This is a genomic window from Alteromonas sp. S167, assembly GCF_036864375.1.
Taxonomy (GTDB): Bacteria; Pseudomonadota; Gammaproteobacteria; order Enterobacterales; family Alteromonadaceae; genus Alteromonas.
Map to the genome: position 1 here is coordinate 115,343 of NZ_JAZETR010000005.1, position 115,343 is coordinate 230,685.

The following is a 115,343-nucleotide window of genomic DNA, read 5'->3' on the forward strand; positions in this document are numbered from 1 at the left end:
AGATAGGATATAAACGTATTTGCAATAAGCATTGCCGGAGCAACAAAAAATGAATCAAACGCCACCACTTGCCCTTGTTAAAACTTGGTACCACCTGCTGTCTTCATCGGAAGACAATGACGTGAAGGCGCGTGCTCAAGAGATGTTATTAAAAGCGTTTGAGTCTCCTGAGGCCATCGCGGTATACCTTAAAGAGCACAACATCCTTAAACACTAGTGCTACCCTAGTTTGCCGTATCGGTTAGACACCATGTAGACAAGCCTAAATAACCAAGGCAACAATAGATTCAAAAAAAGCGTTAGCCCTTTTAGGGTTAACGCTTTTTTCATTGTGCTACTGATGCTTCGCCGCTTGAATAGCCAACCCTTCACACACCGAGTTGAACGCATCATTTTCCAAGCGTGGAAGTCCAGTAAGCAACTGCTCATACAATGCATCAACCACGATGGGTGACAAGCTCATGCCCCCTGTAATCATGACCACTTCGGGCTTCTCTGCACTATTTTCTAGGCATTCAACCACCAACGCTTTTACTTTATCTAACCAAGGCTTCAACGCTTTTTTCAGTGCGTCTTGCGAGATCTCAACATCGAAATCATCTTCAATGTAAGCAAGTGGTAGCGTAATGTTTTGTTTGCTAGATAACAGCTCTTTAGCAAGGCGTGCAGAGTTCACTACTCGCGCCGACAATTTATTTTCTTGCACAATAAGCAAGCGCTCAAGCTGAGCAGGCTCTTTAATGACCGACATGGTTTGTGAAATATCTAGACCGTAGTCGTCTGAGAAAAAGCGAGTAAGGGCGGGAATATTGTCTACAGCACACATATCAGAAAAGTAGGTTGGCGGCACGGGCAAGCCGTTTATCATTTTAAGCCCCATACCCATTTCTGGTGCGATAGCTTTCAGCACCAAGCTCTTATCGCAATCCATACCACCTAAACGACGCCCGGTTACCGACAGTACATCATCTTTACGGTCGAGCTGATTTGAGCGCTCTGGCGATAACTTAATACAGCAGATATCCGTTGTTCCACCACCGATATCAACAATAAGCGTAGTTGTGTCTTTAGGCAGCGTTTGTTCAATTTTATATGCTGCCGCAATAGGCTCATCAAGGAAGTTCACGCCGGTAAACCCGGCTTTAGTGGCAGCTTCGGTCATTATTTGGATGGCCTGAGCGTTACCCTCTTCGCCGCGCGTGCCATGAAATTTAACAGGTCTACCGATAACTGCACTTTCCACCTGCTTGCCCAACTGCTGTTCCGCACATTGCTTAAAATACGCTAGTTGTTTAGCAATAATGCCAATAAACGCCTGTTTTTGATCACCATCAAGTGACGCGCCAAGAAAGTTCTTTGGCGAGTAAATTAATCTGCCTTTATCAGGCATTTTTAAAAAGCGACGAAAGCCTTCTTCACCAAACGCAAATTTACCGTGTTCAACCAAACGAAGAAGTGGAATTTCATCAAGCGACATAGCATGCATAAGCTGCGCAATAGCTTTTCTTTGCAAGGCAGGTTTGTTGTGTAGGTCGCCGCGTAGCGAATCGATGCGATCACTGTACATGGCCTGCTCTTTAGGATCTTTAGCGGAATAGTAGCCATCTTTCGCTTTATCGATTTGATCATTGATTGCGCGCTGTAGCTGCGACACTTTCGCCTCTACCATTGCATCGGGCGGTGGCGGCAGTTCATCTTCAAAATAGATAAATACTGAAGAGCGAATCTTATTCCCTTTCTTATCTAACGGATCAAGCTTGATGTGTTGATGAGTGCTACCATCAAAATACACAGCTTCAGAATTTGATGTACCGTAGTCAATCCCAATTGCAGTCATAAATTGTTCGCTTAAATCATTTCGCATTAAACACAGTGATGCGCGATTGTAAGGAAAAGCGTTTGCGCTTTCTACCGTTGGTTTTCATCAAATGTTTTGAGTATATGGTATACAATCATTCTGGTTTAATTCCATGAAGCCCAAAGGCTTGTGCACATTGGTTGCCATATTCTTAAATAAAGAATGTTAAGCAACGACGATTTTGCGCTGAAAAGCCGTCTCCTTAGTGCTAAAGTGGCGATATTAAAACCAAAAAAATCCTACACACGTTATGACAGATACAGCACCTTTAGTAACGTCTTTTGACGTACGTTTTTGTGAAACAGACGCCCTGCAGCACGTAAGTAATACCGCGTTAGTTGCGTGGTTTGAAGCTGCGCGTGAACCCATTTTCCGCATGTTTACGCCCGAGCTTGATTTACAAAACTGGCCGCTGATTCTGGCAAGCTACAAAGTGGACTTTCTTGCCCAGATTTTTTACGGCAAACCCGTTACGGTTAAAACTTATATAAGCCGTTTGGGCAATAGCGCTTTTGATGTGTTTCAGGAACTTTGGCAAGACGAAAAATTATGCTCGACAGGTATCACTACCATGGTGCATTTCGATTATAAAACCCAGCGCTCTGCACCCATTCCTGATGACGTAAAAGCAGAGCTCCAAAGTCATTTTAAAACACTAGAAACCAAATAACGTACCATCAGTAGTTAGCGAGGCGCCCATGAGTGATTTTATTGAAGTAATTGACGATGTACTTCCTCCAGAGTTGTGTACCCAGTTAATGGCACGTTTTGAAAGCAGCCCCAATGTAGTACAAGGGCGTACTGGCGGCGGCGTTGATTTAGACAAAAAGCGCAGTATGGATGTGTCGATAAGTAGAAATAGTGAATTTCAGGACTTATTCCAGCAGGTAATGCAGCACACAGGTCAGCAGCTTGTAGCCTACATAGAGAAGTATTTTTACGCCTTGGTAGGCCCAATTGGTCTAACGGTACGTCACCCAAAAACCGGTGAACCGGTAAAGGTGACAGGCGAAAACTTTGAAGAAGTGGGTAAACCCAACCTTGCCAACCTAGTGAATTACCTTTTTCGCGTAGGTGATGTAAACGCACAGCGCTACACTGCGGGGAATGGTGGCTACCCTTATTGGCATTCTGAAGTGTATCCGCAAATGCAGCACAACGACGCACTGCACCGCATTTTACTGTTTATGTATTACTTAAACGATGTGGAAGAAGGTGGAGAAACCGAGTTCTATTATCAAAACCGTGCGGTTAAACCGAAGGCGGGTAGAATGGTTATTGCGCCTGCGTATTTTACCCATACGCACCGCGGTCAAATTCCAAAAAGTAACGACAAATATATTCTTACGTCTTGGCTTTTATTCAACCGCGCCGAGCAAATTTACACCCAGGGCTAGCCTTTGCGGCTAGCTAGGTTTAAAAACCTTCTACAGCTTCACCTGTTAGGCGGTATCCCACCGACGCGATATCGCCTTTCCAGCCGTCGGTAGACAAGGTCCCGGTAACCCAAATGGCATCGTAGATGTTGTCTATGCGAACGCCGTCTTCAAACTTCACATAAACAATTTGATTTGATGGCGGAGGCGGTACGTGAATACAAGCGCCAAAGTACGGCACAAGCAAAAATTCAGTGGTAAGTTCACCGTCACCTTCTAGCGGAACAACAAAGCCTGGAATTTTCACCCGCTTTTTGTCGTAGGTTTCAACTACAGGTGCATCGGGTTGAAGCTGACTCATTTCGCCATTGTGCTGCACGGCTGGTGGGGCAAGCTCATTGAAACCCTCAGGTACTAGGTCTTCCCAGTATACTTCTACAGGTTCGTTGTTTGCAGACAACGAAAGACTTGTCATCATCACACACAAGACCAGGGTTAATGACCATGTTGTTTTTAAAAACTGCATATCTGCTTATTTCTCTATTTATCTTTTCACTATGCTTTTTTAACTAAGCGCTTTACAGAATACTCTTTACTAAATCTTAGCTAAAAACAAAAAGGGCTGGTATCGACCAGCCCTTTTTATCACTAATGTGTAGCAGCGTGAATTATTCTGCTTCGAAACGCGCGATGCTTGCGGTAATTTCGTCTTTAGCGGCTTGAGCGTTTGCCCAACCGTCAATTTTCACCCACTTACCTTCTTCAAGATCTTTGTAATGCTCGAAGAAGTGTTCAATTTGCTTAAGAAGAAGCGCTGGGCAGTCTTCAATTTCTTTAACGTCGCGGTAGATAGTAGAAAGCTTGTCTACTGGTACTGCTAGTACTTTTGCATCTTTACCAGATTCGTCAGTCATGTTTAGTACGCCAACTGGACGACACTTAATTACTGAACCCGCTAGAAGAGGGAAAGGTGTCATTACTAGTACGTCAACTGGGTCACCGTCTTCAGACAATGTGTTGTTTACGTAACCGTAGTTAGTTGGGTAATGCATGCATGTTGCCATGAAACGGTCAACAAATAGTGCACCTGTGTCTTTGTCTACTTCGTACTTCACCGGGTCAGCGTGCGCTGGAATTTCGATGATTACATTTACTTCGTCTGGTACATTCTTACCAGCAGAAATAGCACTTAAGCTCATTCTATGGTCCTTTCAATGATATGTGAGAAATTTTGCGCTAAGTATACGGCGAGCGCGGCAAAATAAAAACGGTTTACGACTGTTGTCGTACTAATCTCTTTATTTTTCGTTAAATTTTGCCACTTTTTACCGTTATTTGCTTACGAACGGTAGCTCACACACATATCAACTTCGTTACTTGAACCAATAATACAAGGAACGCGTTGATGAATTTCTTCGGGCATTACTTCAAGAATACGGCCATCACCTGTTTCGGCTTTACCACCAGCTTGCTCCATAAGAAACGCCATCGGGTTTGCCTCGTACAGCAAACGCAGCTTGCCCGCTTTAGATGGGTCGCGACTGTCATATGGGTACATGAAAATACCACCGCGGCAAAGTAAACGATGAATATCGCCCACCATGGCGGCAACCCAACGCATATTGAAGTTCTTCTCGCGCGGCCCTTCTTTACCTGCAAGCAAATCGGCAATGTACGCTTGCATTGAAGGTTCCCAGTGGCGCTGATTAGATGCGTTGATAGAAAACTCTGACGTATCGGCAGGAACCTGAATGTTCGGATGCGTAAGTAGGAAGCCGCCGTGGGTTTTATCAAGCGTATAGATATGCGTACCGCGACCTGTAGTCAGCGCAAGCATGGTAGACGGGCCGTAAAGCACATAGCCTGCTGCAACCATTTGTGTACCTGGCTGCAAAAACGCCGATGGGTCATCAGGCTCCATCCACTGAGGCGCGTGAGTTATTGAGAAAATAGTACCAATTAGGCTGTTAATTTCTGTGTTTGAAGAGCCGTCTAGTGGGTCGAAGCTTACTAGGTATTTACCTTCTGGATTACACGGTACAACATCATCTTCTTCTTCAGAAGAAATTGCTTTTACATAGCCAGACTCACGAAGCGTATCTTTAAGAATTTGGTTTGAAATAACGTCGAGTTTCTTTTGCGTCTCGCCCTGAACGTTCTCAGATAGTGTAGAACCGAGTACACCAGCTAGCGCGCCTTGACTCACGCGGAAAGAGATTTCTTTGCAGCCTGCTAACAGCGTACGAATGAGCAGAATTAACTCAAGCGGAGCACCGTCTTGTTGCAATTGGGAATTTAAACGTTTCATTGAATGTAAGCCTTTTTTCGTGTGTAGGGTGTTATGTAAAAAGCAGCTACACGTTCCTTAGTGGTCACTACGCTTTTCACATTTATCGGCGCATAGGTTCTATTTTTTGTGCTTTGCAGAAACATCTGCATGCATGCCTTATGTCATCGATGATTAGATTGTAACCGTGTTCGACCTCAAGTGAAACATGCATATCAATAACCTACTACACAACATACCAGTTTTAGGCTGAAGGGCGATTGCAAAATGTTGCTAGGCAAGTACACCGCTAAAGTACTGCCCAAAAGCGTTTCATAAATTCACAGCCAAGCAATAAAAACCCGTAAATTGCATGATGGCAGCCTTACGCGGTTCTGATACAGTACCCCATCACATGATAATTCTTAGAGAATGCGCTATGCATGTACACATTTTAGGCATTTGCGGCAGCTTTATGGGTGGTATTGCCGCTATCGCCAAGTCGCTAGGTCACAAAGTAACTGGTTCGGATAACAATGTTTACCCGCCTATGAGCACGCAGCTTGAAGCCTTGGGTATTGAACTTACCGAAGGATATGATGAAAGCCAATTTAACCCTGTACCTGATATGGTAGTAATAGGTAACGCGATGTCGCGTGGGAATCCGGCTGTTGAATACGTTTTAAACCGCAATTTGCCCTACACCAGCGGCCCACAGTGGTTACTAGACAACCTCTTAAAAGACCGCTGGGTTATAGGCGTGTCGGGAACTCATGGTAAGACAACCACCACAAGTATGGTGGGTTGGATATTAGAAAGTGCAGGACTAAACCCCGGTTATCTTATTGGCGGCGTACCTGAAAATTTTGGGGTTTCTGCACGTATTGGCGAAAGCCCATTTTTTGTTATCGAGGCAGACGAATACGACAGCGCCTTTTTCGATAAACGATCTAAGTTCGTGCACTATCGGCCTAAAACACTGGTCATCAACAATTTAGAGTTCGACCATGCCGATATATTCGCCGACCTTAATGCCATTCAAACGCAATTTCATCATTTAGTAAGAATGGTGCCTGAAAACGGTCTTATACTTACCCCTTACGATACCCCTTCTATAGAAGATACTTTGAAGCGCGGGTGTTGGTCGTCGCGTCAATTTTTGGGTAAAACATGGTCAGCAGCATTGCACAATAAAGATGGCAGTGCATTTGATGTGTTACACAACGGTGAAGTAGTGGGTACTGTAAACTGGTCACTAATGGGCCAGCATAATGTCGATAACGCATTAATGGCTATTGGTGCGGCGCACCATGCAGGCGTGACATTAAAAGACGCCATTCACGCGCTATCAAGCTTTAAAAACGTTAAACGACGTATGGAAGTTAAAGGGCAAGTGAATAATATAACGGTATACGATGATTTCGCACATCATCCAACCGCCATAGCCACAACCCTCGACGGGCTTCGTAAAAAAGTGGGTAACGCGCGCATACTTGCCGTGCTTGAACCCCGTTCTAATACGATGAAAATGGGCGTACATAAAGACACACTGGCTAATTCGTGGCAGAAAGCCGATGACGTATTTGTGTATGAACCACAGGGTATGGATTGGTCTCTGGTAGAGTCTGTAAAACGAAGCAGCGCACCCGCACAGTGTTTTCGAGATGTGGAACAGATCGTTCAGAAGGTTACAAACGTAGCACAGGCAGGCGACCACATTCTTATAATGAGTAATGGTGGCTTTGAAGGTATTCATGGGCGCATCTTGCAAGCGCTAGAAAACAAGTAGCAAACAGATAGACAATAATTACGTTTATGCACAGATTGGGGTGTTTAAGCTTGTTACAGAATGCCCTACACATGGACACCAAGCATCTGTGCTTTCCACTGTCACTAGACATTGGCGCATATCATTGAGGCAATAAAATGAAACACGACAAGCAAGTCACACTTGCTATCACAGGCGCATCAGGTGCCCCCTACGCGCTTACACTGCTTAAGTCGCTAGTAAACGCTGATTATCAGGTTTACGTGTTAATTTCTTCGGCGGCAAAAGTAGTTTTTGCCACTGAAGAAAATGTAAAAATTCCAGCGCGTCCTGAAGATGCAGCAGCATTTTTTGCCGAACATTGCGACGCTAAACCTGACCAAATAAAAGTATTTGGTAAAGAAGAGTGGTTTTCCCCGGTAGCGTCGGGCTCGGCCGCACCAGCTAAAATGGTGGTTTGCCCGTGTTCAACGGGTACGCTGTCTGCCATAAGCATTGGCGCAAGCGACAACTTAATTGAACGCGCTGCCGATGTTGTACTTAAAGAGCGCGGTCAGCTTATTTTAGTGCCGAGAGAAATGCCACTGTCATCAATTCATCTTGAGAATATGTTAAAGCTATCACAAATGGGCGCAACCATAATGCCAGCTGCGCCAGGGTTTTATCACAACCCTAAAACTATTGATGACTTGGTAGACTTTGTTGTAGCACGTATACTTGATCATCTAGGTATTGAACAATCATTGGTAGCACGTTGGGGCTACCACACTAAGAAACACGCAGAGGAATAACTATGTTCGCGTTCGCAAACAGGACTTGCGCAGTCGCGCTTAGCGCAGTAATGGCATTATGTGCCGCATCACCCGCTTTTGGATGGGGGCAAACAGGCCACCGTGTAACAGGGGCTATTGCCGAGCAGTATTTAAGCCCGCTTTCACAAGCGGCACTGATGGAATTATTACCGCATGGTTCGCTTGCCGAGGCATCGACACATGCCGACGAAATGCGCTCTAACCCAAGTGAATTTTGGCAAAAAACGGCAAGCCCATGGCACTATGTTTCTGTGCCTGAAGGCAAAGAATACCATGAGGTAGGTGCGCCTCCTCAGGGCGATGCAGTAACCGCACTAAAGCAATTTACCGAAACGTTGAAAAGCAAAACCGCAACTATTGATGAGAAACGCTTAGCGCTTCAGTTTATCGTTCACATTGTTGGCGATTTGCATCAGCCACTTCATGCGGGTAACGGCACCGACCGCGGTGGTAACGATGTTAAAGTACGTTTCTTCTGGCAAGACTCCAACCTGCACCGCGTGTGGGACTCGCAAATGCTAGATCAGCGCGACTTGTCTTATACAGAATGGACTGAGTGGCTTACCAAAACTATTACTTCACAAGATATTCGTGATTGGGCAACCACTGACGTTATGGTATGGATAAAAGAAAGCACTGAAATTCGCGACACCATTTACCCAGAAAATGCGAATAACATGAGCTATGACTACCTTTACAACCATTTGCCCACGGCGAAGAAACGCTTACAAATGGCTGGTATCCGCATTGCTATGTACCTTAACGAGGTATTTGAAGAGGCACAGCGATAAGAAAAACGGAGGCTAAAGCCTCCGTTTTTTTATGAAAATCTAATCAACATCGAGAGGTTCGGGCGAAAGAATAACGCCAGTACTGTCTGCATAAAGATGGTCTTCGGGTAAAAATGTAACGCCACCAAAATTTACTGGCACATCAACTTCACCGATACTTTCACTCTCTGCATTTACCGGAATTGCGGCCACAGCCAGCACACCGATATCTAACTCAGCCAGGCTATCCACTTCTCGCACACTGCCATAGCAAACAATGCCTTCCCAATCATTATCAATGGCAATTTGCGCCGACGATGCGTCAAAAAGCGCGCGTCGTGTTGAACCACCGCCATCAATAAGCAGTACCTTTCCCGCACCGGGTTGAGCAAGCACTCGGTCTATCAACCCTCGGTCTTCAAAACACTTAATTGTAGTGACCTCTCCCCCAAAGGAATAGCGACCGCCAAAACTTGCGAAAATAGGGTCTACCACGTCTACGTTGTCAGCAAACAAATCGCATAATTCAGATGTGTTGTATTCCATTGCTCTGCCTTACATACATTGATAATGAGAGAGGAGTTTAGGCCTCTTAATAACTAGCATAGCATTAAATGAAGTAATGCAAACCTCTGATTATTCGTCACTCGCAGAATTATTCGGTTTCAGTCAAACAACATCATTTTATTTAACACATGCGTTAAATGAGCACACATATTGCTAACACACATTGTTAAACCTATGGTGCAGAAAACATTGTGTGCTTGATTGTAAGAAAAGTTTCTTTTTTTCGTCACCCACAGGTCACAGAGCGACTTTAGCCTGTGCATTAAATAACCGAAAGAGGACGAGGCGATGCTTATAAAATCCTTGAATAAGGTCGATACTGACTTATTTTATCGCCTGTACAAACTGACGCTAAAAAGAGACTGTCGCAGTATTATTTGGTTGTCTAAAACAGGTGACGGCTATCTTTATTTCGTTATCGGCATGCTGCTGTGGGCATTCGAACCAGAGCACGGCGAGATATTCCTCTATACAGCACTTATGGCTTATGCCCTTGAGCTACCTATTTATGTATTGCTGAAGAAAATGTTTAAGCGCCCTCGCCCATGCGACTTCCTTATCAATTTAAAGGCACACGTAACACCATCAGATAAGTTTTCGCTTCCTTCAGGACACACTGCGGCAGCATGGCTAATGGCGAGCATTGTTGCGCATTATTATCCGCCTTTTGCAGTTATTGCTTACAGTTGGGCTACGCTTATTGGCATGTCACGCATTTTACTTGGCGTACACTACCCGTCAGATGTGTTGGCAGGCACCTTACTTGGCATCACTATCGCTTCTACCAGCATTTACATTTTAGGTTGATATGAAATTATTATATGGCGTTCAAGGCACAGGTAACGGCCACATAGCACGCGCTCGAATTATGGCTGCCGCATTGGCACTACGTGACGACATAGACGTTGACTTTGTTTTTACTGGTCGCCCGCCCAACAAATATTTCGATATGGATGTATTTGGTAGTTACCGAACGTTCACAGGCTTAAGCTTTATTACAAAAAGTGGAAAGGTAGATAAATGGGCCACGGTAAAAGACGCCAACATTAGCCAGTTTATTAAAGACGTAAAAGCCTTTGATACTTCGGGCTACGACCTGCTCATCAACGATTTCGAGCCGGTAACAGCGTGGGCTGCAAGACGACAAGAAACCCCGTCAATCTCTATTAGCCACCAAGCATCATTTACCTACGATGTTCCTAAAAGTGGTAACACGTTCTTAGACACCTTGTTGATGAAAATCTTTGCGCCAACAAAATTACAGCTAGGCGTGCATTGGTATCACTTTAATCAGCCAATTATACCGCCGTTTGTGGTAGACAAACCTGCCCTCACGCCAGCCAAAGGCCACGTACTGGTATACTTACCGTTCGAAGAAGTAGCAGACATACAGCAAATGCTCGAACCGTTAAGCGATCAGCAGTTTCAATGCTTTCACCCCAATATCGAGGAGCAAAAAACGGCTGGGCATATTACGTGGTATCCAACGTCCAAAAAACAATTCCAAAAAGCGCTGCAACACTGCAGTGGCGTAATCGCTAACGGCGGCTTTGAACTGTCTAGTGAAGCATTACAGCTGGGTAAAAAACTCTTAATAAAGCCGCTTCACGGTCAGTTCGAGCAATTATCAAATGTGTTAACGCTCAGCCAGTTAGACTTGTGCCAAACACTGTTTCAGCTAGATACCGACATTGTTGAGGAGTGGTTAGAAGCGCCGGACAACGAAGCCATTGCTTTTCCAGACAACCCCAATATTCTTATTGATTGGCTGAAAAATGGCGACTTTTCTGATACCAAAAGTCTTTGCGATGCACTTTGGAAAACAGTGCAATATGGCGATAAGACGAAAGAACGATTATTGGCTCTTGCAATTTAGTACCGCAATGCGATGATAGCGGCATTTGTCGTATTCTTCGCGGGATTTTTCGTGCTTAAAAAGTCGGTAGTTTTTCTGGTAACACTTACAGCATTATGTGGCTGTGGTTACAAAGGGGCGCTTTATATTCCAGATGCGCCCACACAAAATGCACCTTCTGAAACACCCTCTGATAACGCTAGTGGCGCTGATCCTTCTTCAGACACTGATACACCCGCATTTACCTCTGGAGAACTCAACTAGTGGATTACTTCGCTTACAACCAGGGCCAACTGTGTGCTGAACAAGTGCCGGTTGCCGACATTGCTGCAACTTACGGTACACCTGTGTATGTGTATTCACGCGCTACGCTAGAACGTCATTGGCATGCTTTTAATGACGCTATCGGCGAACATCCACATTTAGTGTGTTACGCGGTAAAAGCTAACTCGAACATCGGTGTGCTTAGCGTTTTAGCAAAACTAGGTTCTGGTTTCGACATTGTATCTGCAGGTGAACTAGCTCGTGTCATTGAAGCGGGTGGCGACGCAAAAAAGGTAGTATTTTCAGGTGTAGGCAAAAAGCACGATGAAATACGCTATGCCCTTCAAAAAGGTATTATGTGTTTTAACGTTGAGTCTGAGCCAGAACTTCACCGCATTAATGAAGTAGCGGGTGAATTAGGTGTAAAAGCCCCTATATCGCTGCGTATTAATCCAGACGTAGACGCAAAAACGCACCCGTACATTTCTACCGGTCTTAAAGCTAACAAATTTGGTATTGCGCGAGAGCGCGCTTTGTCTACCTACGAACTAGCAGCTTCACTTCCCAACCTAAACGTTGTAGGTATGGACTGCCACATTGGTTCACAGCTTACTGAAATTGGCCCATTTGTAGATGCGTTAGAGCGCTTGTTAGTACTTATCGACGAGCTTGCTGAACGCGGTATCATTATTGAGCATTTAGACGTTGGTGGTGGTTTGGGCGTGACCTACAACGACGAGCAGCCGCCCCATCCCAAAGCTTACGCACAGGCCATGGCAGAAAAAATGGTAGGCCGCGAGAACTTAAAGCTTATTCTTGAACCAGGCCGTGCAATCGCAGCTAACGCAGGCATTTTAGTTACTGAAGTTGAGTTTATTAAAGAAGGTGAAGAGAAAAGTTTTGCCATTGTTGATGCCGCAATGAATGACTTACTTCGTCCGTCGTTATATCAGGCTTGGCAAAAAATCATTCCAGTAAAAGAAGGTAGCACTGCGCAGCCACGCACTTACGACGTTGTAGGGCCAGTATGCGAGACGGGAGACTTTATTGGAAAAGACCGTGTTTTAGCCATTGAACCCAAAGATTTGCTTGCGGTACGCAGTGCTGGCGCCTATGGTTTTGTAATGGCTTCGAACTACAACAGCCGCTGCCGTCCAGCCGAGATTATGGTTGATGGTGACAAGGCAATTGTGGTGCGTGAAAGAGAAAATCAAAAAGATCTCTGGAAAGGTGAGTACAAACTTCCGTAAACTAGAGACAAACTAATAAGATAGATGCGCTGTTAATGCAGGTTCAATTTTCAAAAATGCACGGTTTGGGTAACGATTTCATGGTTATTGATAACGTTACTCAAAATGTATTTTTCTCAAAAGAAAAAATTCAACAACTGGCCGACCGTAACTTTGGTATAGGCTTCGATCAGCTGTTGATGGTTGAACCGCCTTACGACCCCGAACAAGACTTCCATTATCGCATCTTTAATGCCGATGGCTCAGAAGTAGAGCAATGCGGTAACGGCGCGCGCTGTTTTGCCCGATTCGTAAAACAAAAAGGTTTAATTAACCGCAATAAAATTGTGGTAAGCACAAAAGCTGGCAAAATGGTGCTGTACCTTGAAAAAGACGGCCAAGTTACCGTGAATATGGGTAAGCCTGAGTTCGAGCCAGCTAACATTCCTCTTAAAGCTAACAAGCAGGAAAATACCTACATTCTTCGCGTAGGTGAAAGCACCCTGTTTATTGGTTCTGCGTCAATGGGTAACCCGCACTGCGTTATGGAAGTAGACGACGTTAACACTGCCAACGTAGCTGAAATAGGGCCACTAGTGGAAAAGCACGAGCGCTTTCCCGAGGGCGTAAACGTTGGCTTTATGCAAATTCTAAACGACTCGCATATCAAATTACGTGTATTCGAGCGTGGCTCTGGTGAAACCCTTGCCTGTGGTAGTGGAGCGTGTGCCGCTGTTGCAATTGGTCAAATACAGGGTAAATTAAGCAAAGACGTGCGGGTAGATTTACCCGGGGGCAGCTTACGTATACGCTGGCCGGGCCCAGATAATGTACTTAAAATGACAGGGCCTGCAGAACACGTATACGATGGACACATTAATTTATGAGCGAAGTAACAGGGCATTCTAGCGCCACAAACATAGTTGAGCCGTTTGATAATACGCCATCGCTTTCTGTGGAAGAGATACGCGATTTTCTGTTAGAAAACCCAGAGTTCTTTGCTCAACATCCCGACCTTCTTGAAAAAATAAGGCTTCCACACGAGCAAAAAGGCAGTGTATCGCTGGTCGAGATTCAAAGTGATCAACTTCGCAAAAAGGTACGTCACTTAACTCACAAGCTAAATCAGCTGGTAACCATTGCCAAACAAAACGAAAAGATTTACCGCGTTTACACCGACCTAAACGTGCAGCTATTGCGATGTGAGAGCGTTGCCGAAGTTCAGTTCACACTAGAAGATGTGCTTCAAGAGCGCCTTCAGCTGTCGTCAGCAGTAATAAAAAGTTTTAAAGGGCCACACGCGATCCCTGAACTGCAGCAACGCCTTTTCACCGAAAAGCGTTTTAAAAACACCAATTTCTTCTTTGGACGTTTATCGCAACACGAGCGACAGCTGTTGTTTGGTGAAAACCAAGCCGAGTCAGTAGCGCTTATGCTGTTAGGCGATAACAGAGATATCGGCATATTGGGCATTAGCAGTAGCGACGCCAGCCATTTCACCCCCGATATGGACACTTTGCTTCTTCAGCAGCTTCAACAAGTGTTAAACATTATTTTGCCTGAAATGATGGGATACTAACGGTTGTGTCTACGGACGCGTTACTTAGTGAACCATGCCAGCAATGGCTAGATAAGTTTTTACTTCACCTTCAAGTTGAACGGGGCCTATCGCCTCATACCCTTTCTAACTACAAGCGTCAGCTTAGCGAAGTGGGTAAGCTTTTAGGGCTTTATGAATGGTCAGGACTTACACCAAGCGATATTAAGCGCGTAATGGCAGATGCAAAAATGTCTGGCCACAGCGCGCGCAGCATAGCGCTGCGCCTATCTGCTCTTCGTACCTTTTGTCAGTATCTTATCGATCATCAACAGCTATTCAGCAATCCCGTTGAAGGTATACAAGCGCCCAAGCAAGGTAAGCCTTTGCCGAAGCAGTTAAGCGTTGATGAAATGCAACAGTTACTAGGCTCGAAGGTATCGAGCACTGATGACGAAGAAGGCATGCAGCTTCGTGACATCGCTATGTTCGAATTAATGTATGGATGCGGCCTTCGATTGAGCGAGTTAACTGGCCTGAACCTAGCTGACTGTTTAAAAGACGGTACAGTAAAAGTGATGGGTAAAGGCAGTAAACAACGTATTCTTCCCCTTGGAAGACATGCACAAAAGGCGCTTAATGCGTGGTTAAAAGTACGACCAGCCTACGCATCGCCCTATGAAAGTGCTGTATTTGTTAGCAAACGAAAAACACGTATTTCCAATAGGCAAGTGGCGAACAGGCTAAATAAAATGGCAGAGGAGCAATCGCTTTCGCAAAAAGTAAGTCCTCACAAACTGCGCCATTCTTTCGCTACGCACGTATTAGAGTCGAGCGGCGACTTACGCGCAGTGCAAGAGCTGTTAGGCCATGCAAACTTGTCTACTACGCAAGTGTATACCCACCTTGACTTTCAACATCTTGCAAACGTGTATGATGCCGCGCACCCTCGTGCACATAAAAAATAAAGGCGTAAAACATGCAGTTTTTTAGACCTATCAATAAGGTAAAGGCCATGACCTTCGACCTTGACGATACGCTTTACAACAATGAACCTATTATAAGAAAAGCGGAAAAAGCCCTTCAGGCGCATATCGCTAAACACCATCCAGTAGCAGCCAAGCTGTCTGCAAACCACTGGTTTGCGCTAAAAAAACAAGCCATAGTGAAAGACAACAGACTGGCGTCTGATATGGGTCAGTTACGTCGCGTAGTACTTACCGCTGCGCTATCTGGAACAGCGCCTGACGCTTTAAGCGTAACGCCATCCGAAGACCCGCTGTTGAATCAGGCCGTTGATGAATGCTTCAACTGCTTCTACGATGCAAGAAGCAAATTCGCTATTGAAGAAAACATTCTTCAAACGCTTGAAAAAGTAAGTGCCCACATACCCCTAGTTGCCATCACAAATGGCAATGTAGACACTAAAAAGATTGGAATAGACGGTTTCTTTCAAGCAAGCTTACACGCCAGTTTGCAGCGGCCAATGAAGCCAGCGCCCGATATGTTTAACGAAGCCGCCAATTTGCTAGATATTTCACCAAAGCACATATTGCATGTGGGAGACAATATAATTAAAGACGTTTACGGCGCACTAAACGCGGGGTATCAAACCGCATGGTTTGCGTGTAACAGACCCATGAATTTAAACAGTGAACCCGCGCGATTATTACCACATGTGAAGCTAGATTCACTGAGTGAACTTACTCTTTTTATAAACTAGCAGATAGAATTTATCGACCAATAGTCTGGCTTGAAGATAGTGCGAGTTACCGTGCGTATACAGCGCTTAAAGATGTAGTAAATGCTATGCCTTTAGGACTTATACTTCGGGGTTGTCTTCTAACACATTTTGACGCATCGACTCGCATGGGCTTTGGCAAATGGGTCTGCCTACAACCTTCGCAGGTACGCCTACCACGGTTACGTGGGCTGGCACATTGTCTAATACCACACTTCCGGCCCCTACTTTTGAGCCTTCGCCAATCTCGATGTTACCTAGTATCTTCGCACCAGCACCTATTAACACGCCCTGCCTTATTTTAGGATGGCGGTCGCCAGACTCATTACCGGTACCACCTAGCGTAACGCTTTGTAGAATAGATACATTATCTTCGATTACTGCGGTCTCGCCCACCACAATGCCCGTAGCATGGTCAAACATAACGCCACTGCCGATACGAGCAGCAGGGTGAATGTCTACGCCGAAGCTAGCTGAATTGCGGCTTTGCAGGAAAAGCGCTAATTGATGACGGCCATGTACCCACAAGTAGTGCGCCATACGATGTACTTGAACTGCATGAAACCCTTTGAAATGTAATAGCGGTGTAAGGAAGTCATTTACCGCGGCGTCACGTGCTTTAATGGCTAAAATATCGGCCATCGCAGCCTCGCTTATGCCCGGCTCTAGCAAGTATGCTTCATCGAATACTTCACGAATAGCCAATGCAGGCATAACGTCGTCTGCCATTTTGTTAGACAGTATAAAACTCAGCGATGACTCGAAGTTATGATGGGCAAGTACACTCGCGTGAACGTAGCTTGAAAGCAAAGGCTCGTTGTCTGCGACAACTTGCGCTTCTTGTTTCAACGTTGACCAAAAATCAATGGGCATAGCTTGTGCGGTCATGGGCATGTTCCAAAGTAAGTGAACTTAAGTTTGTCTTTTACTATTTAGTGCTTGATTTAGTGCATGTACAGCTAGCTTCTCGTCAATTTTAATCAGTATCACTAGCCAGCAAGCATACGCTAAAGTGTACCTGAGAATACTAAGCGGCAATACCGAAGTTGTACCTTTCGAGCCGATAATTCGATCAACTTATCGAATTGTTTCGTTATTACTTATTTCAATTTGCGCGTTTTACCTAAGCTACCTGTAGCTCCAGTCAAAACCATGTATCAAAGCCATGCAATTGAAAACTGGACTGTATAAATTAACAGGCAGCTGGCATAATACTGGCCTCGCCGAAAAGCGTACATGCTGTAATGAAATTCAATATATAGGTGCCACACTATGGATGTATCTCGACTGCTAGACGAGCTAAACGATAAACAACGTGAAGCGGTAGCAGCGCCACTGCAAAACGCACTTGTTTTAGCGGGTGCAGGCAGTGGTAAAACCCGTGTTCTTGTTCATCGCATAGCGTGGCTAATGGAAGTAGAAAATATTGCGCCATTTTCTATTTTAGCGGTAACGTTCACCAACAAGGCCGCAAAAGAAATGCGTGGCCGTATTGAATCATTGATGGGTCGCAGCCTTCACAACATGTGGATTGGTACTTTCCACGGTTTAGCACACCGTTTATTGCGTGCCCATCACGCCGAAGCTAACTTACCCGAAAACTTCCAAATTATTGATTCAGACGACCAATACCGCTTAATTCGCCGTATTTTAAAAGCCATGAATTTGGATGAAAAACATTGGGCGCCGCGACAAATCCAGTGGTATATCAACGGCAATAAAGACGAAGGGTTACGCCCACAACACATTGAAACCCACGGCGATCATATTCAAAAAACCATGCGTGAAGTATATGCGGCCTATCAAGATGCTTGCGACCGCTCAGGTCTGGTAGACTTTGCCGAACTGCTACTTCGCGCTCATGAATTATGGGCGAAAAACCCAGAGGTACTTGCGCACTATCAACGCCGTTTCCGTGCAGTACTGGTTGACGAATTCCAAGACACCAACAACATTCAATACGCTTGGCTTCGCATGTTATGTAGCGGTGGCGACAACAACATTATGATTGTGGGTGACGACGATCAGTCTATTTACGGCTGGCGAGGTGCTAATGTTGACAACATTCAGCATTTCCTTAAAGACTTCAATGAACCCGCGACTATTCGCCTTGAACAAAACTACCGCTCGACAGGCAATATTCTTAAAGCCGCTAATACCGTTATCGACAATAACACTGGGCGTTTAGGCAAAGAGCTGTGGACCGAAGACGCGCAGGGTGAGCTTATTTCAGTTTACGCAGGCTTTAATGAGCTTGATGAAGCGCGTTTTATTGTCTCTAAAATTAAAGATTGGCTGAATCAAGGCAATGCGTTAAGCGATACTGCTATCTTGTATCGCAACAACGCCCAGTCTCGTGTGCTGGAAGAGGCGCTGCTGCATGAAGGTTTAGCCTACCGTATTTATGGCGGGCTACGCTTCTTCGAGCGCCAAGAAATAAAAGACGCGCTGGGCTATATGCGCATGGTTAGCCACCCACACGACGATGCAGCCTTTGAACGTGTTGTAAATACACCAAGCAGAGGTATTGGTGAGAAAACCCTTTCTCAAGTGCGAGACACTGCGCGCATGCACAATTGCTCGATGTGGCAGGCCTGTCAGCTGCTTATTAACGAAGGTGGGTTTAAGGGCCGTGCATTAAATGCAATGCAAAGCTTTGTGTTGCTTATCACCGAACTAGAACAAGCAACCCTTGATGAACCTCTCGAACAGCAGGCAGATAAAGCCATTCGCCAGTCTGGCTTATACGCTATGTATCAGGCAGAGCGCGGTGAGAAAGCACAGGCACGTCTAGAAAACTTAGAAGAACTGGTAACTGCATGTAAAACTTTTATCGTGCCTGAAGAAGCCGAAGAAATGACACCGCTCGCTGCCTTTTTGGCACACGCCTCGTTAGAAGCTGGCGAGCAACAGGCCGACACTGACCAAGACGCTGTGCAAATGATGACTATTCACACCGCAAAAGGGCTCGAGTTCCCACTGGTGTTTTTAGCCGGTGTTGAAGAAGGCATGTTTCCAAGCCAAATGACCAACGATGAGCCAGGCAGAATGGAAGAAGAGCGCCGCCTTTGCTATGTTGGTATGACGCGTGCCATGCAAAAATTGTATATAACGTATGCAGAAAGTCGTAGATTGTACGGTCAAGATAAGTATCATACGGCATCGCGTTTTATTCGTGAGATGCCTGCGGATTGCGTTGAAGAAGTACGTTTAAAATCAACCATCTCGCGCCCTGTTCATAACCGATTTAGCCAAGCAACATCGCACGCAAGCTTTGAAGAGACTGGATTTCAATTAGGCGAGCGCGTTGTACATCGCAAATTCGGTGAAGGCATAGTTTTGAATTATGAAGGCAGCGGTGAACACGGACGTGTTCAAGTAAACTTTGACGAGTTCGGCAGTAAATGGCTAGTCCTTGCCTACGCTAAGCTGGAAAAAGCGTAAACATAACGGCAGGGTAGCCCAAACCTAAGTTGGAATGTATGCAGCAACACGTGCTGATCATCGAAAATGGTGAAGGCAACCTTGAACTTATAGCAAAGCTGGTGCGTCGCGCCGGCTTAACACCTGTGGGCGCGACGTCGCTTACTGAAGGAAAGGCACGCTTCTCTCAAAATGTGCCTGAAACCTTTTTGTGCGCCATTGTTGCCTATTCGCTTCCCGATGCCCCTCACGGTCAAGCTATCGACTTTACTGCCAGTGCTTATATTCCTACCATCGCCACCACAGAAACCCTCGACAACGCCACCCGAGATAAAGTGCTAGAGCGTGATGTGGTTGATTATATACCCAAAGAAAACTCACAAAACTATGACTACCTAAGCCGTCTTATTAGTCGTTTAGAGAAGAATAAATCGACAGGCGTTTTAGTAGTGAGCACCAATCGTGTGCTGCGCTCGCGCACCATTTCATTGCTTCAACGACACAACTTTGTTGCTTTTGAATCACTTACTGCTAACGACGCTATGCAGCAGCTATCGGGGCATCAGAACATTCGTTTGGTGATTACCGATAACACGTTGCCCGACATGACAGGTACCAAGTTTGTTGCGTTTTTGCGTAAGTCTTTTTCAAAAGAGCAGCTGGCCATTATGGGCGTAGCAGGCGGACAAGGTATGTTGATGTCTGCCCATTTCATCAAAAGTGGTGCTAACGACTTTTTACGCATTCCTTACTGCCATGAAGAATTTCTTTGCCGTGTTATGCAAAACGTTGAATATATTGAAAGCGTTGAAGAAATAAGACGCGTAGCTAATACCGACTATTTAACTGGGTTACCTAACCGTCGCCATTTCTTTTACACAGTTACCGTTCAGCACCAGTCCTTATCTGAAGATCATGCTCTCGCGCTCATCGATTTGGATTTTTTCAAATCGATAAACGACACCCACGGCCACGATGCAGGCGACATTGTGCTAAAAGCCATGGCAGCCCTTATCGAGTTTTACTTCCCTGACGAGATAATTTCACGGTTTGGCGGCGAAGAATTTTGTATTTACATGCCAAACACGCCTCTTGATGAAGCGTGTGAACGATTAGATGACTTTAGAAAAGTGGTAGAAGCTGAAGTTATCAAGCTGCCAACAACCGACATAAAAGTAACGTGCAGTATTGGCGTATGTGGCGCGCGCACTCAGCGTGTAGACAAACTGCTTAGCAGTGCAGACAAACAGCTATATGCGGCAAAAAATAACGGCCGAAACCAAGTAATGTGCGAACAGCCCGATACATCTAGCACCGAGCAAGCATCGTTACTTTAACTACGCTTACACAGCAGCGCGCTTTAATTTACGCTGCTGACTGTAATTCACCAGAGAATCTGCGCTGAATAGCAGCAAAGCACACCATACAAAACCGAACGTTACCAAACGCGACTCTTCAAGTGGCTCGTTGTATAGGTAAACCGCAAGAATAAACATTAGCGAAGGGCCAATGTACTGAAAGAAACCTAGGGTTGAGTACATGATACGTCGTGCCGCTGCCGTAAAGCATAGCAATGGTGCTGTAGTCACAATTCCTGCTGCCAAAATAAACAGGTTTAGCGTTGTGTCGTTATTAAATAAGTTACTGTATTCTGAACCAAAGAATATCCAATACCCAATCGCTAAAGGCGACAGCATTAACGTTTCAATGAAAAGGCCGGGTAAAGAATCAACTGCAACTTGCTTGCGCAACAAACCGTAAACACTAAAACTACCTGCAAGCACAAGTGCAATCCAAGGTACTTGTCCGTAGGATATAACCAAAATAGCAACACCAACCACGGCTAATCCTACCGCTACTCGTTGCAATGCGCGCAAGCGCTCACCCAAAAATAGCCTACCCAAGAACACGTTTATAAGCGGGTTAATATAATAACCAAGGCTAGCATCAAGAATATGATCGTTGTTAATCGCCCATATGAACAGTAACCAGTTCGCTCCTAGCAGCAAGCCGGCTACAAACAAAATCTGCATAACGCGTTTATTTTTAAACGCTGCCATCACTTTTGGCCACTGCTTTAAACCAGCAATTAAACCCACCAGCAATACCACCGACCAAATAACGCGGTGCATTAGAATTTCTGCAGCCGGAAGTACCATTAGCTGTTTAAAGTAAACCGGTGCAACGCCCCACATACTGTAGGCGGCAATAGCGCAGATAACACCAACTTGGGCAGCGTTTGCTTGCTTAGACAAGGAAGACTCCGAATATACTGGGGGGTGAAAGGCGCGTATTGTTTATCACAGTAGGTGATTAAACAACCTTTTTTACTTTCCGATGCGGCAAAAGCAATAAGATAGAGGATGTAAGGGCGTTATTAGTTAATCGTGTTCTTACAAACGTGATATCGCGCTTCTTAAAAATGAAAAAAGGCAGCTTTATAGCACACTGAGCTGCGCTTTAAACATATTTACAGTAAGAAGAGTGTGCCTAACCCTAAGAACGCAACAAAACCAACAATATCAGTAACCGTTGTTAAAATTACCGAGCCTGAAAGCGCTGGGTCTATTTTCAATTTATCCAAAATTACCGGCACAAACACCCCAGCTAATGCGGCGGCTACGATGTTAAATAAAATTGCCAGGCAAATTACCACGCCAAGCATAACGTCGGTAAACCAAAAATACGCCACTATGCCAATAACCAGGGCCCAAATAACGCCGTTTACGCCTCCCACTTTTAACTCTTTTACCATTAGCGCCCGCAAGTTTGCAGGGGTTACCTGCCCTAGCGCCAATCCACGCACAATAAGCGTTAGTGTCTGGCTACCGGCAATGCCTCCCATACTCGCTACTACTGGCATCAACACTGCTAGCGCCACAACTTGTTGAAGCGTACCTTCAAAAAGTCCTATAAACCACGACGCTAAAAACGCGGTTAACAAGTTAATGCCTAACCACAAGGCTCTGTTTTTGGCACTTTTAGCCACTGGCGAGAATAAATCTTCGTCTTCATCCATACCCGCCGACGCCATCACTTGGCGTTCATAGAATTCGTTTACCAATTCGCTTGCCGAAGTAACATCCAAACGGCCCAGTAACTTATTGTTTTCATCAACTACGGGTAACGAAGCAAGGCCCGAACGTTGCACCAATAACGACGCATTAGTGGCGTCGTCTTCACCTTGAATAGTGGTAACATTTTCTTCAGATAAATCGAACAACGACACATGGTCTTGCGCGGTGAATAAATGATTTATCTTAACCAAAGCAGAAAACTGTCCAGAGCGATTTACCAAAAATATGCTGTCGCAGTGCTGCGGTATATCACGACGCAGCAAACGAAGACCTTCGCGCACTTTGGCGTTTGAAGGCAATACCAGTTGCTCGTGATTAACCCAGTGACCTATTTGATTGTCAGAAAACTGAGTGGCCTCTCTAAAATACTTTCGCTCTTTTGAGTCAAGTGACTCATAGGCCATATCAACGAGGCGCTTCGGTAAAGAGTCTAAAAGCTCCAATAAATCCTCGGCGTCGATGTCTGCAAAGATAGAGGCCCATTCATTATGCGGAGTATTGTCGATAAGAATTTCACGCGGGTCGCTACGCATTTCAACCAGCACATCTAATTTGCGGTCACGGGGAATTCCTTCCCATACAGCAAGACGCTTTTCAACAGGTAAAGATTCAAGTAACGACGCAATATTTACGTCATCTTGCCCACTGAGCGTGGCTAATAGTGTGGCCGGATCGTCACCCATACTCTCGGTAACAATCTCTTCAATTAAATCTGGTAATGGTTCAGCCATGCTGTACCTCCTGTAAAAACACTGACTTCAACTCATGCTTATAGGTGGGTATTTTCCCATATTACAAACACCTACGATATGGTTATTTACCCCAACATATAAGTACCGGTGCCAAACGCGGTGCGATCACCCTTTTTGTTATGTCGTTCTACTGTGCCAACCACAATCTTGCTGGTATTCCGACTGTTTTTTCAATTAATCGGACAAAATTCACCCATTCGCTTTAAAAATAGCCGTGTCACACCCATACCGTAGAAATTTACGCTGAATTTTAGTCTAGTTTTTGCATTTGCCCCGTGAAGCTCACAAGAAAAAAGCGTAAAATCTCACGCATGACATCTGCTATTGCCGACAACATTTCAGAATCACTATCTGATACCAAACCCACACCCGAACGCGTATTAAAAGACGTGTTTGGTTATGGTGCATTTCGTGATGGTCAAGACGAAGTTATTCACCATGTTTGTGACGGCGGTGATGCACTTGTGTTATTGCCAACAGGTGGCGGCAAATCGCTGTGTTATCAAATTCCAGCATTGGTGCGTGAAGGCACGGCGGTTGTAGTATCTCCGCTTATTTCCTTAATGCAAGACCAAGTAGAGCAGCTAAAAGCGTTAGGCGTTAAAGCCGCGTATTTAAACTCTACGCTTGAACCGGAAGCTCAAGCGCGTATTAACGACGACCTTCAGTCTGGCAAGCTAGACCTTTTGTATGTGTCACCAGAACGGCTAATGCAGTACTATTTTCAGCAAGCACTTAGCCATACCAACATATGCTTGTTTGCTATTGATGAAGCGCACTGCGTATCGCATTGGGGCCATGACTTTAGACAAGACTATCGCGCGCTAGGGCAAATTAAGTCTCGTTTTCCTAACATACCTGTTATTGGGTTAACAGCCACAGCCGACACCGCTACACAGGCAGATATTCTTACTCAGCTAAATTTAGCTAAGCCCCTTGTTTACAAAGGCAGTTTCGACCGCCCTAACATACGCTATCGCGTTATGAACAAATACAAGGCTTTCGATCAGGTTGTCGACTACGTTAAACAGCAAGACGGTAGCGGAATTATTTACTGTAATAGCCGAGCAAAAGTAGACGACCTGTTTGCCAAACTTTGTCGCCAAGGTTTCCGCTGTGCGGCCTATCATGCCGGCATGGATAACGATGAACGCGAATTGGTTCAGCGACAGTTCCTTAATGACAAAGTAGATATTGTGGTAGCAACTGTTGCGTTTGGTATGGGCATTAACAAATCGAACGTGCGTTATGTTGTGCATCACGACGTGCCGAGAAGCGTTGAAAGCTACTATCAAGAAACCGGTAGAGCGGGACGGGACGGACTGGAATCGGAAGCGCTACTGCTGTTTGATGAGAAAGACGCAGCGCGCGTAAAGCAATGGATTGAGCAAGGCGAAATTGCCGAACGCAATCATATTGAGCTACAAAAATTTGCGGCTATGGAGGCTTTTTCAGAAGCACAAACCTGCCGCAGACAGGTACTATTAAATTACTTTTCTGAATTTAGCGATAGCGCCTGTGGAAATTGCGATATTTGCCTAGACCCACCTAAAATGGTTGATGGGTTAGTAATAGCGCAAAAAGTGCTGTCTTGTATTTTGCGCCTTTCACAGCAGGCGTCCAGCCAATATGTTATTGACGTCTTGCGTGGCAAACAGCTGCGAAAACTTCAAGAAGTTGGCCATCATCAGCTCTCCACTTACGGTATTGGCAAAGACAAGTCAGACAGCTACTGGGCCAATATTATTAATCAGCTGGTACACAAAGGGCTTATTCGCGTTGATATTACGGCCCATGCCGCATTACGGTTAACCGAAGCAGCTCGCCCAGTATTGAAGGGTGATGTAGCGGTCCAATTAGCCGTACCACGCTTAGAATTTAAGCCCGATAAGAAGAAAGCCAAACATGCGCCCGCTAATTACGATAGAACCCTATTTACGCGCTTAAAGCATTTACGCAAAGTATTGGCAGAGGAAAACGAGGTGCCACCCTATGTGGTATTCAGCGATGCCACGCTGGTTGATATGGCGTGCAAACTTCCAACTACCAAAAACACCATGCTAGATGTAAGCGGTGTTGGGCAAACTAAACTAGAACGTTATGGCGAAGCGTTTATTCAGCTTATTAGCGACTACATTAGCCGCGACGACTAGGTAATTACCTGTCGTCGCTCACAGTACACTACTTTTACTATTTCACGTTTTACCATTTCACGCTTGCAGTGCTTAACAGCGCTATGCGTAAGCGTATTCCCCACCTTTTTCAAGAGCTGCTTTGTAAGCCTCTCGTGCGTGAACTCGCTTCACATAGCTTTGGATGGCGGCGAAATCTTTTGCGCGACCGCTAGCCACTATCGATTCTAGTGGGAAAATCATTTGCACATCAGCGCCCGTTGGTGCGTCGCCCGCAAACCAGTCGTTTTTAGATAGGTAAGATTCAACATAGCGCAGGCTTTGCGCTAAGTTAGGGCCGTAATAGGCATTTAAAATACCATCTACGAGCTTGTTGGTAATAGGTTTAATAAAGAAAGGTTTCGACCCTTTTTGACGCGCTTTTTCTAATACCAAGTTTGCCACTAATGGCGGCATAAGTGAGCCCTCTGCGAAATGCAGCCAAAACCAATATTGCTGTAAGGCTTCTGGTTCGGTAGGCGTTTTAAAATGCGAGTCGCTATGATTGTGAATGAGGTATTCAATAATAGCTCCCGACTCAGCAATGGCACCATTTGGTGTGCTAAGTACTGGTGAGCGCCCTAATGGGTGTACAGCTCGAAGCGAATCAGGCGCCAAATTGGTAACACTATCCCTCTGATAACGTTCAATTTTATATTCAACTCCAAGCTCTTCAAGCAGCCACAATATTCGCTGTGAACGTGAATTATTTAAATGATGTAGTGTTAGCATATCCCTTCCCTCAAAACGCTTTATTAACGCTGTTGTTATTGTGTTGTAATATATACAGCAATTAATGGATGCTGGTTTAATTCCTAAGCTTCAATGTATTTTCTTTTTTAAATGCACACTTTCATGCACTTCATTACTAAGGATCTTTGATGACAATAACCCATAACTATGCAGATTCGTTGTCATCATTAGGTCAGGTTATAACACCTACACCATTAAAAGAAATGCAGCTTGCATTTTTTAATGCGTCGCTTGCCAGAGAAATTGGCTTAAATAAGCATATTGATAGCTCAGAAACGCTGCTTCCGTGGCTTTTATCCCCTGTTACCCCCCTCACAAAAAAAGCGTTTGCACAAAAGTATGGTGGCCACCAATTTGGTCAATGGAACCCAGACTTAGGAGACGGACGAGGGTTGTTGTTATGTGAGGTTGCCAATAGCCAAGGAGAAATAACCGACCTCCACCTTAAAGGCGCAGGCCCAACACCCTACTCTCGTCATGCCGATGGTCGTGCCGTGTTACGTTCAACGTTACGGGAATACATTGGCAGCGAAGCACTGCATTATTTGGGTATTCCATCAAGCCGCTCGTTGGCCATGTTTACAAGTGGCGAAACCGTTTACAGAGAACAACCTGAAATGGGTGCTATGATGATCCGCACCGCACCAAGCCACCTTCGATTTGGTCATTTCGAGTATTTCTATCATTCTCGCCAAACAGACAGGCTTAATGCGTTATTTGATTTCGCATTCACTTACCATTATCCACAATTTAAGCATGCCGATAACCCGCATAAAGCAATGTTAAAAGCCATTGTGTTACGAACCGCAAGAATGATTGCCTTGTGGCAAACCCATGGTTTTGTCCACGGTGTAATGAATACCGACAACATGTCAATTCATGGAATAACCTTCGACTACGGCCCTTATGCATTTATCGATAACTACAAAGCCGATGCGGTATTCAATCACTCTGACTACAGCGGCAGATACGCGTTTAAACAGCAACCTGGTATAGCGCTTTGGAACTTAAATGCGCTAGCCCACGCTTTCTCGCCATTTGTGAGTATTGAAGAAATTAAAGAAACCCTATCGCTATTTGAAACAACATTTATAAACCAATACCAAAAGGCAATGACAGAAAGAATGGGCTTACCAGCTACGCAGGAAGGTGTTGGCTTAATGCAAGGGTTTATCGCAATGATAGAAGACGAGCAGCAAGACTACACGCTGTCGTTTAGAAGACTTGCGCTGTCGCTTTCACAACAAACACAATCGTCGCTGCCAATTCGCGACTTTTTTGTAAATAGAGAGAAATTTGATAGCTGGTATACGGCATACCAAGGGGCTGTAGTAAACCGTGATACGCTTGCTTTTAACCCCTCTTTTATTCCAAGAACGCATATTTTGCAGCAAGCAATAGAACATGCAGAAAAGGGTGATCTAGCGCTTGCACAACAGGTGCTTAAGGCCTCGTCTACACCGTATAATGCAAAATGGGACCACGACGAAATTGCATTGCCTCCTAAGAATGCACACCAAGTAAGTTTATCATGCAGCAGTTAACAAGAAGCACTGTGCTAAACAGCATGCGAGTTGGAGAAACAAGTATTGAAATTATGCAGCCACTACCAACAACACCGCTAAAAACTCAGCAGTGGGTAGATAATTTCAAACAACTATTTTCATTGGAAGCTAGTGAGTCAGATTGGGGGGCAGACCGTTTTCAAGTGGTACTTTCAAGCACATCAAGTGACCCTTTCTTTCAATGCGTGTTATGCATTGAATGGCTATGTGAATCTATGTGGCTAGAGCCCATTGGCACTCAACAAGATACTGCTGCACTTGTGCGTTACTTACACAATGCTGATGAGTAAACATGAAACAAAGCTGTTTTTATAACGTGATGTGGATTAGTATTATTTTATAGAAAACACACGTTTAAGTGCGAAGGTTGCCATGAATCTGCTTCCTAAACCGCTATTAACTTCCCTTTTAGCTTTGCTATTTAGCTACGTGTGTTCTTGTGCATCTGCTTATGCTAATGGACAACTTGAGGTAAACGAATCTTTCTCACGTGCGGTTATTAATCAACACGCGTCCATCACCTTGGCACCAAATGCTGCAACCTATTTTGATGTATTGAAAGGCAGCCATGCCGTTGACGAATCATCAAACAACAGTAGGCTTTGGCTTACCACAGCGCTTAAGCACGAAGGCTACAGTGAAATACCTCTGGTTTTAAATATTGACCGCCTAAACGTGGATGACCTGCAGATTTATTTGCTCGATAGTAGCCAGCGTATTATTAAGTCCTACCGTTATCGCGCGGGTAAGGGCGACTATTCATTAAAGCAACCATTACCCAACATTAGGTTGTCGTTTTCACTTCAGCCGCAACAAGACGCCAAGCTGCTTATAGGTATTAAAGATCTAGGGTTACGGCACTTCCCTATTGCGCTGTGGAACCGTGACTTACTGAGGCAACACGACACGCATTTACTCACATTGCTAGGGGCAATGTCGGGTGTGATGGCAGTGCTTACGTTCTACTTTTTCTTCTCTTATTTGTACCAACGCATACCTACACGTTTTTGGTTAACCATGTCGTCGCTCACAATCGTAGCACTGCTATTTATAACGCAAGGCGGGTTAGCGATATGGCCGTCTATTACTAACACCAGCGAATGGGCATACGCCGCATGTTTTGGTCTGTTATTGTTATGCCTTGCAAAAGTAACACACCATTTATTTTCACCGCTGCCATCATTATTAAAGCTAGCAAACTACGCAGCGCCTACTGCTGCTGTTGCTTATTGTTTCTTGCTAGATGCCTACGCCGTTACTATTACACTGCTGGTACTCACCGCCACGATGGGTGTTTATCAAGTGATTCTTTCTTTGATGTTTTACAATAATGCCAGCATAACGGTAAGCCGTACCTACAATGTGGCGTGGCTTGCCTTTTTTGTTTTTTACGCTTTGGTATCGCTAAACCTTTTCAGTAACCTCGTATACACCATCGACGTCGCTATTGGCATGCTGTTTTTCCTTACCATGGGCTTTATGTGTTTTGGCTTTGCCGTTATTGCGAAAGAGCGAATGCTCAATCAGAAAAGATTTTCAAAACAAGCAGAAACCATCACCAACCTTAATCACTTCTACGACTTATTCAGAAATTCTGCTGAAGGTCACTATACGTCTACATGGGACGGCAAACTCATTTCAGTTAATCCAGCAATGTGCAAAGTGTTTGGTTTTAAGGACGAAAATAGTATGTTGTCAGAAGGTGCTAGCACTAAGGTCTTTTACGCTAACCCAGAAGACAGAAACGTGCTGCTTGGTGAGCTGTCTCAACAAGGTCATGTTACAGGTAGGGAAATACGCGGTAAGCGACAAGACGGCAGCGAATTTTGGTTTTCTTTGTCCTGTCAATCGCGAGAGAGCGGTGAAGGACAATACTTGTATGGTTCTATTATTGATATTACAGAGAAAAAGCAATCAGACCTAAGCCTGCAATATCTTGCATCTCACGATTCTTTAACTGGCGTATACAACCGCAGACAATTTGAAAGTGAACTCAAAAACAAAATAGCGCAAGAGTCCGATGTTCCAATGTGCTTGTTGTTCCTCGATCTCGACCGATTTAAAGTTGTAAACGACACCTGTGGCCATAAAGCGGGTGACGTGCTAATTAAAGATATCGCTCGATTAATAGAAAACACCGTCAGCAGCAACACGTTGGTCGCACGCTTAGGTGGCGACGAGTTTGGTATCATTTATTTTGGTGAAGATGATGACAGTGTTTATGTAAATGCAGTAAAAATACTTAATGCCGTTCAAGCATATCGGTTTATGTGGGACAACCGCATTTTTAACCTTGGCGTCAGTATTGGTATGGTGGTGTGTGATGACAGCATCGTTAACCCTGGTCAGTATTTAAGTATGGCCGATGCAGCATGTTATTTTGCTAAAGAACAGGGGCGGAATCAGGTTCATCGATATAATAAAAACGATGAAAGCATGCAGCGCTACCAACGAGAATTAGACTGGGTTTCATCGATTAACAATGCACTAGAAGAAGGTCGCTTCGAGCTTTACTACCAGTCGCTTAGACCATTAAGGCAAGCTAACGAGGGTCACTACTACGAAATTCTGCTGCGCTTAAGAGAAACCAACGGCAACATTGTAGAACCCGCTAACTTTCTTCCTACGGCCGAACGATTTGAAATGAACGTCAAGGTAGATAAATGGGTAGTCACCAATACGTTTACTTGGCTTTCCGAAAACCCTGAGCACCTAGAACAGCTTAAACGCTGTAGTATTAACTTGAACTGCCATTCTTTAGCAGACCGAGACTTCACGTTATTTGTGTTAAACGCGTTTGAAAACTACAACATTCCTTATCATAAAATATGTTTCGAAGTTATTGAGTCTGTCGCCATTATAAAAATGGAAGACACGCTTAGCTTTATGCGCACGTTCAATCGTCTAGGCTGTACTTTTGCACTTGACGACTTTGGCAGTGGCTTTTCATCTTATAGCTACCTAAAAAGCTTACCCGTAAGCCAGGTAAAAATAGACGGTATGTTTATAAAGGATATGCTGAACGACAGCGTAGATACCGCTATGGTAGCGTCGATTAATGACGTTGCCAAAGCCATGGGCATGCAAACTGTTGGAGAGTTTGTTGAAAGCGACGCCATAATGATAGAGCTAGGAAAAATAGGAATAGACTTTGCCCAAGGTTTTGGCGTTGCCAAACCTGCACCACTGAAAGACTTCACGCCTCTGTAACTTTCAACGCGTCCATGACCGCGCTAAATACCGATAAAACGCGTATAATGTAAAAAACCCGATATGTTAAGCCCCAAAGTTGGCGATAACTGGCTTGCAAAAAACAAAGTTATCCCCACTTACTGCTTACTGTCCAAAGTGTAGAAGTAACATGAGTAGCAAACAGCCTAAATACGAATTCGTCAGTTCAGCAAAATTACCCACACGAATGGGTGATTTTAAAATTCACGGCTTTGTGGAAGCCAGTGGCCAAGAGCACGTTGCACTTTCCTATGGTAATTGGAAGGAAGACGACGTGGTGCCAATTCGAATTCATTCAGAGTGTTTAACCGGCGACTCACTATTTAGTACCCGCTGCGATTGCGGCTTTCAGCTTGAAAAAGCGATGCAGAATATCGTTGACAAAGGGCATGGCGTTTTACTTTACCTTCGCCAAGAAGGGCGAGGCATTGGCCTTCTAAATAAAATACGCGCTTATAACTTACAAGATAGCGGCATGGATACTGTAGAGGCCAATGAGCACCTTGGTTTCGACGCCGACTTAAGAAGCTACGACATTTGTAAGTTGATGCTAGACACGCTTAACGTAAAGCACGTAGAACTAATGACCAATAACCCTAAGAAGCTAGGCGCATTGAAGGCGCTGGGCATAGACGTTGTGGCTAGAAAACCTATTGATCATGGCATTACCAAAGACAATAAACACTATTTAAAGACAAAAACCGAAAAGCTAGGGCACGCATTCGACCCGCACGTTTTTAAATAGCAAGCAGCCCTCTCACTACCGCAATTAAAGAAGCCCGCATTTGAACCACGTTCAATTGCGGGCTTTTTATTCAGGTTAGGTTAATGCAAGGTTGTTTATAACATATACAGACTTACCACGTTGCCATCGTAATTTCTTTGTGAAGTTGCAGAGCAATGTAAGGAGACTGTATGAAAAACATAACCTTATCAGTACTATTGGCGCTTTCAGGCACAGCCTCGTTGCCTGCCCTTGCGCAAACCGAGCCTTTACTCAGTGGCGCCGACATGTCTGTTGTTTCAAGTGAACAGCAGTTTTCTGACGCTGAACTAGACAGCATGCTTGCGCCAATCGCGCTCTATCCCGACACGTTGCTGTCACATATTCTAATTGCTGCTACTTACCCGCTCGACGTGGTTGCTGCCGACCGCTGGCGTCAGAGCAACCAGCATTTAACGCCCGAGCAAGTGGAAAATGTATTAGAGAGCGTAACTTGGGACCCAAGCGTAAAAGCGCTCGCGCCCTTTACCGACTTACTCAATACCATGGCTAGCGACCTTGAGTGGTTGCAGCAGTTAGGCGATAGTGTACTGATTAGCGAGGCGCGCGTGTTGGACCGCGTGCAGATACTTCGACAGCATGCACACAACACAGGTAACCTTGTCACCAACGATTACGTTGAAGTTGAAAGAGAACGTGAGCGTGAAAGAGAGATAATCTACATTGCCCCGCGTCAGCGTGAAGTTGTGTATGTACCTTTCTACAACCCACACGTTGTGTATGGTAATTGGTGGCATGCCACATCACCTATTTACTGGCACCATCGCGTAAGCTATCACCATCACCATAATGTGTTTTGGGCCCCTCGCGTTCGCCTATCGAGTTTCTTCTACTTTGGTGGCCTTCACTGGCATAACCGCTATGTAGTGGTGCATAGACAGCCGGTACGCCACTTTTATCACGGCAGCCCGCGTAAACGTGTTGTAAGCAATGGCTATCAACGTTGGCAACATCGAAGTGAACATCGACGTGCACGCTATTCATCACGGGTTGTGCATCATGCACCGCCGCGTTACAACAAGCACGTGCAAAGTAAAAGCAGGCATTCTCCGGTAGTACGTACCACTGCGTCGCCAAGAAACAATCTTGCTGTAACAAAGCGAGAGATAAGTGCCAACACATCGCGTGCACTGCAAGCCAGCAGACTTTCTGAAAAAAAACAGGCAGCGGTCAATGTACATCGCGACAAATTGCACAACGCTACGCCACGTAAGCAAAAGCTAGAGACCACAGCACAGCTTAAGCAGACAAAACAAAGCAGGTTATCACCGTCGCGAGAAGCAACGCTTCAGAAGCTTAAGCAAAGTAGGTCGGAACGTATTTCACCTGTTACCGCAAAGACAGCGAAAACACAGCGCGTAAGCAGCGCTAAGTCTGAGCGATTAGCAAGAGTGGATAATAGCTATAGGGCTCAGCGACAAACTAGCGCAGTGCCTGCGAGGCAATCAAAAGCGCTGAAAACCTATAACGAAAGACGAGCCATTGAAAGACAGCCAACCAAAAGACAAGCTCCTCAGCAGCTAAAAACGCAGCGCGAAAGTAGCAAAGTGAGTCAGCAAATAAGTAACAAGGTGAGCAGAAACGTGGCAAGCCCCAGCAGAGCGCCACAACGAAGCTTTGTGGAGAGTAAGCGCTCGGTGTCGTCTAAACAAATGGTAAGGCATTAACCCTTCAGGCTTTTAGCCTTTGCCCCAACAGAGAATCTGCGCTGTTGGGGCCTTTTTATTTTTGTGCCGCCTCATGATACGCCAGCATGGCGTTAACAAAACGTTCAGGCGAAGCATCATCTAAGTTAAAATATAACGACGGTTCAATAAGCTCCAACTCCATAATTGCCCATTCGTTGTTATGTTTAATTAAATCCACTCTGGCATATAACGCGGGTAGCGGCATAGCATTTAACGCTTGAGTAGCTATTTCTTGTTGGGCGGCATCAGCGTTAACCAAAAACAAACTACCGCCATGCTCTTCCTGCACTCTAAAATCACCACGCTGGGGCACTTTTTTTATGGCATGGCTTAACTGCCCACCGAAATAAAATAACGAGTATTCTCCCTCTTCCACAACGCTCGTTAAGAATGGTTGAATCATAAAACGTCGAGATGCAAACACGCGCGCAAGTGTATTTAATTGTGCTGCCCAGCCCTGTTTAGATAGCTTAAAAGTATCGTCTGCATTGGCACTTAGTACAGGCTTTACCACAATGGTATCGGTCGCAAAATGGGTAAAGGCGTTTTCAATTTCGCATGAGTCAAAGGCGTCACACCACAGGGTATCTACAATGTTTACGCCTTTATTGTAGAGGTCTTTCAAATAGAACTTTTCAATGTTCCATTGCATTAAACGCAGTGGGTTTAACAACGTAGCCTTCGACGCATCAATGGCCTTAAGACATGATAGGAATTCGTCTGCGTGCTGCTGATAGTCCCACGTGCTGCGCACAATGACATAATCAAAACGGGACCAGTTTTCTGATGCACAGTGCCAGGAAACCGTTTCTACCCCCCAGCCCTGCTTGCTGAAATACGGAATCAACAGTTCGTCATACACAAAAAAGTCTTCAAGATTGTCGGTCGATAACAATGCAATGTTTGGCATGCCTCTAGTTCCTTACGCGCTTTTTCGTCTCTAACGTTTTTATATTTTTCACATGTCACGGGAAATAAAAAACATTTTTTGATGCTTTTTATACCAAAGTTAAATGGTCTTAAATCACTCGCTTACGTAAAACATTGGAAGTTAGCACACCTTAAATTTATAACCTACACTTACCTCAGAATATTGGTCGGAGAATAGCATGCAGTACCCTTGGCTTCAGGAAGGTCATAAAATATTTCGCGTTGTTATAGTGGCACAGCTTATTATGGCAGTGGCCATAGGTATGTTTACTGGTGAGCTATTGCCTGCGTTTATGTTTGGTATTCCTATTGCTGCCGTCCCTTTATTTTTAAGCTTTCAAGACCCATACTCTGCCATAAGCCGTCATGCTATGGCCATTGGCGCACAATTACTTACCGCACTGCACATACATCAGTCTTTCGGTTTGATCGAAATGCATTTCGAGATATTCGTGCTGCTGGCATTTTTATCTTACTTTCGTGATTGGAAAGTGGTAGCTACCGGCACTGGTGTGGTAGCTGTGCATCACATTAGCTTTTTCTTTCTACAGTCTGGCGGCGCACCTCTGTTTATTTTTGAGGAAGGTCATGTAACCTTCCCGCTTCTACTGATGCATGCTGCTTTTGCCGTGTCTGAAGGAGGCGTCCTAATGTATATGGCCAAGCAAGCGCATCAAGAAGGCGCCGGTGCAGCCGAACTTCGCTTAGCGATAGACAGTATGCAGCTAGACGATGGAAAACTTGACCTTACCGTTGAGATAGATAAGAAAAACAGAGTAGTAAGGCCATTCGCTGAACTTATCGAACAAGTAAAAGAGCTCGTAGAGTTGGCATCTTCGCTTACCGACGACGTAGTTCGTGGGTGCGGCAAAATGGAAATCTCGGCCAATGAAATGTTTGAGATAACGCATAAAACAGACCAAGAAATCGCCATGGTTTCAGCATCTTCAGAAGAAATAGCCCAAACCATGCAGCTGTCGTCAGAGCAAACTGCTGTAGCTAGCGACAAAGCGTCTGCGGCAGAATCGTCTTCCCAGGCAACGCGTGAGTCAATTTCAAGTTCAAGCCGCACAGTCGATTCATTACGTAAAACCTTAAATGACGCGGCTAAAACCAACTCTGCGCTAAATGAACAATGCGCGCATATCTCAGAGGCCATGCGTTCTATTACAGCAGTGGCTGAGCAGACTAACCTGCTTGCACTTAACGCAGCCATTGAGTCTGCGCGAGCGGGCGAACATGGCAGAGGCTTTGCTGTAGTTGCTGACGAAGTGCGAACGCTAGCTATTCGCTCGAAAGAAAGTGCTGACCAAATTACCAGTATCACCGAGCAGCTCGTAGCACAAACCGCAAGTTCGGTGGAGCAAATGCAACAATGTATACAGCTAGTTGATGAGGCTGTGTTATCTAGCGAGACCGCTTCAAATTCTATGACACAAATTATGAGCCTGATTCGTGATGCAAGCCAAAGCATGACTGAAATTGCCTCGTCGGCAATGGAGCAACAAACCGCATCATCATCCATTGCACAGAGCACCGCTCGACTCAGCGAATTTACTTCTGAGGAGGTAGTAACGGCGAAGTCATTAGCGTCGGAAGTTGAAATTCTTACAACAGTGTCTCGAAAAATGCGTGGCGCTATTGAACGCTTTAAGCTTGCAACATCATGCGCCAAACCATTCACTGGGCTTTGCTTATAGGTTGGGCCGTTTCAATGCTTGTGGCGCTGCTTCTTCATGGGCAGCGTCAGATATCTGAATTCGATCCGGATGGTGTTTTGCTGCACGCTTCAACATCACCGCACTTCGACAGCAACTTTGTTGCTTTTTTGAAGGAACAAAACGTAGAAGCAGGTAGCATTGTACACATTGGTACTGCCTCAAACTGCTATTGCGATAGCCTAACCAAACCACATCAGACACAGCTGCTCAATCGCTTTGAAAACGAGCAATATCAGCTTACTTCAATGAATATTGAGTCGGCGCCAAACCTCAAAGAAATGCTTAGCTCGGTGCCGGCACTCGTGATTGTTGATAAAGACTATCAACTTAGATACCTGGGCCCTTATGCAACAGGCTATGGCTGTTTCACCGGCAAAGATATGGTGGACAAGGTTGTGACTTATACCCAACAAACTCCGTATCAAGGAGCCGTAATTAATGCTGATGCACAAGGCTGCTTTTGCCATACTTAACAACGAAGGGGCGTTAAACGGTAATTCACTCAAATTGTGGTTGGCTCATCCCTTTGATATGCGCCACCACGCTTCGTCCTAATGCACTTAAGTCATAACCGCCTTCAAGCATACTGACTATACGTCCACTACAGCATTCATCGGCTATCACCCGCAAATGCTGACTTATCCAAAAATAGTCATCTTCAACCAGTCGCAAGTGTGCCATTGGATCTTCGGCGTGAGCATCGAACCCCGCTGATACCAAAATAAGCTCTGGTTTAAAGTTTCTAATCGCATCGAACCAATGCTGCACTTTATTTCTAAACACGTCGCCGGTGGCGCCAGCTTCAAGCGGTACAGACAGTATGTTACTGGCGAGCACTGGCGAGCCGGTATGTGGATAAAATGGATGCTGAAAACTGCTTAGCAGCATAATACGCTGATCGCCTGCAACAATACTTTCGGTACCGTTACCGTGATGCACGTCGAAGTCCACAATGGCGACACGCTTTAGCTCGTAATGCTGCAACGCGTAGCGCGCCGCTATAACAATGTTATTAAAGAAACAAAAACCCATTGCACTATCATAAGTAGCATGGTGCCCCGGCGGACGAGTGGCACAAAATGCTTGTCTATCTTCACCGCTCATTACCCAGTCTACGGCTTCACAACCTGCTCCTGCCGACTCAAGCGCCGCGGTAAGACTGTATCGCATAAGGCCAGTATCTTCATCAAGCCATGATATATTTTGTTTTTCACCTGCATACAAAGTTTGCGTTTTATCACCAAAGTTGGCTTGTGCAGCACGTTCGAGTACGCTTCTTATATAGTTAGGATCGTGGGCTAGCTGCAAATGCGCTTCAGCAATAGGTTTAGCATCAGCGTGCTCGCACACCATATCTAAACCTGAAGCCAATAGCTGATCATCAATCGCAAATAGCCTGTCTGGTGATTCAGGATGCGCGTTACCTAGGTCGTGCTTGGTGCCGTGTAATCCGCGGTAAATCTTTACAGTCATGCTAGCGACGCCACATCAAGAACTAACTCAACATCACTGGGGTCACCGGTAAATTTACGTTTAAATTGCGCTTGCTCGAATATCGCTATCATAGGTTTGTTGTCGCCCCGTACATACGCCATCATTTTGCTTATCTTTCGCGCCTTTGCCACATTGATAAGCTCGTTTAAAAGACGGCTTGCCATACCCTTTCCTTGCTGAGTTTCCCGTGTAACAAACGCCGCTTCACAGGTGTTATCTGACGGGTTGAAATAAAAACGCCCTACCGCGTGAATGGTAATGCGCGACCCTTCTTGGCGAACAATGCAAAGTGCTGCATCGGTGCTTTGATCTACCGACACTAAATTACACGATTTTTCTCGCGACATTTGCTTAGGGTCGTAGTTATAACGCAGTCTTAGCGTTTCTTTAGTGTGTGAATAGAAGAACTCTTGCAAACGTCGCTCGTCTGCCGGGTTTAGCGGGCGCATGTAAAAAGTTTCGCCTTGAATATCGAGTTTTTTAAGCTGTATAGCTCCTAACTCAGCAATATCTGTAGGGTACTTTTCTTGGTAGTGCGGCACCCAATAATGCTGTCGTACTTCTTCTAAAAGCGCTGCTCTAAACTTCGGATGTGCAACACGTATGAGTTCTAGCGCACGCTCTCGAATACTCTTTCCTTTCAACGACGCAATACCGTATTCAGTTACTACGTACTGTACGTTGCCGCGTGAGGTCACCACGCCTGCACCTTCACTAATACGTGGCGTAATGCGCGAAACACTTTCACCTTTTGCGGTAGACGGCAGTGCAATAATGGCTTTGCCACCTTTGCTAATAGACGCGCCAGTGACGAAATCTACTTGCCCACCAATACCACTGTAAAAGTCGTAACCCAATGAATCGGCCACAACCTGCCCAGTTAAATCAACTTCTAACGCACTGTTTATGGCCACCATATTGTCATTTTTAGCAATATTGGTTGGCTTATTCACATAGCTACTGGGGTAAAATTCAATGTGAGGGTTGTTGTCGATAAGGTCGTATAGTTTACGGGTGCCAATGGCAAAACTGGTTACCACTTTTCCTGGGTGAAAGGTTTTTTTCTTATTAGTGACAGCGCCCGATGCAAGAAGTTCTATTATGCTGTCGGTAAGCATCTCGCTATGAATGCCTAAGTCTTTGTGATTACACAAATACTTTAATGTGGCACTGGGAATTTTACCGATACCAAACTGCAACGTAGCACCGTCATTCACCAGCATAGACACATACTGCCCAATTCGTTCGGCAACCGAATCGATAGGTGGCGGCGCAACTTCCACTAAGGGCTCTTCGGCTTCAATACAGGCATCAATTTCGCTTATATGGATGTAGGAGTGGCCTGCCGTACGGGGGATTTGCTTGTTTATTTGCGCAATGACTTTCTTGCTTTGTCGCAGCGCCGACATGGCAATGTCTACCGCAGCGCCTAACGAACAATAACCAAATTCGTCAGGCGGACTCACATTCACAAGCGCCGCATCAAGGGGAAGGGTTCCGTCGCTAAACAAACTGGAAATTTCAGATAAAAACACAGGGGTGTAATCGGCGCGCCCCTCATCAACGGCTTGACGCATGGCTTTGCCACCAATGAAGAAGGTATTGGCTTTGAACAGGTTTTTGTATTTGTCTTGCACCCAGCGCGTGTCGCCTAGCGCGAGCATGTGCACCAACTCTATATCACTAAAGCCATCGCTATTATCAATAAGGTGCTGAATTAATGCGTAAGGCACTGAGGCATTGCCGCCAACAAAAACACGGCAACCCGATTTAATTAACGAAGGCCAATGTGGTGCTTGCGGTAGTTCAAATGCCATACCTTTTTACCTTTTTTCGTTAAGCCCTGTGTGTCGTCGTTTTTCATCGCTAGGTCATAATGCCATAGCCAAACGCTAAGCGGGAGAGCGTAAACCACTATTTGGTCTACGCTTTTGGTCTTAAGTAGGAGTGTATGGCACTTGTCGAGCTCTTACGTAGCGCTTACTTAACGCTTACGTATTTTCCTTTCCGTGGAACAGCTTTTCTACCATCACATAGAACATGGGCACAAAGAAAATGGCTAAGAAAGTGGCCGCAAACATACCGCCCATTACCGCTATACCAATAGCATTTTGACTTGCAGCGCCAGCACCGCTTGCCAACGCTAATGGCGTCACACCTAAAATAAATGCCATTGATGTCATTAAGATAGGGCGAAAACGTTGAGACGCTGCGTTAGACACCGCGGTCATTAGGTCTACGCCATTCTCAAACTGCTCTTTGGCAAACTCCACAATAAGAATGGCGTTTTTCGCTGCTAAGCCCACCGTGGTAAGAAATGCCACCTGCAAATAAACATCGTTAGGCAGGTTAAACATAAAAGCAGCAGTTACCGAGCCAAGAATACCCAGCGGCACCACTAGCATAACGGCAAAAGGCACCGACCAGCTTTCATACAAAGCAGCCAGGCATAAAAATACTACCAATATTGAAATGGCATACAGCATTGGTGCTTGCGAACCCGCTTGCTGTTCTTCAAATGACAGCCCCGACCATTCAACTGCAAAACCCGGTGGTAGTTGCGACACCAACTTTTGCATCTCAGCCATGGCTTCACCCGATGACACACCTTGTGCCGCACTACCTTGAATATTCACGGACGATACGCCGTTAAAACGCTCTAACTTCGGTGAGCCATATACCCACTGGGTAGTGGCAAAGGTGCTGAAAGCCACCATTTCGCCGTCGCTGTTTCGAACAAACCACTTGTCTAAATCTTCCGGCGTCATTCTGTGCGGCGCATCTGCCTGCATATAAACACGCTTTATTCGCCCTTTATCAATAAAGTCGTTCACATAGCTTGAGCCCCAAGCAATCTGCAGCGCGCTATTTATCTCGCTTAAATTAAGCCCTAGTGCCGACGCCTTTTCGCTGTCGATATTTATTTTAAACTGCGGTACATCACTGAGCCCGTTTGGACGCACGCCAGCTAATTTAGGGTTTTGCGCTGCCATGCCTAATAATTGGTTGCGGGCATTCATTAGCGCTTCATGGCCATTTCCTGCACGATCAACTAGCTGCATGTCAAAGCCGGTAGCGTTACCTAATTCCATTATGGGTGGCGGCACAATGGGAAAAGCAGAGGCATCTTGTATTTGTGAGAAAGCGCCGAAAGCTCGCCCTACTACAGCAAAAGCAGAGTTACTTTCGTCTCGCACGCTCCAGTCGTTAAAGTTTAGAAACGCCATTCCCGCGTTTTGCGCCTGTCCAGCAAAGCTAAAACCCACTACCGCGAACATGCCGTTAACGGCGTCTTGCTCTTTGTCTAAAATGTAGTTTTCTACTTCTTTTAGCGACTCTAACGTACGACCTGCAGTAGCTCCCGGTGGCGTGCTAACCAGCACCATCATTCGGCCCTGATCTTCATCGGGCAAAAACGCCCCCGGTAGCTGATTGAAAATAAATACCATTCCGCCAACTAACAGACCATAAACCACAAAATAGCGCTTAGCGCGTTTCGCCATATGTGTGGTTGTGGCTTGATAGCGGTCGCGCCCTTTGTTGAAGTTTCGATTAAACCAACCAAAGAAGCCCTTGTTTTTGTCGTGATCTTCAGGATGCTTTTTCAATAAGGTGGCGCATAGCGAAGGCGAGAGCACAATAGCAACTAAAACGGAAAAGCCCATGGCAGACACAATGGTAATAGAGAACTGGCGATAAATAGCGCCAGCAGAGCCGCTGAAAAACGCCATTGGAATAAACACAGTAGACAGTACCGCGGCAATTCCCACCAAGGCACCCGTAATTTGGGTCATCGATTTTTTAGTGGCTTCGGCGGGTGATAACCCCTCTTCTTCCATAATGCGCTCTACGTTTTCAACCACCACAATGGCGTCGTCAACCAACAAGCCAATAGCCAATACCATGGCAAACATGGTTAAAACGTTAATACTGAAACCAAAGGCAAGCAGTACGGCAAAGGTACCTAGCAGTACAACAGGCACGGCTATGGTAGGAATTAGCGTTGCCCGCCAGTTCTGTAAAAACAGCAACATTACAAGAAATACAAGCACTACCGCTTCAATCAGCGTATGCACCACCGACTCGATAGACAGTTCGATAAATGGCGAACTGTCTAGTGGATAGACTATTTTTACGCTGTCGGGAAGGTTAGCGCGAAGCTCTTCAACACGGGCTTTTACCGCTTCTATGGTATCTAGTGCGTTTGCGCCCGATGCCAAACTAACTGCCATACCAGACGCTGGGTTTCTGTCGTATCGAACAATAACATCGTAACTTTCGGCCCCAAGCTCTACGCGAGCCACATCGCGCACACGAACCTGTGAACCGTCGGTGTTCACACGCAGCACAATTTTTTCAAAGTCTTCTGTTGTTTGCAGGCGGCTTTGCGCCTGAATAGTGGCGTTAATTTGCTGATTCTCGATAGACGGCATACCGCCTAACTGACCTGCAGATACGTCGGTATTTTGCACCTGCACCGCAGCTTGAACATCGTTTGGCGTTAGGTTGTAGCTATATAATTTGTCTGGGTCTAACCAAATACGCATCGAACGTTGCGCACCAAAAACGCGTACATTGCCCACGCCGTTAACGCGCGAAATAGGGTCGCGAAATTGCGATATCAGCATGTCGCTTAAATCGTATTGCGTCATGCTGTCGTCTTCTGAATAAAACCCAATAACTAACGCAAACGCACTATTTGATTTGGTGACCGTTACACCCTGTTGCTGCACTTGATTGGGTAAAAGCGGCAACGCACCCTGCACTTTATTTTGGGTTTGAACCTGCGCGATATCGGGGTCGGTGCCGGGCTCAAAGGTTAGGTTAATGGACATACGGCTATTCGAGCTGCTGGCCGAAAAATAACGTAGGTTGTCGATGCCCGATAGATTTTGCTCGATAACTTGAGTAACCGAGTTTTCCACTGTTTCCGCTGACGCTCCCGGGTAAGTAGCACTAATGCTCACCGTGGGAGGAGCAACTTTAGGGTATTGCTCGATAGGTAACGTGTAGATAGCTAGCACACCAGCCATCATGGTAATTATTGCCAGTACCCAAGCAAATACAGGCCTGTCGATAAAAAAGCGCGCCATAATAGTGAATTCCCTTTTTACTTAGCGTGAGCCGCGTGAAGATGGTTGCCATGATGACGCGTTAACTTTGGCGCCAGGTTTCACTTTTTGATAGCCAGTAACAATAACCTGCTCACCCTCTTGCACGCCGCCAAGTACAACGTATTGGTCGCGATAAATTTTACCAATTTCTAGCGTGCGCCCTTCTACTTCACTTTTGCCGTTTACAACATAAATCGACAACGAGCCATCCGGCTGTCTAGTTGTTGCGCGCTGAGGCACCAGTAATGCCTCTTCTCGGCTGGTAATAACATGACCTTTCACAAACAAGCCTGGTAATAGCACGCTGTCAGGGTTTGGCATTTCAGCACGAAGCGTTACCGAGCCTGTCGACTCATCTACGGTTACCTCAGAGAACTTTACGCTTCCAGTATGGGCGTAACGCGCCCCTGTTACCTCGTCTACGGTAAGCTCTACATCCATAGCGCCCTGTTTACTCATGGCTTGACGCAAGGTCAAAATGGCCGAGCCAGACTCTTGCATATCAATAAATACAGGGTCTAGCTGAGTGATAGTGGCCAACTGCTGAGCTTGGTTTGTTGTAACCAGCGTGCCTTCTGTTACGAATGAACGACTAATACGACCGCTTATAGGTGCGTACACTTTGGTGTAACCCATGTTCACCTTCGCTACATCCACTGCTGCTTCAGCCACAGAGATAGCCGCTTGCGCCTGTTCTTTTTGTGCAATTACGTCGTCGTACTCTTGTTTACTTACCGCATTTTGCGCTACCAAGTCATCGTAACGTCTAGCTTTAGCTTCTAGCGTTTTTAAGTTAGCTTGCGCACTTTTCAGGTCTGCTTTAGCACTGTTTAATTGGGCTAAATAGCGCGCTTCATCTATTTGATAAAGCTGCTGCCCTTTTTCAACCTGAGCACCTTCTTCAAAAAGTCTTTCGGTAATAACACCGTCTACTTGAGGGCGTACTTGCGATTGACGAGAAGGACTTACCCTACCAGGCAATATCATTTCATGTACTACTGGCTGTTTTTTTATAGTAACAACAGACACCGCAGTGGCTGGCATTTGCTTAGGCGCACTCTGCGACTGCTCGCTTTCATTTGAGCAACCAGTAATAACCATTAGCGCAACCAACGCTGCAATAACATTAACAATGCGACTCATAGTCAATCAAATTCCCAGTAGTTTGCTCAGACAACGCTAAAGCACCGTTTGCGTTTACAAAAGACGCCGAGCTACGTGATATATAAGGTTAAATATAGAACATGCGAACACGTAACGTTATGTAGCTTGAAAATGCTTGCTCGTTCCGTGTTACCAAGTGCTGCAATTGTGCGGCCGAAAAGAAAAAGATGAAAGATAAGGAAGGCGAAGCAACGAAGGTTTCAGGTAAATCACTGATGAGACTGTTTAGAATACCTTAATCGCTGGCAGTGACGTGGGGTAATAGCAATTTGTATGAAGCAATTACGGCTTGTGCACGCTCTTTACAGCCCCCTTTATCTGGGTGCGCTAGTTGAAGGGCCTTTCTATAGTATTGCTTTAATACACTGCGTGATAGCGTTATGTCTACAGGAATCGCTAGCTGATTTTTTGCTGCATTAATATCTCCACTACTCGCGTTAGCGAGGTTGTCATGCCCACCTTTTACAAACCTTTCCCAAAAGCTCGCCAGTAATGTGTCTATTTCCTTGTCTGTCGTTTTGTAATTCGACCAGTCTAAATAATACTTTGCCAACTCATCTTGTTCAGACACGTTAACAGCGTTTTGCCTAGAAAATTCGTCGTCAGTGGCTTTATGCTTGCCATCAAACACGTTCAACTGAATACGCAAAGCATGTATTTCCAAGTACCCCTTGCTAGCCATTAAATACTGTTTTTGTAGCCGATACAGGCAATGAAACAAAATAAAGTGAGTTTTGAACAACGTAGACTGATTGGATAAACAGCTCTCATCAAAAAGACTAAACGGTGGCGCTTGTAGCAATGAAATAAGTGCATACTCACTTATCCCCTTTTCCAACTCTTCTTGTAAGGTGCCTATTGCGTCAATCAGCACTTCATTAAATTGAAGATGCAAAGCCTGTTCAACCTTGTTTTTTATCACAACTTTACTCTATTGGGTTACTTGACTACGATAAACATTCAAGCACAAAAACGCTGGAAGCGTTAGGGCTAAAAAAAATGACCAAGATAGACTTAAAAAAAGCGCTCGCATTTTTTATAGCTTGTGCCTCAATTGTGCTGTTAATTAATTTTGTTGTTCTTATCGCTGGGCGCGCAGACGCTAAAGACAATGAAAAATGGGTTACCCATACTCATGAAGTAATACAATTAAGCCAGCAGCTTTTTATTCAAATTCAGAATGCTGAAACTGGCCAGCGCGGCTTTTTACTTACTGAAGATAACTCTTATCTAACTCCCTATCTCATTGGTATCGATCGTATTCAAGAGCTACTTCGAACACTTCAAAACAAAACCAAAGATAACCCTTCTCAGCAAACTCGCCTTTTAAACTTAAGCACCCTAATTGACGCGAAATTACGCGAACTAAAGCGCACCATAGACCTTGCCAATAGCAATGAAAAAGCCGCTGCACTAAGACTTGTTAGAAGTGACTTGGGTCAGTCGTTGATGCTGCAAATAAGGCAGCTACTAGATGAATTCAACAGCGAAGAACAGACACTGCTTGCAGTAAGAAAAGAAAATTACGCATTCTCTAAAAACCGACAATTTTTTGGTGTCATGTTCGCAGAATTTCTTTTACTCATTGTCGTTTTAACGTCGATTTTCGTGCTTAACCGTCGCGTCATTGAACCTATCATGCAGCTCACAAAAGCGGCACAACGTTATGACAATGCAAAAAAGGCCGACTTTTCTATCCCCCCTTCTACATCAGAAATTGAGAAGCTCTCTTCTACATTACGAAACATGGCCCACAACGTTTCCGTTTATGTAAGCGCATTAACTGAGTCGAAACAAAAGAGTGAAAAACTTGCCAATGTGAAAAGTACGTTTTTAACTAACATGAGCCATGAAATAAGAACCCCTTTGAATGGTATTTACGGCACACTTCAGCTCATAGGAAACGAGGCACAGACGCCTAAAAGCACTCAACTTATCGAACGTGCTATGTATTCCGTTAAATCGCTAAACGCTATTGTTAACGACGTTCTAGACATATCCAAAATTGAGAAAGGAAAGTTAAATATTGAAGAAACCACCTTCAATATGAATGAGCTCATTGAACTTAGCCTGACTGATGTAGCTATACATGCACACAATAAAGGCATTTCTTTTACGCTTAATAACAACGTAGAAAAACCCTTTTGGCTAGGGGATCCAGTGAGGCTAAAACAGGTTATCGACAACCTTGTTTCCAATGCACTTAAATTTACTCACAGCGGCAACGTGTATTTTAGTATCGAAGAGAACAACGACAGCTCTGGAATAACCCTAACTGTGAAAGATACCGGTATTGGTATGACACAGTCCGAGCAACAGCGCTTGTTTCGGCGTTTTGAGCAAGCCGACTCCACAATAACACGGCGCTTCGGTGGTACAGGGCTAGGTATGGCAATTACACATCAGCTGGTAACGTTAATGCGCGGAACAATAAAAGTTGAAAGTACGTTTGGTGAAGGAAGCAGTTTTACAGTATGCATTCCGCTGACACGTGCAACAGACCCAGTTAATACGATAGAAAACGAGCGAGAAGAACACGTCAGCCAGGACGATAAGTCTGTGCTTATTGTAGAAGACAACGACATTAATCGGCTTGTTATATCAGAAGCCATTGAAGCGCTAGGCACAACGCCTACGCAAGCCGAGAACGGTGCTGAAGGGTTTAATCAGTTTAAAAAGAAACAGTTCGATATTGTACTAATGGACATTCAAATGCCGGTATTGGATGGCATAGAAGCATGTAAGCTTATGAAAAAAGATAATTCAAAGATCCCTGTGGTTGCATTAACGGCAAATGTTATGGCTGATGACAAAGCAATTTATACAGCTACCGGGTTTGACGCCGTTTTAGAAAAGCCTTTAGATTTAAAAGCACTTTACAGCACACTACGACAGCTTGTTACATAATAGTTTGCACGATACGATTGTGAGAAGTCTTTTGAACTATTATTGAGAAGAATAAGTTAAAGTAACAACTATAATAAAAACTGGGATAATAAAAACTGGAGCTCACTTGAAAGTATTAATTGCCCTTGCCAGCATTGTTGGCTTTTTAATGGTGGTACTACCTGGACCACTCTATCAGTTCGCGGGCGTAAGCCTTGGCACTGCATTTACCTCTCTACGTTTTGGCGTGTATGTAGGCGGTGCAGCCCTAATTCTAATCATTTTGCAGGTTTTGATAAATCGCAAAAGTGTAAGCTGGGGAAGCACCTTTATTTATGCAGCTATGGCGCTTGTTGCAGTGGGCATGCCAGTAAGCATGATGAGCAAAGCCAGTGCAGTTCCGCCCATTCACGATATTACTACCGACGTTACTAATCCACCTGAGTTCGTTGCTATCGCACCACTACGCGAAGGCGCTCCTAACCCAGTAAGTTACGAAGGCGGAGATGTAACTAAGCAGCAACTTGAAGCCTACCCAGAGATTAAAACCCAACTTCTTCCTCAAAGCATTAATGAAGTTTACATTGCCGCTGAACGCGCTATTGATGCACTAGGATGGGAACGTGTAACGGAAGGCGCATTGCCAAACACGCTTGAAGCAACAGACACTACGACTTGGTTCGGCTTTAAGGATGATGTGGTAGTTCGTTTAACCATTCAAAACGACGATACATTGGTAGACGTTCGAAGCAAGTCTCGCGTTGGAAAAAGCGATTTAGGAAAAAATGCGCAGCGAATTGATGCGTTTCTTTTCGAACTACGCAACCAGCTTGGTTATCATTAAGCAAACAATGTTGTTATAAAAAAGCCCGCCGTTGCGGGCTTTTTAATGATACGAACACTAATTTACAGGCTTGCTAACTGAACACTTACCATACCCAATACAGCGGCATTAAGCCTATTAAACCAACGCCAGAAATTAGGGCGTTGCATATGATGAGCAAATTTAGCGGTAAGCGTACTTAAACCAACGAACCAAACTACCGACGCACCGATGGCACCACCGACAAACCACCACTTATTTTCTTGCCACTGACTGGCCAAATTTCCCATTAGCAATAACGTATCTAAGTAAAAATGCGGATTAAGCCAAGTAACCGCTAATGCTATCAACAATGCTTTTTTAAATGACAGCTGCTTTTTTGCCATTTCTAGCACAAGAGAGTCGTCTGCCATTGATGACTTTATTTTGTTAAATGCAATGTACAATAAAAAAGCAACGCCAGCCCACTTAGTGACGGTAACCAGCATCGGGTATTCTTGTAGTAGAAGCCCAAAGCCCATTGCACCAAGGCTAATTGAAATGGCGTCGCTTAAAATGAACAGAATGACAAAAAGTGCTGTCCATTGACGCTTCATCGACTGTTCAATAAGAAAACTGTTTTGCGCCCCTACTGCAATAATAAGGGTACCACCCATAACAAAACCGCTTGTTACCGCCGCCAACATAATTAATCGCCTCTATATGCTTTAAGTTTTTGCTTTGCTTACAACGTGTACCTTCACGTTTAAAGCGCTAACTGCTAATGAATTGGCTTTATTTTAATCAACCTTATAAACTAAATTAAATTAATGATATTTGTTTTTAATAAGCAAAATTAATGATTATAACGCTTTTTTTACACCCACTGCTTTTTCAAAAGTGGCTCGGATAAGGTAACTCTATATGCTGGACTACGATGCTTTACGCTGTTTCAATGAAGTGCTGCGCTACGGCGGGTTTGAGAAAGGCGCGCAAGCGCTTAACCTTACACAATCTGCAGTCTCACAAAAAATAAAGCGGCTAGAGCAAAGCGTGGGAGGACCTGTACTGGTTCGAACTAAGCCACTCAAAGCAACACCTTTGGGTAAGGTACTGTTGGGGCATATTCAAAAGGTGAGTGTGCTTGAGGAAGCATTGAATATTCAAAGCGGTCTTGAGTCTAGCGCGTCACCATTAAATGTGGCGGTAAATAATGATGTATTGGCTACGTGGTTTTCACAAGTTATTGCGCACTTTAGCGATACACGAGCCAATCCCATTCATATTGTTAACGCCGATCAAACACAAACCCGCGATATCCTTCAACAAGGCAATGTAATGGCATGTATCAGCCAAACGGGAACGCCTGTTACTGGAGGCCAATCGGTTAGGCTTGGCACTATGAAATACCAGCTATTTGCCTCTCCTCGTTTTATCTCGCGTCATTTGAATAAAGGGATCACGCCAGACTCTGTCATGAACACACCGGGTCTTTTATATGACGAGTTCGATGTAACCCTACTTACCGACTATCAAAGAGAGTGCTTGGATATTGCACCGTCTTTTACCACTTGCCATTGGTACCCTTCATCACATGGGTTTGTAAAAATGGCGCTCGATGGCGTGGTGTGGGCGCTATTGCCCACGCTTCAGGTTAAAAACGAGGTAGCTTACGGCGAATTAGTGCCTTTGTTTCCAGACAAAGCGCTTGGCGTTCCGCTGTTCTGGCATTGGCTAACTTTAGATTCAGGTGCCCTTGACGATTTAACCAAAGCAGTAAAAAAAGTTGCAAAAGCAGAGCTTTATTAACGCTTGAACGAAAAAGATAACTACACTTTACTTGTTGTGAATCAAGAGCACACGCCGAGAGCAGCATTTTATTTTTTAATAAAATGCGTCTGTTTCAGGTATTGAAACGTTTTGCTTATTACATCATTCAATTGGACTGCAAAATGAATTACAAAAAATTGTGGTTAGGGATAGCCACCGCTCTTTCAATCACTCCCACTTTTTCTCATGCTCATGGAACGTCAATAACTGACATTGAGCACATCCGCGTAAAGGGTGATGTTAGCACTAAAAATGGCGCTTATGTCTCTGCCTCACAGGGCTGGGTGAGCGGCGATACGCTTGTTGAAAGACCAACTTTGCGTACGGGCGAAATTCTTGAGTTTATTCCAGGCATGATGGTCACGCAGCATAGTGGTTCAGGTAAAGCAAACCAGTATTTTCTGCGTGGTTTCAACCTTGATCACGGAACAGATTTCAGCGTTAACGTAGATGGCATGCCAGTTAATATGCGTAGCCATGGTCACGGACAGGGCTATAGCGATTTAAATTTTATTATTCCCGAGCTCATAGATAACTTACGTTTTTTCAAAGGTACGTATTATGCCAATATCGGCGATTTTTCGAGTGCCGGCGGCGCACTATTTAGCTTAAGAAACTCGCTTCAGCAGAATATTGCGGTGTTCACGGTAGGTGAATATGGTTTTTTTCGCGGTGTGGCATTAAATCAATTAGAGCTTGAACACGGAAATATCGTCTCTGCGTTTGAATACCAAACTTATGATGGACCGTGGACAGACGTAAGTGAGGATGTGCGTAAAAAGAATGCCAACATTCGTTACGTTACACCGCTTGCTGATGGCGAATTATCTATAACTGCAATGGCCTACGACAACAGTTGGAATGGCGCTGATCAAATACCAGAGCGCGCCGTTGAAACCGGTTTAGTAGATAGACTTGGCTCACTGGATACACAAGTTGGCGGTACCTCATCGCGTTACAGCTTATCGGCAAATTATAAAAGTGAAGCCTTCAATGCATCACTTTATGCCATTGATAGCGACCTCTCATTGTTTTCAAACTTTACCTATTTTCTTGATGATCCAATAAGAGGCGACCAGTTCGAACAGACTGACCAGCGCAACATCTTCGGTGGCGAGATTTTTACTGTACTTCCCCTGCCTGTTACACCTGGAAGCAGTGTAACAATAGGTAGCCAGTTTCAATATGACGATATTGGCAACGTTGGGCTTTACCGTACACAAAATTTACAACGTTTTAGCACTACTAGAGAAGACGCTATAGATAGCTTAAGCGGCGCGTTGTTCGCACAATCTAATATTGTTCTTTCTGATTCACTTAGCCTGTCGTTAGGTGGAAGGTATGACTATTTGTCTGTTGATGTTGAAAGTGACTTACCTGCTAATAGTGGCGATGACAGCGACGGCCTCTTTACCCTAAAAGCGGGCCTAAAATACCTATTAAGCGACGAAGTCACTACGTTTATCAACATAGGCCAAGGCTTTCACTCAAATGATGCCAGGGGCGCAACCCTTAATGTAGACCCAGTAAGCGGAGAGTCTACCGAGCCGTCACCACTTTTAGTAAAGTCACTTGGTTATGAAACAGGTATAAACTTTACCGATAGCCATACCTTCAATGTGTCTGCTGCATTATGGTATTTAGAACTCGACAGCGAGCTGGTTTACGTAGGCGACGCTGGGTTTACGGAGGCTAGTCGACCGTCAGAGCGTTACGGCTTGGAGTTCAGCGCTTACTATTGGATAAATAAATATGTTACCAGTGACATAGAGGCAGCATGGACCCGCGCTCGTTTTAGCGACAGTGTTGACGGCGAAGGCGACTATATACAGGGAACAGTTCCGGGTGTAATAAGTGCTGGGCTGACCTATTATGAACAAAGCAATAAGCGGGGGTTAAGTTACGCTTTACGTGCACGTTACTTAAGCTCGCGCACGGTAGACAGTAATGATGAAATATCTCCTCCTTCAACATTCATTGTTAACACACAAATTCGCTATCGAGCAACTAACTGGGACGTTGTACTAGAGGTATTAAATACACTCGATAGTGACGACCATGACATCGATTACTTTTATGCGTCGCGGTTACAAGGTGAGCCTAATGAAGGTGTAGAGGACCTACACTTTCATCCCGTAGAACCGCGCAACATAAGACTGTCGTTTGCACTGCGTTATTAATTCATTTGCCTTAGAAAAAGAACAAAATGTAGATAGGGCTAACTACTTACCTTTCAGCGTGACAGTTTCCTTGACCATGCGGTTATTCACCGCATGGCATCAATGTTAGCAAGCGCCAGTGGCAACTGCCTCTTTAAACGTACGTACCGCCAATATACAAATAAAAGAAGCACACTATTAATAGCAAGTTGAACTGTCCATATTAAGTACGCGTTAACCACTAGAAAGTTATAAAGTGATACGGCTAAAAGTGCAGTCCATAGTACAGCAAACCCATATAGACTTACTTTCCAATAGGTCACACGCTGCACAAGCTGATGCTGTTTAAAATCTAACATCGCTTTTGTATCAAGAGTGTCGGTTAAAAGCTGTTTCTGCCTGAACTTATAGCCCCATATGCCAAACCCTAATGGCACAGGTGCAAGCACTGCGAACAGTAGCATTTGATTGCTCGTTTCTGCTTTAAAAAACATCGCATACAAACAAAACAGCGATACAGCCACACCAAGTAGTAAGTCGACCGCGGCCTTCATTTTCAAAGCGCGTTGTGCTTTGTTTGTTTGTTCGATTAACGCTGCAACATCTACTTTTGGTGTCGCTTGTTTAAATGACGTCTGCCACTTCGCAAGCTGGTCATCTACGTTCATTGTGTTTCCAAACCTATTTCAAATTTACGCTTAATACAAAGCTATCCCATCAAGCTGGTAAGCTGCTGGCGTGCTCGACTTGCACGCTTTGCTACAGCGCTTTCGGTTAACCCAAGAGTTTGCGCTATTTCGTTCTGATTAAACCCTTCAAGCTGTAACGCCATCACCTGCCTGTACTTCACCTCTAACTTGTGCAATGCACTCATTAAATCAAGGGTTTGGTCTGTGCCATCACCCTCTGTTACGGCATTTTCGTACTGCACGTTTTCAGCCCCTGAAACCTCAACACGTTTTTGCTCTTTTATAACGTGATCAACGGCTTTGTTGTGCGCTATTCTAGCCACGTATGTTTTAATGCTTGCTTCGCCACGAAATCCCTCTTCATGTGAAAAGCTACCCGCATCGAAAGCGCGCCAAACAGCAAGAGACATTTCTTGAATAAGTTCGTCTTGAAGCGCTACATTAGCTTCGAAAGTTGCAGCAACACGCGCCAATAAAGGCGCGTGCTCTGTTAAGATAGTCTGTATTGGAACGTGTAATTTCACCGTACATCCATGTGGCAATGTATTATTTTATTAACTGCTTATATGCACTAAATAGGCAGCAAGTCAGAATGGGACCTAGCAGTAGTGCAGATAAAACTGCCGTATAAGGTGCCAGAAATGCAATCAACATTGCAATTAATGTTAACAGTGCCATTGGCTTATATGCAGGCACAATAGACGACACACTGTCTTTCACAGCACGCAATATCGACTTGTTGGCAATTAAAATTTGCGCGCCTACAAACATAAACGGCATTTGCACTAACGTCATAAACGCAAAAGTACTACCTACTCTCCAAGGTGCAACATCAACCGCTTGGCCAGCTAGTAGTGAAGTTAACTGCTCTCCTTCAATAAGCAAACCCGCAAAAGCGAAGTGTAGGGCCATAAACACAATGCCACTGAGCGACCAAAGCGCCAAGCGTCCCCATTTTGCCCACGTTGCATTATGCTTAAACGAAAACTTATTGTCCTTCGCTATGTTATGCATTATTGGCCAAACCAAAGCCATAAGAAGCGGGCCAAGCCACTTTGAAAACGTTACGCTAAAAGGCGCTGGCAACGCTTGAAACACGGCCGGCACTAAAACAAACAGCATGGTAATAAGTGTTAGCTTTACTGGGGCTTTTTTATATAAGGTCCAGCCGCTTTTCATCCATTCTTTAGCTTCACCTACTTTAGGCTTGCCTGTACTAAGAGAATGCGTTGCAGATACTGCGCTATAAACCGGTTGTGTAGTTGATGTAGTCATCATAAATTCCTTGGCGTTGTAGTGGTTAATAAACTTTATAAACACAGCCTATGACTTCTCACCTAAAGGACTCACCTGTAGGACATCACCGTGTTAATTACCCCTATAGACGTGACAACCTCAGAAAACCTGACAACTTTTTTAAAACTTTTTTCAAAAATTCGTAAACCAATAATTTAAAACAATTTTTTATAGCTCAACAATACTTACATTCATCGCAATCGCATTGACTGCACAATTTATACACTACACTATCGAATAAAATAAAAAGTGCGCCTCACATTTCAAAGAAAGCGACTGTTCAACAACAAGGGAATACACATGCAAACCATAAAGAAATGGGCTGCTCTGCTTATGCTAATTGCAGTAGCCCCCTCTTATGCCGCGGTATTAATGAAACCCATTAACGACCCAGACCTTCACTACAACGGAAAGCTACTAGACGGCAATTACGATACTAGTATTACGCACCCAGACACACTTTTAGGCTTCGACGTTGGTTCGAGGGTTGCTACGCCGGTGCAAATTCATAACGCCGTTATGAAGTGGGCAGAACAGAGCGATAGGCTTCATGTTGTTGAATACGCGCGTTCTCATGAGGGGCGTCCTCTAATAGCGGCGTTCATATCAACACCTGCGCTACTTGCTAAACTCGACAAGGTAAAAGGTGATATTGGCAAGTTGGCCAACCCGCTTTCTACAAGTGACAACGAAGCTAATACACTAATCGACACATTGCCTGCCATTGCGTGGATGGCCTACTCTATTCACGGTAATGAAACATCAGGGGCAGACGCTGCGCTTGCAGCAATTTACCACCTTATTGCCAGTAAAGACGCAGACGTTTCTGCACTGCTAGACAATATGATTGTAGTTATAGATCCTATGATGAACCCCGACGGACGTGCTCGCTTTGCAAAGTCGCTAGAACAATATCGCGGTACAGCGCCTAACGTCGATGATCAGTCATTGTTACACCGAGGCGATTGGCCATATGGTAGAACTAATCACTACTTTTTCGACCTTAACCGTGACTTCTTCTACCTAACCCAACCTGAAACCGTAGGTCGTGTTGCCCTAATCAATCAGTGGCGCCCACAGCTCATGATTGACGGCCATGAGATGGGAAGCCAAGACACTTACCTGATGGGTCCACCTCGTCAGCCATTAAATCAGAACATAGATAAAAACCTACAGAAATGGGCCGTAACCTTTGCCGAAGATCAGTCTGCTGCCTTCGATGAAAAAGGCTGGCGCTACTACACAGGTGAATGGTTTGAAAATTGGTACCCAGGTTACTCAAACTACGCAGAATATCGCGGCACGATGCATATTCTTTATGAACAGTCGCGCATGGCAGAAGACGGTGTAAGACGCCCAGAAGGCACGGTTCAAACCTACACAGAATCGGTACATCACCAGTTTGTGTCTACGCTTGCAAACCTAAAGACGCTGGATAAGCACAGCAAAGCCATGTACCAAGATTACTGGAAAGGTAGAAAGGCAAACGTGGCAGCTAAAGGTAAATTCGCAAAACGCACCTTTGTGATTTTAGCCAATGGTAATGTGGGCCGCACTGAAACCTTAGTAAGCAAGCTACAAGCACAAGACATCAATGTTTATGTAGCCGACACGGACATTGAAGTAGACAAAGCCGTTACACAAATGGGTGAAACCAAAAGCGATTTTGTTATTCCTAAGGGCAGCATTGTTGTACCAAATAGACAGCCAGAAGCACCGCTCATTGCCGCCATTATGGAATTCGATGCGGGCGTTAACAACGCAGTATTAGTTGAGGAGCGCCAAAAGACACTGCGCGATGGTTCATCGGTAATGTACGACACTACGGCGTGGAACCTATCTATGATGTACGGCCTTGAAACAGTAACCGTACCTGAACATTTAACCCGAAACTTGTCTGCTTACACGGCATCTTCGGCTGAAAACACACTGCTAGAAAACGCGATTGTGTGGTTTGTTGATGGCGCAGATGACCGCTCTGTATCTTTTGCAGCACGCCTTATGGAACAAGGCGTGTATGTAAGGTTTGTAAATAAAGAATCGGAGTACGAAGGTAACCGTTTTAGCCGTGGCTCTATTGCCGTAACGGTAACCGACAACCCCAATAACGCGAAACTAGAAAGTCTTATTACCAATACTGCAGGCGAACTGGGCATTGCAGTTCATGCTTCTACAACAGGTTTTGGCGAAGGCGATTTACCTGAATGGGGTGGTGAGCACTTTGAACTATTAACAAAACCACAGGTTGCCATTCTTAGCCACGGAAGCTTCTCAAGCTATGACGTGGGTGCAACATGGCACAGTATCGATACCAATCTAGGCATTCGCCACAGTCAGCTTGATGTAAGTTCTATTAACCGTGCAGACCTTCGTCGTTACAATGTAATTGTGCTTCCCACCAGCTATGGAGCGCTAACCAAAAACGTGCAAGCTACCTTAGACGAGTGGGTTAAAAATGGTGGTACGCTAATAGCTCATGGCCGCAGTACGCAAGCCCTTGCAGGAAAAGACGGCATTGCTAAAGTGAAAACCATAGAAAATAGCTTCGAAAACGCCGTTGATTACGACATATCGCTTATGCGCGAATACATGGCACTTAGCGACAAGGTTGATACCAAAGCAACTATGACGCATGCTTTTGACGAAGACTACACCGTACCTTGGGATGACCTTCCAAAACCGCTTAAAGACGAAGAACTACTTCGCCGCGACAAGTGGCTTCGCATCTTTATGCCAAGCGGTGCCATGGTGGCAGGCAGAACCGATCAGAAGCATTGGTTAACTGCTGGGTCGCCAGACGTGCTTCCACTATTATACAGCAATCAACCCTTGCTAATGTCAGACGACAGCAGTGAAGCCGTTGTGCGAGCAGGCGTATACCGTCCATTCAAACGCAAAGAAAGCAGCACAGAGAAAAAGAATGCGGATAGATGGTTCACCTTGCCTGAAGGACAGACGCTTAATGTACGCATGAGCGGTTTACTATGGCCTGAAGCACAACAGCGTATTGCAAATACCGCCTATCTTACTCGTGAAGCCAGTGGAAAAGGGCAAATTATTTTGTTCTCTGGCCAGCCTAATTTCCGAGGTGCATCGCATGGTACTAACCGCTTGTGGTTAAACGCTATTGTTTATGGCCCTGGATTAGGCAGCCGCGCTCGTATAGTGCTTTAACACGTATTTGGCTTCATAGCTTCATAAAAAAGGGCCAGCGATGGCCCTTTCTTGTTTTACTTTCCATGAATGCGCTTACGCTCTTATTAACCAGCCTTTCTATTGTCAGCCATTGCCGTAAGTTCGGCAGCGTCGAAAGTGAGCTGTTCAACACCGTTAAGTTTAGGCTTCGCAAACAGAAAGCCTTGGAAGCGATGCACGCCTGCATGCTGAAGCCAAAGCCATTCATCAATAGTTTCAACGCCTTCAAACACAACCGGGGTTCCCATTGAATTAGCGAACTCAATTACCGCTTCAGTGATAGCCTGTCTTGGCCCGTTCTCATGAATACCCGTTGTAATTTTGCGGTCTACTTTAATTTTGTCTGGTAGAAAGTCAGCTAACAGCGACAGCCCAGCATATCCGGCTCCAAAATCGTCAATAGCTATGCGTATTCCTTTGGAACGTATTTTTTCGATAGCTCGGTAAAAAGGAGCGCTTTCTTTAATTATTTCCGTTTCTGTCACTTCAAGCACAAGTTGCTGAGGCTTTAAATTATTGGACTCAACCAAAGCAAATAAATAGCCACTTACATCGTCCATGTAAGTCAGTGCGCCGGGGCACAGATTTATAGACAGCGATTGGTCTTCTTGCAAAAGACGGGCACCTTGAGAGATGGCAATAGCCTTGGAGGTTAAGTCAAATTCGTACTTTTGCGAAGGCGACATACTATTCAAAACGTCTTCGGGATAACGTCCATCATCAGAGCGAAGCAGTGCTTCTATCGATGAAATTATTCCTCTGTATGTATCAACAATAGGCTGAAACGCAAACTGAATGTTTGAAGATGGGTATTTAGACACTTCCACAGAAGGTGCCTGCACCTTATTGCGAAGTGCATTGCGCGCTTCATCAGATAAACAGGTACGCCATTTGCCTGTAGCAAAACCGTTGAGTAATGCGAAAACGCGGCTCTCTCGGTGAAGATTAAGTTCAGGTGGAGTCCAATAACAGCCGCTACCTGACTCTACCGTTATGGTTCGTAAACACCAGCAACCGAAATCGCGCTTATGCGTTACTGTATCCATTATTTTTACGACATTATTATGCCGGCTATCGGCTTTGATGACTTTGAACAACGAATGAACAGCGTCTGCGTCACCTTCGAGCACTTGGAAAAAGTACTCGCCGTCAAACAACAACAATCCATTAATGTTGTGACGCTTATTCGCTGCGCACGCTTTATCTGTTAAGTCTTTAAGCTCCTTCTCATTCATTCCATTGCTTGCACGACTTCTGTAAATTAACTGTCTAAGCACATCGGAGCCTCATTATTAACAGTAAACTTTGTACATCTTAGAATTGTTAAAGTTCACATTTACACATCACGCCCTATACTAAAGTATAGTATCCAATTGAGGAGCTCGCACAGTTTTCTAGGAAACGAGCGCCAACAAACACGCTTTGATTTAATGCGACAGAAACTAAATCCTGTGCTATTCGTATAAGCTTTCTAATGCTTTGTAGGCAAAAAACCGTAACCTAGTATTAATACTCAGGTTGTCTCTATTGGCTCTTATACAAGTGCAGTTTAATGTATGAAGAAATTAGTCGGTGTTAACGAGCTTGAAGTCGGCATGTATGTGACCAGGGTTACCAAGTCTCAACGGTCAGCCATCATGACATCTGAAGGCATTATCAAAAGTACTGGCAATATAGCGCACCTGAAAAAGCTGAGAGTGCTTGAAGTCGAAATTGACACCAGCCGAAGCGAAGGTCAAAGCTCCCACGATGTGACTGCTGAAGCTACGATTGAAAATATGGATAAATTCAGCGAAGTAGTTAACGCCACGCCTTTAGCTCGGGAATTGCCTGTTGCTAAGAAAATGTACGCTAAGGCTCGAGAATTTCAACGCACAACATTCGATAGACTAAAGCGCGAAGGCACTTTTAACGCAAAAGAGTTTGAAGCACTGGCGTTGGAATTTTTAGATTCCATAACTCGCAATTCAGACGCACTACTTTGCATGACCAAGATGCAAAACAAAGACGCCTATTTGCTTGAGCATTCCTTAAATGTGTCTATTTTGCTCACCATTTTTGCCAAACATCTCAATTTTAATAGCGATATAGCACTGCGCTTAACCCTTGCTGGGCTTTTACATGATATGGGAAAGGTGCGTATTAGTGACGATATTTTATTAAAGAACGGAAAGCTAACTAAATCTGAATACGAAGAAATAAAAAATCACACCGTATATGGCGCAGAAATTCTTGAGAAAGCGGATATTGACGGCCTTGTAGTTCAAATTGCCTTGGAACACCACGAAAGACTGTCAGGCGGTGGATACCCTCACGGATTGCTTGCACACCAGCTGAATCAATATGTTCGCATGACCTGTATTGTAGACGTGTTTGATGCTATGACGGCAGAGCGGGTTTACAAACCGGCGATGACCGCGCATCACGCTTTTAAGCTCATGAAAAAAGCCGGGCCAGAGCAGTTCGATGATGCCTTGCTAAACGAATTCATTAAGGCCGTTGGACTATTCTCTATTGGCACACTTGTAATGATGGCAAGCCAGAAAATTGCAGTGGTAACAAAGACTAATTTTGAAGACCCGCTGAAGCCGACGGTGACCATTTTTTACAACGCTAAATATAAAAGGCATATTGAGGTAGAGACGCTCGACTTAAGCTCAAAAAAAGTAAGTGATTCTATCGAAAAAGCCGTAAACCCTAGTGATTTCGATATTGATATTAATACAGTAATCGACAAGCTTATAGTAACGCAATAACAACAGAAATTTGTATGTAAGGAACAGCATGGAAAGAATTCTAGCGTTTTTAAATAAACCCGCGTTTGAGTTTATGTCGCGGGAATTTACCGTGGGTATGCTAATTCTTATCCCCGTCATGTTCCTTCTAGCCGTATGGCTTCTTAAGTTTATATCGAAAATAGTGCCACGACTGCTTTCAAAAAATGGGGCAACACCTGATGCCGTTCATTTAATCAATCGTGTTATTCAAATTCTGGTGCTTGTGGTGATGGTAATAACGGCGCTAGACATTTTGAATGTGCCGCTTACCGCATTTGCTTTTGTTTCCGGCGCCGTTGCTATAGGTGTTGGATTTGGCGCTCAGAACATAATTAACAATTTCATCAGCGGCTGGATTTTAATGTGGGAGCGCCCAATCCGCATTGGCGACACGCTAGAGGTTGATAATACCAGAGGTAGGGTAGAAGCAATTAATACTCGTTCTACACGCATACGCCGCGTAGATGGTGTTCATATGCTAGTACCCAACAGCAAGCTGCTTGAAAACACAGTAATAAACTGGAATTTGGTAAATACCGAAACCAGAACGTCAGTAACTGTAGGCGTTGCTTACGGTTCGTCGGTAAGAGAAGTTGAAAGGTTAATATACGATGCGGTAGCAAAGCTAGACGGTGTGCTTACCACACCTGCACCGGCAGTTATGTTCGACGACTTTGGTGACAATGCGCTTAATTTTGAAGTGTATTATTGGCTTAACGCCAGTTCAGAAATGGAGAGGCGTAAATCGCGAAGTGATTGTCGCTTTTTAATCTGTGAAGCCTTTGAAAAAGCCGGAATTGTTATTGCGTTCCCACAACGAGATATTCATATTGATGGAGAGCTTTTACTTTCAAATAAAGAAACGTTGAATGCTAAATAAGCATACCTCACACTAAAAATAACCAACTAATTTTCAATAACTTTGCACAAGTAGCGCGCTTTATGTGCATTTGTTAGTGCGCATAAACACTAAAACTACTCTACCCTTTTTACTGCTTCAGCATTTTTTCAAAGCAATGTGTTTCGGGTAGTTGTGTAAGTAATGGTTAGTATGAGCAAGCAATTTTTATTTGGTGTAATTGTATTTTCAGTGATGGCACTCTTTGTGCCAAATAGCGTTAGTGCTAACAACGCAGGCCACCATCATTGGCAGTCTTCACCTCATCATCTTTCCGCTTTAACCGGCACCACGTACACAGACGAGCATGGACATGCATTCACCTTCGGTATCGATTATGAATACAGAATTAACGACTTTCTCGGTGTAGGTGTGGTGGCTGAATATGCCTTTGAAGATCTTGATGCCTATACATACTTGCTGGTTGCTGACTTACATATAACACCCAAGTTTATTGCACAGGTGGGCCCTGGTGTAGAGTTTCATGGCGGTGACAAAATTGCCGTAGGGCGATTAGGGTTACTGTATGAGTTTGAAATAAACAACTTCACCGTATCGCCACAGCTGCACTACGATTACCATCATGATCATGAAGATGCTGTAGTTGCTGGTATTGCTGTGGGCTTTTCGTTTTAACTTTATGTTTTTTAACCCTTCGACTACTCATATACATGAAAATTAAGGACATTCTACACACTCAAGTTCCTCTCAAAATTAACAATATTCACGCCCGGCTTTAGTTTGTAGAGTTGAGCTTGTCGTTTGCCTGTTACCGCTTTTTCATCAACTTCTTCAAACATATCGCTTGCTTCCACTCTACGCATCAACGACTTTCTCTGAACACTTTTACCAATGATGGTTTCGATAACCTGTTTTAGCTGAGAGATAGTGAAAAGCGATGGCAAGCAAAATGCAGGCACCATTGAATAAAGGGTTTTCTGCCTAAGGCGCTGTAGTGCAACCTTCGCAATATCTTTATGGTCAAAAGCTAGGTCAATATTCTCTAGGTCTTCAATGCTTATCCACTCTGCGTCGTTCACTGTGTCGATATGAATAGATGTTTGCTGATACCCTATTAATGCGAAATAAACGACCGTGACAGAGAACCCTCTTGGGTCTCTATTTGGGCCTGAAAAAACTTCTAGCTGCTCAAGGTAATTCGGTTGTACGCCCGACTTTTCAAGCAATTTACGTTTAGCGGTGTCTTCCGTTGACGCATCAACTTTTGGGTCAACAAAACCACCAGGTAATGACCACATGCCTTTACATGGTGCTATAGAGCGCTTCACCAGCAGCACTTTTAGCGCATTTTCATGCACTGTGAACAAAACATTATCGATTGTCAGCATTGGGTTTTCGTAGCTTCGCATGAGTGAACATTCATTAAAGTGTCGCAGTGACATTTATTCTTACACACCACTGTTTAAAAGCCAATTTATAAAAATTTGAACATTGCACTTTACAAATGTGTCGCTGGGACATATATTAAAAGTGTCACTAAGACATTAATAAAGAAAAAAGGAAATTATCATGTTCGGCATAAGCTTCTACAAAGCAGACCCTTCTACTCACGTGATGCTATTTAAAAACGGAAAAATAAAGCTACAAGGAAGAGGTACAAGTTTCTATTACTTCGCCCCAAGTGCATCATTAGTTGCCGTGCCGCTCAGTACAAAAGAAATTCCATTCGTATTTCGTATGAAAACCAATGACTTTCAGGACGTGACGGTTCAAGGGCAAATTACATTTCGCATTGAGAACCCCGAACTAGCCGCACAAATGATCAACTTTTCAATTAATGCCAGTGGTAGTTACCTGTCTGAGGAACCTGAAAAACTAGAAGAACGTATTATGCGTAGCGTTCAAGTTGTAGTTAGAAATACCATGGACAACATGAACTTGCAGTCGGCATTAACGAGCGCACAGCTACTAACAAAAACTCTTCAAGACGAGCTTCCTGCCCAGTCTTCACTGCAAAAAATTGGCATTGAGATAACCGAAATATCACTAACCGCCATTACACCTACACCGGAAACGGCTAAAGCGCTAGAAGCAGAAGTAAGAGAGTCGCTATTAAAAGATGCCGACAATGCCATTTACGCAAGACGTTTATCGAGCATAGAAAAGGAAAAACAAGTGAGAGAAGAAGAGCTTGAAACTGAAAAAGCCATTGCACGAAAACAACAAGATTTAGAAAAACAGGTTCTTGAAGCGGAACGAGAAAAAATGCAGCAGAAGTTCACTATGAACCAAGAAAAGCTTGAAGCGAGCACTGACAACGAAAGAAAAAGAGCCGAATTAGTAGAGCTTGAAAACGCTAACTCGAAAGCAAAAGCAGATACAAGAGCTTACGACATTCGCGTTCAGTTAGAAGCCTTTAACGATATTGATGTTGAAAGACTAAAAGTGATGAGCATGAACGGTGCAAAACCCGAACAGTTAATTGCACAAGCTATTGAAAATCTAACACAAGGCGACAACAAAGTTGAGAACTTAAACTTGTCACCTGACCTACTTCAATCACTTATTAAATAATTGGCGCTACCATGATTACCGATAGAAAAATTGTGATTGTTACGCGTAAAACACGCTTTGCAGAGTTAAAAGAAAAGTACTGCACGTTGGGTCAGGCAAAGTTTTATTTGGAGCATCTTGGTGAGTCTATTGAAGCCTATCAGGATGAACACACTCGATTTGAGCAAACGCTGAAACAATTGCAAGATGTAGTGAACAACATAGCTAGAGTTCAGCTATTAGAGCGCAGCTTTTTGCCCAGCTATAAGTTTAATCAAGACGATGTTGTTATAGTACTGGGGCAAGATGGACTGGTTGCAAACACCATGAAGTATTTAAATGGCCAGCCTATCGTAGCCATAAACCCTCTTCCTGACTTATTTGACGGTGTGCTGCTACCTTTTCTGCCTGCGCAGTGTAAAGAAGTTATACGGGCTGTTTTAAACACCAGCTTCTCAACCAAAACAGTAAGCCTTGCCGAGGTGAATACGAATTTAGGGCAACGCTTAATAGCCGTTAATGATCTATTTATTGGCCCTCGCTCTCATACATCGGCACGCTATAACTTAGCTATAGGTAACAACACAGAAGAGCAAAGTTCGTCTGGTATCATTGTATCGACAGGTCTTGGATCTACAGGTTGGTTCAAAAGTATTTTAGCTGGAGCAAGTGGCGTAGCGGGAACCGCTGTTCGTCACAAGCTTCAGAACGGTTTTGCATGGGACAGCCGTTTTCTTTACTACAGCGTTCGCGAGCCCTTTCCGTCATCAATTACAAGCTGCAACCACACCTTTGGCAAAGTGAACGCAAATAGCACGCTTACGCTTACCTCAAAAATGGCTGAGAACGGCGTCATTTTTTCAGACGGTATTGAATCAGATTGTATTGAGTTTAATGCGGGCACTGTTGCCGAAGTGGCGCTCAGCAAACTTAAAGGGCAGTTGGTGGTTGGTTAGATTGCATCATATGGTTTACTGCGTTCATTTTTCGTCGGCAGTCTATACAACACCGATGATATAATTGAACCGTAAGAAAAAATCTACGGTATCCATAGGACTCATGCAATTGTTGTTGCCCTCTTTTATGAAAGTCATTCGATCACGCTCAAAGGTCCATCTACGCTCAATGTGCATGAGTGCACTTATGATTTTTTCCTCACCAATTGCGCTAGCAGACATTCGTTCGACAATGTCGGTGTCATATACCGGCGATACCTTTCAAAACGTTTCTGGTGGAGTTCGCAGAGGTAATGAATATCTTGATCTGCTAGATATTACATTTAATACCGATTTTGAAATATCAGAGACATGGACACTAACAGCCGCAGTTCAAGGGCTTTACAGCAACGGTAATTCAATATCAGAAGAGTTAGCCGGTGATATACAAATTTTATCAAACTTAGACGGCGGCGGCGCTTTTACAAAGCTTGGTCAAGCAACGATTCAGCTATCAAGTACTGCAGGCTCAGTTTTAGTAGGCCTTTATGATATCAACGCCGAATTTGATGTGCTTGAAAGCGCCAACTTATTTATAAATAGCGCACATGGTATAGGCAACGATATTGCGCTTACCGGCGAAAATGGGCCATCTATTTACCCCTTCTACAGCTTAGGCGTTAGAGCAAAATTTAATATTGATAATAACCAAAGTATTAAAGTGGCTATTTTAGATGCCGTCCCGGGTAGTGAAACATCGCTAAATGCACCACAACCAGAATTCAATAGTGATGAGGGCTTCTTTACGATTGCAGAGTACGCTTATGAACTTCAACGTAGCAAATTGTTGTTAGGTGTGTGGCAGTACTCTAAAGACGTTGAGACGAACAACAGGCAAACAAAGAATATGGGTGCTTATGCAAGGTTCGAACATCAGTTTAACGATCAGCGAACCCAAGCATTTCTTCGATTAGGCTATGCCAATGAAAAGGCCAATCTGCATGATTGGTTCATCGGCACAGGAATAAGCTACACAGACCCTTTTAATATTAACGAAAACGATGTTGCTGGAATCGCGATAGCGTATGTACAACGGGGCGAAAGAGTTGCCGAAGAGCGAGCGTTAACACAACCTCATGAAACCAGCTTTGAGCTAACGTACCTTAAAAACATTAATGAGTATTTTTATCTTCAGCCCAACGTTCAATACATTGAAAATGCTGGGTTTGAAAATAGGCATGCGTTGGCATTTGGAGTAAGGCTACAAGTTACTTTCTAAGAGAAACACTGTAAGAACAACTACACCACCTGCCCTGCTGCCCAGCCACTGCTCCATGCCCATTGGAAGTTAAAGCCACCTAGCCAGCCCGTTACATCTACTACTTCACCAATGAAGTATAGGCCTTCTACGTTTTTCGCCATCATGGTTTTTGATGAAAGTTCATTAGTGTCTACACCACCAATGGTGACTTCTGCGGTGCGGTAGCCTTCTGTACCGTTAGGTTTTACTTGCCAATTCTCTAACGTGTTGGCAATGGTGTCGCATTCGGTGTGAGATAGCTGCTTCACGGGTACGTTGCGCCACTGATTATGCTCAATAAAGCTTTGTACCATGCGCTTTGGAAATACTTTATTTAAGCATGTGGCCAGCAACGCATCGGGTGTACTTTCACGCGCTTCTTTAATAAATGCATGGGTGTCGTGGTTTGGTAGTGTATTAATGCTTAAGCTATCGCCCGCTTCCCAGTAGCTTGAAATTTGCAGCATAGCAGGCCCACTTAAGCCGCGGTGAGTAAAAAGCATGGCTTCTTTAAATGTTGTGTCGTTACAGCTTGCGTAAACGTCTACGGCTATACCGCTTAGCTCTGCCAGCGTTTCTTTGTCTTTATCGTGAAGCGTGAAAGGCACAAGGGCAGCACGAGTTGGTAGTACCTTAAGGCCGAACTGCTCGGCAACCTTATAACCAAATGGCGTAGCACCTAGTTTAGGCATGCTTAACCCGCCAGTAGCAATCACCAAAGACTCACATTGGTAATCGCCGTTCGAAGTTGAAAGTAAGTACCCACTTTCCACTTTTTCTACGCTTAAAATCTCACAACGCGTGGTAATGGTAACGCCCGCTCTGTCGCACTCTTTAAGCAGCAAATCTACAATGTCTTTTGCGCTATCGTCGCAAAACAATTGCCCCAATGTTTTCTCATGGTAGGCAATACCGTAGTCGGCCACTAGTCCGATAAAATCCCATTGGGTGTAGCGGCTTAATGCCGACTTACAAAAGTGAGGGTTTTGGGAAAGAAAGTTTTCTGGGCCTGCATACATATTAGTGAAGTTGCAGCGGCCACCGCCCGACATCAATATTTTGCGACCTACTTTTTTTGCATGGTCTAGCACTTCAACGCTTCTTCCACGCATACCTGCTTGTGCTGCACAGAAAAGACCGGCAGCACCAGCGCCTATAACAATTACATCGCGCTTTATCACGTTTTAGCCCCGAGGAAATACAGCGAGTGGGTGTGTGGTAATTAAGGCCATATGTGCTCGTTCGCCGGGCTTAATGGCATTTTCGTGGCTTACGCGCACTTTTAGTTGGCTACCATTATCTAGCGTAACGGCATATAAGCGACTTTCACCTTCGTAACGCACCCAATCTACCGTGCCGTTTGGTTGTGGATGCGTTGCACTTAAGCTTAGATCATCAGGGCGAACCAACAAGTCTACATCGCCACTGGCGTTTTGAAGCGGCGTACCCGGCACATTTCCTATGTCGGTAACAACCGTGTTATCTGGGTTATTGCTGCTGTTGTCAAAGGTTGCAGTTAAGAAACTTGCTTCACCCATAAAGCGGGCCACAAAGCGGCTTGAAGGCGTTGAGTAGCATGCTTCTGGCGTGTCTAACTGCTCTAGCACGCCTTTATTCAATATACCAACTCTATCGCCAACACTTAACGCTTCATCTTGGTCGTGTGTTACCCAAATGGCTGGTACACCGGCTTTTTTAAGCGCATCACGTATTTCCCAGCGTAGACTGTCTTTAAGCGCTGCATCTAGGTTCGATAATGGCTCATCTAGCAACACAAACGAAGGCTCATGCGCTAAGGTCCTTGCTAGCGCCACGCGTTGCTTTTGCCCGCCCGACAAGCGCGCAGGCTTGGCATCGCGAAATGCATCTAGCCCCAGTAGGTTTATCCAATGATCAGCAAGGGCAGTGTCTTTTAAACGAAAGCACACGTTTTGCTGCACGGTAAGGTGCGGAAACAAAGCGAAATCTTGAAACACCATACCTACATTACGCTTTTCAGGTGGTACGTGTTTAGATGACGTGCTTTCCCATTTGCCCAACGACATTGCGCCTTCAGAAATAGGAATAAGCCCAGCTAGTGCTTGCAATATTGTGGTTTTACCGCAGCCAGTCGGCCCTACCAACATAAGAATTTCGTCGTGCCCAAGCTCTAGGTTTAACTTGTCGACTACGCGGGTAGACCCATAATTCACAGACAAATTACTAACACTTAGCATTACGAACGATCATCCTCGGTAACAGTAAATTGGGCTTTTCTTTCGCCCGACAGCATAAGCACTAAGCCCACGCCAGATAACAACACAAGCAATAAACCAGGTACTGCCGCGCGGCCAAAGTAACCCGCTTCATATACACGCCACATATAGGTAGCCAGTGTCTCAAAGCCTGTAGGTCCAAGCATTAGTGTAGCGGGTAGCTCTCGCATAGCTTCAAGAAATACGAGTGCAGCGCCTGCAATCATACCACGAAGGGTAAGAGGAAGCGTAATGCGCATAAAAGCTTCACGCGGGCTAGCGCCTAATACACGGGCAGCCTTAACCAAGCCAGAATCTATATTTTCAGAGGTGGTTCGAACGCTACCTACCGCTAGCGGGATAAAACGCAGTACATACGCCATAACCAGCAAGCTCAGCGTTTGATAAAGCGCCGGAAGCTGAAGGCCTACGTAAACTAACGCGGTACCCATAACAATGCCGGGCACGCCAAAACCAAAATAGGTAATGCGTTCCATAAAGCGTCCTGCTTTACCTGCAATAGCCGCATTCGCAACAGGTATCGCTAGTAACACCGCCACAATGGCTGCAATAAACGACGCATGGGCAGAATTCCATGCGTACTCAAGCTCAAACCCACCTGTGCCCTCGCGCACAAGCCACAATATAAATACCGCCAGCGGCAAAATAATAGCCATAAATACCACAGGAAACGCCGCGGCTAACATGGCATTACACTGCCAACGTGCCGGAAACAGCATAAGGTGCTTACCTGGTCGCTCTTTTGCACCGCCTATTCGGCTCTCTATAAACAATATCAGGCACACAATAACCATTAGCTGCAAACTCAGCATGGCTGCTTGGCTAAGCCCGAACGCGTTGTATTCTACGAAGATAACTCGCGTGAAGGTGTCTAACCCCATAATGGCAGGCGTGCCAAAATCGGATAACGCATACAGCGCTGCCAATAAAGCACCTGCTGCAACGCTGTTTACTACGCGCGGTAGCACAACTCGCCATAGGCTTGCACCAAGCGACAAACCTAATGTACGCGCTGCGTTTACCAAGCTCGCGTCTAAGCTCAAAAGACTTGCACGGGTTGTCATCATTACAAAGGGGTATGTGTACAGGCTCATAACAAGTGCCGAGCCCCAAAGCCCACTAATTGGAGGTGTAGTTATGCCAAGTACGTTTTCTATTTCACCGCCGCGACCAAAGGAAAAATACATGGCAAACGCGCCAATGTAGCTGGGCAATGCAAGAGGCGCAGCAAGTAATATTAGCCAAAAGCGTTTAAACGGCATTTGCACGTAGGCTGTGAAAAAGGCAAGTGGTACGCCGATAGCGACAGCACCAATAATGGTAAGCACCACTAAAGATAAGGTATTGCCTAAAACGCGAAGGTTATGAGTATCGAAAAGTTGCGCACTGTCTTGGGCTAAAGAAAACAAAACGCCGACGGGCAATAAAGCCATCAGCGCTATTAGTAGAGCCAGTGGGTACGACTTTGGCCAGTTTGTCACAGTACGCCAACATCCCTCATCATATTAAGAGTGGGTCGCAAGTCTGCCAATTTACGCAGGTCCATGTCGGGCGGCGACAGGTCGCTTAAACTTACAAGCCCTTGAGGCTGGTCTACGCCTTGTACCAGGGGTATTTCGTAGGCTTCACGAGCTAGGTACGCCTGAACTTCAGTGCTTAGTAAGTAACGAATAAAGTTAGCCGGTAAGCTGCCTTCACTTAACGCAACGATGCCAGATGCATTCACCAAACATCCTGCATCGTTGTTGGTATAGGCAAGCGCTACGTTGGCGTCAGGCTTACCTGATTTCAAGCGCAAGGTGTAATAGTGGTTCGCAAAACCTATATCTACCTCACCGCGCTCAACACCCATAACTACACCAAGTTCACCAGCGTATTTTTTCGAATTACGATTAATGCCCTTAAGCCACGACTTAGTTGCCGCTTCGCCTTCTAGAATTCGCATCGCAGTAACAAAAGACTGGAATGATGAATACGCGGGTGCCCAGCCAATTTTTAAGTCGCTGTCGGCAAGTGCCATTACGCTATCGGGGATTTGCTGTTCAGATACGCGCTTGGTGTTATATGGCAACGTACGAACGCGCCCTGTTACCGGAGACCAGCTAGAATATTGAAAACCATCTTTAAGTTGGGCAGTTAAGTCGGCAGGTAAAGGCTTTGCCGCACCTGCATCGGTTACTACACCGATAGAGCCCGTATCTACCGCCCAGAACAAATCAGCACGTTTCACGCCTGCTTTTGTTTCCGCCACAATGGTATTGGCTAGCGCCGCTGAACCGCCGCGGCGCACTTTAAGATTTAGTTTAGGATTACGCTTTTCAATTGCTTTAAGCACATTCTCGTAAAGACCGCCCTCACCACGACCAAGGTAAAGGGTTAAATCACCCTCTAATTTGGGAAGCGTTTCAACCGACACACTGCCCGTTTGCGTCATGGCTTGCAAAGCACCGAAGGGCATGCTGCCCAACGCACCTGCTGCCGCTAAGCCTTGTAAGAATGTTCTTCTTTGCATAAAGCTTCCTTAAAATACGTCTTTACGACTTTTTTCTGCTTCTACTAGCAGTGCGCGAGCACGGTCGAGCTTAGTTTGCATGGTTTCAACTACGGCTCGTACGCTGTCTACCCCTTTATTTTTCGAAATAGCTTGAGGTAGCGTAACGTTGAAGTCTTTCTCTAGGTCTTCAACCAATGCTGCGTCTTTTGCGATTAGGTCGCCTTCAATCCCTTCGAAACGCTGAAGATAGGTGTCGTGAACTAGCGTTGTTGCTACTTCGTGTAACTGCTCTGCATATTTAGCCACCACACGATCAAGGCGAGTTTTAATATCGTCAATCACTTCAGGGCCAGTAGTAGGTTCTTTTTCCGTGGTTTTCACCACGTCCACTAAGCCTTTCTTCTGATATTGGGCGGCAAGTTTAACTGCGCCTAGCGCTTGCCACAAGGCATGATTTAAGTTCTCTTGCTCTTTGCGAACTTCGCTCAACGGCTTTCCACCGTCTATTGCCATTTTAACACCGTATATGCCTTGCCAAATTGATGCATAAATTGGCACAAATTGAGTTTCAATGGCCGAATGGAACTCCACTTCTTCCCAGTACTCAATAAGCGCATCTGTTTTAAGTGACTTATCTTTGGCTGCGTATGCGTCAACTACACTACCGAACTTGCTCTCTAACCAATGCACTTCTTCAGTATATTCACTAATATGTGCATGCAGGTTATTTACGTGGTCGCCTATTTCACCATTCGCCATGGCCCTACTTGACACCATAGCTAGAGACACCATTGCTAGCGACATCGCAGAAGCAAAAACTAGAGCGCTCATTCGTTTTAGTGTTGTTGTCATACTGTTTCCTAATTCCTAATTATCGCCGCAAATGATACTTATTATCATTAATAGAGTAAAGGTGACACGCCGCGAACAGCTACCGCTTACCGCACACACCCTCTGCGTTTTAACTCGTATTTCAAACGTTAACATTGCGTTATTCAATGCTGTTAGCACGCATTACAAGTATACTAATGCTACTTTAAGCGCATGTTATGTAACGTATTAATGAAAGTGAGAGATCATACTCTTATGACAGTTTAATGAAAAAGACCTGCCTTGTATAAAAGAGTTCACACGTTAAGGCCATAAATACAAATTTTTCACTATCCCAACAAAAAGCCCGCTCTTTGAAGCGGGCTTTTTTACTATTTAGCGTACTTATGCTTGCCACGTTTGCGTTTTCATCAATGGGCGCATAAGAGAATGTTAGCTTTTACAGGCTATCTAGCATGGTTTGCGCGTCGCTTACGTCAAAACGACCTGGGTCTTCAACGTTAAGCTTCTTCACTTTACCGTCTTCAACAAGCATTGAATAACGCAGTGAACGCATACCGCCAAAGTTACCAGTACTCATGTCTAGGCCAATTTGTTTAGTGAAGTAACCGTTGCCGTCGGCAACCATTAAAATTTCTTCTGCATTGTTTACTTTGCCCCATGCATCCATTACGAACGCATCATTCACCGACAAACAAATAATGCTGTCGACGCCTTTAGCTTTAATCTTATCTGCTAGGGCAACATAGCCTGGAAGATGAGAATGCGAGCAGGTTGGCGTAAAAGCGCCAGGCACAGCAAACACAACCACTTTTTTATCAGTGAACAGTTCATTTGTACCAGGGTTAGTTACTTCACCGTTTACTAATAAGCTAAAATCCACCTCAGGCAGAGTGCTTCCAACTTGTATCATATGGTTCTCCTAATTTTTCTGACACAAATACACGTCAAATCGATGTTTCTTACTCTCAATGGCCATTGATGGTTTTTCTCCGGCCAGCACATCTGCACTATTTGGGCGTTTCACGACTACCCGGTGCATGGCTAGCATTAGTGCTGGCGGCAACAGCGCATCTGCATCAGGGTCGTGCCCTAGCAGTTGCTGAAACAGCCGCATTTCCTTTTTCACCAAGGCTGATTTCTTTTTATGCGGAAACATGGGGTCTAAATAAATAGCATCCACGCTTTCACCTTTGAAGTATTGCATTACCTCGGCACTATTTCCATGCTGAAGTGACATTCGGTTGGCAAGGTCAGGAAAAGTCAGCGCTAAACGCCGTATTCCATCTTCAAGCAAGGCAGCAACTACCGGCGACCGCTCGATCATAGTTACACTACAACCTACGCTTACCAGTACAAAGGCATCGCGCCCTAAACCTGGTGTTGCATCAACCACATGCCATGCATCGTTACCTTTAAGCCCAATTGCCTTTACTATCGGCTCTTTACGCCCGCCACCATGCTGCTTTCTGTACAAACTGGCCGGTGAGGCAAAGTCTACTTCCACCGGCAGCACTTTTTTCTCACTTGCATCGGCAAGACCAAGTACGTCTTGGTATACTTGTAAATAAAGCCCTTCCGACGGTTTTTCATTTTGCGGTAGAACAGGGAAGCCCCATTTAGCGCTTATACTGAGCGCTAGCTGGTTGTCGGCTTCGTACAATTCATCATCTGATGCACTGGCAACAACGATAGGCAGTTGACTAAGCATGGCCGTACTGCTCCTTGTGTCCAATCCAGCGGTTAATAATAGCTTGCGCGTGCGATGGATATTTGTCCCATAGCGTGTATGCAATTTCTTGTACTCTTGGTATTAATGCGGCATCGCGCACCAAATCGGCAATTTTAAGTTCTGCCATGCCCGTTTGCTTAGTACCCATAAACTCACCCGGGCCACGAATTTCTAAGTCGCGCTGCGCTATGTAAAACCCGTCATTCGACTCTCGTAGCACCCCTAAACGCTGAGTAGCCGTTTTTGATAACGGGCTTTGATACATTAGCACGCACTGACTTTCTACAGCGCCCCGCCCTACTCGGCCGCGCAGCTGATGCAGTTGTGCAAGCCCTAAACGCTCTGGGTTTTCAATTATCATAATACTGGCATTAGGGACATCTACGCCTACCTCAATGACGGTAGTGGCAACTAATAAATCTAACTTTCCATCTTTGAAGTCGGCCATTACTTGCGCTTTTTCTGCAGGCTTTAGTCGCCCATGTACTAAGCCAACCTGTAAGTCGGGTAATGCCGTACGTAATGTTACTGCTGCATCTTCGGCAGCTTGGCATTCAAGCACTTCCGATTCATCAATAAGCGTACACACCCAATACGCTTGTCTGCCGTTGTCTTTACACGCTTGGCGTACACGCTCAATAACGTCGGCGCGACGCGTATCAGGCAACACCACCGTTTGCACAGGTGTTCGCCCGGGCGGCAATTCATCAATAACAGAAGTATCTAGGTCGGCATAAGCGGTCATTGCCAGCGTTCTAGGAATGGGTGTGGCAGTCATAATAAGCTGGTGCGGATAACGCCCCTGCTGTTCACCTTTATCGCGCAGGGCTAGCCGTTGATGTACGCCAAATCTATGCTGCTCATCTACAATCACAAGCGCCAATTGTTGATAGTTCACGCTCTCTTGGAAAATAGCGTGCGTGCCGACCAACATTTGAATGTCGCCAGCTTCCAATCTTGCCAATACTTCGTTTCGCGTTTTGCCCTTAAGCTTTCCAGCTAACCAACCTACCTCAATACCTAGCGGCTCTAGCCAGTCTCTAAAATTATTGGCGTGTTGTTCTGCAAGTAGCTCGGTTGGCGCCATCAGCGCTACCTGATGGCCTGCGCCAATAGCCGACAGCGCCGCAAGTGCAGCTACCAAGGTTTTACCCGAACCTACATCGCCCTGCACCAAGCGCATCATTGGTCTAGCGAGCTGCATGTCTTTTTGTATATCGGCAACAACACGCTGCTGAGCGCCTGTTGGCGAGAACGGCAGCTGTGCTAAAAGCTTATCGATAAATATTTGGTTTACTTCAATTGGAATGCCTGGTTGTGCGTCAGACAGCTTGCGCACTTTCAAAACGCTTAAATGATGCGACAGCAGCTCTTCTAGAATAAGACGGTATTGTGCAGGGTGCAGTCCTTCTTCCATTTCATGTACATCTACATCAGGCGGGGGCCGATGTACAAGGTGAAGCGCTTTATTAAGGCTAATTTGTTCGTCATAAATACCTTCCGGCAGCAGGTCTGCCAGTGCGCCTTTATCAAGTAATGCTAATGCTTGTTCAGTTAAATTTCTAAGCGTAAGCTGCTTTATACCGTCAGTAGTGGGGTAAACTGGGGTTAGTGATTCTTCACTGGGCGGGGCGTCTTCATCTACCAGCTTAAATTCAGGGTGCATCATTTCAATGCCCCACTTGCCGGTTCGCACCTCACCAAAGCATCGAACCGTGTTACCAGGCGTCATCATAGAACGCTGCACAGCGCCAAAGTGGAAAAAGCGCAGGGTAATAGTGCCCGTGCCATCGCTTAGCTTAACCACCAGCATTCGCTTTTTACCATACTGAATATCGGCACTCATTACCTCGCCCTGCACACTCACATGCGTAAACGGACGGCACTCGGCCACACTGTAAATACGCGTTCTGTCTTCATACCTATGAGGTAAGTGAAACAGAATGTCTTGAAGCGTAAATAGCCCTATTTTGTTGAGTTTTTCTGCCACCTTTGCGCCTACGCCTTTAAGCGCAGTAATAGGGGTAGTGGCGAGTGCTTGCATTCAGTTATATCCTTCTTTCAAATAACTGATAAAAAATAAAAAACGATGAGGGATAACATGCCCTTAGTAACGGAAAGTGTAAAGGATTGTGGCTAGGTTGGCGAGTACGCTTTGGTCCAGTTTTTTAAAGCCAAAAATAAAGCCTGCGGTTCAGGCAGGCTTTTTATTTGTTTGTGCTTTTTACCAAAACTCGATATACCGATACTCGATGCGCGAGGCTGTTTTAACCTATTTGCTATTATGCTTCTAGCGCGTTCGCTTCGGCTTGGGTAATTTGCATATCTTGCCACCAGCTATCATCGGCAGCAATTTCACCTAATTCATTGATAGGTGGAAGCGCTAATCCCTTTCGCTGACATAGCTTAAACAAGCGCGGATAACCATTTTCAAATGCCAGTGCCTGACACTCTTCTTCTGCAAGATGCTGTGTGCTGTACATACCCGCAATAGTGCGTTGACGCTGTGCTTCGTAAAGTACCAGTGCTGCTGCAACAGACACATTAAGCGACTGCACCATGCCCATCATAGGTATAACAATATCCTGATCGGCTAATGCTTTAGCTTCATCTGTAGCGCCGTACTTTTCTTGTCCAAACAAAATAGCGGTAGGTTTGGTGTAATCGATATCACGAAAATCTACAGCGGTCTCAGACAAATTAGTAACCAATACCTGCATGCCCTGCCCCTTAAGGTCGGTCATAGCATCTGCGATATTCATGTGGTTTGTTTGGCGTACCCATTGCTGGCTGCCCATGGCAGTGCCACGTCTGAACTGATACTGCTTTTCCCACACGGTGTGAACACGATGAATGCCCACTGCATCACATGTTCGTACAACCGCCGACACATTGTGCGGCTTATGCACATTTTCAAGGCATACCGTTAAGTCGGTTTGCCTTTTTTCCAGCACTTCTCTAATTCGCTGGTAACGCTCAGGTGACATGACTTACTCCGGCAGTTCCATTACGCCATCAATTTCAATTTGTGCGCCTTTTGGTAACGCTGAAACTTGAACAGCTGCACGTGCTGGGTAAGGCGTATTGAAATAACGACTCATAATCTCATTCACTAACGCGAAATGACCAAGGTCGGTAAGGAAGATATTCACTTTCACCAAGTCGTTAGTGCTACCACCTGCGGCTTCACACACTGCTTTTACGTTTTCAAAAACTTGAACAGCTTGCGCTTCAAACTCGTCAGACACCATTTCCATGGTTTCTGGCACAAGTGGAATTTGACCTGATAAATAAACGGTAGTGCCGGCTTTCGCCGCTTGGCTGTAAGTACCAATAGCAGCAGGTGCCTTATCGGTCTGAATAATAGACTTAGACATAAGAATTCCTAAAAATGTAATTTAGTGTCGAGATTGACTGTGACGAGACACTCTTTGAACTTCTGGCATGGTACGAATTTTCTTCATTACGCGAGCCAAGTGCACACGGTTATGTGTAGTGAGTTCTAGGTCAATAAAGTAAATGTTACTCTCTTTCTCTTCAGTTTGCAGACCAATGATATTGGAATCGCACCCCGAGATTGTGTTCGTTAATGTTGCCAGTGTGCCCTGATGGTTAAACAGTTCGATACGTAGCGACGCTTTAAATTCGCCCTGAGGTTCATCGTCCCACTGCATTGGCAGCACACGTTGAGGCTCTTCACGTGCTAGCTTGCGAATGTTGTTACAGCCCGTTTGGTGAATGGTCATACCGCGACCAGGGCTTAGTACAGCCACAATTTCATCGTCTGGAATAGGATGACAACAACGAGAATAATTAACCAACAGACCTTCTGTTCCGCGAATGGCAACATTGCCTTTTTTATCTGACAGGTCATTGGTACTTTCACCAAGTAGCCTGCGCGCCACAATAGCACTGAGTTCGTTACCCAAGCCAATGTCGACCAGCAAGTCGTCAAAGCTGTCGTGCTTGGTTTCAGCGACTACGCGATCGATATCTTCTTGCGGAATATCGTCAAGTTTCACGGCACCTAATGCATGACGCAACAGACGGTTACCCATGTTCACTGCTTCTTGCGAGTGCTGCTTGCGCAAATACTGGCGAATTCTGCCACGAGCGCGAGCACTCACTACAAAGTTCAGCCAGTTCGCATTAGGCTTAGCTTTAGGCGAAGTAATAATTTCTACGGTTTGCCCATTTTCAAGCGGCTTACTTAGGCTGAAGTTTCTGCGCTCAACACGCACACCAACGCATGTATTACCCACATCTGAGTGTACAGCGTAGGCGAAATCTACGGCAGTAGCCCCCATGGGCAGTTCAATAATGCGGCCATCTGGGGTAAATACATAAATTTCGTCTGGGAAAAGATCGGTTTTTACCGATTCAATAAACTCGAACGACGAACTGGCAGACTGTTGAAGCTCAAGCAGGCTTTGCATCCACTTGCGGGCTCGAAGCTGCGCGGTTGTGCCATTGTCGCCAGGCTCTTTATAAAGCCAATGCGCAGCCACCCCTTTGTCGGCCATCTGATCCATTTCCTGTGTACGTATTTGGATTTCAACGGGTATACCGTGAGGCCCAATGAGTGACGTATGCAGCGATTGATAGCCATTTGTGCGAGGAATTGCAATGTAGTCTTTAAAGCGGTTTTCGATAGGCTTATATAGCCCATGCATCGCGCCTAGCGCGCGATAGCAATTATCTACCGTGTTTACCACAATACGGAAAGCATAGATATCCATTACCTCATTGAACATCAGTTCTTTGTTTTTCATTTTCCGGTAAATGGAATACAGGTGCTTTTCTCGGCCTAGAACGTCAGACTCAATCTCATAAGCGGTTAAGCGAGTATTTAGCTCGGTGCGAATATTTTCAATGATTTCCTTTCGGTTACCGCGCGCCTGACGAACAGCAGATTTGAGCGCACGATGGCGCATTGGGTACATGGCCTGAAAACCTAAATCTTCAAGCTCGTTTTTAATATCGTGAATACCTAAGCGATGCGCGATAGGCGCATAAATCTCAAGGGTTTCAAGGGCAATACGACGGCGCTTGTCTGGGCGAAGTGAGCCCAACGTGCGCATATTGTGAGTACGGTCGGCCAGCTTAATTAGAATAACCCTGATATCTTGTACCATGGCCATCATCATTTTGCGGAAGTTTTCTGCCTGCGCTTCTTGTTTGGTGCTAAACGCCAGTTTATCTAGCTTACTTACACCTTCAACTAACTCCGCAACTGTGTCGCCAAATGCACTGGCTAAATCTTCTTTGCTGTAATGCGTATCTTCAATAACATCGTGTAAAAGTGCTGCCATGATAGTTTCATGGTCAAGGTGCATATCGGCAAGGATACCTGCCACAGCTACAGGGTGCGTTATGTAGGGGTCGCCACTTGAACGCATTTGGCCATCGTGGGCCTCTTGCGCCAAAATAAAAGCATCTTGAACCAGCTGCACTCGCTCGGCTGGTAAATACTCAATAACTTTCTGCTTTAAACCTTCAAACAAATACACTGTTAAGCGTGACCCTTATAAAACGTTACAACCTTAAGAATACGTCTTATTCTGCTATATTCCAATACGCCAAAAGTAAAGCGCCAGTGCTTTTTTCAAAGCACTGGCGCTAAATTTATCGTAAAAGCCCTTAAAGGGTACTTTTTACTGCTCAGATAAAATGTTTGCTACCGATGCAAACTCAGCGTGTTCTTGCTGTTCTTGAGCTTGAAGTTCTGCTTGCTCAAGTGTAGCAGCAGTAACTAAACCTTCTTCAATTTCACGAAGTGCAGTTACGGTTGGCTTGTCGTTTTGAACGTCAACCATAGGATCTTTGCCTTCAGTGGCAATCTGACGTGCACGGCGTGCAGCAACAAGCACTAGGTCAAAGCGGTTACCAATTTTATCTACGGCATCTTCTACAGTTACGCGAGCCATGTATTTCTCCGAAAATTAGGTTGAGCAAGTTATTCAAAAAACGGCCACGTAGTATACATGGTTGTATATCGCGATCCTAGCGTTTTGTTTGAAATTAGCACAGCAAGATCGCGTTGAGCTCGCCCTTCGTGGCTAATTTTGTAAATCACATTATTTAATTACTAGGTGAAGCTTACGCGCTACCAAGCAATTCGTCCAACATAGGTTGATGACGCATTTCTTGTTTTACGGTTCGTAAACGCTGTGCCGTAACCACTGCTTCAAGTTCACTGAGCGCGGTAGCAAAGTCGTCATTGACTATTACATGATCGAACTCGTTAAAATGCGACATTTCAGAAACAGCCTGAGACATACGTCCAGCGATTACTTCTTCACTGTCTTGACCGCGATTGTTTAAGCGCTGCTCTAATACATTAAGCGATGGTGGTAAAATAAAGATGCCACAAGTATCTGGCATTAGCTTCTTCACCTGTCTTGCACCTTGCCAGTCGATGTCTAGAAACACGTCTATTCCACGGTGCAGTGTTTGTTCAATAGTAACACGCGACGTGCCGTAATAATTACCAAACACTTCGGCGTACTCAAAAAAAACGCCTTGTTCGATAAGTGCTTCAAACTGCTCTCGGCTTACAAAATGGTAATGCACGCCGTCTTCCTCGCCTGGGCGCGGTGCACGCGTGGTATGCGACACAGACACCTGCATTGGTGTTGTGCTGTTCCCTTCGTATTTTTCCATGAGTGCCTTTATCAGGCTAGATTTGCCCGCACCGGAAGGTGCTGCAAGTATAAATAAGTTGCCAAGGAGTGAAGCCATAAAATATTAAAATTCTATCAAAGTATGGTGATTTCTTATCGCAATGATAGCATATCTCGCATCACAGCCGTAACAACCAATATTGTGTGCGCTATGCCGCACGCCACTAAACAATATGGTGTGGCTTCTGAACCTAAATTAAAACAAGAGAAACCGTGCTTTTTAGGGCGATAAAGGATATCGCTTTGTAGTAGTTGCACTTCAGTTACTGCCCTGTAGTAACTAAAAAAGCGCTTATTATTAGGAAAAGAAAGATGAATGAGCAACTTTTACCATGCGTGGAAATAAATCCAACAACAACACCTACAGCATGTGTTATTTGGTTACACGGCCTTGGTGACTCAGGTCACGGATTCGCTCCAATCGTTCCTGAGCTAAAGCTTCCCAGTAGTCTTGCAGTTAAGTTTATCTTTCCCCACGCGCCAGAACGCCCTATTACTGTAAACGGGGGCATGCGCATGCGCGCGTGGTACGACATAAAATCAATGGATTTCGACAGCCGCGCCGATTTGGCAGGTGTACAAGAATCTGCAGAACAAGTTGAACAGCTTATTCAAGCGCAAATTGACAATGGCATTCCTGCGAACCGTATTGTGTTGGCAGGCTTCTCGCAAGGCGGTGTCATTGCACTTCATATTGCACCGCGAATTAAACACAAATTTGCCGGCGTGCTAGCGCTCTCTACCTATATGTGCGAGCCAACCTTACTAGTAAACGAAGCGCAGAGCACAAATAAAACAACGCCCATTATGATGGCCCACGGTGAGCAAGATGAAGTGGTACCTGTTTTCATGGGTAACGCAGCGTATGAAGTACTGAAAGGTAATGGGTTTGACGTGACGTGGCAAACTTATATGATGCAGCACAACGTATGCATGGAAGAATTAAACGACATAAGCGCTTGGCTGCAGAAGGTACTTAAGTAGTACGCCAGTTCCTATATTGTTAGAAACACAAAAAACCGCTTTTAAAAGCGGTTTTTTAGTTTTAATAACAGCATGTAATAGCACAGTTAATTACCAATACCTCAATGCTAGCGAAGCAAAACAGTGTTATTCCACTACTCGGTTGCGACCGTTCTTTTTCGCCACATAAAGTTTATCGTCTGCCTGTTTAAGGGCAGCATTTATATTGGAGTCTGTTAACGCAGTTGCTACACCAAAGCTTGCCGTTATTGGATGGTTAATATCGCCTTGAATAAACGGATTTGCTTCTACATTCTCCCTAATTTTTTCTGCAAGTTTTACCGCTTGGCTTAACGTAGCATGAGGGAAAAGAATGAGAAACTCTTCACCGCCTGTTCGAGCAACGACATCAGTATTTCTTACACATTCTTTCATTAGCTGAGTGAAATGAATAAGCACATCGTCACCCACGTCATGGCCGTAGGTGTCGTTAATTTTTTTGAAGTGATCAATATCAACCACTACCGCGCTTAAAGGGAAATACGATACAGGGTCTTCCATGGCTCTATCAAAAAATACTGCATCAAGAAAGCGTCTGTTTGGCAGTTTAGTGAGTGGGTCGGTATTCGCCTGACGCATTCGCTCTAGGTTTTCTTTCAGCATTTCTTTTCGGCTTTGATGCCAGAAGTTCTCGCCAATAAACGCAACACAAATAAAACAAAGCGTAGCAATTAAAAATCGTGACACGTGTTCAGGCGGATATTCGGCAACAATGTGTTCTTGGTTGAACAACAGAGCTATTGCTATACCCAAAGTAACCGACACATACAAGATGGCAGGCTTAAAACGCACCACTATAATTTGAATGAAAATGAGTGGAAAAATAAAGTACAGGCCCGTGTTATTCAAACCACCGGTGTACACCAGCGCATTGACGGTAAAGACTACAATAAGGCCAGCAATATAATAAAAGGTATCGTTTCGCGGAAACGCATGGGAAAGCGCAACATTGGCATAGATTACCGCAGCTGATGCCGCGAGAGAGCCAACCAATAATGTATCGCCGCCCCCAAAGTTGAGCCATGCCATAAAAGCCATAATGGTGCCGCCAACATACGAAATAAAATAAAGCGTTAATCGCCTTCTTTTCGTTTCGGCTTCATCCTGCTGCGAATTCCTTAACAACTGTCGTACCGATGAATGGTCCATACAACACTTAATCTCCGTTTAATTATCAACTACATAATTCACACATAGCATAGACTGGTTTTTATCCAATCTACAAATATAAAACTCGTTATACATGCAAACTTTGTGTACGAAAACGCGTATACTAAGCGCTAGAAATAGATAAAGTTTAATAATTTAGAATTTTGGAAAGGCCATGAGTAATCTCAACACCACACGCACCATTAGAATTGCCACAAGAAAAAGTGCTTTAGCACTTTGGCAAGCCGAATATGTAAAGGCAAAACTGCTGGAGCATTACCCCACAATGGCGGTTGAGCTAGTACCTATGAGCACACAAGGTGACAAAATTCTAGATACTCCCCTTGCCAAAATTGGTGGCAAAGGGCTGTTTATTAAAGAGCTTGAAGTCGCCATGCTTGAAGGTCGCGCCGACATAGCCGTGCATTCAATGAAAGACGTTCCCGTTGAATTTCCTGAAGGCTTTGGGCTTCATGCTATTTGCGAACGAGAAAACCCATTCGATGCGTTTGTTTCAAATAATTTCGACTCATTAGATACTCTTCCACAAGGTGCAGTTGTAGGTACATCAAGCCTTCGACGCCAATGCCAAATTAGAAAGTTTCGTCCAGACTTAGTTATTAAAGACTTACGCGGCAACGTAAACACGCGCCTAGCCAAATTAGATGCGGGCGAATACGACGCCATTATTCTTGCCTCTGCAGGGTTAATTCGCCTAGAGATGGAGTCGCGTATTCGTATGCCGTTACCGGCAGATATTTCACTACCAGCAGTGGGGCAAGGTGCTGTGGGCATTGAGTGTAGAAATGACGACGGTGAACTTATTGAGTTACTTCAGGCATTAAACCATACCGACACCAATACTCGTGTAACCGCAGAGCGCGCAATGAATGAGCGCCTTGAAGGCGGCTGCCAAGTGCCCATTGGAAGCTTTGCAACGCTTGACGGTGATGCTCTTACGCTAACTGGTATGGTTGGCAAACCAGATGGTTCAGAACTGCTTTTTGCATCGGCAACAGCACCTCGAGATAACGCTAAGAGCATAGGCGTTGAAGTAGCAGAAGCACTGTTAGCGCAGGGCGCAGGTGACATTCTTAAAGCGCTGTATAACTAAGCTAACGCACAAGCCAGCCTATACACTATGCTACTGTTTACACGCCCATTACCCAAACTGAATACCAGTGCTAAAGCATTCGATGCTGCAGGTGTTAACGCAGTGGGCGTAGCCACAACAGATATAGTTCAAGTGGTTTCAGAGCACAAAGCAGCGCAGTTATTACTTACCACAAATGCTATAGACGTGGTGATTGTGACTAGCGTGTACGCCGTAGAAACCGTACTTACTGCAATGCAAGACTATGTGTCTGCACACGATAGCTACCCAATTTTTGTTGCTGTTGGCGACGCTACAGCACGAAAGCTGCGAGAAGGGTTACCCAAAAACGCTGCTCAGAACGTCGTTACCCCAGAGTCACACACCTCAGAGGGAATAGTGGCAATGCACTATTTCAATGAGGCAAATGATCAACATGTAGTTATTATGAAAGGTGAAGGCGGCCGGCAAGCAATATCAGAGGGCTTAGCTAGAGAAGGAAGAATTATTAGCACATTTTGTGTATACAGAAGAGAGCTACTTACGCAGCCTGTGTACACAAAACGGTGGAAAATTGCCGACGTTAGCGGCATTATCGCTACAAGCGAGGCCATGGCGACGCAACTTATTTCGCACTATGGCAATGCATTGCTAACGTTACCATGGGTAACCGTAAGTGAACGCATAGCATCGTCACTTAACAGATTAGGGGCTTCGCGCGTTCAAATATGTCATCGCGCAACCGACCAAGCACTTATCGCTTGGGTAAAGGACAATTGGGAGTATTGAATGGCCAACAATAAAGATAACAGCCCTCATAATGAGGAACTCGTTCACGTAAGTTCAGAAAAAGACGTTATCGAGTCGACTGCAACTAACGATAACAAAGCTTCCAAAAGTGCTAAAAAGTCGTCTTCGGGTAACGGACTGCTGTGGTTTGTGGTTTTCATTTTATTGTTGGCGGTACTTGCCCTAGCCGGCGCTGGCTATTGGTACTACACCAAACAACAAGCTGCGCATAACAACGTTCAGTCAACCCAGCAAAACACCAATACCCAAATACAACAGCTAGCGGCAGACCGAGCAACGCTTGCCGCTTCGCTTGGCGAAATTAAGCAAACTAACAGCGCCCTTCAAGAGACGGTAGCTGCGCTTAAAGAGCAAAACGATATGCTTGCGCTACAGGCTGAATCGGCACTTGAACAAATTCAGAATATGGAAGGCCGTCGCCCTGCCGATTGGTTAATTGCCGAAGCCGACTATTTAGTTCGCATGGCAGGCAGAAAGCTTTGGTTAGAAAATGATGTTCGTACTGCCATCCTATTGTTAGTAAATGCTGACAAACGTTTAAAGTCTCTAGCTGACCCGTCTGTACTTCCTGTTCGTGCAGCTGTTGCTGAAGATATTCAAACGTTGCAGCAGTTAAAACAAGTATCGCCAAGCTCTGTTGCACTAGCGCTAACCGGCATGGTTGCACAAATTGATAAACTGCCTTTAGACACATTTGAGAAACCTGTTGATGCTAACGGCGAAGACAATACGTTGTCAGAGTCTGCCGATGATTGGAAAGACAATTTGGCAAAGGTGTGGCGCTCGTTGGTAGACGACTTCCTCACCATCAAAACCATAGACGGTCCAGTACAACCCGTTCTTTCTTTGGAAGCGCAGTTTTTAGTAAAAGAGCAACTTCGTCTACAGCTAATGCACGCACAGTCTGCAGCGCTTAAAGGCGATGCAGGGCTTTACAATCAATCACTTCAATACGCTCAAACCATACTTATTGAAAAGTTTGATATTGAAGCCAGCCAAGTAAGTGGTTTTGTTAGCGCACTACAAAACTTATTAAACACCGATGTCTCGCGTCCTATTCCAAGTGAACTTGTATCGCAAAAGCCGCTAGAAAGACTGTTAGACAACCGTGTTAAACAAGTATTTGGTCAAGGAGCAAGCGTACTATGAAATGGTTAGCTATTGCCCTTGCGGTGTTAGCCGCGTTCGTAGCCGCACTGATTATTGGCCCCATGCTGTTAGGCGATCAAGGCTATGTGCTGTTCACTCTAGGTGATACCGCCGTTGAAATGAATATTATCAGCTTCGGTATTTTGCTGATTGGTGCGCTTGTAGCTTGGTACGTGTTATCACGAGCAACACTGTGGGCGTTAAGTCTTATTACAGGCTCGCATAAGTGGTTTGGTAGTTTGGGCGACCGCAAGCGTAAACGCGCTTTTTACGATGGTTTACATGCCATGGCCGCTGGCGATTTAGACACAGCGCAGAAGGCCCTTGGCAAAACCACTAACGGTGACTTTGAAGGTGTAAATTACTTAGCATCGGCACAAATTGCGTTTACGAATGGCGACCTACCGAAAGCGCGTTACTTTTTAACACAAGCCACCGACTTTCCTACAGCTAAAGTAGCTGCCACGGTAATGCATGCACGTATTGATTTAGTAGATAACAAACATGCAGAAGCGCTGGAAAAGCTAGACGCCCTTGACGAGCAAGAGCGCGACAGTAAGCCTGTCGTTCAGTTAAAAGCGCAAACCCTTGCAGAGCTTGGCAAATGGCAAACCTTGGAAGAAAACTTATCGGGTTGGCGCAAGGCACTACCTAAAGATGCCTACACCACATGGAGCAAGCGTATAGCTAAGGGTAAGTTTGCCGAAATTGCCAGCAAACAAGGTGCTGTAGAGCTAAAAAGCTATTGGGAAAACCTTCCTAGAAAGTTGCGTAATGACGATGCTTATCGTGCTGCATACGTTCAACAACTGCTTGATCAAGGCATGCATGCCGACGCTCAACAGCTTTTGGTTGGATGGCAAAAGCGTGGCCCGAACACTGCACTTTTCCCATTGTTTTCACAGCTTAATATTCCAGACTCTTCACCCTCACTACGACTGCTTGAAAGCTGGATTAAACAAGATGAAGAAAACGTTGCGTTATATTCAACACTTGGCCAAGTAGCCTTTAACTCAGGTGACGACGTACTTGCCGAAAAAGCGTTGTTAAAAGCGACCAAAATGAAAGCGCGAAAAGAAGATTTATTGCTGTTGTCAGCCATAAGTGAACGTAATCAAGACACAGCAACTGCCCTTCAGCTTTACAAAGAAGGGCAGCAAGCAATTGGTTAATGCCCAACAGCTAGGCCATGCCTAGCTGTTGATAAACATCATTAAGCTCATCATGAATTTTGGCATTTGCGAAGCGCAGGCCGTCACTGCGCGCGCTGTCGTCAATAACCTTAACCCATGATTTTCCATATTTTTGTACTTCATCGTCACTGCACGCGTCAGCGTTAAACATATACAAAGGCTGTGCGTAGTTCATTTTTGCTAGATTTGCTGTTAACTGAAACGGCTTAAGTATCTCAGGTACAGTGGCAAACATATGAAAGCCGCTATAATTCTTAGCTTGTCCGCCTGCAGAACAAATTATCATCAAGTCTTTACCCTGTAACTTGTCTCCTTTGCTTCCATAGGCAAATTGGTATTGAAGTACATCGTCTAGCCATTTTTTTAAAAGCGGTGTCATCGACCACCAATAAATGGGAAATTGAAGCACAATTCTATCGTGTCCCATCAACAGCTTTTGTTCCTTTTCCACGTCAATGTTGAAGTCTGGATATTCGCTATACATGTCACGACTCGTCGTAACTTTACCCGACTCCACAAGCTGCTTTTGCCACGTTCTATTAACGCGCGATTGCGCCAGGTCTGGATGAAAAACTAAATGCATTATTTTCATGTGCTCACTCCTTAAACGTTGTTAAAGTGAGCAAGCGCACGACGTGCTACAACATCACCAAACTCTTGAACAAAGTGACCCGCTTCTTCGACTTTCATAGGTGTTGGGCAACCTTTTATAACACTTTGCATATAGTGCATTACATCTGGCCCTAGCATTTTGTCTTTCATACCAATCGCCATAAAGGTATCGCCTTCCCATTCCTCTTTCCAAAACGTAAACGCGCGACTTGAAATATCGATACAAGCTTTATCTGGGTTTGCCACAATTTTGGGAAACTTCAGTACACCGGCTTGATACTCTCTACTGGGAAATGGTGCGGCATAGGCTTTGGCCTCTTCATCGCTGATACTTGGCGCATACTGTTTAAAGAATGTATCAAGCGATAACGAAGCGGGCTTTACGATATCATCGTGCCACTCTAGAAAAGCCGGTGTAGTAACTGGTTCAACTAATAGGCCAGTATTCATAATTAGCAGGCGCTTAAAGCGCTCTTTCATTTCCATTGGCAATGTTAGCCCCAGCAATCCGCCCCAGTCCTGGCACACCAGGGTTATGTTTTGAAGATCTAACTTCTCTATCAATCTAATAAGATAGTTTCGATGAAATTCAAAAGTATAGGTATCTTCACTCACTGGCTTATCTGACTTTCCAAACCCCAATAAATCAGGCACTACCACGCGTCCGCCCGCTTTAACAAATTCAGGGATCATCTTTCTGTATAAGTAACTCCATGCTGGCTCACCGTGAAGACATAGAAAAACATCGTCGGCATCGCGCTCGCCTTCGTCAAGGTAATGCCCTCTTAGGCCCTCGTACCCAGGAATATCTTCAACGTAATGCGCTGCAAAAGGGTAATCGGCAAGGTTCTCAAAATTAGTATCTGGTGTACGTAACGCCTGAATCATCACATTTCCTCTTTGACACAGTTAATCATTTAAATAAATTAGGTCACATGACCTAACAATTGAAATATTAGGTCATTCGACCTAAAATGACAACCTCAGATTTTGGAAAAACGCGCGTACTTTAGGTAAATTACTCAAAGCACGTGAAAAACAATGATTAACAGAACGAAGGTTGTATGAAAAAAAACGCTAAGGTGGAAAAGATACTCGATGTGGCGTTAGCGTTGTTAAAAACCGATGGTGACTATGGCGTTACTATGCGGCAGGTCGCAGCACACGCAGATATGACACTAAGCAATGTTCAATATTACTTTAAAAATAAAGACAGTTTACTGGTGGCTATGGCAGACCGTTATTTTCATTCATGCCTTGAAGAGATGCGGGCAATGCCTAAGTTTACCTCACTGCAACAGCTAGATTCTGACTTAGAACGCGTGGTCTCTGACTTTCTAAAACACGGTTTGGCACTTTCAGAAATGTGCAGAATATTTCGAGAATATTGGGCCATTTCAACGCGAAATGCTTCGATTGAGCAATATCTTGATAATTACTACAAAGCTTACGCACATGTTCTTGCAGATATGTTTCGCCCCGTTGCAGCACAAGATAGTAATGCCACTATTGCAGCATCGCTTTTCGTGCCTTTTGTTGAAGGATATTCTATTACCGCGCTGTCATTACCTGAGAATATAGACACAATAAGTAATGAAATTTGCACGCTACTTCGAACTACTTTGCTAAGAGAACATTAATAATTTCTTCATAAGCGCTTGCCCCTCTTGTTTTCACAAACATGTTAGATATATAGTAAAAAGCAAGTTACTTGTCGGAGTGCTTCACTGGATACCCAGTAAGCTGAGACCGCGAAAGCGGGATCCGTTGAACCTGATCAGGCTAATACCTGCGAAGGGAACAAGAAAATATAATGCTGAAGTAGAAATGTTGTTGTGCTGTTGTATTAGCACGCGTTGTCACTGTGGTTTGGATGTCCTCACACCTTGATGCCTTGGTGTTGCACCGCGCAAAAAGCCACATACCGCGACAACTTTCTTGCTTCAATCTTGCGTTATATTCTCCTTCACTCCTGACAAGCATTTTAAAACCTAAACGAAAGGCCAAAATGCTATGTCTACTCGACGCGAACAGCGCCAACAAGCGCAACAATTTATCAATGAATTAGCGGGCGAAGCGTACCCAAATTCAACTCGTCACTATGAAACCGGTAGCCGTGCCGATATCAATGTGGCCATGCGCCATATTCATCAGCACGACAGCTTGGTTGGCGGTACAGAAGAAAATCCACTCTTTGAGCCTAACCCAGCTATTCCGGTTTATGACACCTCAGGTCCCTATGGAGATCCGGCTCAGGTTATAGATGTTCATAAAGGGTTAGCGCCGCTAAGGCAGTCTTGGATAAACGAAAGAAACGACACGATAACGCTTAACGGTGTATCGTCTTCGTTCGCTAAAGAACGAGAAAACGATATCTTCACCGAAGATTTCCGTTTTATTCGAGAGCGTAAACCACGCAAAGCGCAACCGGGAAAAAACGTAACCCAACTTCACTATGCGCGCCAAGGCATTGTTACGCCAGAAATGGAATACATTGCCATTCGTGAAAACATGGGCAGACAAGCTATAAAAAGCGCTGAGCTAACTCAGCAGCACAAAGGCGAGCACTTTGGCGCTAACTTACCAGAGAACATTACCCCTGAATTTGTGCGAGATGAAGTCGCTGCGGGCCGCGCCATTATTCCGTGCAACATTAATCACCCTGAACTTGAGCCAATGATTATCGGGCGTAATTTCTTGGTGAAAATTAACGCCAACATTGGCAACTCCGCGGTGACTTCGTCTATTGAAGAAGAAGTGGAAAAGCTAGTGTGGTCAACCCGCTGGGGTGCAGACACCATTATGGATTTGTCTACCGGTCGTAACATTCATGAAACCCGTGAATGGTTATTGCGTAACAGCCCCGTGCCGCTGGGTACCGTGCCTATCTATCAAGCGTTAGAAAAAGTTAATGGCGTAGCAGAAGACTTAACCTGGGAAATGTTTAAAGACACCCTTATTGAGCAGGCAGAGCAAGGCGTTGACTATTTCACCATTCACGCGGGCGTACTGCTTGAGTATGTACACCTTACAGCCAAACGCGTAACCGGCATTGTGTCACGTGGTGGTTCTATAATGGCGAAATGGTGTTTAAGCCATCACAAGCAAAGCTTTTTGTACGAACATTTCCGCGAAATTTGTGAAATTTGCGCCCAGTATGATGTGTCCCTATCGCTTGGCGATGGTCTTCGCCCCGGCAGCGTAGCCGATGCAAACGATGACGCGCAGTTCTCTGAACTACGCACACTAGGCGAGCTAACCAAAATTGCGTGGGAATACGATGTTCAGGTAATGATTGAAGGCCCAGGTCATGTACCTATGCACATGATTAAAGCCAATATGGAAGAGCAGCTAACCCACTGTCATGAAGCACCGTTTTACACACTAGGCCCTTTAACCACCGACATTGCACCTGGCTACGATCATTTCACTTCAGGTATTGGTGCAGCCATGATTGGTTGGTACGGCTGCGCCATGCTGTGCTACGTAACGCCAAAAGAGCACCTAGGTTTACCTAATAAAGAAGACGTAAAACAGGGCTTAATTACCTACAAAATTGCTGCTCATGCCGCTGATTTAGCAAAAGGTCACCCAGGTGCGCAAATACGCGACAATGCCATGTCGAAAGCGCGTTTTGAATTTAGATGGGAAGACCAATTCAACCTTGCGCTAGACCCTCATACTGCCCGTGCATACCACGATGAAACCTTGCCACAAGCATCTGGAAAGGTTGCGCACTTTTGTTCAATGTGTGGCCCAAAGTTCTGCAGCATGAAAATTTCACAGGAAGTGCGTGACGTCGCTAAAGAAAACCAGGCGAAAGAAAATCAGACAAAACAAGAAGTAGCTAAACAAACTGAGGCTAAGCAAAACGCAGCAGAACAGGCACAAGTAAAAAGCCAAGGTATGCAAGACATGGCAAAGGCCTTCAACGCATCTGGCGCCGAGCTTTATCACAGTGCCGACAGCAAGGTTGAACTGCCATGACAACGCACAGTGAAAAACGCCCGACCGTATGGTGCGTGGGTGGCGTTGACTCTAGTGGCGGCGCGGGAATAACCCGCGATGCCATTACGCTGGCAGATTTAGACGTACACCCATGTGCCATTACTACGCAAATCACTGTGCAGTCTAATACGATGATGGTAAACAGTGTACCTGTTAGGGCGTCGATACTTAACGAACAGTGGCAAGTGCTTGAACACGAGGGTACGCCTGCAGCAATTAAAATAGGTGCAATTGCTAACGATGAGCAAGCCTTATTGCTGTGTACGCGAATTCAGTCGATGCAAACCCCACGACCTTTTGTGGTATGGGACCCCGTGCTTCGCACCTCAACGGGCGCAATGTTAACTGACCTAAGCGAAAGCACTATTTCCACACTAGTAAGCACTGTGGATTTGATAACACCTAATACGGATGAGCTTTGTGAGCTTACCGGGCTTTCCGTAAACAGTATTGAAACCCTACAAGCAGCGGCGCACGCACTGCTTGAGGGCGGCGCAAATGCGATTTTGGTAAAAGGTGGTCATGCGCAATGGCAACACACCGTTAACGACTACTTCATTACCAGCGGCTATTTTCGCGTATTTCAGCAACCCAGAAACGCGAATGGTCGACTGCGTGGAACTGGCTGCATGTTAAGCAGTGCATTGTGTGCATTTGTCGTTAACGGCTACGACATTGACGACGCGCTTACCCTAGCTAATGCGTATGTTATGCACGTGCGCGAAAAGTCCGTATCTTCACTGTACCCGGCGTCAATGTGCTCTACGTCTTTATCAGATACAGCGAGCCTATCAAATACCGTAAATCTCTCGAAAAGCACACACCTAGCAAGAACCAACGGCTTCCCAGAGCAATCAGCGCTATTTCCTGCTGTTTTTTCTAGCTGTGCCGAATACCAGCATTTTCAGCAACAGCGCTGCGGCAACCACGAAAATTGTAAAATTAATACTGCACCGTTTGCCTCACTTACTAATGAAAACATGGGTATTTACCCTGTAGTAGACAGCGTTGATTGGATAAAAATGCTATTGCCCACGGGCGTAAAAATAATTCAGCTGCGCGTAAAGGAAGGCTCGCCGCAGTATATTGCTGACCAAATAAAAGAAGCGGTTAGCATTACCCAAAACACCCAGTGCCAGCTGTTTATAAACGACTATTGGGAGCTTGCCATAGAATTTGGCGCTTACGGCGTACATTTAGGGCAAGAAGATTTAGATAAAGCAGACCTTAAAGCAATACAAAAAGCAGGGCTACGCCTTGGTTTGTCTACTCACGGTTACGCGGAAATTCAGCGCATAAAAGCACTTCAGCCATCTTATATTGCGCTTGGGCATATATTTCCCACTACTACCAAATGTATGCCGTCACAGCCCCAAGGCGTTAAGCGGTTAGCTAAATATGTAGCGCTGTGTAAACCAACACCTACGGTGGCTATCGGCGGTATAGACTTCGACAGCATTCGCGATGTAGCGGCAACCGGCGTGAATAGCATCGCCATGGTGACCGCTATTACACGTGCAGAAAAACCGGTTAGTGCCTTCAAGCTGCTTTCGAAGGAGGCGGGCTTTGCTAACTAACCAAGACATAAAACGATATAGCCGTCAGCTTTTAGTTAATGGCATTGAGGAAAGTGGCCAGCACAACATTGCTAACGCACATGTCGTTGTAATTGGGTTAGGTGGGCTTGGAAGTCTGGCAGCACGATACTTAGCAGGTGCTGGTGTAGGACGCATTACGCTGGTAGATGGCGACATAGTTGATATTAGTAACCTGCAGCGTCAAGTTAGTTACAACGAAATGCACCTTGGCGACTTAAAAGCCAAAGTCCTTAGCAACGAGCTACACAAAGTAAACCCAAACATAGATATTCATGCAAAATGCCTTTATGCAGACAGCAATAACCTACCTAGTTTAATGAGTACTGCAAACTGCATACTAGATTGCACCGACAATGTAGCAATACGTCAGCAAATAAACCAGGCATGTGTTGATGCACAAATACCCTTATTCATTGCTGCAGCCAGTGGAGATACCTGGCAAGCAATTAACGTTGCTACTAACAAAGAAGGCGGTTGCTATAACTGCCTAGTTAACAGCATTCAGGTACAAGAAAACTGCATAACGCAAGGGGTTCTTGGCCCAGTAGTAGGTATGGCTGCATGCCACCAAACTACGCAGACATTGCTGTACTTGGCTAGAAAAGACAACGCTAATTTAAAATGGGGGCACTACCTAACTGCAAATGCAGCCACAGGTGAAATGCACACCTTCTCTCTTCCTCGGTCTACTTACTGCAAGGTATGTTATGACAACCATTAATATTCACGTTAATAGCCAACGCCTAAGCGTTATCTCGCCCATTACTCTTACCGAACTTATTGCTTTAAAACAGCTTAACGATACCGGCACTGCCATAGCGAAGAACAGCGCTATTGTGAGCAAAAAAGACTGGCCTAAAACCTTCCTAGAACAGGGCGACAACATTGATATATTTACTTTAGTAGCAGGAGGATAACTATGCTGACACTCGCCAATCATACGTTCACATCTAGGCTGCTAACAGGCACAGGGAAGTTCAGCCACCCGAATGTGATGAAAGAAGCTATTGCAGCATCAAGAAGCGCTATTGTCACTTTGGCCATGAAGCGCGTAGCACAGAGTAGCGCTAGTGATAATACATTGGCGGCACTTCGCGATTTAGGCGTTACTTTACTGCCGAATACGTCTGGCGCTAAGAATGCCAGTGAAGCGTTGTTTGCAGCAGAACTGGCCTATGAAGCTATTGGAAGCCAGTGGATAAAATTAGAGATCCACCCTGACCAACGCTATTTATTACCAGACCCCATCGAAACATTGAAGGCCGCCGAAGCCTTGGTAAAAAAAGGGTTCCATGTGCTGCCCTACTGCGGTGCCGACCCTGTATTGTGCAAACGTTTAGAAGAAGTAGGTTGCGCTGCGGTAATGCCTCTAGGCGCCCCCATTGGCAGTAATCAGGGCCTTCAAACAGAGCCCTTTTTAAACATTATTGTAGAACAAGCACGAGTGCCGGTAATTGTAGATGCGGGTATTGGTAAGCCCAGCCAAGCTATGCACGCCATGGAAATAGGGGTTGACGCTGTACTGATAAACACTGCTATTGCTACTGCACACAACCCTGTTGCTATGGCCGAAGCGTTTGCACAAGCTGTTGAAGCTGGCCGGCATGCATTTGAAGCGGGCCTTAGTAACAGCAGTAAATTTGCCGAAGCTTCTAGCCCGTTTACTGCGTTTTTAAGTTCGTCAAAAAAGAAGACCTCAACAGCAGCCACCTCAAAAGCAGCCACCTCAACAGAAGCCAGCCCAAATGCAGGCTTATCAGGGACAGGCCGTTCAAATATAAGCGGTTCAGACATTAGCGCTTCAGATAAAAGCTCTTCAAATAAAAACATGGCGGAGTAGCCTTTTTATGAATGTTGCTCAAACACTATTAACCCAAGACTTGTCGCATTTAGCACTGTCGATAAACAGCAAAACCCCAAAGGACGTTGAGCGAGCGCTGTGTAAAACCACGCTGCAGCTAAACGACTTTATGGCATTAATTTCTCCTGCTGCTACTCCCTATTTAGATGCCATGGCAGAGCGCGCTTACACGCTAACGCGCCATCGTTTTGGGAACACCATGCAGCTTTTTGTGCCGCTTTACTTGTCTAATTTGTGCGCCAACGAATGCACCTACTGTGGATTCACTATGAGCAACAAGCTGAAGCGCACTACCTTGACCGTAAGCGATACCCTTACCGAGATACAAGCTATTAAAGAAATGGGTTTTAGCCAAGTGCTGTTAGTGACGGGCGAACACGAAACTAAAGTAGGCATGGCCTATTTTGAAAAAATATTAAGCGCTATAAGAGAAAAGGTAAGCTACCTAATGATGGAAGTGCAGCCTTTAAAGCAAAATGAATATGCCACGCTTAAACAGGCTGGGCTTGATGCCGTTATGGTTTACCAAGAAACATACTGTCCAATGCAGTATGCAAAATTTCACACAAGGGGAAAGAAACAAGACTTTTTATGGCGGCTTGAAGCAACCGACCGCATAGGCGCGGCAGGTATAGATAAAATAGGTATTGGTGCATTATTGGGGTTAGGTGATTGGCGGGTAGACAGCGCCATGACAGCACTTCATGCACAGCTACTACAACAGCATTATTGGCAAAGCCGTGTTTCAATTTCTTTTCCGCGCCTTAGAAGCTGCGAAGGTAATACAACGGGTGGAAATACACATGCAAACAAACAGCTACCCAACGAGAAACAGTTACTACAGCTTATATGTGCCCATCGTATTTTTAATCCTTATGCAGAGCTGTCGCTTTCCACACGAGAGTCGGCACACTTTAGAGACGGCGTATTGCCGTTAGGCATTACGTCGATGAGTGCGGCCTCACAAACCCAGCCCGGGGGCTACAGCCAGCCTTCTGCTGCACTTAATCAGTTTGATATTGACGATAACCGGCCAGTGGAAGATGTGGTAACTGCCATTGTAGATAAGGGGCTAGAGCCCGTGTGGAAAGACTGGATGCCTTTTAACGCAACACCCTGAAATAAAATAAAAATGTCTCATTTGGGCAAATAAAACAACCGTTAAGTATGCATTAGTTTTTTTATCTTAAAATAAGAAAAAATATGTTTTGCTTTACGGTAAAACCCTCCGTACAATCCGCGCAAATTTTAGCCAGACCTAACAGGTAGCGTCTGGCTTTTTCGTTTTAATTACCTCATATTATTACCATAACCTATTAAGGACACTGCGTTGGATACCGTAGAATTTATTCAAATTCGTAGATTTATCGTGAAGCTTGGAAAAATGCTACACAAATACGGTACGCCTGCGTTTCGTCTTGAAGCCTATTTAGGTGAAGTAGCGCAATATCTTGGCGTACACGCGTCGTTTATCTCTACCCCTACATCGCTTACCTTTGTTATTTGGAGCGATCGTCACGAGGACGAATACAACCACGCAGCCCGCCTTTTACCCGGCGATCTAGATATGAACGCATTGTCGCTCACCGACGAACTGGCTAGTGAACTCCTAGCCGGTAAAATGTCGCTAAGCGAAGCCGACAAACGCTTGAATGAAATTGATGCCATGGGCAGTCCCTACGGCAAGTTAATTACTGGCGTTGCATTCGCCATGGCCACTGGCGCCTTCGCCATGCTAATGGGTGCAAGCTGGAGTGAAATTGGCTGGTCGGGAGCGCTTGGCCTTGTTGCCTACATTTGGACACTATGGGCACAACGCTCTAAGCGTGTAAACCTAATGCTTGAGCCAGCAACAGCATTTGTAGGCGGTATACTAGCGTGTGCCATTGGTAGCTATATCGACCCCGGTATAAACATTCCATTGGTGGTGCTGTCGTCTGTTATCGTGTTTGTGCCAGGTTTAGCGCTAACCATGGGGTTAGCGGAATTATCGTCTCGCAATATGGTGTCGGGCACGGCCCGTACTATGGACGCCATTATGCAGCTATTTAAACTGTATTTTGGAGCGTTTCTAGGTGTGTCGGTAGGCTTTAGTGCCTTTGGAGAAAACATTTATACGCCTGCCGAATCGCTACCTTACTGGGCTACATGGCTTGCGGTGTTTTTACTGTGTTTAGCACTTGTTGCTATTTTTCGCACGCGTTTGAAGCACATTCCATGGGCAATGGCTGCCGCGTTTATTGCCTACAGCGCAACAGCGTGGAGTTCTGATTATATGAGCCCAGGGCTAGGCGCGTTCGTTGGTGCATTCGCACTTGGTATTTTCGCTAATGCGTTTACTCGAATTGCCAACCAGCCAGCCACCATTGTAGCCATGCATGGCCTTATTGTGCTGGTACCAGGGTCGAAAACCTATATTGGGCTTAACTCGTTTATGACCGGGCAAGACTTTGTAAAAGCCGATCATCTAGGCCAAGAAGTGTTCTTAATATTTATGTCGCTAGTGGCAGGGCTTATCTTTGCCAACGTGGTAGTACCTACTAAAAAGGCGCTGTAAGCGCCTTTTGTTTATCATGAATTAGTTTCACCTAGGCTTGCTATTCACCGAAAGCCACCTATTAACTTCTTTACCATATCCTGCCGCACAACTTTGATTTGCGGATACTTAAGCCGCCCCATTAACAACTATTTAAGCAGCTTAATTAGCGCCCTTCCCAAGCGAGCATTAAGTGCACCTGCAGCAATGGCTTCGGCTGAATTCTCCATAAACTTAGCCGACAAACTGCCACCTATCTGATTCGCTACTTCATCGGTAGCCAGGTCGAAAATGCCCTGAGCCGCAATATTTTGCGCCAACACTTTAAGCAACTTCCAATTACCCGCAGTACCGGGGCGAAGGCCGTATACCTTTGCCATGCGGCGTATGGTACGAAAACTTATCCAAACAACGGCCAGGGTTTGAATTAGATTATTTGGGCTTATAAACGCCAAACTACCCGCCGTTACCGACTCTTTATTTAACACTTTTTGCGCTTTTTCCTGCACCGGCGTTATTACGGTATCTTCGTATAACCCCAAAAGTTCTGCCGACGTCATATCGCTTTGTAGCTGCTGTGAATAACGCGTAAAACAGTGTGCAGCATAACTGTCTTTAAAAAAGCGCTGGCCGTGCTTATTTAAAATGCTGCTTACCTTAGAAGGCGACAAGTTTGCGCCTTTATTGGCTAACATATCGCGTAGTTGCTTAGCATCGTGCATTGCCGTATTAACTTGCTTGTAACCGCGCCACTCTCGAAAGCTTAAAAAGCTAAAACAGCCTACAAAGCCCGCAAGCATTGCGCCTAATACACTAGTGCCTATAGGGTGCTGCGCCATACTAGCTGTTAACGTGGTGTAGGCATCAAACACGAAAAAGCCCAACACCGACAACACGCCTAACCCAAGGGTTGCGCTACCTAAAGACACGCCGGTTGAGGCGGTTTCAAGCTCCCATACGTCTTCCGTTATTTGCTTTGGCAACTTGGTTTCGGGCTGTGCAATATTTAACGTTTGTGTAGTCACTTTCGTTTTATATTCCGGTCTGCTTGGCGCGTTTTCTGACGGCTTGCCACTCATAATTACTCTCCTTTGCCCAGTAAAAACTGAAGCAATCTATCAATGCCCTTACCTGCCAATATGCGTGCTTTAAAGTCGGCCGGCACATTTACACTTGGCACCGGAAAGTGACTTCCCTCTTCCATTTCTTTCAAGGTTTTCGGTAACGGCTCGAAGGTAGATTCCACATACTGATCATCGTTATTGGTATAGCGAATAGCATCTTTATTTGCGCCTTCATCAGTTACCTGCATGGCCGACACTAAAAAATGCTCGAACTGAATGGGCTTATCGTTAAATCGAGCTCGAGCCCCTTCAGTAACTTGTGTAAGTAAACTTAATAAATTCTGCTGCTGATTTTCAGGAATAAGATCGGACTTGGTTGCGACAAAGGCTACCTTACCTATTTGTTGCTTTCTAAGCACAGTGCGAGAAAACCACCCGCTTTGCCCATACACAAAGGTATCGGCCAAATGGCTTAGCGTTTCTTTTAGTTGATAAAGGTGCTGCCTGCTGTGATTTAGCCCTTCAAACAAGTCGACTAAAATAATTTGCTTATCAGTTTCTTTAAAAATGGATTGCTTTAGTGGCGTTAGCCAGTCTTTTTGAAAGGCTGAATAATGCTTTTCAAACGCCCTATACCATGGGTGCGACACATCGCTGGTAATACTTGAAGGCAGCGGCGTAAAACCAAATTCTTGCCAGTTAAAGTTGCTAGATGCTAATAAAAAACTACCAGGCTGAAGTAGAGAAATGCCATTCGCCTTTGCCTGTACAAGATAATCGCGATAGTGAGTTACAAGCTGTTGAATTAACTGCGGTGTAGGCGTTTGTTCGAAGTCGAATTCGTTTACCACCTGCTTCCACGCATGGGCATAGTATTGCTGCGGCCCACTACTTAGCTGCGCCCATGCAGAATCAGACCAATGCGCGTAAGTTTTATTCAGCATGGGAATGTCGGTAATCCATTCACCGGGGTAATCAATAAATTCAAACACAACATCGCGATGGGGCATTAGGTGGCGCTTTATCGATGTGGTTTGTTTTAGTCGAACAACAAGCTTGAAACCATAGGCTTCTTCGGTGGCCTCAGGCCAATCACCCGCTTCAAGCGCTGCTATGTTTTTTAAATGGGGAAACGGTTTGTAACCTTCAATAGGTTCAATGTGCATATCAAGCACACGCGAAGGCGGTAAATACCGCAACAATGGCAGGCACGCTAGCCCTTCTTCGCTTCGGCTTTTTAGCAGCGTTATAAGGCTAGTAAAAAGCATCGACTTTCCACTGCGACTTAAGCCTGTAATGGTAAAACGGTGCGTTTCTTTGCTAAACACGTCGGCCAGAGTGTTACTGGTGAACGATGCCACAGCGCGCGTTTTTCCCATTAATGAAGAAGCTATTGTGTTTTGCATACTAACTTGTTGCACTCCTTACCTTTGCGCTTCTCTTGCTACATCTGCTTTCTTAAGCCTAATCTAATACAGTACAGCCCAATACAGTATATGTGGTTATCAACACATCAAAAAGCAAGGCAACAAACCCGTAAAACTAAGCTTTGCAGGGTTTGTTACTTCGAAAATAAAAAGAAAGGCAGGTAAAAATTAGTGGTCTTTGGTTAGCCCAAATAGTTTTTTCTTAATGCGGTTTTTGCTTGAATGCCAGTGATTCTTTGGCTTTTTAGGGGCGTTCTCAATTACGTGATCGAAGTCGATATCATCTTTTTTCGTAGGCGGCACATGCGCACAAAAGAATGTATCAATTTGTGAATGGGCCAGCTTTGATAAGCTTTCGCGATACTGATTAGGATGACACAAAGGATATGGCGGCACCAAATCACCTTTTACCTGCACAAGTACATCGGCAATGTAGGCCTGCTGGGTAGGTAAATGTACTAATGATAAATCGTGATCGGTATGCCCTGGGGTATACATCACTTGCCAATCGCTGAAACCTGGCAACGTTTGATTGTCGCGAAGTGTTAAGTCGGGCGCCAAAATAGGGCTGTACCAAATGGGAAATCTTGGCTTACCAATGCGACTTGCTACCCACCACGTAAGCAATAAATCTATACCGTGCGCGGTGCGACCAGCAACGCCAGAATACCAGTTAATGGCTTTCGGGTGCGACGCCACTTGTGCTCCGGTGCGCTCACGCAACAACATTGCACCACCAGCGTGATCGGGGTGCATATGAGTTACCACAACAAGCTTTAAATCGCTTAACGGGCGCGACAGTGTTTTAGTAATATATTGGCACACATTATCTACATCGGCTCTGCTGCAGCCATCAAGCAACAAAATACCTTTCGTATCTTCCACTAGATAGATGTGTTGAATGTAACCCGATAACGTGTGAATTTTCATAAACTAAGCCCTGCTGTTCGTGCCTGCATCCTATCAAAGCTCATCTGGTAAGACCAGATTCAGCAAACAAGTGTAGCATCAAATCCTTTAACCACATTAGTCCAGCCTCACCTTCTTGCTGACTATGCCAGTAAAGGTGTGTTTCCAATGCAGGCAGGCCATAAGGCAATTTGGTACTAATTAAGTTTGGTGCACTAACAGCGTCTGCCACCGAACCTGGCAATGTAAGCAGTGCATTAGTGTTGGCAACCACGTCGGCTGCAGCCCGATAATTTTGACAACGCCATAAAGCAGGGCGGCTAACACCAAGCTGTTGAAGCGCAATTTCTTCAACCGACGCCCCTTTTGCCCGGTTAGATACGGTTATATGACGCGCAGCCACGTACTTTCGCTTGTCCAGCCCTTTCGCCAGTGGGTTGTTTTTATTCATCACTACACGATAAGTATCACGTCGCAATAGCGAATGCGAAATGGGTGATGCTACCGCGCGGCCAATATCTATAACCAAGTGTAAATTGCGGTTTGTAAGGTCTGCAAGCATCGCATCACGATGTAAGCGAGTACTTACTATTTGAACATTTGGTGCAACCTTTTCCAATGTTGATAGCAACGTGGGCAGCACACCTAACTCTAGCGACTCTTGCATAGCAATAACGAACCGTTGATGGCTAGTAAGCGGGTTGAACTCGGTAAACTCACCTAGCGCTTTTCGAATATCATTCAGCGCGCTAAGTATTGCGGGGGCAAGACGCTCGCATGCAGCGGTTGGCAACATACTCTGCTTTTCTTTTACAAAAAGCGGGTCGCCTAATATATCTCGAAAACGTCGCATGGCGTGACTTACCGCCGACGGTGTAATGTGTAATGCCTCTGCTACGCGAGTCATGTTGCGGTGCTGCCACAGCGCTTCAAACACTTTAAGTAAGTTTAAATCGAGTTTTTCAAACTGCCTGCTTTCTAACATTTCTACTTACCCTAAATATCGTGTGTTTTTTGAACTCGTCATAACCGCAAGGTTATTCTTTTATTGCGCTGTTTCGGCACTGTAAACACCCAAAAGCAATGAATACAATTCACAAGCATAAAGGATTATATTTCATTTCATTCATTAAACAACATTCACTACTATAAAGGATATAAGCTGTGCAATAGCACAATAACGTTTACCACATTGCCAATGTTAAAGGTGCCCTATGGATTTTTCGCATAACGACAAAACAAAAGCGCTACTAGAGAAGCTAGACGCGTTTATTGCTGAGCACATTTCTCCTATCGAAAACGAGGTGTACGACTTTCATCACAAAGAAAATCACCACGCAAATTGGAAAGAATGGAAGCTACACCCTGGCACAGAGGCATTAAAGGCGAAAGCCCGTGAAGCTGGCTTGGCAAACCTGTTTTTGCCAGACGCAGAGCTTGGACAAGGGTTAACTACCCTAGAATACGCTCCAATGGCTGAACGCATGGGTAGATATTTGTTTGCACCTGAAATTTTTAACTGCAACGCACCTGACACAGGCAATATGGAAGTGCTTTATCACTTTGGTAGCGAAGCACAAAAGCAACAATGGCTAAAGCCATTGCTAAACGGTGAAATTCGTTCAGTATTTGGCATGACAGAGCCTGACGTTGCATCATCTGATGCCACCAATATGGCTGCCACCATTATTGAAGACGGCGACGATGTTGTTATTAACGGTAAAAAATGGTGGTCGACAGGTTTAGGCCACCCTAATGCTGCCTTCACCATCTTCATGGGGCTAAGCAACCCAGAAAACGACAAGCACAGCCGCCACAGCATGGTTATTGTGCCACTAGATGCGCCAGGAATTACCATTAAGCGTATGCTTGACGCCTATGGTGATTATGATGCGCCTTATGGACACGGCGAAATGCACTTCGACAATGTGCGCGTTAGTAAAGACAACTTAATTATGGGCTTGGGTAAAGGCTTTGCTATTGCTCAAGGTCGCTTGGGGCCGGGCAGAATTCATCACTGCATGCGCGCAATTGGTATGGCAGAAAAAGCGCTTGAACTAGCTCTTAAGCGCGGAAACGAACGGGTAGCTTTTGGTAAACCAATAATTCGTTTAGGTGGCAACTTAGAGCGCGTTGCAGATGCCCGTATGGCTATTGAACAAGCGCGTTTACTTACACTTCACGCTGCATGCAAAATCGATAACCTAGGTGTTAAACACGCTATGACAGAAATCTCTGCCATTAAAGTAGTTGTACCTAACATGCTGCAAAATGTAGTAGACATGGCGCTTCAAATTCACGGTGGTGCGGGTATGTGCAGCGACTTCCCTCTTGCGCGCTTTGCTGCTGGCGCACGAGCGCTACGTTTAGCCGATGGCCCTGACGAAGTACACAAAGGAATGGTATCGCGCTTAGAATTAAAGAAGTATCAATAATATAAAGCACAAACAAAAAAAGCGGCGAAGTGAGGGCTACTCACTTACGCCGCTTTTTTATTAGTTTTATTCGCCGTTTCGAGCTTGTTCTTTACGGTCTTCAATATGTCGATGCAGCGCATCTAACTTAGCAAAGCTATCGTATAATTCAGGATGCGTAGCAACTAGCGCTGCCACATGCTTAAACGCATCTTCGCGCTGATCCTTTGTAAGGAAAATGATGTGGTCATCTGTAGGAAGACGGCTGATATCAACGCCAGGGTTAGAAGATGACATTAATGCCGTTTGCGTTGCGATAGCACGAAAGTCTTTCAAATAACGTGGCTCGCATTGTTTTTTGGCTATCATTGACCCTAAAGTACGATGATAGCTACAAAGCACATCGTACTTCGCCGTCTCGTTGATGGTGTTATACAAGTCTAAAAATTCGAAACGTTGCTTATCAAACGCCATTTTAAGCTGAGCAATGGTTTTCTGCCCTGTTACCTCTATTCGCTCTACGCTCTTTCTATCCGACTCTGGCTTATCTACTTGGGCAAACACCCCTGCACTAAAAACGCCTAATGTTAGTACAGCTGTAAAACCCGCTATCTTTCTACGAATTGGTAAAGTCATAATTAATTCCCTTTTATTTAACATTATTCGTTATCTTCTTTTGCTAAATCTTTTCGTGCCTCAATACGCTGATGCAGCGCATCTAGCTTTGAAAAGCTTTCGTACAATTCAGGGTGCGTCGCGATAAGCGCAGCAACGTGCTCAAAAGCCTTTTCTCGTTTTTCTTTGGTTAAAAATTGGAGATGATCATCCGTAGGCAGGCGCTCAAAATTTATACCAGGCGAGTCAGAGGAAGTTTGTATAGCCATGGCACGAAAATCTTTCAAATAACGTGGTTCACATTGCTTTTTGGCTATTTTCGACCCGATTGTACGTTCATAGCTACACAGCATGTCGTACTTGGCCGTTTCGTTGATGGTGTTATACAAATCTAAAAATTCGAAGCGTTGTTTATCAAACGCTTTTTTAAGCTGAGCAATGGTTTTCTGCCCTGTTACCTCGATTCGCTCTATGTTCTTCTTTTCCGACTCTGGCTTGTCTGTTTGGGCTAGCGCAACGCCTGATGCAGAGAGTAACAACGCCGCACTTATTGCCTTAATATTTGGCGAGAATATGGCCATCGAAGCGTGTTTCATAAAAAATCCTTTTTCCTTGATATAACATCATATTAGCAAGCGCCTAACTTTTAAGCAAGGCGCTTATACTTTAGTCCATAACAATTGTTCTTTGTATTAAACCAGCCGCACTATTCGCCATTCATCCCTGCGGCTTTACGTGCTTTTATGCGCTCATGTATGGCATCAAGCTTTAAGAAGCTGTCTAACAACTTAGGGTGGGTTGCCACTAGCGCTGCCACATGCTTATAAGCTTCTTCACGGGTATCTTGTGTTAAAAAGCGTAGCGTGTCGTCGTTAGGTAGGCGGTTAAAGTCGATACCAGGCTGCGTTGACCACGTTTGAACAGTAAGCGCCCTAAAGTCAATCATGTAGCGTGGCTCACACAATTTTCTGGCTATTTGACTACCGGTAAACTTGCGCCATTTACAAATGACATCGAACTGCGCGTCGGTATTTACCGTGTTGTAAAGTTCGATAAATTCCATTTGTTGCTTTTTGAATGCACGCTTTAACTGTGGCGTAGATTTTTCACCCGTTATATCAATAGTTTCATAATTTCGGTCATTGGTTTGCGCAGCAAGGTAGCCACCGAAGAAAATAGATAGCGAAAGCACTGAAAACTTTATAGTGGACAAAAACAACTTATACGAATGCTTCTTCATTTAACACTCCATCATTTTAAACCAAAATAAGAGTAGCAACGGTTGTGCTGTTAATCAGTTAATAAATTTTTAAATTCACTCTCTTCACACAATGTTTTAGTTGAGAAATAGTCATACAAAAATGCGGCCTACGCCGCATTTTTATTTTTGTACTGCTCATCACACTAGAACGTATATGAGCCGCTCAACTGTGCGTTAATTCCAGCGCCGTAGAAGCCAACCGTATGTAAGCTATTTATATATTTTTTATCGAAAATATTATTAATATTAAATCGAACAGTGAAGTTCTCAGAAAACGCCTGTGAGGCATAAACGTTACCCAAGAAGTAAGCGCCTTGGGTTACATTGTAGTCTACGTTGCTGATCTCAGACTGCCATCTACCGCCAACACCCACTTCAATTTCTGGAGCCTGCGGTACGGTATAACCTAGCTGGAACGTTACTACGTCGCGCGGTGCCCATAGGTTAGCATCGTTACCTTGCTCGTCTTCTACGTCGATAGCGGTGTAAGACGCATTAATACGTAATGCATCGGTTACCTGACCGGCTACTTCAATTTCAAAACCGTTAGACTCTACCGACACCCCTTTATAGTAAAACTGAAGCGTGTCTGGGTTAGTGCCTGCGTAAGCTGCCAAATTGTCTTGCTCTGCAGTAAAGTACGCGAACGTTGTTAATAAACGGTCGTCGAACCACTGGGCTTTCACGCCGGCCTCAAAGTTCTTACCTTTAGTAGGGTCAAGATACTGGCCGTTAATGTCGTACTGTTCTTGCGGCTGGTACACGTCCGAATAACTTACGTACGCGTTAATATCTTCAGTTACCGCGTAAGTAGCGCCAACATAAGGGCTGGCTTCGCTTTCTGAATTATCGATAACCGCACCAGCGTTTTGCCCTGTACGCTCAAAATCAATAGCATTAAAGCCAGCAATAATATGCATTTCATCGGTAACGCTAAAACGGGCAGAACCGAAATAACGGGTTAGGGTTTGCTCAATGTTTGAATACTCGGAAGCCGCCAGCCACTCTGGCTCTGCAATCGCATCTAACGCATAAGGGAACGCGGGTGTTGGTCCGTAAGCAGGTGTAGTGGCATAATCAAAGGCGTGAACGAAAGACACGTCATCGCTGGTAGCGTGGCTTACCCCAAAGTTTACTTCGTGATTACGGCCAAATAGGGAAAAGTCACCAAATACACGGCCTTCAACAAGATGAGAATCGCGCTCAGAGTCATAACGACCCGGCCAGCCAACCAGGCCTAAGCCAGTGTCTTTATCAATTGCACCGTAGGCGTAAAACAGTTTGCTTTGATCTTCAAAGTCGCGGTAGTTATAGCTAAGCAGTAGCTGCCAATCGTTGTCGAACACATAGTCTAACTCTACGAAGGCATTGGTGGTTTCGGTATCCCATTTCGACCACTCTTGTGCCGTGGTATCGCTAATGTCCCACTCGGCTTGGGTGCCATCGGTATAGTTAAACACTAGCCCGCCCCAGGTATTGCCGTCGGTATTAGCATCTTGGTAAGACAACCCAAAGGTTACGGTAGCGCTGTCGGTTAACTGGCCGTCGATAACACCGTACACAAAGCTGCGATCGTTTTCCAGGCCATCTAAGTGCGATTCTTTATCTTCAACACTTGCTACCACTCGGGCCGCCCAACTGCCGTCTTCAGTAAGCAGCGTTGAATAGTCGCCCTGTACGCGCTTAAAGTTGTACGAGCCAATGCTTGCGCCAATTTCACCGCCCTCTTCATTGGTTGGGCGCTTGCGTACGTAGTTAATGGTACCCGAGGCGTTGCCCACACCGGTTAGCAGACCGTTGGCACCACGAATAACTTCAATTTCTTCATAACCGTACGCTTCAATAGCGCCGGTAACAATGCCCCAGTCGTTCGGCAGGCCCACGCCGTCTATTTGCGTGTTTTTAATTTCGAAACCACGGGCTGTGTAGTTAGTACGGTTAGTTTCCCACTCTTCTACGTTAATACCCGGCGCAAGCTTTAGCGCATCGTTAATATTAAACGCACCAAACGACTGCATTAAATCTTCAGACAGAATGCTGATAGACTGCGGCGTTTCGCTAATTTCCATGGTTAAGCCCGTTGCGCCGCGGCTAACGCGGTTTTGACGAACCCCAACAATACGAATTTTTTCTACGTCTGCTTCTTTAGCTTCTACCGTATCGCTTTGTGTGGTTTGCGCATTTACCGACAATGCAAACGCGATAGGCGTTAGTGCAAATAAACTGCTTAATTTCATGGTGTTCTCTGCTATTGGTTTTGAAGGGTTGGTATGTTTTCGGGGCAGGAGTATAAAACAGCTTAAACTTAATTTAAATGATAATTATTTCTATTTACAATAAAAGTGAAGTCGCTAAACGCTGGCTGCGCTGAGGGTAATGCGATAATCTGTACTTCAGATCAGGGAGGCATCGACGTTTTGACTAGCAGTACAAAAAACACCATTACGCATTACAGCGAAAAAGCGCAGCACTATTACGATTTGTATAACTCGGTAAACGCTGAAAGTGTGCACGGCGATTGGAAAGCGTTTCTACAAAATATCAAAGCAGGCACCGCACTAGATGTAGGTGCAGGCAGTGGCCGCGATGCCAACTGGCTAGCCGAACAAGGGTGGAAAGTAACAGCTGCAGAGCCTGCCGATAAGCTAAGAAACCTTGCACAAGCCAATTCACATAACAGTGTTACATGGTGTGGCGCCAGCTTACCCGCCCTTACCGCCCTACCCCAACATCCAAAAACATACGACCTAATACTGCTTTCAGCGGTATGGATGCACTTGCCAGAAGCTGAACGACCACCTGCGTTAAAGCGGTTAGCAGAATTGGTTTCGGAATACGGAACCATGTACATAAGCCTTCGGTTCGGCCCAAACGATGAAGCACGCCCCATGCACCCTGTAAGCTATGAGGAATTGGCTACCTTGGCGAAAAATAATGGACTAACTGCACGCAATTTAAACCCCGTTCCAAGTCAGGATGGTTTAAAGCGAGATGATGTGAAGTGGGTTACGGTTTCGATATTTAAGTAACCCCACGTTAATCAACACTATTGTTACGCTTTAGCTCTATTTGTGGCGATACTCCCGTAAGCCTGTTTAGTAATTATTAATCAACGTAAAGCTCTCTGAAACCAGGTGAAGAAGAATGTCTGACTTCTCAATTAATAATAAACATTACCAATATATTTCCGCCCCTCACTTAAGCAATGGCGATGATTGGCATGACGCCTACATAAAAAAGATAAAGAAAATTCTGCGAGGGAAAGGCACTAAAGGTGTTCCAATACTAGTCCCATCTTATCCTCTAGCGGAGTACCGCGATAGCTTCGACGCAGTTTTTGAGATGAGCAGCTATTGGGAAGGTGCAATTTACTTTTTACATAATGTTTTAGGTGCTACCTCTAAATCTATGCAAATTGCTACAGTAAAACGCAGTTTAGACAATGATTGCGAAAGTGATTTCGAAAAGCTTTTTTTTAAAATTTGGAACAACCAAGGCCAACTCTGCTTTCTTAAGGCGTTTTTAATCAGGGAGTATTATAGTAACCATGAGCAATGTGAAAACACTTGGGAATGGGAAAGAGACACTTCCCTGATTCCAAGTGGAATAAGTGAAGACCTAGAATGGCTAAGAACGTTTATTCGCAACTTTAGAGATGAAGGTTCGAAATATCCAAACCCTTTCTTCGGTGGGCAGAACCCGCTTCATCTTGGTTTAATATCGTTGGAAAAATAGAACGCCTACTACTTTTTATGGAGTGCTGAACTTGCGAAAGCTAAGCTCTACGGACATTAAAGCGACCCTTAAAATCAGTGACTGTGAGTTAATGCACTTACGTGAACGTGGGCAGCTAAGTTTCGAAAAAAGAGGTAGAGCGTTCTTCTATGATTTGCCTAGCAACGAATCCATACTCAATCATCCTACAGGTGAAGCACTTGTAAATTGGTATGAGGGCAAACACGATTTTATTTATTCAAACGTACCCAGTAATGCTCATTCTAAATTAGCCTTAGAGTTTTTATTGTTTGAGGTATTGCTTCCTTTAAAATGTCGGTTTGGGAAGCTTGTAATCACTTACGGCTTCACTTCCTTTCCCTTAAAAAAGTTTATTCAGAAAGTATCACCAAGCGGCACTGCGCCAATACTTGACCAGCATTCATCTCACGAAACTAACAGCGTGGGTAAGCAAATATGTAGTAGAGGTGGTGCTGCGTGTGATTTTTTTGTAGAAGGCGTGGCAACTTCCGATATCGTTCGTTTCATTACGCAAAAGCTTAATTACGACCGAATTTACTACTATGGTAATAACAGGCCACTTCATGTCAGTATTCATTTAACCGACCCGCTTAAACACCTACAGGTTATGAGCGAAAGCGAAAATGGTAGACGTTACCCGGGCAAAAAGGCATTTGGTGAAAAAGCGGTAATACTGGCAGAGGATTTATAGTGGACGCAGCGTTATTTAAAACATTGGTTGATGAGTTAAAGATTGGGAAGAAACTTCCCGACGCCATTTACATTCATGACAGTACATTGCCGCAACTACCCGACAAACTACGAAATGTTATATTGGCTATTGGTAAAGCGCTTAAGATTCCAAGGGAACAGTGGAATTTAATAAAGTTATCTAGAAAGCAGTTTTCATTAAGCCTACTGCACTATCCTACCTTTGAAGAAGAGTCTTACCCTGCGTTAAAGCAAAGTGTAACGGTAGACCTGCAAAAGCTATCGCACAAAGTGACAGACTATTCCAACTACGATAACCCGCCTATTCTTCATCGTAAAGAGACGATGGTTTTGCCAAATCATCCGCAGTTTGAAGAATTCAAACAAATTACCGAAGAAGGTGAACAAGCAGGCCTTTATGAAAACTCTCGCCATATTGGGTTTAAAGCCTCTTGGGAAGCACTGATAAATACCCATGGGTATGAACTGGTTGATGGGCGCTTGTTTCGAAACTCTGCACTACTGCTAGACAACAATAAGAAAAAAATAGAGCGCGATAAAACTGCAATAGTGCGTTACGAGCTCTCCGCGCCAATGAAAGTGTTAGCAAAGCACGGTTTTTTAGAAGGCCAGTACTCAATTTTTGATTATGGATGCGGTAGGGGTGATGACCTTCGAGAGCTTGAAGCGCACGGCCTAGATGCCCTTGGATGGGACCCAAACTTTCTGCCAGATGCAGATAAAGTAAACGCTGATTTGGTAAACATTGGTTTTGTTATTAATGTAATTGAAGAAAGAAACGAGCGTATGGAAGCTATCCAGGGCGCTTGGGCTCTTACCGATAAGCTTCTTGTTGTCTCGGCTATGCTTGCAAACGAAAGCTACCTCGCCAAATTTACGCCTTATAAAGATGGCATTATTACTAGCCGGAATACCTTTCAAAAGTACTTCACGCAAAGCGAACTAAAAATGTTCATTGAGCTGAGCCTAGATGAATCAGCCATTGCAGTAGCCCCTGGCATATATTTCGTATTCAAAGATAAGTATCTAGAACAAGATTATCTTCAGAACCGACATAAGCGAACGCGAACTTGGGAACAGAAGTCTAAACCTATTGATATCAAAGAAGCCAATACACAGCTTTTATTCACCAAGCACAGCGAGCTTTTCGAAGAATACTGGAAAACGTGTTTGTTATTAGGGCGGGCACCAGCGAAAGACGAGTTTAGTAAAGCTGACGAGTTAACAGAACTAGTTGGCACTATGAAAAAAGCGTTTAGGCTGTGCCTAAACTTTTATGGCAATGATGACTTTGCTATTGCGCAACAAATGCGAACGGAAGACTTGCTAGTTTACTTCGCTGTAGGCCATTTTGGACAAAGAAAGCCATACAAGTATCAGCCAGAGCAAACAAAGCGTGACATAAAAGCCTTTTTCGATACCAACAAGAATGCCCAAACGTTAGCTAAAGAACTCCTCTTTCAAATAGCTGATGTCGAAATGATAGAAGCCGAATGCTTAGAGGCCCACAAAACTTTAGCTAAAAGCGTATTGGCAGAGGAGTTCGATAAACCACACTCTTTAACTTTTCATAAGCAATACTTAGACTTACTTTCCCCGCTATTACGAGTGTATGTAAGCTCAGCATTGCAACTTTATGGTGAACTTGAGGACATACAGCTAATTAAAATCCATATAAACTCAGGTAAACTAACGCTACTCGGTTATGACAATTTTGAGGAATGTAACTCTCCTACTTTGAAAGAGCGAGTTAAAATCAAAATGGCCGATCAAGATGTGGACTTTTTTGACTATCTCGACGAGCATTCTGATGCTGTGTTGAATAATAAAGCAGATTACATCTGTTAAAATCAAGCCTAAAATCCAGCTACCCCCCTCTCCCAAAAGAAGTATACTCCAATAAAATACAATTACATTTTACGTAAAAACAAATAAATTATTTACTTTCACAAAATATTACGTAAAATTTTTACGTAATCATCAAGGAGGGTAAATTTTGAATACTTTAGATAATGACTTCTGCTATTCCTTTCCAGCAGTTCGTGGCGTTCAAGCCGGAAGACCATTTTACATTGCAACTTGCCCTCTTCGTATAATACCGAAAATCTTTATCTACGATGAAGAAGAAGTGCCGCCAGAGTTACGCGCTCAGCGCACATTAAATAAAACTCGAATTCCAGAAATGAGTAGGTATTTGGTTGATAACCCCGACGACTATGTTTTTTCAGCACTCACTGCATCAGTTGGCAGCGAGGTTTCATTTATAGAGCAAGAAAACGCACCAAATATCGGCACGCTAAAAGTCTCTATGAACACAAGCATTTTAATTAATGATGGGCAACACCGCAGAGCTGCAATTGAAGAAGCTATCAAACACAAGCCAGAGCTTGGCCAGGATAACATCGCAATTGTGTTTTACATCGATGAAGGGTTAAGCAGAAGCCAACAAATGTTTGCTGACTTAAACCAGCACGCAATTCGCCCTTCATCATCACTTTCAACGCTTTACGATGATAGAGATCCAGGCGCCCGCGTAGCAAAATATCTTGCGAATAACGCCACGCCATTTATTGGCTTTACGGAGATGGAAAAAGGGAGCATTCCAGTAAAGAGCAATAAGATTTTCGCTCTTAGTGCAATCAAACACGCAACCAGAGCATTGCTAGGAAAAGGCCCTAAAGACGATATTTCAGAAGACGAAAAACAATTCGCTTTGCAGTTTTGGAACTGCATTAATGATAATATGGCTGAATGGCAATTAGTGCAGGATAAAAAGCTTGCTGTCGGTGAGTTTCGTCAAGAATATTTAACAGCGCATGGCATCGCTCTTCAAGCTATTGCGATCGTTGGAAACCAACTCTTAGACTTTGCTGAAAAAGAAAGAGTAGCAACGTTAGAAAAGCTTAACTCTGTTAACTGGCGAAAATCTAACCCTGAATGGGTTAAACGCGCAATGATGCATGGCAAGCTATCCAAGGCTAGCTCAAACATATTTCTTACAGCATTAGAAATTAAACGCCAATTAGGGCTTGAGTTATCTCAAGATGACCTTCAAAAAGAAAAAGATTTATTAGATTCATGACATTAGCCAAGCAATTCGATCTCGAAGACTATATTGAGTTCATCGAGCAGGAAGAGTTTTCTGGTCTGCCACTAAAAGACTACGTAGCCAACGTACAGCGCGTTTATTTACAAGACACTAGGCCATGGGTTATTGGCTACAGTGGGGGTAAAGACTCTTCTGCTGTAATGGTACTTGTTTACCTAGCGCTATTGGGCTTAAAGCCTGAAGAACGCCACAAACACGTGTTTGTCGTTGCATCTGATACATTGGTTGAAACGCCTATTGTAGTAAACCACGTAAATCGCTCTCTTGAGGCAATTCAGCGAGGCGCAGCACGCGATAAGTTACCTATTACTTCGCATAAGGTCGTTCCTAAAACTAACGAAACTTTTTGGTCAAACCTTCTTGGTAAAGGCTACCCCGCACCTACACGTAATTTTCGCTGGTGTACTGAGCGAATGAAGATAGACCCAGTAAGTACGTTTATCACCGACAAAGTAAATCAGTATGATGAAGTTATTGTAGTTCTTGGCTCTAGATCGCAAGAAAGTGCTTCACGTGCACAAGTTATTGCTAAGCACAAAATTGATGGCTCAGACTTGGCGAAGCACACTACGCTATCAAATGCTTTCATTTACACGCCAATTGATATGTGGGCGGTAGATGACGTTTGGAAAATACTTCGCTTTTGTCATCTAGAGCAGCAAGAAACTCCCTACGGTCTAAAAAATAAATGGTTCGACAAGTACGACCTTGAGTGGGAAACGCCATGGGGTGGTAAAAACCTTGTTTTATGGAATCTTTATAAAGACTCCTCAGGTCAGGGCGAATGCCCTCTGGTTATTGATGAGACGACCCCCTCTTGCGGTAATTCTCGCTTTGGCTGCTGGACGTGCACTGTTGTAACAAAAGACAGAGCGATGGAAAGCCTAGTGCAAAATGGCGAGACGTGGATGCTCCCTTTGCTTAAATTCAGGAATATATTGTCACGTAGCACCTCTCCAAAGCTTAAGAAGAAATATCGGAGCCACATAAGAAGAGACGGTAGGTTAGCGTTTAAAACGCTTCGTGAAGATGGCGAGAAAATCTTAACCGACGATTACACTACAGGCCCTTATAAGCTGAAGTATCGTAAAGTTGCCTTAAGGTTACTTTTGAATATTCAAAAGCAACTAGCAGATTCGGGTAGAGACGTAGAGCTGATTACCGTGCCTGAGTTACACGCGGTGCGCCATGAGTGGTTAAACGACCCTAACGAGCCTGATTGGGACGATGATTTACCTATTATTTTCAACGAAATCTTTGGTTACGACCTCGACTGGTCTGTTGATGATACTAACCAGTTTAGTAGAGAAGATGCAGCGCTGATAACTGAAATAGCACCAGAATACGGTGTTTCTCCTCAACTTGTTAAAAAGCTCATCGATTTAGAAATTTCAATGTCTGGGCTTTCCCGTCGCACCGGTATTTACAAAAAAATAGGAAGGCTTATCCAGCAGGATTGGGAATCAGCCGAAGAAATTATCAAACAAAATAAAGACAGTAGGCAAAATCAAATCAATCAGTCGAAAGAAGTGCAAGACTACGAAGCAGAGTTAGCCGCCATCACTGCATCTTTAAATAAGGAGATGCAGCTATGATTTTTAAAAAGCTGACTATGGAAAACTTTAGGGTATTCAACGGCGAGCACTCTCTTGATTTGCAGCCTAAAAAAGATGGCCTGCTATCTAAGCCGATCATTCTTTTCGGCGGTTTAAATGGTGCAGGCAAAACCTCTATTCTTACTGCCATACGCCTGCTTCTATTGGGAAGACGCGCGCTTAGTTATATTCCAAATAATAAAGAATATGCAGACTATCTTTCACAGCAGTTAAATAACAAAGCAAAGAAAGAAGATAACTCGGCAAAAGCATCAATTAGCCTTGAGTTTACACACACTCATCAAAGCAAACACGGCGTATTTACTATCACTCGTACTTGGGGTGTTGATGGTAAAGAAAAGATAAACTTTGAACACGCAGACGAAGATTCAAACTTAACCTCAGAACAAATTCAGACAATTATTTCTGAGATGATTCCTCCGGGTATAGGAGACTTGTTCTTTTTTGACGGTGAGAAGATTGCTGAATTGGCTGAAGATGATACAGGAGTTTACCTTAAAGAAGCCGTTCAAAAACTGCTCGGGTTGGATATTATAGAAAGGCTAAATATTGATTTAGATATATATCTTAATAAAGAAAGTGAAGGTAAAGCATCAGCTTCTATCCAAAAAGAAATTACTGACCTTCAAAAGCAGAAAGAAAGCTTTAAAGCAGAAGCCGACGCTTACAAAGAGCAAGCGAATGAGCTGTACCCGAAAATCACCAGTCTTCGCTTCGAAATGAGTCAAATCGAAAAAAGCATTCAAGAGCGTGGTGGTGCTTTTGCTATCACAAGGGACGAAGAAAAAGGTAAACAAAAGTCGCTAGAGCGTGAAATAGATACCATAAAGGGTAAGGTACTCCACGAACTAGATGGCGCATTTCCTTTGTCATTAGCGCCAAACGCCATTGGCAGGCTGTTCCAACAACTTGCACATGAAAAAGAACTTAAGGCTAAACAATCTTTCAACGAGCAGTTTCTAGCACAAACAGAAAAGCTTGCAACTAAATTGTCATTGGCTCTAGCGGCAGATGAAGTTCAAGTTAATGAGCTACTTAAAACCTATGTAGAAACTGATGGCCGTAGTAGTGCTGAAGGCGCTATAAGCCTAGATATATCTGATAGGGAATTCCACCAGCTTGAAAGCTTACGCGACGAAGCAAATGAATCAAAAGCTAGGCTGAGCAATACTCTTTCAGAATTAACTGCAGCCGAATCAGACTTAGACTCGCTAACGCTCAGAATTCAAAGAGCGCCAGACGAAAAAGAACTAGTTGGTCTTTATGAGCGCTTACGAGAATTAGACAAAGCAGTGGCAAAAGAAAAAGACGTTTATAAGGATGTACTTCAAAAAGCACAAACGTCGATGACCAAGGCGTTAGAGCTAGCAAAAAGGCTAGAAAAGCTGTTTAACCAACAAAAAAATGAGAAGTCGTTACAAAAGGCCGTTTCACGAGTGAGTTCAACACAAGGTGCATTGCAGGAATTTTCTCAGAAGTTAACACAGCTAAGAGTGTCTCAACTCGAAGAATTATTTGCTTTGGCCTACCGAAAGCTTGCTAGAAAAGAAGATTTAAAGCTGACAGCGAAAATAAATCCAGAAACCTTTGATGTAGCATTAGTCGACCTCGACGGAATGGAAATTAATAGGAAGTCACTTTCTGCTGGCGAAAAGCAGATTTTTGCGTTCGCTATATTAGAAGCGCTGGGCAAATTATCAGGGAAAGTACTACCTGTTGTAGTAGATACTCCTCTTGGCAGACTCGACTCTAAGCATAGAGACAAGTTAATAAAGCACTATTTTCCCGAAGCTGGCGAGCAGGTCATTCTTTTATCTACAGATACCGAAGTCGATGCTGATTTCTACTCCATTTTACAGCCTGAAGTGTCGCATGCGTTTGAAATTAATTTTGACGAAGCCACGCGCTGTTCATCACTAACCGAAGGTTACTTTTGGGAAAATCATAAAGCGGAGATTGCCTAATGCTACCCAATAGAATGCAATTATCACGTACTGTGGAAGAGCAACTTAAGAAATTAAAAGGCTACACGGGCGTCACCCCAAATGTATCGGCGCGTATAGCTTTTTTCCGTTCGATAGAGTCTGATTTTAGGTATGACCCGACTACAGAATACGCTACAAACGGAAGTTTGACTTTAGACAAGATTACTTGGTTGGGACGAACCCAGGAAATCACAGAGCTTTTGCTGAAACATACTTACCCGGATTTAGAGGGTAAGCAACTTCAACAAGCTTGGGCTG

Annotated in this window: 101 protein-coding genes, 1 pseudogene and 1 riboswitch (1 of these 103 cut by a window edge); of the genes and pseudogenes, 57 read left to right on the forward strand and 45 right to left on the reverse strand. The window is 44.7% G+C overall.

The annotated features are described in order from the left end of the window. Nucleotides 1-49: 49 nt before the first annotated feature. On the forward strand, nucleotides 50-217 hold the full coding sequence (locus V7R35_RS09560) for a hypothetical protein (RefSeq protein ID WP_334014528.1): 168 nt from the start codon (nucleotides 50-52) through the stop codon (nucleotides 215-217). A 117-nt stretch (nucleotides 218-334) separates the two neighbouring features. Here V7R35_RS09560 and V7R35_RS09565 read toward each other — a convergent pair whose 3' ends face one another. Continuing rightward, nucleotides 335-1,837: an Hsp70 family protein gene (locus V7R35_RS09565; RefSeq protein WP_334014529.1), complete on the reverse strand. Its 1,503-nt coding sequence runs from the start codon at nucleotides 1,835-1,837 to the stop codon at nucleotides 335-337. Nucleotides 1,838-2,108: 271 nt separating this feature from the next. Between V7R35_RS09565 and V7R35_RS09570 the strand changes: the two genes are divergently transcribed. Both V7R35_RS09570 and V7R35_RS09575 read left to right on the forward strand, forming a co-directional pair. Continuing rightward, nucleotides 2,109-2,528 (forward strand): acyl-CoA thioesterase, encoded by a 420-nt coding sequence (locus V7R35_RS09570; protein ID WP_334014530.1) that lies wholly within the window; start codon nucleotides 2,109-2,111, stop codon nucleotides 2,526-2,528. A gap of 28 nt (nucleotides 2,529-2,556) precedes the next feature. After that, nucleotides 2,557-3,255: a 2OG-Fe(II) oxygenase gene (locus tag V7R35_RS09575; RefSeq protein ID WP_334014531.1), complete on the forward strand. Its 699-nt coding sequence runs from the start codon at nucleotides 2,557-2,559 to the stop codon at nucleotides 3,253-3,255. Between the two features lie 19 nt (nucleotides 3,256-3,274). Here the strand turns inward: V7R35_RS09575 and V7R35_RS09580 are convergent, their stop codons facing one another. The 3 genes from V7R35_RS09580 to V7R35_RS09590 form a co-directional block, all read right to left on the reverse strand. Beyond that, nucleotides 3,275-3,760, reverse strand: a complete 486-nt coding sequence (locus V7R35_RS09580) for a DUF3299 domain-containing protein (protein ID WP_438823462.1) — start codon at nucleotides 3,758-3,760, stop codon at nucleotides 3,275-3,277. 142 nt (nucleotides 3,761-3,902) lie between these two features. Further along, nucleotides 3,903-4,433: an inorganic diphosphatase gene (gene ppa / locus V7R35_RS09585; protein WP_334014532.1), complete on the reverse strand. Its 531-nt coding sequence runs from the start codon at nucleotides 4,431-4,433 to the stop codon at nucleotides 3,903-3,905. Nucleotides 4,434-4,573: 140 nt separating this feature from the next. Continuing rightward, nucleotides 4,574-5,542, reverse strand: a complete 969-nt coding sequence (locus tag V7R35_RS09590; protein WP_334014534.1) for a class 1 fructose-bisphosphatase — start codon at nucleotides 5,540-5,542, stop codon at nucleotides 4,574-4,576. 397 nt (nucleotides 5,543-5,939) lie between these two features. On the opposite strand from V7R35_RS09590, the gene mpl reads away from it, so the two are divergent. From mpl to V7R35_RS09605, 3 genes are all read left to right on the forward strand, one after another. Then, nucleotides 5,940-7,289 carry a UDP-N-acetylmuramate:L-alanyl-gamma-D-glutamyl-meso-diaminopimelate ligase gene (gene mpl / locus V7R35_RS09595; protein WP_334014535.1) on the forward strand — a complete coding sequence of 450 codons (1,350 nt, stop codon included), beginning with the start codon at nucleotides 5,940-5,942 and terminating at the stop codon, nucleotides 7,287-7,289. Between the two features lie 137 nt (nucleotides 7,290-7,426). Then, complete coding sequence (locus V7R35_RS09600; protein ID WP_334014536.1) at nucleotides 7,427-8,059, forward strand: flavin prenyltransferase UbiX; 633 nt, start codon at nucleotides 7,427-7,429, stop codon at nucleotides 8,057-8,059. A gap of 2 nt (nucleotides 8,060-8,061) precedes the next feature. Next, entirely contained in the window at nucleotides 8,062-8,871 is an 810-nt protein-coding gene (locus V7R35_RS09605) for a S1/P1 nuclease (protein ID WP_334014537.1), read from the forward strand. A 39-nt stretch (nucleotides 8,872-8,910) separates the two neighbouring features. On the opposite strand, the gene rraA is transcribed toward V7R35_RS09605, so the two are convergent. After that, nucleotides 8,911-9,396 (reverse strand): ribonuclease E activity regulator RraA, encoded by a 486-nt coding sequence (rraA, locus tag V7R35_RS09610; protein WP_334014538.1) that lies wholly within the window; start codon nucleotides 9,394-9,396, stop codon nucleotides 8,911-8,913. A 309-nt stretch (nucleotides 9,397-9,705) separates the two neighbouring features. Between rraA and V7R35_RS09615 the strand changes: the two genes are divergently transcribed. The 8 genes from V7R35_RS09615 to V7R35_RS09650 are packed head-to-tail and all read left to right on the forward strand — an operon-like array spanning nucleotide 9,706 to nucleotide 16,025. Next, the gene (locus tag V7R35_RS09615; RefSeq protein WP_334014539.1) at nucleotides 9,706-10,224 is read left to right on the forward strand and encodes a phosphatase PAP2 family protein; all 519 of its coding nucleotides are present in this window, start codon (nucleotides 9,706-9,708) and stop codon (nucleotides 10,222-10,224) included. Nucleotide 10,225: 1 nt separating this feature from the next. Beyond that, nucleotides 10,226-11,293, forward strand: coding sequence for an MJ1255/VC2487 family glycosyltransferase (locus V7R35_RS09620; RefSeq protein ID WP_334014541.1), 1,068 nt, complete (start codon nucleotides 10,226-10,228; stop codon nucleotides 11,291-11,293). 51 nt (nucleotides 11,294-11,344) lie between these two features. Further along, a complete protein-coding gene (gene lptM / locus V7R35_RS09625; protein WP_438823463.1) occupies nucleotides 11,345-11,536 on the forward strand; it encodes an LPS translocon maturation chaperone LptM in 192 nt (63 codons plus the stop codon). After that, the gene (lysA, locus tag V7R35_RS09630; RefSeq protein ID WP_334014543.1) at nucleotides 11,536-12,786 is read left to right on the forward strand and encodes a diaminopimelate decarboxylase; all 1,251 of its coding nucleotides are present in this window, start codon (nucleotides 11,536-11,538) and stop codon (nucleotides 12,784-12,786) included. The genes lptM and lysA overlap by 1 nt, the downstream gene beginning before the upstream one ends. 35 nt (nucleotides 12,787-12,821) lie before the next feature. After that, on the forward strand, nucleotides 12,822-13,652 hold the full coding sequence (dapF, locus tag V7R35_RS09635) for a diaminopimelate epimerase (RefSeq protein ID WP_334014544.1): 831 nt from the start codon (nucleotides 12,822-12,824) through the stop codon (nucleotides 13,650-13,652). Further along, nucleotides 13,649-14,344, forward strand: coding sequence for a DUF484 family protein (locus V7R35_RS09640; RefSeq protein WP_334014545.1), 696 nt, complete (start codon nucleotides 13,649-13,651; stop codon nucleotides 14,342-14,344). Before dapF ends, V7R35_RS09640 begins: the two co-directional genes overlap by 4 nt. A 5-nt stretch (nucleotides 14,345-14,349) precedes the next feature. Beyond that, complete coding sequence (gene xerC, locus V7R35_RS09645; protein ID WP_334014546.1) at nucleotides 14,350-15,270, forward strand: tyrosine recombinase XerC; 921 nt, start codon at nucleotides 14,350-14,352, stop codon at nucleotides 15,268-15,270. Nucleotides 15,271-15,281: 11 nt separating this feature from the next. Then, nucleotides 15,282-16,025: an HAD-IA family hydrolase gene (locus tag V7R35_RS09650; RefSeq protein ID WP_334014547.1), complete on the forward strand. Its 744-nt coding sequence runs from the start codon at nucleotides 15,282-15,284 to the stop codon at nucleotides 16,023-16,025. A 99-nt stretch (nucleotides 16,026-16,124) separates the two neighbouring features. On the opposite strand, the gene cysE is transcribed toward V7R35_RS09650, so the two are convergent. Further along, entirely contained in the window at nucleotides 16,125-16,931 is an 807-nt protein-coding gene (gene cysE / locus V7R35_RS09655; RefSeq protein ID WP_334014548.1) for a serine O-acetyltransferase, read from the reverse strand. A gap of 384 nt (nucleotides 16,932-17,315) precedes the next feature. Between cysE and uvrD the strand changes: the two genes are divergently transcribed. Together uvrD and V7R35_RS09665 are read left to right on the forward strand one after the other, a co-directional pair. Further along, entirely contained in the window at nucleotides 17,316-19,487 is a 2,172-nt protein-coding gene (gene uvrD / locus V7R35_RS09660; protein ID WP_334014549.1) for a DNA helicase II, read from the forward strand. A 38-nt stretch (nucleotides 19,488-19,525) separates the two neighbouring features. Next, nucleotides 19,526-20,803: a GGDEF domain-containing response regulator gene (locus V7R35_RS09665; protein ID WP_334014550.1), complete on the forward strand. Its 1,278-nt coding sequence runs from the start codon at nucleotides 19,526-19,528 to the stop codon at nucleotides 20,801-20,803. Between the two features lie 6 nt (nucleotides 20,804-20,809). Here V7R35_RS09665 and rarD read toward each other — a convergent pair whose 3' ends face one another. Beyond that, nucleotides 20,810-21,721, reverse strand: a complete 912-nt coding sequence (rarD, locus tag V7R35_RS09670; protein WP_334014551.1) for an EamA family transporter RarD — start codon at nucleotides 21,719-21,721, stop codon at nucleotides 20,810-20,812. Between the two features lie 215 nt (nucleotides 21,722-21,936). Next, a complete protein-coding gene (mgtE, locus tag V7R35_RS09675; protein ID WP_334014552.1) occupies nucleotides 21,937-23,274 on the reverse strand; it encodes a magnesium transporter in 1,338 nt (445 codons plus the stop codon). A gap of 332 nt (nucleotides 23,275-23,606) precedes the next feature. Between mgtE and recQ the strand changes: the two genes are divergently transcribed. Further along, nucleotides 23,607-25,448: a DNA helicase RecQ gene (recQ, locus tag V7R35_RS09680; protein WP_334014553.1), complete on the forward strand. Its 1,842-nt coding sequence runs from the start codon at nucleotides 23,607-23,609 to the stop codon at nucleotides 25,446-25,448. Nucleotides 25,449-25,529: 81 nt separating this feature from the next. On the opposite strand, the gene V7R35_RS09685 is transcribed toward recQ, so the two are convergent. Continuing rightward, on the reverse strand, nucleotides 25,530-26,198 hold the full coding sequence (locus tag V7R35_RS09685; RefSeq protein WP_334014554.1) for a glutathione S-transferase: 669 nt from the start codon (nucleotides 26,196-26,198) through the stop codon (nucleotides 25,530-25,532). 149 nt (nucleotides 26,199-26,347) lie between these two features. Between V7R35_RS09685 and V7R35_RS09690 the strand changes: the two genes are divergently transcribed. The 5 genes from V7R35_RS09690 (at nucleotide 26,348) to V7R35_RS09710 (ending at nucleotide 33,466) form a co-directional block, all read left to right on the forward strand. Then, on the forward strand, nucleotides 26,348-27,763 hold the full coding sequence (locus V7R35_RS09690) for a protein adenylyltransferase SelO (RefSeq protein WP_334014555.1): 1,416 nt from the start codon (nucleotides 26,348-26,350) through the stop codon (nucleotides 27,761-27,763). Next, on the forward strand, nucleotides 27,751-28,074 hold the full coding sequence (locus tag V7R35_RS09695; protein WP_334014556.1) for a hypothetical protein: 324 nt from the start codon (nucleotides 27,751-27,753) through the stop codon (nucleotides 28,072-28,074). The genes V7R35_RS09690 and V7R35_RS09695 overlap by 13 nt, the downstream gene beginning before the upstream one ends. 82 nt (nucleotides 28,075-28,156) lie before the next feature. Then, entirely contained in the window at nucleotides 28,157-30,994 is a 2,838-nt protein-coding gene (locus V7R35_RS09700) for an EAL domain-containing protein (protein ID WP_334014557.1), read from the forward strand. A gap of 151 nt (nucleotides 30,995-31,145) precedes the next feature. Beyond that, nucleotides 31,146-31,760 carry a GTP cyclohydrolase II gene (gene ribA, locus V7R35_RS09705; protein ID WP_334014558.1) on the forward strand — a complete coding sequence of 205 codons (615 nt, stop codon included), beginning with the start codon at nucleotides 31,146-31,148 and terminating at the stop codon, nucleotides 31,758-31,760. A 170-nt stretch (nucleotides 31,761-31,930) separates the two neighbouring features. Then, nucleotides 31,931-33,466, forward strand: a complete 1,536-nt coding sequence (locus V7R35_RS09710) for a DUF3300 domain-containing protein (RefSeq protein WP_334014560.1) — start codon at nucleotides 31,931-31,933, stop codon at nucleotides 33,464-33,466. A 55-nt stretch (nucleotides 33,467-33,521) separates the two neighbouring features. Here the strand turns inward: V7R35_RS09710 and V7R35_RS09715 are convergent, their stop codons facing one another. Then, complete coding sequence (locus V7R35_RS09715) at nucleotides 33,522-34,397, reverse strand: ATP-grasp domain-containing protein (protein ID WP_334014562.1); 876 nt, start codon at nucleotides 34,395-34,397, stop codon at nucleotides 33,522-33,524. A 199-nt stretch (nucleotides 34,398-34,596) separates the two neighbouring features. On the opposite strand from V7R35_RS09715, the gene V7R35_RS09720 reads away from it, so the two are divergent. Continuing rightward, nucleotides 34,597-36,117 (forward strand): methyl-accepting chemotaxis protein, encoded by a 1,521-nt coding sequence (locus V7R35_RS09720; protein ID WP_334014563.1) that lies wholly within the window; start codon nucleotides 34,597-34,599, stop codon nucleotides 36,115-36,117. Continuing rightward, nucleotides 36,084-36,611, forward strand: a complete 528-nt coding sequence (locus V7R35_RS09725) for a DUF6436 domain-containing protein (RefSeq protein ID WP_334014564.1) — start codon at nucleotides 36,084-36,086, stop codon at nucleotides 36,609-36,611. The genes V7R35_RS09720 and V7R35_RS09725 overlap by 34 nt, the downstream gene beginning before the upstream one ends. A 25-nt stretch (nucleotides 36,612-36,636) precedes the next feature. Here V7R35_RS09725 and V7R35_RS09730 read toward each other — a convergent pair whose 3' ends face one another. The 5 genes from V7R35_RS09730 to V7R35_RS09750 all read right to left on the reverse strand — a co-directional run bounded on the left by V7R35_RS09730 (nucleotide 36,637) and on the right by V7R35_RS09750 (nucleotide 44,832). Next, a complete protein-coding gene (locus tag V7R35_RS09730) occupies nucleotides 36,637-37,611 on the reverse strand; it encodes a histone deacetylase family protein (protein WP_334014565.1) in 975 nt (324 codons plus the stop codon). After that, complete coding sequence (locus V7R35_RS09735) at nucleotides 37,608-39,449, reverse strand: GNAT family N-acetyltransferase (protein ID WP_334014566.1); 1,842 nt, start codon at nucleotides 39,447-39,449, stop codon at nucleotides 37,608-37,610. Before V7R35_RS09735 ends, V7R35_RS09730 begins: the two co-directional genes overlap by 4 nt. Before the next feature lie 174 nt (nucleotides 39,450-39,623). Further along, entirely contained in the window at nucleotides 39,624-42,725 is a 3,102-nt protein-coding gene (locus tag V7R35_RS09740) for an efflux RND transporter permease subunit (RefSeq protein WP_334014567.1), read from the reverse strand. A 21-nt stretch (nucleotides 42,726-42,746) separates the two neighbouring features. After that, entirely contained in the window at nucleotides 42,747-43,889 is a 1,143-nt protein-coding gene (locus V7R35_RS09745; protein WP_334014569.1) for an efflux RND transporter periplasmic adaptor subunit, read from the reverse strand. A gap of 256 nt (nucleotides 43,890-44,145) precedes the next feature. After that, on the reverse strand, nucleotides 44,146-44,832 hold the full coding sequence (locus V7R35_RS09750) for a DNA-J related domain-containing protein (RefSeq protein WP_334014570.1): 687 nt from the start codon (nucleotides 44,830-44,832) through the stop codon (nucleotides 44,146-44,148). Between the two features lie 77 nt (nucleotides 44,833-44,909). Here V7R35_RS09750 and V7R35_RS09755 point away from each other — a divergent pair, with 77 nt between their 5' ends. Together V7R35_RS09755 and V7R35_RS09760 are read left to right on the forward strand one after the other, a co-directional pair. After that, entirely contained in the window at nucleotides 44,910-46,817 is a 1,908-nt protein-coding gene (locus V7R35_RS09755; protein ID WP_334014571.1) for a CHASE3 domain-containing protein, read from the forward strand. Between the two features lie 106 nt (nucleotides 46,818-46,923). Further along, nucleotides 46,924-47,640 (forward strand): DUF1499 domain-containing protein, encoded by a 717-nt coding sequence (locus tag V7R35_RS09760; RefSeq protein WP_334014572.1) that lies wholly within the window; start codon nucleotides 46,924-46,926, stop codon nucleotides 47,638-47,640. Nucleotides 47,641-47,702: 62 nt separating this feature from the next. Here the strand turns inward: V7R35_RS09760 and V7R35_RS09765 are convergent, their stop codons facing one another. Continuing rightward, the gene (locus tag V7R35_RS09765; protein WP_334014573.1) at nucleotides 47,703-48,305 is read right to left on the reverse strand and encodes a LysE/ArgO family amino acid transporter; all 603 of its coding nucleotides are present in this window, start codon (nucleotides 48,303-48,305) and stop codon (nucleotides 47,703-47,705) included. Between the two features lie 217 nt (nucleotides 48,306-48,522). Here V7R35_RS09765 and V7R35_RS09770 point away from each other — a divergent pair, with 217 nt between their 5' ends. Together V7R35_RS09770 and V7R35_RS09775 are read left to right on the forward strand one after the other, a co-directional pair. Then, nucleotides 48,523-49,407: an ArgP/LysG family DNA-binding transcriptional regulator gene (locus V7R35_RS09770; protein WP_334014574.1), complete on the forward strand. Its 885-nt coding sequence runs from the start codon at nucleotides 48,523-48,525 to the stop codon at nucleotides 49,405-49,407. A 143-nt stretch (nucleotides 49,408-49,550) separates the two neighbouring features. Next, nucleotides 49,551-51,608, forward strand: a complete 2,058-nt coding sequence (locus V7R35_RS09775) for a TonB-dependent receptor (RefSeq protein ID WP_334014575.1) — start codon at nucleotides 49,551-49,553, stop codon at nucleotides 51,606-51,608. Nucleotides 51,609-51,694: 86 nt separating this feature from the next. On the opposite strand, the gene V7R35_RS09780 is transcribed toward V7R35_RS09775, so the two are convergent. The 3 genes from V7R35_RS09780 to V7R35_RS09790 are packed head-to-tail and all read right to left on the reverse strand — an operon-like array spanning nucleotide 51,695 to nucleotide 53,551. Continuing rightward, nucleotides 51,695-52,255, reverse strand: coding sequence for a hypothetical protein (locus V7R35_RS09780; RefSeq protein WP_334014576.1), 561 nt, complete (start codon nucleotides 52,253-52,255; stop codon nucleotides 51,695-51,697). A 41-nt stretch (nucleotides 52,256-52,296) separates the two neighbouring features. Continuing rightward, entirely contained in the window at nucleotides 52,297-52,800 is a 504-nt protein-coding gene (locus V7R35_RS09785; protein ID WP_334014578.1) for an RNA polymerase sigma factor, read from the reverse strand. A gap of 22 nt (nucleotides 52,801-52,822) precedes the next feature. Beyond that, nucleotides 52,823-53,551: a hypothetical protein gene (locus V7R35_RS09790; protein WP_334014580.1), complete on the reverse strand. Its 729-nt coding sequence runs from the start codon at nucleotides 53,549-53,551 to the stop codon at nucleotides 52,823-52,825. 321 nt (nucleotides 53,552-53,872) lie between these two features. Here V7R35_RS09790 and V7R35_RS09795 point away from each other — a divergent pair, with 321 nt between their 5' ends. Next, nucleotides 53,873-56,746: a M14 family metallopeptidase gene (locus V7R35_RS09795; protein ID WP_334014581.1), complete on the forward strand. Its 2,874-nt coding sequence runs from the start codon at nucleotides 53,873-53,875 to the stop codon at nucleotides 56,744-56,746. Nucleotides 56,747-56,832: 86 nt separating this feature from the next. Here the strand turns inward: V7R35_RS09795 and V7R35_RS09800 are convergent, their stop codons facing one another. After that, nucleotides 56,833-58,044, reverse strand: coding sequence for a diguanylate phosphodiesterase (locus V7R35_RS09800; RefSeq protein WP_334014582.1), 1,212 nt, complete (start codon nucleotides 58,042-58,044; stop codon nucleotides 56,833-56,835). Nucleotides 58,045-58,323: 279 nt separating this feature from the next. Here V7R35_RS09800 and V7R35_RS09805 point away from each other — a divergent pair, with 279 nt between their 5' ends. The 3 genes from V7R35_RS09805 (at nucleotide 58,324) to V7R35_RS09815 (ending at nucleotide 61,078) form a co-directional block, all read left to right on the forward strand. After that, nucleotides 58,324-59,523 (forward strand): HD-GYP domain-containing protein, encoded by a 1,200-nt coding sequence (locus V7R35_RS09805; RefSeq protein ID WP_334014583.1) that lies wholly within the window; start codon nucleotides 58,324-58,326, stop codon nucleotides 59,521-59,523. Nucleotides 59,524-59,551: 28 nt separating this feature from the next. Further along, entirely contained in the window at nucleotides 59,552-60,424 is an 873-nt protein-coding gene (locus V7R35_RS09810) for a mechanosensitive ion channel family protein (RefSeq protein ID WP_334014584.1), read from the forward strand. 171 nt (nucleotides 60,425-60,595) lie between these two features. Continuing rightward, entirely contained in the window at nucleotides 60,596-61,078 is a 483-nt protein-coding gene (locus V7R35_RS09815; RefSeq protein WP_334014586.1) for a hypothetical protein, read from the forward strand. A gap of 53 nt (nucleotides 61,079-61,131) precedes the next feature. Here V7R35_RS09815 and V7R35_RS09820 read toward each other — a convergent pair whose 3' ends face one another. Further along, nucleotides 61,132-61,791 carry an NUDIX hydrolase gene (locus V7R35_RS09820; RefSeq protein WP_334014587.1) on the reverse strand — a complete coding sequence of 220 codons (660 nt, stop codon included), beginning with the start codon at nucleotides 61,789-61,791 and terminating at the stop codon, nucleotides 61,132-61,134. 181 nt (nucleotides 61,792-61,972) lie between these two features. Between V7R35_RS09820 and V7R35_RS09825 the strand changes: the two genes are divergently transcribed. From V7R35_RS09825 to V7R35_RS09835, 3 genes are all read left to right on the forward strand, one after another. Next, nucleotides 61,973-62,977: an SPFH domain-containing protein gene (locus V7R35_RS09825; protein WP_334014588.1), complete on the forward strand. Its 1,005-nt coding sequence runs from the start codon at nucleotides 61,973-61,975 to the stop codon at nucleotides 62,975-62,977. An 11-nt stretch (nucleotides 62,978-62,988) separates the two neighbouring features. Continuing rightward, the gene (locus V7R35_RS09830; protein WP_334014590.1) at nucleotides 62,989-63,912 is read left to right on the forward strand and encodes a hypothetical protein; all 924 of its coding nucleotides are present in this window, start codon (nucleotides 62,989-62,991) and stop codon (nucleotides 63,910-63,912) included. Between the two features lie 187 nt (nucleotides 63,913-64,099). Beyond that, nucleotides 64,100-65,170: a carbohydrate porin gene (locus V7R35_RS09835; protein WP_334014591.1), complete on the forward strand. Its 1,071-nt coding sequence runs from the start codon at nucleotides 64,100-64,102 to the stop codon at nucleotides 65,168-65,170. Nucleotides 65,171-65,190: 20 nt separating this feature from the next. Here the strand turns inward: V7R35_RS09835 and V7R35_RS09840 are convergent, their stop codons facing one another. From V7R35_RS09840 to gmk, 13 genes are all read right to left on the reverse strand, one after another. Further along, nucleotides 65,191-66,372, reverse strand: a complete 1,182-nt coding sequence (locus V7R35_RS09840; RefSeq protein ID WP_334014592.1) for an NAD(P)/FAD-dependent oxidoreductase — start codon at nucleotides 66,370-66,372, stop codon at nucleotides 65,191-65,193. Nucleotides 66,373-66,375: 3 nt separating this feature from the next. Then, nucleotides 66,376-67,407, reverse strand: a complete 1,032-nt coding sequence (locus V7R35_RS09845) for an ABC transporter ATP-binding protein (RefSeq protein ID WP_334014593.1) — start codon at nucleotides 67,405-67,407, stop codon at nucleotides 66,376-66,378. Further along, nucleotides 67,407-68,927, reverse strand: coding sequence for an ABC transporter permease (locus V7R35_RS09850; protein WP_334014594.1), 1,521 nt, complete (start codon nucleotides 68,925-68,927; stop codon nucleotides 67,407-67,409). The genes V7R35_RS09845 and V7R35_RS09850 overlap by 1 nt, the downstream gene beginning before the upstream one ends. Next, complete coding sequence (locus V7R35_RS09855) at nucleotides 68,924-69,958, reverse strand: extracellular solute-binding protein (RefSeq protein WP_334014595.1); 1,035 nt, start codon at nucleotides 69,956-69,958, stop codon at nucleotides 68,924-68,926. Before V7R35_RS09855 ends, V7R35_RS09850 begins: the two co-directional genes overlap by 4 nt. Before the next feature lie 9 nt (nucleotides 69,959-69,967). Continuing rightward, nucleotides 69,968-70,792, reverse strand: a complete 825-nt coding sequence (locus tag V7R35_RS09860) for a hypothetical protein (RefSeq protein WP_334014596.1) — start codon at nucleotides 70,790-70,792, stop codon at nucleotides 69,968-69,970. A gap of 418 nt (nucleotides 70,793-71,210) precedes the next feature. Then, entirely contained in the window at nucleotides 71,211-71,684 is a 474-nt protein-coding gene (locus V7R35_RS09865; RefSeq protein WP_334014597.1) for a peroxiredoxin, read from the reverse strand. 9 nt (nucleotides 71,685-71,693) lie between these two features. Continuing rightward, a complete protein-coding gene (locus V7R35_RS09870) occupies nucleotides 71,694-72,482 on the reverse strand; it encodes a class I SAM-dependent methyltransferase (RefSeq protein ID WP_334014598.1) in 789 nt (262 codons plus the stop codon). Next, entirely contained in the window at nucleotides 72,475-74,547 is a 2,073-nt protein-coding gene (recG, locus tag V7R35_RS09875; RefSeq protein ID WP_334014599.1) for an ATP-dependent DNA helicase RecG, read from the reverse strand. Before recG ends, V7R35_RS09870 begins: the two co-directional genes overlap by 8 nt. 238 nt (nucleotides 74,548-74,785) lie before the next feature. Further along, nucleotides 74,786-75,490 carry a tRNA (guanosine(18)-2'-O)-methyltransferase TrmH gene (gene trmH, locus V7R35_RS09880; protein ID WP_334014600.1) on the reverse strand — a complete coding sequence of 235 codons (705 nt, stop codon included), beginning with the start codon at nucleotides 75,488-75,490 and terminating at the stop codon, nucleotides 74,786-74,788. A gap of 3 nt (nucleotides 75,491-75,493) precedes the next feature. Next, nucleotides 75,494-75,880, reverse strand: a complete 387-nt coding sequence (locus tag V7R35_RS09885; protein WP_334014601.1) for a RidA family protein — start codon at nucleotides 75,878-75,880, stop codon at nucleotides 75,494-75,496. Between the two features lie 21 nt (nucleotides 75,881-75,901). Beyond that, nucleotides 75,902-78,013 carry a bifunctional GTP diphosphokinase/guanosine-3',5'-bis pyrophosphate 3'-pyrophosphohydrolase gene (gene spoT, locus V7R35_RS09890; RefSeq protein WP_334014602.1) on the reverse strand — a complete coding sequence of 704 codons (2,112 nt, stop codon included), beginning with the start codon at nucleotides 78,011-78,013 and terminating at the stop codon, nucleotides 75,902-75,904. A 144-nt stretch (nucleotides 78,014-78,157) separates the two neighbouring features. Beyond that, entirely contained in the window at nucleotides 78,158-78,430 is a 273-nt protein-coding gene (rpoZ, locus tag V7R35_RS09895; RefSeq protein WP_334014604.1) for a DNA-directed RNA polymerase subunit omega, read from the reverse strand. 172 nt (nucleotides 78,431-78,602) lie between these two features. Further along, nucleotides 78,603-79,244, reverse strand: a complete 642-nt coding sequence (gene gmk, locus V7R35_RS09900) for a guanylate kinase (RefSeq protein ID WP_334014605.1) — start codon at nucleotides 79,242-79,244, stop codon at nucleotides 78,603-78,605. 254 nt (nucleotides 79,245-79,498) lie between these two features. Between gmk and V7R35_RS09905 the strand changes: the two genes are divergently transcribed. After that, entirely contained in the window at nucleotides 79,499-80,170 is a 672-nt protein-coding gene (locus tag V7R35_RS09905) for an alpha/beta hydrolase (RefSeq protein ID WP_334014606.1), read from the forward strand. Nucleotides 80,171-80,296: 126 nt separating this feature from the next. On the opposite strand, the gene V7R35_RS09910 is transcribed toward V7R35_RS09905, so the two are convergent. Then, nucleotides 80,297-81,358: a GGDEF domain-containing protein gene (locus V7R35_RS09910; RefSeq protein WP_334014607.1), complete on the reverse strand. Its 1,062-nt coding sequence runs from the start codon at nucleotides 81,356-81,358 to the stop codon at nucleotides 80,297-80,299. 175 nt (nucleotides 81,359-81,533) lie between these two features. On the opposite strand from V7R35_RS09910, the gene hemC reads away from it, so the two are divergent. The 4 genes from hemC to V7R35_RS09930 are packed head-to-tail and all read left to right on the forward strand — an operon-like array spanning nucleotide 81,534 to nucleotide 85,582. Continuing rightward, nucleotides 81,534-82,472, forward strand: coding sequence for a hydroxymethylbilane synthase (gene hemC / locus V7R35_RS09915; protein WP_334014608.1), 939 nt, complete (start codon nucleotides 81,534-81,536; stop codon nucleotides 82,470-82,472). Between the two features lie 27 nt (nucleotides 82,473-82,499). Continuing rightward, the gene (locus V7R35_RS09920; protein ID WP_334014610.1) at nucleotides 82,500-83,240 is read left to right on the forward strand and encodes a uroporphyrinogen-III synthase; all 741 of its coding nucleotides are present in this window, start codon (nucleotides 82,500-82,502) and stop codon (nucleotides 83,238-83,240) included. Next, complete coding sequence (locus V7R35_RS09925) at nucleotides 83,241-84,410, forward strand: uroporphyrinogen-III C-methyltransferase (RefSeq protein WP_334014611.1); 1,170 nt, start codon at nucleotides 83,241-83,243, stop codon at nucleotides 84,408-84,410. Then, nucleotides 84,407-85,582, forward strand: coding sequence for a heme biosynthesis HemY N-terminal domain-containing protein (locus V7R35_RS09930; protein ID WP_334014612.1), 1,176 nt, complete (start codon nucleotides 84,407-84,409; stop codon nucleotides 85,580-85,582). Before V7R35_RS09925 ends, V7R35_RS09930 begins: the two co-directional genes overlap by 4 nt. Nucleotides 85,583-85,592: 10 nt before the next feature. On the opposite strand, the gene V7R35_RS09935 is transcribed toward V7R35_RS09930, so the two are convergent. Both V7R35_RS09935 and V7R35_RS09940 read right to left on the reverse strand, forming a co-directional pair. Continuing rightward, nucleotides 85,593-86,195 carry an NAD(P)H-dependent oxidoreductase gene (locus V7R35_RS09935; protein WP_334014613.1) on the reverse strand — a complete coding sequence of 201 codons (603 nt, stop codon included), beginning with the start codon at nucleotides 86,193-86,195 and terminating at the stop codon, nucleotides 85,593-85,595. 11 nt (nucleotides 86,196-86,206) lie between these two features. After that, on the reverse strand, nucleotides 86,207-87,103 hold the full coding sequence (locus tag V7R35_RS09940) for a haloalkane dehalogenase (protein WP_334014615.1): 897 nt from the start codon (nucleotides 87,101-87,103) through the stop codon (nucleotides 86,207-86,209). A 176-nt stretch (nucleotides 87,104-87,279) separates the two neighbouring features. On the opposite strand from V7R35_RS09940, the gene V7R35_RS09945 reads away from it, so the two are divergent. The 8 genes and pseudogenes from V7R35_RS09945 to V7R35_RS09980 all read left to right on the forward strand — a co-directional run bounded on the left by V7R35_RS09945 (nucleotide 87,280) and on the right by V7R35_RS09980 (nucleotide 96,239). After that, a complete protein-coding gene (locus V7R35_RS09945; protein WP_334014617.1) occupies nucleotides 87,280-87,855 on the forward strand; it encodes a TetR/AcrR family transcriptional regulator in 576 nt (191 codons plus the stop codon). Nucleotides 87,856-87,920: 65 nt separating this feature from the next. Continuing rightward, a riboswitch (TPP riboswitch) is annotated at nucleotides 87,921-88,032 on the forward strand. Nucleotides 88,033-88,228: 196 nt separating this feature from the next. Continuing rightward, nucleotides 88,229-90,202 carry a phosphomethylpyrimidine synthase ThiC gene (gene thiC / locus V7R35_RS09950; RefSeq protein ID WP_334014619.1) on the forward strand — a complete coding sequence of 658 codons (1,974 nt, stop codon included), beginning with the start codon at nucleotides 88,229-88,231 and terminating at the stop codon, nucleotides 90,200-90,202. Then, nucleotides 90,199-91,800, forward strand: a complete 1,602-nt coding sequence (thiE, locus tag V7R35_RS09955) for a thiamine phosphate synthase (RefSeq protein WP_334014621.1) — start codon at nucleotides 90,199-90,201, stop codon at nucleotides 91,798-91,800. Before thiC ends, thiE begins: the two co-directional genes overlap by 4 nt. Continuing rightward, entirely contained in the window at nucleotides 91,790-92,542 is a 753-nt protein-coding gene (locus tag V7R35_RS09960) for a HesA/MoeB/ThiF family protein (protein ID WP_334014623.1), read from the forward strand. Before thiE ends, V7R35_RS09960 begins: the two co-directional genes overlap by 11 nt. Continuing rightward, nucleotides 92,529-92,738, forward strand: a complete 210-nt coding sequence (thiS, locus tag V7R35_RS09965) for a sulfur carrier protein ThiS (protein WP_334014625.1) — start codon at nucleotides 92,529-92,531, stop codon at nucleotides 92,736-92,738. Before V7R35_RS09960 ends, thiS begins: the two co-directional genes overlap by 14 nt. Nucleotides 92,739-92,740: 2 nt before the next feature. Beyond that, a pseudogene (locus V7R35_RS09970) lies at nucleotides 92,741-93,502 on the forward strand (thiazole synthase); the annotation flags it as partial. A 166-nt stretch (nucleotides 93,503-93,668) separates the two neighbouring features. After that, a complete protein-coding gene (thiH, locus tag V7R35_RS09975) occupies nucleotides 93,669-94,802 on the forward strand; it encodes a 2-iminoacetate synthase ThiH (RefSeq protein ID WP_334014628.1) in 1,134 nt (377 codons plus the stop codon). Nucleotides 94,803-95,012: 210 nt separating this feature from the next. After that, nucleotides 95,013-96,239 carry a threonine/serine ThrE exporter family protein gene (locus V7R35_RS09980; RefSeq protein ID WP_334014630.1) on the forward strand — a complete coding sequence of 409 codons (1,227 nt, stop codon included), beginning with the start codon at nucleotides 95,013-95,015 and terminating at the stop codon, nucleotides 96,237-96,239. Nucleotides 96,240-96,367: 128 nt separating this feature from the next. On the opposite strand, the gene V7R35_RS09985 is transcribed toward V7R35_RS09980, so the two are convergent. From V7R35_RS09985 to V7R35_RS10000, 4 genes are all read right to left on the reverse strand, one after another. Beyond that, nucleotides 96,368-97,297: a YcjF family protein gene (locus tag V7R35_RS09985; RefSeq protein WP_334014632.1), complete on the reverse strand. Its 930-nt coding sequence runs from the start codon at nucleotides 97,295-97,297 to the stop codon at nucleotides 96,368-96,370. Between the two features lie 2 nt (nucleotides 97,298-97,299). Then, entirely contained in the window at nucleotides 97,300-98,688 is a 1,389-nt protein-coding gene (locus V7R35_RS09990) for a YcjX family protein (protein ID WP_334014634.1), read from the reverse strand. Between the two features lie 189 nt (nucleotides 98,689-98,877). Beyond that, nucleotides 98,878-99,639: an MBL fold metallo-hydrolase gene (locus V7R35_RS09995; RefSeq protein WP_334014635.1), complete on the reverse strand. Its 762-nt coding sequence runs from the start codon at nucleotides 99,637-99,639 to the stop codon at nucleotides 98,878-98,880. A 40-nt stretch (nucleotides 99,640-99,679) separates the two neighbouring features. Beyond that, nucleotides 99,680-100,603: a LysR family transcriptional regulator gene (locus V7R35_RS10000; protein ID WP_334014636.1), complete on the reverse strand. Its 924-nt coding sequence runs from the start codon at nucleotides 100,601-100,603 to the stop codon at nucleotides 99,680-99,682. Between the two features lie 229 nt (nucleotides 100,604-100,832). On the opposite strand from V7R35_RS10000, the gene V7R35_RS10005 reads away from it, so the two are divergent. Further along, nucleotides 100,833-102,053 (forward strand): acyl-CoA dehydrogenase family protein, encoded by a 1,221-nt coding sequence (locus tag V7R35_RS10005; RefSeq protein ID WP_334014637.1) that lies wholly within the window; start codon nucleotides 100,833-100,835, stop codon nucleotides 102,051-102,053. Nucleotides 102,054-102,119: 66 nt separating this feature from the next. Here V7R35_RS10005 and V7R35_RS10010 read toward each other — a convergent pair whose 3' ends face one another. The 4 genes from V7R35_RS10010 to V7R35_RS10025 all read right to left on the reverse strand — a co-directional run bounded on the left by V7R35_RS10010 (nucleotide 102,120) and on the right by V7R35_RS10025 (nucleotide 106,145). After that, complete coding sequence (locus V7R35_RS10010; RefSeq protein ID WP_334014639.1) at nucleotides 102,120-102,668, reverse strand: hypothetical protein; 549 nt, start codon at nucleotides 102,666-102,668, stop codon at nucleotides 102,120-102,122. 23 nt (nucleotides 102,669-102,691) lie between these two features. After that, entirely contained in the window at nucleotides 102,692-103,243 is a 552-nt protein-coding gene (locus V7R35_RS10015) for a hypothetical protein (protein ID WP_334014640.1), read from the reverse strand. A gap of 110 nt (nucleotides 103,244-103,353) precedes the next feature. Next, on the reverse strand, nucleotides 103,354-103,887 hold the full coding sequence (locus V7R35_RS10020; RefSeq protein ID WP_334014641.1) for a hypothetical protein: 534 nt from the start codon (nucleotides 103,885-103,887) through the stop codon (nucleotides 103,354-103,356). Nucleotides 103,888-104,051: 164 nt separating this feature from the next. Next, entirely contained in the window at nucleotides 104,052-106,145 is a 2,094-nt protein-coding gene (locus V7R35_RS10025; protein WP_334014642.1) for a TonB-dependent siderophore receptor, read from the reverse strand. Nucleotides 106,146-106,325: 180 nt separating this feature from the next. Between V7R35_RS10025 and V7R35_RS10030 the strand changes: the two genes are divergently transcribed. The 8 genes from V7R35_RS10030 to dndE all read left to right on the forward strand — a co-directional run. Beyond that, complete coding sequence (locus tag V7R35_RS10030; RefSeq protein ID WP_334014643.1) at nucleotides 106,326-106,937, forward strand: class I SAM-dependent methyltransferase; 612 nt, start codon at nucleotides 106,326-106,328, stop codon at nucleotides 106,935-106,937. A 115-nt stretch (nucleotides 106,938-107,052) separates the two neighbouring features. Beyond that, nucleotides 107,053-107,643, forward strand: a complete 591-nt coding sequence (locus tag V7R35_RS10035; protein WP_334014645.1) for a hypothetical protein — start codon at nucleotides 107,053-107,055, stop codon at nucleotides 107,641-107,643. A gap of 31 nt (nucleotides 107,644-107,674) precedes the next feature. Then, complete coding sequence (locus V7R35_RS10040; protein ID WP_334014647.1) at nucleotides 107,675-108,355, forward strand: hypothetical protein; 681 nt, start codon at nucleotides 107,675-107,677, stop codon at nucleotides 108,353-108,355. Continuing rightward, nucleotides 108,355-110,223, forward strand: a complete 1,869-nt coding sequence (locus V7R35_RS10045; protein WP_334014649.1) for a DNA phosphorothioation-associated putative methyltransferase — start codon at nucleotides 108,355-108,357, stop codon at nucleotides 110,221-110,223. The genes V7R35_RS10040 and V7R35_RS10045 overlap by 1 nt, the downstream gene beginning before the upstream one ends. Before the next feature lie 148 nt (nucleotides 110,224-110,371). Continuing rightward, the gene (dndB, locus tag V7R35_RS10050) at nucleotides 110,372-111,457 is read left to right on the forward strand and encodes a DNA sulfur modification protein DndB (RefSeq protein WP_334014651.1); all 1,086 of its coding nucleotides are present in this window, start codon (nucleotides 110,372-110,374) and stop codon (nucleotides 111,455-111,457) included. Beyond that, the gene (locus V7R35_RS10055) at nucleotides 111,454-113,079 is read left to right on the forward strand and encodes a DNA phosphorothioation system sulfurtransferase DndC (protein ID WP_334014653.1); all 1,626 of its coding nucleotides are present in this window, start codon (nucleotides 111,454-111,456) and stop codon (nucleotides 113,077-113,079) included. Before dndB ends, V7R35_RS10055 begins: the two co-directional genes overlap by 4 nt. Further along, nucleotides 113,076-115,064 (forward strand): DNA sulfur modification protein DndD, encoded by a 1,989-nt coding sequence (gene dndD / locus V7R35_RS10060; protein WP_334014655.1) that lies wholly within the window; start codon nucleotides 113,076-113,078, stop codon nucleotides 115,062-115,064. The genes V7R35_RS10055 and dndD overlap by 4 nt, the downstream gene beginning before the upstream one ends. Further along, nucleotides 115,064-115,343: the 5' portion of a DNA sulfur modification protein DndE gene (dndE, locus tag V7R35_RS10065; protein ID WP_334014657.1), read on the forward strand. Its footprint extends 71 nt past the window's final position; 280 of the gene's 351 nt are visible here — the first part of the coding sequence; it begins with the start codon at nucleotides 115,064-115,066; its stop codon lies beyond the right edge, outside the window. The genes dndD and dndE overlap by 1 nt, the downstream gene beginning before the upstream one ends.

Bases quoted from the DNA above. Each gene is read 5' to 3' on its own strand.
- dapF (WP_334014544.1), top strand. From the start codon at position 12,822: ATGCAGGTTCAATTTTCAAAAATGCACGGTTTGGGTAACGATTTCATG.
- V7R35_RS09740 (WP_334014567.1), bottom strand. From the start codon at position 42,725: ATGGCGCGCTTTTTTATCGACAGGCCTGTATTTGCTTGGGTACTGGCA.
- V7R35_RS09695 (WP_334014556.1), top strand. From the start codon at position 27,751: ATGCAGCAGTTAACAAGAAGCACTGTGCTAAACAGCATGCGAGTTGGA.
- V7R35_RS09985 (WP_334014632.1), bottom strand. From the start codon at position 97,297: ATGAGTGGCAAGCCGTCAGAAAACGCGCCAAGCAGACCGGAATATAAA.
- V7R35_RS09810 (WP_334014584.1), top strand. From the start codon at position 59,552: ATGGAAAGAATTCTAGCGTTTTTAAATAAACCCGCGTTTGAGTTTATG.
- thiE (WP_334014621.1), top strand. From the start codon at position 90,199: ATGACAACGCACAGTGAAAAACGCCCGACCGTATGGTGCGTGGGTGGC.
- V7R35_RS09815 (WP_334014586.1), top strand. From the start codon at position 60,596: ATGAGCAAGCAATTTTTATTTGGTGTAATTGTATTTTCAGTGATGGCA.
- cysE (WP_334014548.1), bottom strand. From the start codon at position 16,931: ATGACCGCACAAGCTATGCCCATTGATTTTTGGTCAACGTTGAAACAA.
- mgtE (WP_334014552.1), bottom strand. From the start codon at position 23,274: ATGGCTGAACCATTACCAGATTTAATTGAAGAGATTGTTACCGAGAGT.
- V7R35_RS09765 (WP_334014573.1), bottom strand. From the start codon at position 48,305: ATGTTGGCGGCGGTAACAAGCGGTTTTGTTATGGGTGGTACCCTTATT.
- V7R35_RS09820 (WP_334014587.1), bottom strand. From the start codon at position 61,791: ATGCTGACAATCGATAATGTTTTGTTCACAGTGCATGAAAATGCGCTA.
- gmk (WP_334014605.1), bottom strand. From the start codon at position 79,244: ATGGCTTCACTCCTTGGCAACTTATTTATACTTGCAGCACCTTCCGGT.
- dndD (WP_334014655.1), top strand. From the start codon at position 113,076: ATGATTTTTAAAAAGCTGACTATGGAAAACTTTAGGGTATTCAACGGC.
- V7R35_RS10010 (WP_334014639.1), bottom strand. From the start codon at position 102,668: ATGACTTTACCAATTCGTAGAAAGATAGCGGGTTTTACAGCTGTACTA.
- V7R35_RS09600 (WP_334014536.1), top strand. From the start codon at position 7,427: ATGAAACACGACAAGCAAGTCACACTTGCTATCACAGGCGCATCAGGT.
- V7R35_RS09755 (WP_334014571.1), top strand. From the start codon at position 44,910: ATGACCAAGATAGACTTAAAAAAAGCGCTCGCATTTTTTATAGCTTGT.
- V7R35_RS09940 (WP_334014615.1), bottom strand. From the start codon at position 87,103: ATGATTCAGGCGTTACGTACACCAGATACTAATTTTGAGAACCTTGCC.
- V7R35_RS10015 (WP_334014640.1), bottom strand. From the start codon at position 103,243: ATGAAACACGCTTCGATGGCCATATTCTCGCCAAATATTAAGGCAATA.
- V7R35_RS09565 (WP_334014529.1), bottom strand. From the start codon at position 1,837: ATGACTGCAATTGGGATTGACTACGGTACATCAAATTCTGAAGCTGTG.
- ribA (WP_334014558.1), top strand. From the start codon at position 31,146: ATGAGTAGCAAACAGCCTAAATACGAATTCGTCAGTTCAGCAAAATTA.
- rpoZ (WP_334014604.1), bottom strand. From the start codon at position 78,430: ATGGCTCGCGTAACTGTAGAAGATGCCGTAGATAAAATTGGTAACCGC.
- V7R35_RS09990 (WP_334014634.1), bottom strand. From the start codon at position 98,688: ATGCAAAACACAATAGCTTCTTCATTAATGGGAAAAACGCGCGCTGTG.
- V7R35_RS09925 (WP_334014611.1), top strand. From the start codon at position 83,241: ATGGCCAACAATAAAGATAACAGCCCTCATAATGAGGAACTCGTTCAC.
- uvrD (WP_334014549.1), top strand. From the start codon at position 17,316: ATGGATGTATCTCGACTGCTAGACGAGCTAAACGATAAACAACGTGAA.
- V7R35_RS09735 (WP_334014566.1), bottom strand. From the start codon at position 39,449: ATGGCATTTGAACTACCGCAAGCACCACATTGGCCTTCGTTAATTAAA.
- V7R35_RS09795 (WP_334014581.1), top strand. From the start codon at position 53,873: ATGCAAACCATAAAGAAATGGGCTGCTCTGCTTATGCTAATTGCAGTA.
- V7R35_RS09835 (WP_334014591.1), top strand. From the start codon at position 64,100: ATGATTTTTTCCTCACCAATTGCGCTAGCAGACATTCGTTCGACAATG.
- V7R35_RS09945 (WP_334014617.1), top strand. From the start codon at position 87,280: ATGAAAAAAAACGCTAAGGTGGAAAAGATACTCGATGTGGCGTTAGCG.
- V7R35_RS09855 (WP_334014595.1), bottom strand. From the start codon at position 69,958: ATGCAAAGAAGAACATTCTTACAAGGCTTAGCGGCAGCAGGTGCGTTG.
- V7R35_RS09650 (WP_334014547.1), top strand. From the start codon at position 15,282: ATGCAGTTTTTTAGACCTATCAATAAGGTAAAGGCCATGACCTTCGAC.
- V7R35_RS09920 (WP_334014610.1), top strand. From the start codon at position 82,500: ATGCTACTGTTTACACGCCCATTACCCAAACTGAATACCAGTGCTAAA.
- V7R35_RS10035 (WP_334014645.1), top strand. From the start codon at position 107,053: ATGTCTGACTTCTCAATTAATAATAAACATTACCAATATATTTCCGCC.
- V7R35_RS10000 (WP_334014636.1), bottom strand. From the start codon at position 100,603: ATGTTAGAAAGCAGGCAGTTTGAAAAACTCGATTTAAACTTACTTAAA.
- recG (WP_334014599.1), bottom strand. From the start codon at position 74,547: ATGCAAGCACTCGCCACTACCCCTATTACTGCGCTTAAAGGCGTAGGC.
- V7R35_RS10005 (WP_334014637.1), top strand. From the start codon at position 100,833: ATGGATTTTTCGCATAACGACAAAACAAAAGCGCTACTAGAGAAGCTA.
- rraA (WP_334014538.1), bottom strand. From the start codon at position 9,396: ATGGAATACAACACATCTGAATTATGCGATTTGTTTGCTGACAACGTA.
- V7R35_RS09780 (WP_334014576.1), bottom strand. From the start codon at position 52,255: ATGAACGTAGATGACCAGCTTGCGAAGTGGCAGACGTCATTTAAACAA.
- V7R35_RS09575 (WP_334014531.1), top strand. From the start codon at position 2,557: ATGAGTGATTTTATTGAAGTAATTGACGATGTACTTCCTCCAGAGTTG.
- V7R35_RS10055 (WP_334014653.1), top strand. From the start codon at position 111,454: ATGACATTAGCCAAGCAATTCGATCTCGAAGACTATATTGAGTTCATC.
- V7R35_RS09845 (WP_334014593.1), bottom strand. From the start codon at position 67,407: ATGCTAAGTGTTAGTAATTTGTCTGTGAATTATGGGTCTACCCGCGTA.
- V7R35_RS09745 (WP_334014569.1), bottom strand. From the start codon at position 43,889: ATGAGTCGCATTGTTAATGTTATTGCAGCGTTGGTTGCGCTAATGGTT.
- V7R35_RS09560 (WP_334014528.1), top strand. From the start codon at position 50: ATGAATCAAACGCCACCACTTGCCCTTGTTAAAACTTGGTACCACCTG.
- V7R35_RS10025 (WP_334014642.1), bottom strand. From the start codon at position 106,145: ATGAAATTAAGCAGTTTATTTGCACTAACGCCTATCGCGTTTGCATTG.
- V7R35_RS09790 (WP_334014580.1), bottom strand. From the start codon at position 53,551: ATGACTACATCAACTACACAACCGGTTTATAGCGCAGTATCTGCAACG.
- V7R35_RS09700 (WP_334014557.1), top strand. From the start codon at position 28,157: ATGAATCTGCTTCCTAAACCGCTATTAACTTCCCTTTTAGCTTTGCTA.
- V7R35_RS09665 (WP_334014550.1), top strand. From the start codon at position 19,526: ATGCAGCAACACGTGCTGATCATCGAAAATGGTGAAGGCAACCTTGAA.
- V7R35_RS09910 (WP_334014607.1), bottom strand. From the start codon at position 81,358: ATGGACCATTCATCGGTACGACAGTTGTTAAGGAATTCGCAGCAGGAT.
- V7R35_RS09710 (WP_334014560.1), top strand. From the start codon at position 31,931: ATGAAAAACATAACCTTATCAGTACTATTGGCGCTTTCAGGCACAGCC.
- recQ (WP_334014553.1), top strand. From the start codon at position 23,607: ATGACATCTGCTATTGCCGACAACATTTCAGAATCACTATCTGATACC.
- V7R35_RS09870 (WP_334014598.1), bottom strand. From the start codon at position 72,482: ATGCTTAGTCAACTGCCTATCGTTGTTGCCAGTGCATCAGATGATGAA.
- V7R35_RS09860 (WP_334014596.1), bottom strand. From the start codon at position 70,792: ATGACAACAACACTAAAACGAATGAGCGCTCTAGTTTTTGCTTCTGCG.
- V7R35_RS09720 (WP_334014563.1), top strand. From the start codon at position 34,597: ATGCAGTACCCTTGGCTTCAGGAAGGTCATAAAATATTTCGCGTTGTT.
- V7R35_RS09995 (WP_334014635.1), bottom strand. From the start codon at position 99,639: ATGAAAATTCACACGTTATCGGGTTACATTCAACACATCTATCTAGTG.
- V7R35_RS09570 (WP_334014530.1), top strand. From the start codon at position 2,109: ATGACAGATACAGCACCTTTAGTAACGTCTTTTGACGTACGTTTTTGT.
- V7R35_RS09615 (WP_334014539.1), top strand. From the start codon at position 9,706: ATGCTTATAAAATCCTTGAATAAGGTCGATACTGACTTATTTTATCGC.
- mpl (WP_334014535.1), top strand. From the start codon at position 5,940: ATGCATGTACACATTTTAGGCATTTGCGGCAGCTTTATGGGTGGTATT.
- V7R35_RS09830 (WP_334014590.1), top strand. From the start codon at position 62,989: ATGATTACCGATAGAAAAATTGTGATTGTTACGCGTAAAACACGCTTT.
- V7R35_RS09770 (WP_334014574.1), top strand. From the start codon at position 48,523: ATGCTGGACTACGATGCTTTACGCTGTTTCAATGAAGTGCTGCGCTAC.
- V7R35_RS09935 (WP_334014613.1), bottom strand. From the start codon at position 86,195: ATGAAAATAATGCATTTAGTTTTTCATCCAGACCTGGCGCAATCGCGC.
- hemC (WP_334014608.1), top strand. From the start codon at position 81,534: ATGAGTAATCTCAACACCACACGCACCATTAGAATTGCCACAAGAAAA.
- V7R35_RS09865 (WP_334014597.1), bottom strand. From the start codon at position 71,684: ATGATACAAGTTGGAAGCACTCTGCCTGAGGTGGATTTTAGCTTATTA.
- V7R35_RS09640 (WP_334014545.1), top strand. From the start codon at position 13,649: ATGAGCGAAGTAACAGGGCATTCTAGCGCCACAAACATAGTTGAGCCG.
- ppa (WP_334014532.1), bottom strand. From the start codon at position 4,433: ATGAGCTTAAGTGCTATTTCTGCTGGTAAGAATGTACCAGACGAAGTA.
- V7R35_RS09590 (WP_334014534.1), bottom strand. From the start codon at position 5,542: ATGAAACGTTTAAATTCCCAATTGCAACAAGACGGTGCTCCGCTTGAG.
- V7R35_RS09930 (WP_334014612.1), top strand. From the start codon at position 84,407: ATGAAATGGTTAGCTATTGCCCTTGCGGTGTTAGCCGCGTTCGTAGCC.
- V7R35_RS09685 (WP_334014554.1), bottom strand. From the start codon at position 26,198: ATGCTAACACTACATCATTTAAATAATTCACGTTCACAGCGAATATTG.
- V7R35_RS09730 (WP_334014565.1), bottom strand. From the start codon at position 37,611: ATGACTGTAAAGATTTACCGCGGATTACACGGCACCAAGCACGACCTA.
- V7R35_RS09775 (WP_334014575.1), top strand. From the start codon at position 49,551: ATGAATTACAAAAAATTGTGGTTAGGGATAGCCACCGCTCTTTCAATC.
- V7R35_RS09580 (WP_438823462.1), bottom strand. From the start codon at position 3,760: ATGCAGTTTTTAAAAACAACATGGTCATTAACCCTGGTCTTGTGTGTG.
- V7R35_RS09690 (WP_334014555.1), top strand. From the start codon at position 26,348: ATGACAATAACCCATAACTATGCAGATTCGTTGTCATCATTAGGTCAG.
- thiH (WP_334014628.1), top strand. From the start codon at position 93,669: ATGAATGTTGCTCAAACACTATTAACCCAAGACTTGTCGCATTTAGCA.
- V7R35_RS10020 (WP_334014641.1), bottom strand. From the start codon at position 103,887: ATGAAGAAGCATTCGTATAAGTTGTTTTTGTCCACTATAAAGTTTTCA.
- V7R35_RS09805 (WP_334014583.1), top strand. From the start codon at position 58,324: ATGAAGAAATTAGTCGGTGTTAACGAGCTTGAAGTCGGCATGTATGTG.
- thiC (WP_334014619.1), top strand. From the start codon at position 88,229: ATGTCTACTCGACGCGAACAGCGCCAACAAGCGCAACAATTTATCAAT.
- V7R35_RS09605 (WP_334014537.1), top strand. From the start codon at position 8,062: ATGTTCGCGTTCGCAAACAGGACTTGCGCAGTCGCGCTTAGCGCAGTA.
- V7R35_RS09620 (WP_334014541.1), top strand. From the start codon at position 10,226: ATGAAATTATTATATGGCGTTCAAGGCACAGGTAACGGCCACATAGCA.
- trmH (WP_334014600.1), bottom strand. From the start codon at position 75,490: ATGTCACCTGAGCGTTACCAGCGAATTAGAGAAGTGCTGGAAAAAAGG.
- thiS (WP_334014625.1), top strand. From the start codon at position 92,529: ATGACAACCATTAATATTCACGTTAATAGCCAACGCCTAAGCGTTATC.
- V7R35_RS09715 (WP_334014562.1), bottom strand. From the start codon at position 34,397: ATGCCAAACATTGCATTGTTATCGACCGACAATCTTGAAGACTTTTTT.
- V7R35_RS09825 (WP_334014588.1), top strand. From the start codon at position 61,973: ATGTTCGGCATAAGCTTCTACAAAGCAGACCCTTCTACTCACGTGATG.
- V7R35_RS09885 (WP_334014601.1), bottom strand. From the start codon at position 75,880: ATGTCTAAGTCTATTATTCAGACCGATAAGGCACCTGCTGCTATTGGT.
- V7R35_RS09725 (WP_334014564.1), top strand. From the start codon at position 36,084: ATGCGCCAAACCATTCACTGGGCTTTGCTTATAGGTTGGGCCGTTTCA.
- V7R35_RS09905 (WP_334014606.1), top strand. From the start codon at position 79,499: ATGAATGAGCAACTTTTACCATGCGTGGAAATAAATCCAACAACAACA.